General features: G+C 70.1%; 94 protein-coding genes and 7 pseudogenes (2 of these 101 cut by a window edge). 40 read left to right on the top strand and 61 right to left on the bottom strand.

All coding sequences use genetic code 11. The features are described 5' to 3' along the window. On the bottom strand, window positions 1-40 hold the 5' portion of the coding sequence (gene pdxA, locus DEW08_RS27560) for a 4-hydroxythreonine-4-phosphate dehydrogenase PdxA (protein WP_245987028.1). Its footprint begins 938 nt before the window's first position; 40 of the gene's 978 nt are visible here — the first part of the coding sequence; its start codon is at window positions 38-40; the stop codon falls past the left edge of the window. Window positions 41-278: 238 nt separating this feature from the next. Here pdxA and DEW08_RS27555 point away from each other — a divergent pair, with 238 nt between their 5' ends. From DEW08_RS27555 to DEW08_RS27510, 11 genes and pseudogenes are all read left to right on the top strand, one after another. After that, window positions 279-1,658, top strand: coding sequence for a four-carbon acid sugar kinase family protein (locus tag DEW08_RS27555; RefSeq protein ID WP_109333335.1), 1,380 nt, complete (start codon window positions 279-281; stop codon window positions 1,656-1,658). 27 nt (window positions 1,659-1,685) lie between these two features. Continuing rightward, entirely contained in the window at window positions 1,686-2,450 is a 765-nt protein-coding gene (locus DEW08_RS27550; RefSeq protein ID WP_109333333.1) for a DeoR/GlpR family DNA-binding transcription regulator, read from the top strand. Between the two features lie 17 nt (window positions 2,451-2,467). Then, window positions 2,468-3,307, top strand: coding sequence for a class I fructose-bisphosphate aldolase (locus tag DEW08_RS27545; protein WP_109333331.1), 840 nt, complete (start codon window positions 2,468-2,470; stop codon window positions 3,305-3,307). Window positions 3,308-4,141: 834 nt separating this feature from the next. Then, window positions 4,142-5,539 (top strand): TolC family protein, encoded by a 1,398-nt coding sequence (locus DEW08_RS27540; protein WP_168220532.1) that lies wholly within the window; start codon window positions 4,142-4,144, stop codon window positions 5,537-5,539. 26 nt (window positions 5,540-5,565) lie between these two features. Further along, the gene (locus DEW08_RS27535) at window positions 5,566-6,351 is read left to right on the top strand and encodes an efflux RND transporter periplasmic adaptor subunit (protein WP_109333508.1); all 786 of its coding nucleotides are present in this window, start codon (window positions 5,566-5,568) and stop codon (window positions 6,349-6,351) included. Window positions 6,352-6,413: 62 nt separating this feature from the next. After that, window positions 6,414-7,076, top strand: a complete 663-nt coding sequence (locus DEW08_RS27530; RefSeq protein WP_146214776.1) for a hypothetical protein — start codon at window positions 6,414-6,416, stop codon at window positions 7,074-7,076. A 101-nt stretch (window positions 7,077-7,177) separates the two neighbouring features. Beyond that, a complete protein-coding gene (locus DEW08_RS27525) occupies window positions 7,178-8,242 on the top strand; it encodes a cadherin-like domain-containing protein (RefSeq protein WP_109333325.1) in 1,065 nt (354 codons plus the stop codon). Between the two features lie 113 nt (window positions 8,243-8,355). Further along, window positions 8,356-10,521 (top strand): annotated as a pseudogene (locus tag DEW08_RS33920) (VCBS domain-containing protein); the annotation flags it as partial. 2,878 nt (window positions 10,522-13,399) lie between these two features. Continuing rightward, on the top strand, window positions 13,400-14,365 hold the full coding sequence (locus tag DEW08_RS33915; RefSeq protein ID WP_425429144.1) for a putative Ig domain-containing protein: 966 nt from the start codon (window positions 13,400-13,402) through the stop codon (window positions 14,363-14,365). A 271-nt stretch (window positions 14,366-14,636) separates the two neighbouring features. Then, window positions 14,637-15,995 (top strand): efflux RND transporter periplasmic adaptor subunit, encoded by a 1,359-nt coding sequence (locus tag DEW08_RS27515; protein ID WP_245987027.1) that lies wholly within the window; start codon window positions 14,637-14,639, stop codon window positions 15,993-15,995. Between the two features lie 3 nt (window positions 15,996-15,998). Beyond that, window positions 15,999-18,098, top strand: a complete 2,100-nt coding sequence (locus DEW08_RS27510; protein ID WP_109333321.1) for a site-2 protease family protein — start codon at window positions 15,999-16,001, stop codon at window positions 18,096-18,098. Window positions 18,099-18,134: 36 nt separating this feature from the next. Here DEW08_RS27510 and DEW08_RS27505 read toward each other — a convergent pair whose 3' ends face one another. The 3 genes from DEW08_RS27505 to ahpC form a co-directional block, all read right to left on the bottom strand. Further along, on the bottom strand, window positions 18,135-19,121 hold the full coding sequence (locus DEW08_RS27505) for a sensor histidine kinase (RefSeq protein WP_109333319.1): 987 nt from the start codon (window positions 19,119-19,121) through the stop codon (window positions 18,135-18,137). A gap of 175 nt (window positions 19,122-19,296) precedes the next feature. Further along, the gene (gene ahpF, locus DEW08_RS27500; RefSeq protein WP_109333317.1) at window positions 19,297-20,898 is read right to left on the bottom strand and encodes an alkyl hydroperoxide reductase subunit F; all 1,602 of its coding nucleotides are present in this window, start codon (window positions 20,896-20,898) and stop codon (window positions 19,297-19,299) included. A gap of 255 nt (window positions 20,899-21,153) precedes the next feature. Then, entirely contained in the window at window positions 21,154-21,717 is a 564-nt protein-coding gene (ahpC, locus tag DEW08_RS27495; RefSeq protein ID WP_109333315.1) for an alkyl hydroperoxide reductase subunit C, read from the bottom strand. 220 nt (window positions 21,718-21,937) lie between these two features. Here ahpC and DEW08_RS27490 point away from each other — a divergent pair, with 220 nt between their 5' ends. From DEW08_RS27490 to DEW08_RS27475, 4 genes are all read left to right on the top strand, one after another. Next, complete coding sequence (locus tag DEW08_RS27490) at window positions 21,938-22,933, top strand: hydrogen peroxide-inducible genes activator (protein WP_109333313.1); 996 nt, start codon at window positions 21,938-21,940, stop codon at window positions 22,931-22,933. After that, a complete protein-coding gene (gene hypF, locus DEW08_RS27485; RefSeq protein ID WP_109333311.1) occupies window positions 22,933-25,170 on the top strand; it encodes a carbamoyltransferase HypF in 2,238 nt (745 codons plus the stop codon). The genes DEW08_RS27490 and hypF overlap by 1 nt, the downstream gene beginning before the upstream one ends. Window positions 25,171-25,273: 103 nt before the next feature. Further along, window positions 25,274-25,741, top strand: coding sequence for a DoxX family protein (locus DEW08_RS27480; protein ID WP_109333309.1), 468 nt, complete (start codon window positions 25,274-25,276; stop codon window positions 25,739-25,741). Window positions 25,742-25,837: 96 nt separating this feature from the next. Further along, window positions 25,838-27,058 carry a hypothetical protein gene (locus tag DEW08_RS27475; RefSeq protein WP_245987026.1) on the top strand — a complete coding sequence of 407 codons (1,221 nt, stop codon included), beginning with the start codon at window positions 25,838-25,840 and terminating at the stop codon, window positions 27,056-27,058. Between the two features lie 74 nt (window positions 27,059-27,132). On the opposite strand, the gene cybH is transcribed toward DEW08_RS27475, so the two are convergent. From cybH to DEW08_RS27385, 18 genes and pseudogenes are all read right to left on the bottom strand, one after another. Continuing rightward, window positions 27,133-27,903: a Ni/Fe-hydrogenase, b-type cytochrome subunit gene (gene cybH, locus DEW08_RS27470; protein ID WP_109333305.1), complete on the bottom strand. Its 771-nt coding sequence runs from the start codon at window positions 27,901-27,903 to the stop codon at window positions 27,133-27,135. A 25-nt stretch (window positions 27,904-27,928) separates the two neighbouring features. Continuing rightward, window positions 27,929-29,742: pseudogene (locus tag DEW08_RS27465) on the bottom strand (nickel-dependent hydrogenase large subunit). Between the two features lie 2 nt (window positions 29,743-29,744). Beyond that, window positions 29,745-30,818 carry a hydrogenase small subunit gene (locus DEW08_RS27460; RefSeq protein WP_168220531.1) on the bottom strand — a complete coding sequence of 358 codons (1,074 nt, stop codon included), beginning with the start codon at window positions 30,816-30,818 and terminating at the stop codon, window positions 29,745-29,747. A 304-nt stretch (window positions 30,819-31,122) separates the two neighbouring features. Continuing rightward, on the bottom strand, window positions 31,123-31,686 hold the full coding sequence (locus tag DEW08_RS27455; protein WP_109333303.1) for a HupE/UreJ family protein: 564 nt from the start codon (window positions 31,684-31,686) through the stop codon (window positions 31,123-31,125). 93 nt (window positions 31,687-31,779) lie between these two features. Beyond that, window positions 31,780-32,856 carry a hydrogenase expression/formation protein HypE gene (hypE, locus tag DEW08_RS27450; RefSeq protein WP_109333300.1) on the bottom strand — a complete coding sequence of 359 codons (1,077 nt, stop codon included), beginning with the start codon at window positions 32,854-32,856 and terminating at the stop codon, window positions 31,780-31,782. After that, entirely contained in the window at window positions 32,853-33,992 is a 1,140-nt protein-coding gene (hypD, locus tag DEW08_RS27445) for a hydrogenase formation protein HypD (RefSeq protein ID WP_109333298.1), read from the bottom strand. Before hypD ends, hypE begins: the two co-directional genes overlap by 4 nt. Beyond that, window positions 33,992-34,270 (bottom strand): HypC/HybG/HupF family hydrogenase formation chaperone, encoded by a 279-nt coding sequence (locus DEW08_RS27440; RefSeq protein WP_109333296.1) that lies wholly within the window; start codon window positions 34,268-34,270, stop codon window positions 33,992-33,994. Before DEW08_RS27440 ends, hypD begins: the two co-directional genes overlap by 1 nt. A gap of 42 nt (window positions 34,271-34,312) precedes the next feature. Next, entirely contained in the window at window positions 34,313-35,932 is a 1,620-nt protein-coding gene (locus tag DEW08_RS27435) for a sigma-54-dependent transcriptional regulator (RefSeq protein ID WP_109333294.1), read from the bottom strand. Window positions 35,933-35,938: 6 nt separating this feature from the next. Then, the gene (gene hypB, locus DEW08_RS27430; RefSeq protein WP_109333292.1) at window positions 35,939-36,931 is read right to left on the bottom strand and encodes a hydrogenase nickel incorporation protein HypB; all 993 of its coding nucleotides are present in this window, start codon (window positions 36,929-36,931) and stop codon (window positions 35,939-35,941) included. Beyond that, window positions 36,931-37,272: a hydrogenase maturation nickel metallochaperone HypA gene (hypA, locus tag DEW08_RS27425; RefSeq protein ID WP_109333289.1), complete on the bottom strand. Its 342-nt coding sequence runs from the start codon at window positions 37,270-37,272 to the stop codon at window positions 36,931-36,933. The genes hypB and hypA overlap by 1 nt, the downstream gene beginning before the upstream one ends. A 9-nt stretch (window positions 37,273-37,281) precedes the next feature. Further along, on the bottom strand, window positions 37,282-38,301 hold the full coding sequence (locus DEW08_RS27420) for a nickel-dependent hydrogenase large subunit (RefSeq protein WP_109333287.1): 1,020 nt from the start codon (window positions 38,299-38,301) through the stop codon (window positions 37,282-37,284). Further along, the gene (gene hybE, locus DEW08_RS27415; protein WP_109333285.1) at window positions 38,298-39,191 is read right to left on the bottom strand and encodes a [NiFe]-hydrogenase assembly chaperone HybE; all 894 of its coding nucleotides are present in this window, start codon (window positions 39,189-39,191) and stop codon (window positions 38,298-38,300) included. Before hybE ends, DEW08_RS27420 begins: the two co-directional genes overlap by 4 nt. Further along, window positions 39,188-40,072: a hydrogenase expression/formation protein gene (locus DEW08_RS27410; RefSeq protein WP_109333283.1), complete on the bottom strand. Its 885-nt coding sequence runs from the start codon at window positions 40,070-40,072 to the stop codon at window positions 39,188-39,190. The genes hybE and DEW08_RS27410 overlap by 4 nt, the downstream gene beginning before the upstream one ends. A gap of 13 nt (window positions 40,073-40,085) precedes the next feature. Further along, on the bottom strand, window positions 40,086-40,580 hold the full coding sequence (locus DEW08_RS27405) for a thioredoxin domain-containing protein (protein WP_245987025.1): 495 nt from the start codon (window positions 40,578-40,580) through the stop codon (window positions 40,086-40,088). A gap of 9 nt (window positions 40,581-40,589) precedes the next feature. Beyond that, complete coding sequence (locus DEW08_RS27400; protein ID WP_109333281.1) at window positions 40,590-40,913, bottom strand: HypC/HybG/HupF family hydrogenase formation chaperone; 324 nt, start codon at window positions 40,911-40,913, stop codon at window positions 40,590-40,592. Window positions 40,914-40,925: 12 nt separating this feature from the next. Next, a complete protein-coding gene (locus DEW08_RS27395) occupies window positions 40,926-41,537 on the bottom strand; it encodes a HyaD/HybD family hydrogenase maturation endopeptidase (RefSeq protein WP_109333279.1) in 612 nt (203 codons plus the stop codon). A 271-nt stretch (window positions 41,538-41,808) separates the two neighbouring features. Further along, a complete protein-coding gene (locus DEW08_RS27390; RefSeq protein ID WP_109333277.1) occupies window positions 41,809-42,093 on the bottom strand; it encodes a hypothetical protein in 285 nt (94 codons plus the stop codon). A gap of 102 nt (window positions 42,094-42,195) precedes the next feature. Beyond that, complete coding sequence (locus DEW08_RS27385; RefSeq protein ID WP_109333275.1) at window positions 42,196-42,435, bottom strand: hypothetical protein; 240 nt, start codon at window positions 42,433-42,435, stop codon at window positions 42,196-42,198. A gap of 303 nt (window positions 42,436-42,738) precedes the next feature. On the opposite strand from DEW08_RS27385, the gene DEW08_RS27380 reads away from it, so the two are divergent. Beyond that, entirely contained in the window at window positions 42,739-43,305 is a 567-nt protein-coding gene (locus DEW08_RS27380) for a rhodanese-like domain-containing protein (RefSeq protein ID WP_245987024.1), read from the top strand. A 55-nt stretch (window positions 43,306-43,360) separates the two neighbouring features. Here DEW08_RS27380 and DEW08_RS27375 read toward each other — a convergent pair whose 3' ends face one another. From DEW08_RS27375 to DEW08_RS33360, 3 genes and pseudogenes are all read right to left on the bottom strand, one after another. After that, window positions 43,361-44,854, bottom strand: a complete 1,494-nt coding sequence (locus DEW08_RS27375) for a nickel-dependent hydrogenase large subunit (protein ID WP_109333271.1) — start codon at window positions 44,852-44,854, stop codon at window positions 43,361-43,363. Between the two features lie 5 nt (window positions 44,855-44,859). Then, window positions 44,860-45,869, bottom strand: a pseudogene (locus tag DEW08_RS27370) (NADH-quinone oxidoreductase subunit B family protein). Then, complete coding sequence (locus DEW08_RS33360; protein WP_109333269.1) at window positions 45,866-47,233, bottom strand: sensor histidine kinase; 1,368 nt, start codon at window positions 47,231-47,233, stop codon at window positions 45,866-45,868. The pseudogene DEW08_RS27370 and the gene DEW08_RS33360 overlap by 4 nt, the downstream one beginning before the upstream one ends. 150 nt (window positions 47,234-47,383) lie before the next feature. Here DEW08_RS33360 and DEW08_RS27360 point away from each other — a divergent pair, with 150 nt between their 5' ends. Next, window positions 47,384-48,643, top strand: coding sequence for a M16 family metallopeptidase (locus DEW08_RS27360; RefSeq protein ID WP_109333267.1), 1,260 nt, complete (start codon window positions 47,384-47,386; stop codon window positions 48,641-48,643). A 58-nt stretch (window positions 48,644-48,701) separates the two neighbouring features. On the opposite strand, the gene DEW08_RS27355 is transcribed toward DEW08_RS27360, so the two are convergent. The 5 genes from DEW08_RS27355 to DEW08_RS27335 form a co-directional block, all read right to left on the bottom strand. Next, window positions 48,702-50,801: an FIST N-terminal domain-containing protein gene (locus tag DEW08_RS27355; RefSeq protein ID WP_168220530.1), complete on the bottom strand. Its 2,100-nt coding sequence runs from the start codon at window positions 50,799-50,801 to the stop codon at window positions 48,702-48,704. Between the two features lie 243 nt (window positions 50,802-51,044). Further along, entirely contained in the window at window positions 51,045-51,839 is a 795-nt protein-coding gene (locus tag DEW08_RS27350; protein ID WP_109333263.1) for an ABC transporter permease, read from the bottom strand. Further along, on the bottom strand, window positions 51,836-52,588 hold the full coding sequence (locus tag DEW08_RS27345) for an ABC transporter ATP-binding protein (RefSeq protein ID WP_109333261.1): 753 nt from the start codon (window positions 52,586-52,588) through the stop codon (window positions 51,836-51,838). Before DEW08_RS27345 ends, DEW08_RS27350 begins: the two co-directional genes overlap by 4 nt. A gap of 7 nt (window positions 52,589-52,595) precedes the next feature. Further along, a complete protein-coding gene (locus DEW08_RS27340) occupies window positions 52,596-53,579 on the bottom strand; it encodes a YVTN family beta-propeller repeat protein (protein WP_109333259.1) in 984 nt (327 codons plus the stop codon). 9 nt (window positions 53,580-53,588) lie between these two features. Continuing rightward, window positions 53,589-54,851, bottom strand: a complete 1,263-nt coding sequence (locus DEW08_RS27335) for an ABC transporter substrate-binding protein (protein ID WP_109333257.1) — start codon at window positions 54,849-54,851, stop codon at window positions 53,589-53,591. A 232-nt stretch (window positions 54,852-55,083) separates the two neighbouring features. On the opposite strand from DEW08_RS27335, the gene pedF reads away from it, so the two are divergent. The 16 genes from pedF (at window position 55,084) to DEW08_RS27255 (ending at window position 70,587) form a co-directional block, all read left to right on the top strand. Beyond that, window positions 55,084-55,554 carry a cytochrome c-550 PedF gene (pedF, locus tag DEW08_RS27330; protein WP_109333255.1) on the top strand — a complete coding sequence of 157 codons (471 nt, stop codon included), beginning with the start codon at window positions 55,084-55,086 and terminating at the stop codon, window positions 55,552-55,554. An 18-nt stretch (window positions 55,555-55,572) separates the two neighbouring features. After that, window positions 55,573-56,436: a substrate-binding periplasmic protein gene (locus tag DEW08_RS27325; RefSeq protein ID WP_109333253.1), complete on the top strand. Its 864-nt coding sequence runs from the start codon at window positions 55,573-55,575 to the stop codon at window positions 56,434-56,436. Then, a complete protein-coding gene (locus DEW08_RS27320) occupies window positions 56,433-57,233 on the top strand; it encodes a quinoprotein dehydrogenase-associated SoxYZ-like carrier (RefSeq protein WP_109333251.1) in 801 nt (266 codons plus the stop codon). Before DEW08_RS27325 ends, DEW08_RS27320 begins: the two co-directional genes overlap by 4 nt. A gap of 17 nt (window positions 57,234-57,250) precedes the next feature. Next, window positions 57,251-58,180 carry a quinoprotein relay system zinc metallohydrolase 1 gene (locus DEW08_RS27315; protein WP_245987023.1) on the top strand — a complete coding sequence of 310 codons (930 nt, stop codon included), beginning with the start codon at window positions 57,251-57,253 and terminating at the stop codon, window positions 58,178-58,180. 280 nt (window positions 58,181-58,460) lie between these two features. Then, window positions 58,461-60,182: a PQQ-dependent methanol/ethanol family dehydrogenase gene (locus tag DEW08_RS27310; protein WP_245987022.1), complete on the top strand. Its 1,722-nt coding sequence runs from the start codon at window positions 58,461-58,463 to the stop codon at window positions 60,180-60,182. A 218-nt stretch (window positions 60,183-60,400) separates the two neighbouring features. Beyond that, window positions 60,401-61,051, top strand: a complete 651-nt coding sequence (locus tag DEW08_RS27305) for a response regulator (RefSeq protein WP_109333247.1) — start codon at window positions 60,401-60,403, stop codon at window positions 61,049-61,051. A 64-nt stretch (window positions 61,052-61,115) separates the two neighbouring features. Then, window positions 61,116-61,667 (top strand): rhodanese-like domain-containing protein, encoded by a 552-nt coding sequence (locus DEW08_RS27300; RefSeq protein ID WP_245987021.1) that lies wholly within the window; start codon window positions 61,116-61,118, stop codon window positions 61,665-61,667. Between the two features lie 53 nt (window positions 61,668-61,720). Then, window positions 61,721-61,858, top strand: a complete 138-nt coding sequence (pqqA, locus tag DEW08_RS32940) for a pyrroloquinoline quinone precursor peptide PqqA (protein ID WP_245987020.1) — start codon at window positions 61,721-61,723, stop codon at window positions 61,856-61,858. Between the two features lie 194 nt (window positions 61,859-62,052). Continuing rightward, the gene (gene pqqB / locus DEW08_RS27290; RefSeq protein WP_109333241.1) at window positions 62,053-62,982 is read left to right on the top strand and encodes a pyrroloquinoline quinone biosynthesis protein PqqB; all 930 of its coding nucleotides are present in this window, start codon (window positions 62,053-62,055) and stop codon (window positions 62,980-62,982) included. Continuing rightward, window positions 62,979-63,773: a pyrroloquinoline-quinone synthase PqqC gene (gene pqqC, locus DEW08_RS27285; RefSeq protein ID WP_109333239.1), complete on the top strand. Its 795-nt coding sequence runs from the start codon at window positions 62,979-62,981 to the stop codon at window positions 63,771-63,773. The genes pqqB and pqqC overlap by 4 nt, the downstream gene beginning before the upstream one ends. Further along, the gene (pqqD, locus tag DEW08_RS27280; protein WP_109333236.1) at window positions 63,770-64,078 is read left to right on the top strand and encodes a pyrroloquinoline quinone biosynthesis peptide chaperone PqqD; all 309 of its coding nucleotides are present in this window, start codon (window positions 63,770-63,772) and stop codon (window positions 64,076-64,078) included. The genes pqqC and pqqD overlap by 4 nt, the downstream gene beginning before the upstream one ends. Continuing rightward, window positions 64,075-65,175 (top strand): pyrroloquinoline quinone biosynthesis protein PqqE, encoded by a 1,101-nt coding sequence (gene pqqE, locus DEW08_RS27275; RefSeq protein ID WP_109333234.1) that lies wholly within the window; start codon window positions 64,075-64,077, stop codon window positions 65,173-65,175. The genes pqqD and pqqE overlap by 4 nt, the downstream gene beginning before the upstream one ends. A 134-nt stretch (window positions 65,176-65,309) precedes the next feature. Then, entirely contained in the window at window positions 65,310-66,830 is a 1,521-nt protein-coding gene (adh, locus tag DEW08_RS27270; protein WP_109333232.1) for an aldehyde dehydrogenase, read from the top strand. Between the two features lie 101 nt (window positions 66,831-66,931). Beyond that, window positions 66,932-67,333 (top strand): DUF779 domain-containing protein, encoded by a 402-nt coding sequence (locus DEW08_RS27265; RefSeq protein WP_109333230.1) that lies wholly within the window; start codon window positions 66,932-66,934, stop codon window positions 67,331-67,333. A 112-nt stretch (window positions 67,334-67,445) separates the two neighbouring features. Next, a complete protein-coding gene (nosP, locus tag DEW08_RS27260) occupies window positions 67,446-68,681 on the top strand; it encodes a nitric oxide-sensing protein NosP (RefSeq protein ID WP_245987019.1) in 1,236 nt (411 codons plus the stop codon). A 1-nt stretch (window position 68,682) separates the two neighbouring features. Continuing rightward, window positions 68,683-70,587 carry a hybrid sensor histidine kinase/response regulator gene (locus DEW08_RS27255; RefSeq protein ID WP_109333228.1) on the top strand — a complete coding sequence of 635 codons (1,905 nt, stop codon included), beginning with the start codon at window positions 68,683-68,685 and terminating at the stop codon, window positions 70,585-70,587. Here the strand turns inward: DEW08_RS27255 and DEW08_RS27250 are convergent. Continuing rightward, a complete protein-coding gene (locus tag DEW08_RS27250; protein WP_109333226.1) occupies window positions 70,565-71,089 on the bottom strand; it encodes a 2-thiouracil desulfurase family protein in 525 nt (174 codons plus the stop codon). The genes DEW08_RS27255 and DEW08_RS27250 overlap by 23 nt on opposite strands. Window positions 71,090-71,435: 346 nt before the next feature. Between DEW08_RS27250 and DEW08_RS27245 the strand changes: the two genes are divergently transcribed. The 4 genes from DEW08_RS27245 to DEW08_RS27230 are packed head-to-tail and all read left to right on the top strand — an operon-like array spanning window position 71,436 to window position 74,455. Further along, on the top strand, window positions 71,436-72,182 hold the full coding sequence (locus DEW08_RS27245; RefSeq protein ID WP_109333224.1) for an ABC transporter permease: 747 nt from the start codon (window positions 71,436-71,438) through the stop codon (window positions 72,180-72,182). Between the two features lies 1 nt (window position 72,183). After that, window positions 72,184-72,963 (top strand): ABC transporter ATP-binding protein, encoded by a 780-nt coding sequence (locus tag DEW08_RS27240; RefSeq protein ID WP_109333222.1) that lies wholly within the window; start codon window positions 72,184-72,186, stop codon window positions 72,961-72,963. Next, window positions 72,963-73,919: an ABC transporter substrate-binding protein gene (locus DEW08_RS27235; RefSeq protein WP_109333220.1), complete on the top strand. Its 957-nt coding sequence runs from the start codon at window positions 72,963-72,965 to the stop codon at window positions 73,917-73,919. The genes DEW08_RS27240 and DEW08_RS27235 overlap by 1 nt, the downstream gene beginning before the upstream one ends. An 11-nt stretch (window positions 73,920-73,930) precedes the next feature. Further along, on the top strand, window positions 73,931-74,455 hold the full coding sequence (locus DEW08_RS27230) for a hypothetical protein (protein WP_146214775.1): 525 nt from the start codon (window positions 73,931-73,933) through the stop codon (window positions 74,453-74,455). A 20-nt stretch (window positions 74,456-74,475) separates the two neighbouring features. Here DEW08_RS27230 and DEW08_RS27225 read toward each other — a convergent pair whose 3' ends face one another. From DEW08_RS27225 to DEW08_RS27215, 3 genes are all read right to left on the bottom strand, one after another. Next, complete coding sequence (locus tag DEW08_RS27225) at window positions 74,476-76,308, bottom strand: DEAD/DEAH box helicase (protein WP_181449488.1); 1,833 nt, start codon at window positions 76,306-76,308, stop codon at window positions 74,476-74,478. A gap of 141 nt (window positions 76,309-76,449) precedes the next feature. Further along, on the bottom strand, window positions 76,450-76,893 hold the full coding sequence (locus tag DEW08_RS27220) for an SRPBCC family protein (RefSeq protein WP_109333214.1): 444 nt from the start codon (window positions 76,891-76,893) through the stop codon (window positions 76,450-76,452). Between the two features lie 93 nt (window positions 76,894-76,986). After that, window positions 76,987-77,463, bottom strand: coding sequence for a response regulator (locus tag DEW08_RS27215; RefSeq protein ID WP_109333212.1), 477 nt, complete (start codon window positions 77,461-77,463; stop codon window positions 76,987-76,989). Window positions 77,464-77,540: 77 nt separating this feature from the next. Here DEW08_RS27215 and DEW08_RS27210 point away from each other — a divergent pair, with 77 nt between their 5' ends. Beyond that, window positions 77,541-78,863 carry a sensor histidine kinase gene (locus DEW08_RS27210; protein ID WP_109333210.1) on the top strand — a complete coding sequence of 441 codons (1,323 nt, stop codon included), beginning with the start codon at window positions 77,541-77,543 and terminating at the stop codon, window positions 78,861-78,863. Window positions 78,864-78,935: 72 nt separating this feature from the next. Here DEW08_RS27210 and eda read toward each other — a convergent pair whose 3' ends face one another. From eda to adhE, 15 genes and pseudogenes are all read right to left on the bottom strand, one after another. Continuing rightward, complete coding sequence (eda, locus tag DEW08_RS27205) at window positions 78,936-79,574, bottom strand: bifunctional 4-hydroxy-2-oxoglutarate aldolase/2-dehydro-3-deoxy-phosphogluconate aldolase (protein ID WP_109333208.1); 639 nt, start codon at window positions 79,572-79,574, stop codon at window positions 78,936-78,938. A gap of 59 nt (window positions 79,575-79,633) precedes the next feature. Next, entirely contained in the window at window positions 79,634-80,389 is a 756-nt protein-coding gene (locus tag DEW08_RS27200; RefSeq protein WP_109333206.1) for a GntR family transcriptional regulator, read from the bottom strand. Between the two features lie 58 nt (window positions 80,390-80,447). Next, window positions 80,448-81,404, bottom strand: a complete 957-nt coding sequence (locus tag DEW08_RS27195; protein WP_109333204.1) for a sugar kinase — start codon at window positions 81,402-81,404, stop codon at window positions 80,448-80,450. A 55-nt stretch (window positions 81,405-81,459) separates the two neighbouring features. Beyond that, window positions 81,460-81,705, bottom strand: coding sequence for a hypothetical protein (locus DEW08_RS27190; protein ID WP_109333202.1), 246 nt, complete (start codon window positions 81,703-81,705; stop codon window positions 81,460-81,462). A gap of 72 nt (window positions 81,706-81,777) precedes the next feature. Then, the gene (gene gap, locus DEW08_RS27185; protein ID WP_109333188.1) at window positions 81,778-82,785 is read right to left on the bottom strand and encodes a type I glyceraldehyde-3-phosphate dehydrogenase; all 1,008 of its coding nucleotides are present in this window, start codon (window positions 82,783-82,785) and stop codon (window positions 81,778-81,780) included. A 301-nt stretch (window positions 82,786-83,086) separates the two neighbouring features. Continuing rightward, a complete protein-coding gene (locus tag DEW08_RS27180; RefSeq protein WP_245987018.1) occupies window positions 83,087-84,040 on the bottom strand; it encodes a DMT family transporter in 954 nt (317 codons plus the stop codon). Window positions 84,041-84,046: 6 nt separating this feature from the next. Beyond that, the gene (locus DEW08_RS31405) at window positions 84,047-84,220 is read right to left on the bottom strand and encodes a hypothetical protein (RefSeq protein WP_168220529.1); all 174 of its coding nucleotides are present in this window, start codon (window positions 84,218-84,220) and stop codon (window positions 84,047-84,049) included. 58 nt (window positions 84,221-84,278) lie between these two features. After that, entirely contained in the window at window positions 84,279-85,496 is a 1,218-nt protein-coding gene (locus DEW08_RS27175) for an acetate/propionate family kinase (RefSeq protein WP_109333198.1), read from the bottom strand. A 31-nt stretch (window positions 85,497-85,527) separates the two neighbouring features. Further along, complete coding sequence (locus DEW08_RS27170; protein WP_109333196.1) at window positions 85,528-86,970, bottom strand: bifunctional enoyl-CoA hydratase/phosphate acetyltransferase; 1,443 nt, start codon at window positions 86,968-86,970, stop codon at window positions 85,528-85,530. A 167-nt stretch (window positions 86,971-87,137) separates the two neighbouring features. Then, window positions 87,138-88,055 carry a formate/nitrite transporter family protein gene (locus tag DEW08_RS27165; protein WP_109333194.1) on the bottom strand — a complete coding sequence of 306 codons (918 nt, stop codon included), beginning with the start codon at window positions 88,053-88,055 and terminating at the stop codon, window positions 87,138-87,140. Between the two features lie 21 nt (window positions 88,056-88,076). Next, window positions 88,077-88,889: a pyruvate formate-lyase-activating protein gene (gene pflA / locus DEW08_RS27160; RefSeq protein WP_109333192.1), complete on the bottom strand. Its 813-nt coding sequence runs from the start codon at window positions 88,887-88,889 to the stop codon at window positions 88,077-88,079. After that, on the bottom strand, window positions 88,876-91,161 hold the full coding sequence (gene pflB, locus DEW08_RS27155) for a formate C-acetyltransferase (RefSeq protein ID WP_109333190.1): 2,286 nt from the start codon (window positions 91,159-91,161) through the stop codon (window positions 88,876-88,878). The genes pflA and pflB overlap by 14 nt, the downstream gene beginning before the upstream one ends. A gap of 391 nt (window positions 91,162-91,552) precedes the next feature. Next, window positions 91,553-93,075, bottom strand: a pseudogene (pyk, locus tag DEW08_RS27150) (pyruvate kinase). A 105-nt stretch (window positions 93,076-93,180) separates the two neighbouring features. Continuing rightward, complete coding sequence (gene gap, locus DEW08_RS27145) at window positions 93,181-94,188, bottom strand: type I glyceraldehyde-3-phosphate dehydrogenase (protein ID WP_109333188.1); 1,008 nt, start codon at window positions 94,186-94,188, stop codon at window positions 93,181-93,183. Between the two features lie 89 nt (window positions 94,189-94,277). Then, a pseudogene (gene adhE / locus DEW08_RS27140) lies at window positions 94,278-96,964 on the bottom strand (bifunctional acetaldehyde-CoA/alcohol dehydrogenase). 563 nt (window positions 96,965-97,527) lie between these two features. Here adhE and DEW08_RS27135 point away from each other — a divergent pair. After that, on the top strand, window positions 97,528-98,364 hold the full coding sequence (locus DEW08_RS27135) for an SIS domain-containing protein (RefSeq protein WP_109333186.1): 837 nt from the start codon (window positions 97,528-97,530) through the stop codon (window positions 98,362-98,364). Between the two features lie 33 nt (window positions 98,365-98,397). Here the strand turns inward: DEW08_RS27135 and DEW08_RS27130 are convergent, their stop codons facing one another. The 7 genes from DEW08_RS27130 to DEW08_RS27100 form a co-directional block, all read right to left on the bottom strand. Further along, entirely contained in the window at window positions 98,398-99,027 is a 630-nt protein-coding gene (locus DEW08_RS27130; RefSeq protein ID WP_109333184.1) for a carbonic anhydrase, read from the bottom strand. Between the two features lie 79 nt (window positions 99,028-99,106). Then, the gene (locus DEW08_RS27125; RefSeq protein WP_109333182.1) at window positions 99,107-99,619 is read right to left on the bottom strand and encodes a gluconokinase; all 513 of its coding nucleotides are present in this window, start codon (window positions 99,617-99,619) and stop codon (window positions 99,107-99,109) included. A 12-nt stretch (window positions 99,620-99,631) separates the two neighbouring features. Next, window positions 99,632-100,993 (bottom strand): GntP family permease, encoded by a 1,362-nt coding sequence (locus DEW08_RS27120; RefSeq protein WP_109333180.1) that lies wholly within the window; start codon window positions 100,991-100,993, stop codon window positions 99,632-99,634. A 232-nt stretch (window positions 100,994-101,225) separates the two neighbouring features. Then, a complete protein-coding gene (edd, locus tag DEW08_RS27115) occupies window positions 101,226-103,052 on the bottom strand; it encodes a phosphogluconate dehydratase (RefSeq protein WP_109333178.1) in 1,827 nt (608 codons plus the stop codon). A gap of 429 nt (window positions 103,053-103,481) precedes the next feature. Next, window positions 103,482-103,682: a YbdD/YjiX family protein gene (locus DEW08_RS27110; protein WP_109333176.1), complete on the bottom strand. Its 201-nt coding sequence runs from the start codon at window positions 103,680-103,682 to the stop codon at window positions 103,482-103,484. Continuing rightward, complete coding sequence (locus DEW08_RS27105) at window positions 103,675-105,735, bottom strand: carbon starvation CstA family protein (protein ID WP_109333173.1); 2,061 nt, start codon at window positions 105,733-105,735, stop codon at window positions 103,675-103,677. The genes DEW08_RS27110 and DEW08_RS27105 overlap by 8 nt, the downstream gene beginning before the upstream one ends. A gap of 410 nt (window positions 105,736-106,145) precedes the next feature. Beyond that, entirely contained in the window at window positions 106,146-107,294 is a 1,149-nt protein-coding gene (locus DEW08_RS27100) for an aldose epimerase family protein (RefSeq protein WP_109333171.1), read from the bottom strand. Between the two features lie 386 nt (window positions 107,295-107,680). Here DEW08_RS27100 and pyk (DEW08_RS27095) point away from each other — a divergent pair, with 386 nt between their 5' ends. Then, a complete protein-coding gene (gene pyk / locus DEW08_RS27095) occupies window positions 107,681-109,102 on the top strand; it encodes a pyruvate kinase (protein WP_109333169.1) in 1,422 nt (473 codons plus the stop codon). Window positions 109,103-109,148: 46 nt separating this feature from the next. Here pyk (DEW08_RS27095) and DEW08_RS27090 read toward each other — a convergent pair whose 3' ends face one another. The 5 genes and pseudogenes from DEW08_RS27090 to DEW08_RS27065 form a co-directional block, all read right to left on the bottom strand. Beyond that, window positions 109,149-110,906 (bottom strand): M14 family metallopeptidase, encoded by a 1,758-nt coding sequence (locus tag DEW08_RS27090; protein ID WP_109333166.1) that lies wholly within the window; start codon window positions 110,904-110,906, stop codon window positions 109,149-109,151. After that, entirely contained in the window at window positions 110,903-111,757 is an 855-nt protein-coding gene (locus tag DEW08_RS27085) for an ABC transporter permease (RefSeq protein ID WP_109333164.1), read from the bottom strand. Before DEW08_RS27085 ends, DEW08_RS27090 begins: the two co-directional genes overlap by 4 nt. A gap of 5 nt (window positions 111,758-111,762) precedes the next feature. Continuing rightward, window positions 111,763-112,685 (bottom strand): annotated as a pseudogene (locus DEW08_RS27080) (ABC transporter permease). A gap of 85 nt (window positions 112,686-112,770) precedes the next feature. Continuing rightward, entirely contained in the window at window positions 112,771-114,294 is a 1,524-nt protein-coding gene (locus DEW08_RS27070; protein WP_109333496.1) for an ABC transporter substrate-binding protein, read from the bottom strand. Between the two features lie 108 nt (window positions 114,295-114,402). Next, window positions 114,403-115,343: pseudogene (locus DEW08_RS27065) on the bottom strand (ABC transporter ATP-binding protein) (it continues 912 nt past the right edge of the window).

Here is a 115,343-nt window from a genome sequence, read left to right as displayed (position 1 = left end):
TGCCCGCGGGATCTCCCATGGTGATGCAGATGGTGTTCATCGCGCTTGTGCCTCTTTGCTGTCTGTTCGAATCAGCCCGGCAGGAGAGTGAAGACCGCAGTTCGGGAAGGACCTGTTGACACCCGCACGGACATCCCACATTATCACACTGATCACGTTATATAGAACATCGTTTGTGTTTCGTCATGGGAAGCGGGGCAGGGGATCCGGACCGGGCGCGGCATCCGCGCCGTCCAGCCGCTTCGACAGGCTTCGACCAAGCAGGAAAGACCTCGGTCATGGCATCTGCATCCACGCAGTCCACGCCGCTTCTGCTCACCTTCTATGGGGATGACTTCACGGGCTCCACGGACGCCATGGAGGCGGTCGCCATGGCCGGCATCCCGACGATGCTGTTCCTCGAACCGCCGACGCGCGAGGATCTCGCCCGTTATCCGGCGGTGCGCGTGGTCGGGGTCGCCGGCACCAGCCGCAGCCGTCCGCCGGAATGGATGGACCGCGAACTCCCCGCCGTCTTCGAACGGCTGAAGGCGCTGGGCGCGCCCTATTGCCATTACAAGACCTGCTCGACCTTCGACTCCTCGCCGACCGTCGGCAACATCGGCCGGGTCGCCGAGATCGGCCGCAGGGTGTTCGGCTCGCCGGCCCTCGTCGTTGTCGGGGTGGCGCGGCACAAGCGGTTCGTCATGTTCTCCACCCTGTTCGCGGCGGGCAGCTTTTCCGGCAACCAGGAGGTCTACCGGATCGACCGCCACCCGACGATGAGCCGGCATCCGGTGACGCCGATGCAGGAGGCCGACCTGCGGCTCCACCTCGCCCGGCAGACGGACAGCCGGATCGTCGGGTTCGACTTCCTGAGGATGCTGGCGGAGGATGCCGACCGGGCGCTCGACGCGGTCATCGCGGAGGGTGCGGAGCTCGTCGTGCTCGACACCTTCGATGCGGCCACCACCCTGGCGGCCGGGCGGCTGATGGCGCACCGGGCGGCGGCGGCGCCGGTGTTCCTCGTCGGCTCCTCGGGCGTGGAATATGCGCTGACCGAGCATCTGGCGCGAAGCGGCGCCCTGCCCCGGCAACCGATCCCCGCCGCCCGTGGGCCGGTCGGGCGCATCCTGTCGGTGTGCGGAAGCTGTTCGCCGATCACCGAGGGCCAGATCGCCTGGGCCGCCGGGAACGGGTTCGCGCCGCTGGCGCTCGACACCGTGGCGCTGATCGGGGGGACGGACGAAGGGCCGCTCAAGGCGGCATTGACCGCCCAGGTCCTGGCCGCGCTGGACGGCCACAAGGGGGTCCTGCTCCACACCGCCCGCGGTCCCGGCGACCCGCGGATCGAGGCGACCCGCGCCGCGCTGGAGCGCCGCGGCCTGACCGGCTTCGACAGTTCGCGCATCCTCGGCGGCATCCTCGGCCGGGCGCTGCGCGACATCGTGGCGGCGACCGGCATTGGCCGCGTCGCCCTGGCCGGCGGGGACAGCTCCAGCCACACCGCGCAGGCGATGGGGATCGACGCCCTGGAGGTGGCCGGTCCGCTGGTCCCCGGGGCGCCGCTGTGCCGCGTCCATTCCCGTGACGCCGTGATCGACGGCATGGAGATCGTCTTCAAAGGAGGGCAGGTGGGTGGAGCGGATTTCTTTGCCCGCGTCCTGGCCGGCTGCTGAACCCCGGACGCCAGGAGTGGATCGGCCATGGCCATGACCCCGGAGGAGCGCAGGAAGGCGATCATCGACCGGGTGGTCGTCGCGGGAACGGTCCAGCTCGACGCGCTGGCCGAGCAGCTCGGCGTCAGCCGCATGACGATCCACCGCGATCTCGACCTGCTGGAAAGCCGCGGGCTGCTGCGCAAGCAGCGCGGCGCCGCGACGGCGGAAAGCTCGCTGCTGTTCGAAAGCAACTTCCACTATCGCCAGCAGATCGAGACGGAGGAGAAGCGCGCCCTGGCACGGGCGGCCGGCGGCCTGATCCTGCCCGGCAGCGTCGTCATGATCGACGACAGCACGACGGCCCTGGCGCTGGCCGAGGACATCGACCCCGGCGAACCGGTGACGATCATCACCAATTCGGCCGCGGCCTTCGACCGGCTGCGCGGGCGCCCCAACCTCCAGCTCATCCTGACCGGGGGCGTCTACAACGACACGCTCCAGGGCTTCTACGGCCTCGTCTGCGAACAGGCGCTCGGCAAGCTGCGGGCCGACCATGCCTTCGTGTCGGCATCCTCGGTGGTCGGCACCGCGCTCTTCCATCAGGACCAGGAGGTCGTGCGCGCCAAGCGCGCGATGATGGCCTCCGCGAAGTGCCGGACGCTCCTGCTCACGCCGTCGAAGTTCGGGACGCTGGCGCTCAACCACATGGCCGACCTCGCCGAGTTCGACCGCATCCTCATCGCAAAGCCGCTGGACGAGGGAACGGTCGCCGCGCTGCGGCAGGCCGGCATCTCGTTCGAGCTGGTCTAGACAGGAAAGACGTCATCATGCTGGGACAAATCGGAAAGCAGCGTCGCGCGGCCCGGTTGATCGATCCGCGGACACGCCGCGGGTTCTGCATCGCGTTCGACCATGCATTGCAACTCGGTGCCTGCCCCGGTCTGACCCGGCCCGAGGAGTCGCTCGACCAGATGGCGGAGGCCGGGGTCGACGCCGTCATCCTGCCGCTGGGCTCCGCGACACGCTATGGCGCCCGCCTTGCCGGGCGGGGCGGCCCGGCGCTGATCCTGCGCCTGGACCAGACGACGATGTGGCGGGAAGGGACGCCGCTTGCCTATGCCGACGGGCATTCGCGTCTGGTGGCGACGGTGGCCGACGCCGTCGCCCTCGGCGCGGAGGCCGTCATCACCTATCTGTTCGTCGGTCACAATGACCCGGACGTCGAGACGCGGTGCGTCGAGATGAACGCGGCGGTGAACGCCGCGGCGCGCGAGGCCGGCATCGTCCACATCATCGAGACGATGGGCGCGCGGGGCGCCCGGGCGAAGGATGTGTTCGATCCCGGCTTCGTCGCCTTCCACACCCGGATCGGCATGGAGATGGGGGCGGACATCATCAAGACGGACTGGCCGGGCAGTGCCGAGGCAATGCGGCCGATCGCGGCCGCCCTTCCGGTCCCGGTGATGGTCGCCGGCGGCCCCGGCCAGGGGTCCGACCGCGCCACGCTCGCCCTCGTCGGCGAGGTTATGGAAAGCGGGGCGGCCGGCATCCTCTTCGGCCGCTCGGTCTTCCAGGCGAAGAACCCGCTGGGCGTGATGAAGGCCTGCCGGGCCATCATCCACGGCAACGCGACGGTCGAAGAGGCCATGGCCCGCGCCGGACTCTGAGGGCCGCGGGCAGGTCGCGCATCAGGCGCCCGAAGAGCGGCGCGGCGTGCATTTCCGCCTTCGCGGGAATGGCGTTTGCGGGAATGACGATGGCTGGGTGACGAGAGCCTTCGAAGCCTTTTCAAACGGACACTGATCCGGCGACAGCGTCTTCTTGCCGGACGTCCGGCCCGCGGGTGCGGGCGGGACCGCGCGCACGGGCGTAGCTTGTGCGGAAAACAGCGCAGCACAGGGCTGCCCGCTGCCGGCGCTCCGGGGCGGGCAGCCCTGTGGTTGTTTATTTCACCATACAATTAAACCAAAAACCGAATTCTGATGTTCAACCATGCACGATTTGGTTGATCATGGTGGTCAAGATTCAAAAAAATTTTGTAAAGCTGCAGCAGCAGTCCATTTTGACTCATATTGTTACTGGACGCTGCCAAACGTTACCTCTATCAGCATATCCAAAACGTCTATGCACCAGATTTTCATCTACAGAAATTCAGGTGTAATTAGTGATTCATGAAAATGAAAAAGTAAAAATTTGGTTTCTCCTGATTTTGCCGCGTCGAATTATCACTCATAAAATGACAGCGAACGGCAAAATACATAAATACAGAAATATATTATTCACTTTTTGGCGGCATCGTCGCACACGCTTCATATCATGACTATGCGGTGGCGCTCCTGTTGGCGCGGCTTGGTCACGCACATCTTCGAAGGGACAAGGCGAGCATGGGTATCGGCTTCATTGGCGGGGCGCGGGCCGGCGGAACCGTCAGGCACAGGGCTTTTGCGGCCATTCTTCTGGCATCCGCAGCGCTTGCCGGCTGCGCGGTCACGCCGAAGCCCGTGACCGAGACGGAGATGTCGGCGGTGGTCGATGCCGACCGGGCCATCATCGAGAGCAGTGCGATCGGCGTCACCGGCCCGATCACGCTCGAAGAGGCCGTGGCGCGCGCTCTGAAGCAGAATCTCGACTATCGCACGCGGCTGATGGAACAGACCCTCGCCGCCGGGCAGCTCGACGCCAGCAAGTACGATATGCTGCCGCGGCTGCTGACGGCGGCCGGCTATTCCTGGCGCGACGAGGACAACATCCGCAAGTCGGTGGACTCGGTCACCGGCCGCCAGTCCGTCGGCAACCCCTACATCTCCACCGACCGCGAACGCGCCACCTGGGACATCGGCCTGTCCTGGAGCATCCTCGACTTCGGCGTCAGCTACTACAACGCCCAGCAGAACGCCGACCGGCTGCTCGTCGCCAACGAACGGCGGCGCAAGGCGATGCACAACCTGATCCAGAGCGTGCGGACCACCTACTGGCGCGCGCTGGCGGCCCAGCAGCTTCGCGAGCAGGTGCGCAGCACCATCACCGAGGCCGAGGCGGCGCTCGCCGACTCCCGCCGCATCCAGGAAAATCGCGTCCGCAACCCGGTCGAGCCGCTGCGCTATCAGCGCAACCTGCTGGAAAACCTGCGCCTTCTGGAGAATGTCGACCGCGAGCTCGCGGTGGCGGAAATCGAGCTGGCGACGCTGATGGGCGTGCGCTCCGGCACCCGCTTCACGCTGGTCGAGCCCGGCAAGCTGGACTTCAGGCCGCTGGGCGGCGAGGTGGCGCGCATGGAGGAGATCGCGCTGCTGAACAACGCCGACCTGCGCGAGCAGTTCTACAACACCCGCATCGCCGCCACCGACACCCGCAAGGCGCTGGTCAAGCTGCTGCCCAACATCAGCTTCGACTATGGCTACAAGTATGACGGCGACAAGTATCTGATCAACCAGATGTGGCAGGAGGCGGGATCGCGCGTCGCGCTGAACCTGTTCAACCTGATTTCCGGTCCGGCCCAGATCCGGGCGGCGGAGATGAACGTCTCGGCGGCGGAGGCCAAGCGGATGGCCCTGCAGATGGCGGTGCTCTCGCAGGTCCATCTGGCGCGCTACCAGTATGACGACGCCCTGCGGCAGTACCGGCGTGCCGTGTCGATCTCCGACGTGGACAACGAGCTGGCGGCGATCGCGCGCAGCCAGGAGCAGAGCCAGACGGGCGGCTCGCTGGAGCGGGTGTCCGCCAAGGTGACGGCCATCCTCAGCTCCATCCGCCTCTACCACGCGGTGGCGAAGGTGAACGAGGCGATCAGCCGGGTGCAGGCCTCGCTCGGCCAGGAGCCGGAGATCGGCAGCCTGGACGAGATCCCGATGGACACGCTCAAGGAGCAGGTCCGCAAGTCCCTGCAACAGACGCTGTGACCCAGCAGCGGCCGGAGACCCGTGCCATGACCATCCGTCATCGCTCCGCCCTCGCCTGTGCCGTCCTCCTGGCCGCGCTGGCCGCCACCGCCCCGGCGGTGGCCCAGCAGGCCCGGCAGCAGGCGGCGGCGACCGGCTTCAACCCGCTGGAGATGCGGGCCCAGCTCACGCCGCAGCGCCACGCCACCCTGTCGGCGGAGATCGGTGCCAGGATCAAGCGTGTCGCGTTCAAGGACGGCCAGTCCTTCCGGGCCGGCGAGACGCTGGTCGAGTTCGACTGCGCGCTGCAGGCGGCCCAGCTCGACAAGGCGCAGGCGCAGCGGGCCGGGGCGGAGAACACGCTGGACGGCCAGCGCAAGCTGTCGAAGCTGAACGCCACCGGCATGGTGGAGGTGCGCAACGCCGAGGCCGAGGTGCAAAAGGCCCGCGCCGACGTCACCTACCTGAAGACGATGATGTCGAAATGCCGGATCGCCGCGCCCTACGACGGCCGGATCGTCGAGCACAAGGCGAGCGATCAGCAGTTCGTCCAGCCCGGCCAGGCGCTGATGGAGATCATCGACGACAGCGTGCTGGAGCTGGAGTTCATCGTGCCGTCGCACTGGCTCGCCTGGTTCAAGCCGGGATACGGCTTCGTCGCGCGGATCGACGACACGCGCCGCGACTATCCCGTCCGACTGCTGCGCACGGCCGCCCGGGTCGATCCGGTCAGCCAGTCCGTCAAGGCGGTCGCCGTGATCGACGGCAGATTTCCGGAACTGGTCGCCGGGATGAGCGGGCAGATCCTGCTGACGCCGCCGGCGCAGAACTGAACCACTGAAACAAGCCGCAACAGGCAATCCGGTCGAATGACCGTGATCGGGGGCACGTCACCATGAAGCAGTCTTCCAACAATCGCCGCACCCTTCGCCGCAGCGGGCCGCAGCCCTCCCGGCTCGAGCCCCGGATGATGTTCGACGGCGCGGCGATCGTCGATGCGGCGGCGATGGCGGCGGCCGATCCGCATCCCGACCGGACGGTGGAGGCTCATGTCGACCCGGTGACGGTTGAGCCGGTCACCGTCACCATCCCCCAGCCCGAGCCTCCCCAACCCGCGCCGGCCGCGACGGGTCCATCCGAAACCATGATCCGGGCGGAGGAGGTGGCGCAGAAGGACGCCGCTCCCCAGGAGCAGAGCGCGGCCGCGGACCGCGACACCCTGGCCGGAACAGCGGATACGGAGCCTGCCACCGGCTTCGCCGCCATCGACGACCGGGCGAGGGACGTGATCCGGGACTATCTGGGGCAGGATGGCCTGACGAAACTGTTCACCGCCTTCAACGGCCGACAGGACGCGCCCTCGGCGGAGTGGACCGGGCGCGCCGAGGCGCTGCAGCAGCGCATCGCCAGCGGCGATTACGGCGTCGCCATCCGGTTCGTCGGAGCCGACCGGATGTCGGGGCCTATGCCGCCTTCGCGGCGAGCGGACCCGACGGCAGCCCGACCATCTTCATCAACAGCGACTGGTGGCGGGCGCAGACAGACGCCGACCTGCTGACCCGCACCCTGGTCGAGGAGTACGGCCATTCCTTCGACCGGGCGCTGAATCCCGCGACGGACACACGGGGCGACGAGGGCGAGGCCTTCTCGGTCGCGGCGATGAATCTTCCGGTCAACGGGATCGACCGCGCCCGCATGGCGGTGGAGGACGATTCCGCCGTCCTGTCCATCGATGGCAACTCCTATGCCGTGGAACGGGCGTCCTACAGCTTCATCAACGCCTACCGGGTCTACACCGGCACCGGCCTGCTGGCGGAGAAGGAGCAGAACCGCGACTATTTCATCGACGAGCCGATCGGGGTGACGCGGATCACCGACATGATCCCGTCGACCTACTTTTCCGGCAACGATCTGGTCGTGCAGCTCACCATGGGCGCGACCAACTACTACGGCTGGGTCAGCCGGCCGATCAAGGACCAGGGCATCGTCCGCGGATTCTACTTCTGGTACGATCCGCAGTTCACCACCATGTCCACTGCGACCATGGACGGCAACCAGGACGGCGACCGCAACCCGGGCGACAACAACGCCTTCATCCTGGTCGTCGACCAGAGCTATTTCGACGGCATCGCGGCGTCGGGCACCACGACGATCAACGGCGTGGCCAGGACCTACAAGTTCGTCGGCAGCTCCTCGGACCGCGTCGACAGCGCGATCAACGCGCTGATCGTCCCCAATCGCAACCCCACTCCGGCGAACGACAGCCTGACGGTGCTGGAAGACGGCGGCGCGGGCACCGGCAACCTGCTGACCAACGACAGCGATCCCGACATCGACGCGCTGAGCGTCACCGGCTTCAGGGTCGGCGGCGTCTCCGGCACGCTGGGCCAGCCCTTCGCCATCGCCGGCGTCGGCCAGTTCACCCTGTCGGCCGACGGCAGCTACAGCTTCACCCCCGCGGCCGACCATGCCGGGCCGGTGCCGGCCATCACCTATACGGTATCCGACGGCAACGGCGGCAGCGCCACCGCCACGCTGTCCATCGCCATCACGCCGGTCAACGACGCGCCGGCCGGCACGGACCGGACGATCCCGCTGAACGAGGACAGCGCCTACGCCTTCTCCGCCACCGATTTCGGCTTCAGCGATCCCAAGGACTCGCCGGCGGATGGCCTTGCCTCGGTGGTGATCACGACCCTGCCGGCTCTGGGTCCCTCACGCTGAACGGTGTTGCGGTCACCGCGGGGCAGGAGATCCTGGCGGCCGACATCGCGAAGCTGCGCTACACTCCGGTACCGGACGGCTTCGGGTCGAGCTACGCCAGCTTCACCTTCCAGGTGCGCGACAGCGGCGGCACGGCGAACGGCGGGATCAACCTCGACCCGACGCCGAACCGGATCACGTTCAACGTCGCCAACGTCAACGACGCCCCCGCCGCCGCCGCCGATACCAACCAGATCACCGAGGACACGGCGACCGTCACCGGCGACGTCGCGACCAACGACAGCGATCCCGACGGCGACGGCCGGACGGTGATCGCGGTCTCCGGGACCGGGATGACGGCCGGCAGCGGCCCCTTCATGGTGGCCGGCCGCTACGGCACGCTGACGATCCAGGCCAACGGCCAGTACAGCTACGCCCTCGACAACGGCAAGGCCGCGGTCCAGGCGCTGCGCCAGAGCGGCGATACCCTGACCGACAGCTTCAGCTACACCATCGCCGATCCCGGCAACCTGACGGCGACCAGCACGCTCGTCATCACGATCCGCGGACAGAACGACGCCCCCGCGGCGGCGAACGACAGCAACGTCGCCAAGGAATCCATCGCCGGCTCCGGCAATTACGGGGTGAGCGACAACACCGGCTTCAAGGCGACGGGCAACGTGCTCGCCAACGACACCGACGCCGACCGCCATGGCGAGACGAAGACGGTCGGCGGGCTGGTGGCGAGCGCCACCGGGACGGTCGCCGGCGGCACGACCACCACCTTCAACACCACCTTCGGCGGCAACGTGAACAGCCTGCGCAACGCAGGGGCCCAGAACGTGACGGCCGTCCAGGTGGAGGCGGTCCCCGGATCGGGCACCTACACCACGCTGGTGAACGGGCTGGGCGGCAACGTCACCGTCCTGCAGTTCACCGGCAGCGGCAGCAGCGTCGGCATCATCCTGTCCGACCCGTCGGCGCTGGCGCAGTACCAGATCCCGCAGGGCGGGTCGCTCAGCATCCGGCTCATCGCCAGCGGCAACACCTATGCCGGGACCTATTCGTCCTCCACCGTGACGGTGACGGCCTCCACCACCGCCTCGCTGACCGCTGCCACGGGTGCGGTGGCCGCGGGCATGACCGTTGCCGGCACCGATGCCGACGGTGTCGCGTTCAGCACCACCGTGACCGGCGTCCAGTACGCCAACGACGGCTCGGTCAGCCAGATCACCCTTCAGCAGGCCCAGAAGCTGAACGGCACCCCGCTGACCTTCACCGCTGCGGCGGGAAGCACGGTCACCGGCCGCTACGGCACGCTGCAGCTCAACGCCGACGGCAGCTACACCTACACGCCGACGGCCAACAACCCGACCCTGAACGCCGGCCAGTCGGGGATCGACTCCTTCCGCTACCAGATGCGCGACGCCGCCGGCGCGACCGCCGGCGCGACGCTCGGCATCACCGTGCTCGGTTCCGGAACGAACGACCCGACCGCGGCGGCCGACGCCAATTCGGTCACCGAGGCCATCGCCCCGTCCGCCTCCGGCAACGTCCTGACCGGGGCCGGCACCCCGCTGGCCGGCCAGGCGGACAGCACGCCCCTCGGCACCGGCAGCCTGACGGTCACCCATGCGCGCAGCGTCGCCGTCAGCGAGACGGCGGTCGGAAGCGGAACCCAGATCGCCGGCCGCTACGGCACGCTCACCATCGGCGCCGACGGTTCCTACAGCTATGCCCTGAACAGCGCCGACCCCGAGGTCGACGCGCTGAGGACGAGCGCCACGACCCTGAGCGACCTGTTCGCCTACCGGATCGCCAACACGGCCGGCGGCCAGAGCGCCGCGACCCTGACCATCGTCATCAGGGGCTCGAACGACGCACCGACCATCGTCTTCGACACGGCGACCGCGCGGGAGGCCGGCGGCTACGGCAATGCGACGCCGGGCGTGAACCCGACCGGCAACGTGCTGGCGAACGACAGCGACGTCGATGCCGGCGATATCCTGGGCGTCTCGCTGATCGAGGCCGGCATCGGCATCTCCGGCGTTGCCCTGCCGGTCCAGACCGGCACCACAGCCGCCACGGGCACCGGCGTCGCCGGGTTCTTCGGCACGCTGACCATCGGGGCCGACGGCAGCTACGTCTATGTGGTCGACAACGCCAACGCGGCGGTGCAGGCCCTGGGCGTCGGCGCCACGCTGACCGAACGGTTCACCTACATGATGCATGATGCGGCGGGTGTTTCCCGAGCCGCCCTGCTGACCATCGCGATCCACGGCGCCAACGACGCTCCCACCAGCAGCCCGGCCTCCGCCTCCGCGACGGTGGCGGAGGGGGCGAGCGTCGCCCTGCCGGCCATCACCGTTGCCGACATGGACGACGCCACCCTGACGGTGCAGCTCTCGGTGCAGAGCGGCGCGCTCACCATCCTCAATCCGGGCAGCGCGACGATCCAGTCCGGAACGAACGGCAGTGCCGCCGTCACCCTGACCGGCACGGCCTCCCAACTGAACGCGGCCCTCCTGACCCTGTCCTACCAGGGAGCGGCGGAGTTCGACGGCAGCGACCTGCTGCGGGTCCGGACGACCGACGCCGGCGGGCTGGTCGCCCAGTCGACGGTCGGCATCACCGTCTCTCCCGACGACCGTTCGCTGACAGTCACCGGCACGACGGTCAACGAGGCCTCGCCCTACCTCGTCTTCAGGGTGGACGGTGCCGCCGGGCAGAAGGTGACGCTGGCGCTCGCGGCCACCGGAGCCGGCAACGGCCACGCCGCCATCGGCACCGACCTGCTGCCGAACCTGGAGTATTTCGACGGTACGGCCTGGACCGCCTACACCGGCAGCCCCGTCGCCATCCCGGCCGGCGGCGCGCTGCTCGTCCGCTCCGCGGTGGTCGGCGACGGCCTCTATGAAGGGGTCGAGACGGTCGATCTGGTTGCCGCCAACAAGGCGGGCCGGACGTTCAGCGGCACCGGTGGCATCGCCGACGACGCGACCGGCGACATCTTCCTGCCGGGCAACACCGGCTTCGCCCGCGACAGCTCGGGGGCCGGCTACCCGGCCTACCTCGACGACGACCGCGCCGTCACGGTGAACAACATCGCCGTCAACGAGGCCTCGCCCTATGCCGTGTTCACGGTGTCGGGACAGGCGGGGCAGGTTCTGCGTCTCTCCCTGGTCGAGGGGACGGCCAGGACCCCGGCCGATGTCGTGCCCGCGCTGCAGTATTTCGACGGCACCAACTGGGTCGACTACACCGCCGGCAGCGACCTCGCCATGGCCGGCGGCTCGCTCCTGGTGCGCACCGCCATCGTGAACGACGGCATCTTCGAAGGCCAGGAGGCCTTCGCGCTGGCGGTCACCAGGATGAGCTCGGGCACCACCGTCTATGGCACCGCGTCGATCTACGACGATGGAACCGGCGACGTCTATCTCCCCGGCAACCGGACCGGAACGCGCAACACGGCCGGCGACATCGGCTATCCGGCGCAGCTCGACGACGACCGCCTGCTCTCCGTCGACAGCCCGGTGGTGAACGAGGCGTCCGACCATGTCGTCTTCACCCTGACCGGCAATTCGGGACAGACGGTGACGCTGTCGCTGATCAACCAGACCGCGACGATCGACACGGCGCAGATGCTGAGGATCTGGGACGGGCTTGACTGGGTCGACTACGATCCGAACGCCGCCCTGCCGACCTTCGACGCCGCCGGCAGGCTCTATGTGCGGGCCGACATCCGGCAGGAGCAGGACACCGCTTACGAGGGGGCCGAGACCTTCCTGCTGAGGGCCACCCTGTCGGGTCGGGCGACGGCGGCGGAGGGGACTGCCACGATCCGGGACGACGGGACCGGCGTGATCCACGACATGGCGAGCGGCCCTTACCGTACGACCAGCACGGGGCTCGACGACGACCGATCCGCCACCGTGACCCAGGTCGGCAGCCCCGTCACCGTCACGGAAGGCCAGTCGGCGGACTATACCGTCACCCTGTCCCGGACGACCGTCCGCAGCGAGACCTATGCGCTGACGCTGAGCGGTGGGACGGCGACGTTCGGGACCGACTTCACCGATCAGGTCACCTTCAGCAACGGCGTCACCTACAACGCCATCACCGGCCTCGTCACCGTTCCGGCCGGTGTCGCCAGCTTCACCATGTCCGTCCCGACGGTGGACGATCCCGTGAAGGAGCCGGCCGAGGGCTTCTCGCTGACCATCGGAGGGGTCGCCGCCACCGGTACGATCCTCGACAACGACGCGGTTTCGGTCAGCCGCGTCGGCGATGGCGCGGGCACGGCATCCAGCGTGACGGTGACGGAAGGGCAGGCCGCCGTCTTCACGGTCAGACTCAGCACCTCCAGCAGCACGGCGGAGACCTATGCGCTGGCGCTGTTCGGCGGCACCGCCACGCAGGGAAGTGACTTCACCGACGCGCTCACCTTCAGCAACGGCGTCACCTATGACGTGGCAACCGGCCTCGTCACCGTCCCGGCGGGGGTGACGGGCTTCACCGTCACCGTGCCGACGACCGACGATCACATCAGGGAGCCGGCGGAAGCCTTCACCCTGACGGTCGGTGGGGCGACCGGGACCGGTACCATTCTCGACAACGACGTGGTTTCGGTCAGCCGCGTCGGCGATGCCGGTGGCACCACCTCCGGCGTCACGGTGACGGAGGGACAGGCTGCCGTCTTCGCCGTCGCTCTCAGCGGTCCGAGCGCCAGTGCCGACAGCTATCCGCTTGTGCTCATGGATGGTACCGCGGCCCTGGGGGCCGACTACACCGCGACGCTGGCCTTCAGCAACGGCGTGACCTACGACGCGACGACCGGCCTCGTCACCGTTCCGGCGGGGGTGACGGACTTCACGGTCACGGTTCCGACCTTGGACGATCCTGTGAAGGAGCCGACCGAGGGCTTCTCGCTCAGCGTGGGCGGAGTGATCGCCACCGGCACGATCCTCGACAATGACGTGGTTTCGGTCAGCCGCGTCGGCGATGCCGGCGGCACCACCTCCGGCGTCATGGTGACGGAGGGGCAGGCCGCCGTCTTCACCGTCAGCCTCAGCAACCCCAGCAGCACGGCGGAGACCTACGCACTGGCGCTGTCCGGCGGCACCGCCACGCAGGGAAGCGACTTCACCGACGCGCTCACCTTCAGCAACGGCGTCACCTATGACGCGGCAACCGGCCGGATCAGCGTCCCGGCGGGCGTCACCCGCTTCACGGTCACCGTGCCGACGACCGACGATCCCATCAAGGAACCGACGGAGGCCTTCTCCCTGGCGGTCGGGGAACCACCGGCAGCGGGACCATCCTCGACAACGACGCGGTCTCGGTCAGCCGCGTCGGCGATGCCGGGGCACCACCTCCGACATCGCGGTGACCGAGGGGCAGCAGGCGGTGATCACCGTGGCCCTCACCACGTCGAGCAGCACGGCGGAGAGCTATCCGCTGACGCTGACCGGCGTCACGGCCACGCCCGGCCCGGACTTCGCCACAGGCCTCGTCTTCAGCAACGGCGTGACCTACGACGCGGCAACCGGCAAGGTCACCGTGCCGGCCGGCGTGACCCGCTTCACCGTGGCCGTCGCGACGGTGGACGACGCCCTGGTGGAGCAGGCGGAGACCGTCACGCTGTCGGTCGCGGGCGTCACCGCGACGATCGCCATCGTCGACAACGACGTCATCGCCGACAGAGACGTCCCCCGGCCGCCCGCCGTGGAGCAGGCGCCGGCGCCGGCCGCGGCGCCCGCCGCGGTGCCGGTGGAGGTGTCCGTGCCGGTGGTCGCCCCGTCGGTTCCGTCCCCCGGCTTCGCGCCGCTGGTCGAGCCGGCCCTGACCCCCTACAGCCCCTTCAGCGATGCCGTCCTTCCCACCCGCTTCGACGGCCTGTCCGGGCGGGGCCTGCAGCACGAGCTGCGGGTCGACAAGCCGCTGCCCGACGTGCTGATGCCGGCCGGCGTCCAGACGCTGCGCTATGTGCTGCCCACCGACACCTTCATCCACACCGACAGGTCCGCCCGGGTGGAGCTGTCGGCGGTCATGGAGGACGGCTCGAAGCTGCCCGGCTGGCTGGTCTTCGACGCCAAGAAGGGCGAGTTCAGCGGCACTCCCCGGCCGGCTACAAGGGCGACCTGATGATCCGCGTGGTCGCCCGCGACGAGGCGGGCCGCCAGGCGGAGACGATGGTCCGCATCCGCCTGAGCGGGCAGGGCGAGCGCCAGGCCCAGCTGCCGGGCAAGGACGGGCTCGGCGCGCAGCTCCGGTCCGGCGGCATCCTGGCCTGGAAGGGGGAGCGCGACAGGCTGGTCCTGCAGGCGCGCGGCCTGGCGCTCGCCAAGGCGGCGAAATCGAGCGGCTCCGTCGGATGACGGGCCGGTTGGCGGACCGAAGGACGGATTGAGGGGCCATGACACAGGGCACCGAGACGACGATGGACGCGCATGTGCTGGCAAGCCTGCTGCATCTCGGGCGGCGGGCGCGGCAGGCGCAGGATCAGGCCGAGCTGCGGTTCGTCCTGGTCAACGAGACGCATGGGCTCGCGCCGTACCGGCAGGCCGCCCTGTGGATCAAGGGCGGCGGGATCGCCGCGCTGTCCGGCGTCGTCTCCGTCGAGGCCAACGCGCCGTACGTGCAATGGCTGGGGGGCGTCTGCCGCCACCTGGAGGAGACAGGGTCCGCGGCCGCGCCGCGGCTTCTGCAGGCGGACGACCTGCGGCAGCGGGACGTGGCGGAGTGGGGGGACTGGCTGCCGTCGGAGGCCCTGTGGCTGCCCCTGCCGGCGGTGGGACCGTCCTTCCCCGGCGGCGCGCTGCTGCTGGCGCGGGACGATCCCTGGACCGGGCCGGAAGCGGCGCTGCTGGCGGAATGGGCGGAGATGTGGGCGGCGGCCTATGCGCTCCGCCAGGGCTCGCGGCTGGGGCGCCTGAAGGCGCTGCTGGGGGGTGGAGGGCGCCGGCGCCTGTCGCCGCCGCTTCTGGTCCTGGCGGCGCTGGCCGTCCTGGCGGTCGTGCCGGTCCGGCTGACCGTCCTCGCCCCGGCGGAGATCGTGCCCCTCGATCCCTTCATCGTCCGCTCGCCGCTCGACGGGGTCATCGACCATCTGACGGTCGTCCCCAACCAGCGGGTCCGCGCCGACGAGCCCCTGTTCGAATTCGACCGCACCACCATCGGCAACAAGCTGCTGGTCGCCGAGAAGACGCTGGAGACCGTCAGGGCCGAATACCGGCAGCGCGCGCAGCAGGCCCTGTTCGACGAGGCGAGCAAGGCGCAGCTCGCCGTCCTGCGGGGTCAGGTCGCGGAAAAGGAGCTGGAGGTCGAGTATCTGCGCAAGCTCGACGGCCGCAGCATCATGGCGGCGCCGCGCGACGGCGTCGTTCTGTTCGACGACCCGGCCGAATGGATCGGCCGGCCGGTCGTGACCGGCGAGCGGGTCATGGTGGTCGCCGTGGAGGGGGAGGTCGAGGTGGAGGCCTGGCTGTCGCCGGCCAATGCCGTCGATCTGGAGCAAGGGGCGCCGGTGACGGTCTACCTGAACGCCGACCCGCTCTCGCCGGTATCCGCGCATCTGCGCTCCGTGGCGCATGAGGCGGCGCGGCGGCCGGACGGCACCTATGCCTACCGCGTCCGGGCGACGCTGGCGCAGGCTCAGGCCGCCGCCCGCACCGGCCTGAAGGGCACCGCCAAGCTGGAGGGGGAGAAGGTTCCGCTGGTCTATTGGGTCCTGCGCCGTCCGCTCGCCGATGCGCGCGCCTGGCTGGGCGTGTGATCCGTGCTGCCCCACCTGCGTGACGAGCTCGTCCTCTATTCCGGCCCGCGGACGGCGGACGGGGCGCCGACCTGGTCGCTGCATGATCCCGTCCGCAACGTCTTCTTCAGCATCGACTGGCCGAGCTTCGAGATCCTGTGCCGGTGGACGCTGGGCGAACCCGGCGCCATCCTCGCCTCCCTGAACGAAGGCACCCCCCTTCAGGCCGAGCTGGAGGACGTGAAGGCCGTCGAACGCTTCCTGCTGGAGAATGAACTGGTCCGCAGCGACCGCCCGCAACAGACGGCCCGGCTCCGCCAGCAGGCTGAAAAGCGCAGGGCGAGGCCCGGCCGGTGGCTGCTGCACCATTACCTGTTCTTCCGCGTCCCGCTCTGGCGCCCCGACCGCTGGCTGGCGCGCACGCTGCCGTGGGTGGAACCGCTGTTCTCCCGGAGCTTCATGATGCTGACGCTGCTGGCGCTGGCGGTCGGGCTGTTCGAGACCTCGCGCCAGTGGGAGCATTTCGTCACCACCCTGGTCGATACCTTCTCGATGGAGGGGGTCGCCGGCTTCATGGTCGCGCTGGTCTTCGCCAAGCTCCTGCATGAGCTCGGCCACGCCTATACGGCCAAGCGGTTCGGCTGCCGGGTGCCAGCGATGGGCGTGGCCTTCCTCGTGCTGTTTCCCGTCGCCTATACCGACGTCAACGAGGTCTGGAAGCTCGACGACCGGCGCAAGAGGCTGGCGGTCGGCTTCGCCGGCATCCGGACGGAGATCCTGCTGGCCGCCTGGGCGACGCTGTTCTGGGCGCTGGCGCCCGACGGTGCGTTCCGCGGCATGATGTTCATGCTGGCGACGACGACCTGGGTGACGACGGTCGCCGTCAACGCCTCGCCCTTCATGCGGTTCGACGGCTATTTCATGCTGATGGACTGGACGGGGCTCGCCAACCTTCATCAGCGCGCCTCCGCAATGGGCCGCTGGAGGCTGCGGGAGCTGCTGTTCGGACTGGGCGACCCGCCGCCGGAGGCGCTGCCGGCCGGGCAGCGGCGCGGCATGGTGCTGTTCGCCTATGCCACCTGGGCCTACCGGCTGGTGGTGTTCGGCGGCATCGCCATCCTGGTCTACAACCTGGCACCCAAGCCGGTCGGCCCCCTTCTCGGCGCCATCGAACTCTGGGTCTTCATCCTTCAGCCGGTTTGGAGGGAGCTTTCCATGTGGGGAAAGACCATGGGGCGCATTGCCCGCTCCGCACGCTTCCTGGCGACCCTGGGGGTGCTGGCGGCCCTGGCGGCGGTGGCGCTCGTCCCCTGGGACAGCCGCATCCACGCCCAGGGCCTGCTGCGTCCGGTGGGCTACTACTCGATCATCGTGCCGGAGGCCGCCCGGGTGGTCGCCATGCCGGTCGCGTCGGGCGCCGCGGTGGCGAAGGACGACATCCTGTTCGAGCTCGACTCCCCCGACCTCGACTACAAGCACCGCGCCAAGGAGATCCAGGCGGCAACCACGAGCTGGCAGACCGCCGCCGCCGGGGTGAACGGCGACCTGCGCGAGAAGCTGGGGACGATCCAGGCGACGCGGGCCCGGCTGGCGGCGGAGATCGTCGGCGTCAGCGCGGAGCGGAGCCGCTTCCAGATCAAGGCGCCGGCCGACGGCACGGTTTTCCTGTCCGACCTGTCCTTGAGGCCGGGCAACTGGATCAAGAAGAACGAAACCATCGCCACGCTGCTCGACGGGCGGCGCTGGCAGGTGGTCACCTACCTGCCGGAGGCGGACCTGGCCCGCGTCCGCGTCGGCGACGCCGCGCGCTTCTACCCGGAGCATTCCGGGCTGGACGTCCGGCGCCTGACCGTGGCGGCCATCGACCGCGACGCGACGCGCGTCCTCTCGGACGGCATCCTCGGATCGACCTCCGGCGGCCGCATCCTGGTGCGCGATACCGCCGGCGGCCCGGTCCCGGAGACGGCGATCTACCGCGTCACCCTGTCGCTGCCCGACGATCAGCCGCCGCAGGCCGCGGCGCTGCTGCGGGGCAGTCTGGTCCTGTCCGGGGCGCCGAAGTCGCTGATGGGCGATTTCCTGCGCTCGGCCGCCTCGCTGCTGATCCGCGAGAGCGGCTTGTGAGCCGGCGGCGGCAGGTCGCGCAGTCCGGCGCGCCGGTCAGGCCACGAACACCAGCCGGGTCATGCTCTCGCCGGTGCGGGGAAGGATCAGGTCGGCGTCGAGCTGGTTGGCGAGGCCCCGCACGATCCCCGTGCCGAGCGAGGCGCCGGTCGGCCGGCCCTCCGGCATTCCCGGCCCGTCGTCCGACACGGCGAGCAGCACGTTCTTGGTGTCCAGCCGCTTCAGCTCGATGTAGATCGTGCCGCGCACACCCTCCGGGAAGGCGTGCTTCAGGGAGTTGGTGACCAGCTCCGCCAGCAGCAGCGACAGTGTCGTGAGCTGCGACAGGTCCAGCCGGACGGGATCCGCCGCGACGTCGCAGATGACGTTGGCGGCGCCCGTCGCCTCGATCAGGTCGTCGCACAGCGCCCGGATATAGGTGCCTATCGGCTGGTCGAGCGCCTCCGGGCTGTGCAGCCGGCGGTGCATGCGGCCCATGACGCCCAGGCGGTGGACGGCCGAATCGAAGATCGACACGGCGGCGTCCGGTTCGGTGGCGATGCGGTTCTTTTGCAAGGTCAAGAGCGAGATCACGAAGGTCAGGTTGTTGGCGACGCGGTGCTGCAGCTCGGAGAACAGGGTGCCCTGCCGATCGGCGAGCCGGGCGGACACCTCCATCTCCGCGCGCAACCGTTGAAGAGCGCGTCGCATCGCGTGGATGATAGCGATATCGATGCCGACGATGAAGACATAGAAGCTGATCGCCAGCAGCTTATCCGGTCGCGTCGAGAGTACTTCGTCCGGCGAGATGAACCAGATCCAGGCGCCGAACCCGCTCAGCAGGGCGCACAGGATGCCCGGCCCGGTGCCGGCGACGAAGGCGGTCAGGATCACCGCCGGGAAGAAGGTCAGGTAGGGGAATCCGGGCGGCAGGATGCCCTGGAGAGACAGGCGCATCAGCAGTGCCAGCAGGAAGGCCAGGATCGCAAGGCCGTAGCCGATCGGCGGAGTCGGCCGGGATGCCAACCACATCAGCCACCGCATGCACTGCCCCTCTCCGTCCGTCGCGCCGCCCGTCAGAATATGGTGCTGCTAAACCGGAAATAACCTGTCCTGCCAGGGTATTCTCCTTTGGCGTGAAACGGCGGCACCCTCCTGCCCGGGGCGGGGCAGGAGGGTGCGCCTGGGCGGTTGCGCGGCGTGGGGGCGCCGGAACCGCTTACCCGACCGCTTCGGCCGCCGCGACGGCGCGGGGTTCTTCCGCCGCAGGGGTGCGGATCAGGTAATCGAAGGCCGACAGCGCCGCCTTGGACCCCTCGCCCATGGCGATCACGATCTGCTTGTAGGGCACGGTCGTGGCGTCGCCGGCGGCGAACACGCCGGGGACGGAGGTCTGGCCGCGGGCATCCACCTCGATCTCGCCGCGCGGGGTCAGGGCGATGGTGCCCTTCAGCCACTCGGTGTTGGGGACGAGGCCGATCTGCACGAAGATGCCCTCCAGGTCGATCCGCTTCAGCTCGCCGCTGTTGCGGTCCTTGTAGCTGAGGCCGGTCACCTTGCTGCCGTCGCCATGGACCTCGGTCGTCTGGCCCGAGGTGACGACCGTGACGTTCGGCAGGGAGTGCAGCTTGCGCTGCAGCACCGCGTCGGCGCGGAGCTGGCTGTCGAACTCGATCAGCGTCACCTGGGCGACGATGCCGGCGAGGTCGATGGCCGCCTCGACGCCGGAATTGCCGCCGCCGATCACCGCCACGCGCTTGCCCTTGAACAGCGGGCCGTCGCAGTGCGGGCAGTAGGCGACGCCCTTGTTGCGGTACTCGCTCTCGCCCGGGACGTTCATCTGCCGCCAGCGCGCGCCGGTGGACAGGATGACGGTCCGCGACTTCAGCGTGGCGCCGCCGGCCAGCCGCACCTCGATCAGCCCGCCCGGCACGGCGGCCGGGACCAGCGCCTCGGCGCGCTGCAGGTTCATCACGTCGACCTCATAGTCCTTGACGTGCTGCTCCAGCGCGGCGGCCAGCTTCGGCCCCTCGGTGTGCGGGACGGAGATGAAGTTCTCGATCGCCATGGTGTCGAGCACCTGGCCGCCGAAGCGCTCCGCCGCGATGCCGGTGCGGATGCCCTTGCGGGCGGCGTAGATCGCGGCCGAGGCGCCGGCCGGGCCGCCGCCGATCACCAGCACGTCGAACGGCGCCTTGGTCCGGATCTTGGCGGCCTCGCGCTCCACGGCGCCGCTGTCGAGCTTGGCGACGATCTGCTCCAGCCCCATGCGGCCCTGGGCGAACGGCTCGCCGTTCAGGAAGACGGTCGGGACGGCCATGACCTGGCGCTTCTCGACCTCCTCCGGGAACAGGGCGCCGTCGATGGCGACATGCCGGATCCGCGGGTTGAGCGCGCTCATCAGGTTCAGCGCCTGCACCACGTCGGGGCAGTTCTGGCAGGACAGCGAGAAATAGGTCTCGAAGCGGTAGTCGCCGTCGAGGTCCTTGATCTGCTCGATCAGCTCGGCCGATTCCTTCGACGGATGGCCGCCGACCTGGAGCAGGGCGAGGACGAGCGAGTTGAATTCGTGGCCCATCGGCAGGCCGGCGAAGCGCACGGCGATGTCGGTGCCGACGCGGTGGATGGAGAAGGACGGCTTGCGCGCGTCGTCGTCGCGGCGCACCAGCGTGATCTTGTCGGACAGGGACGCGATGTCCTCGAGCAGCCCCTGCAGTTCCTGCGACTTGGCACCGTCGTCGAGCGAGGCGACCAGCTCGATCGGCTGGCTGATGCGCTCCAGATAGCCCCGCAGCTGGGTCTTCAGATTTGCGTCAAGCATGGAAAGTGGCTCCCGCGGCCGTTCTTTTTAACGCGTCTGGCAGGCGTCGGCGGGCGGCCGGGCGGTCCAGACTCTCGAAATCCCGTTACCGGAGGATCCCCCGCGTCCGGACCGTCCGGACATCGGATCCTCGGGGTGTTCTCGCGGCCGGCCTCCGGGGCCGAAGAGTGCGGGCCCCGGAGCCGTCGACCGCCGACAGCGGTTCGACTGTCGCGACCGGCCGGCGATCTGCCGGCCGGGTACCCTTCGCGGACCTTAGATCTTGCCGACCAGGTCGAGCGACGGGGCGAGGGTCTTCTGGCCCTCCTCCCACTTGGCCGGGCAGACCTCGCCCGGGTGCGAGGCGACGTACTGGGCGGCCTTCACCTTGCGCAGCAGCTCGGTGGCGCTGCGGCCGACGCCGCCGGCGGTGATCTCGACGATCTGGATCTTGCCGTTCGGGTCGACGACGAAGGTGCCGCGGTCGGCCAGGCCGACCTCCTCGATCATCACCTCGAAGTTGCGGGTGATGGTGCCGGTCGGGTCGCCGACCATGGTGTACTGGATCTTCTGGATCGCCGGCGAGGTGTCGTGCCAGGCCTTGTGACAGAAGTGGGTGTCGGTCGACACGCTGTAGATCTCGACGCCCAGCTTCTGGAACTCGGCGTAGTTGTCGGCCAGATCCTCGAGCTCGGTCGGGCAGACGAAGGTGAAATCGGCCGGATAGAAGAACACAACCGACCACTTGCCCTTCAGATCGGCATCGGTCACATCGATGAACTTGCCATTCTTGAAGGCGGTGGCCTTAAACGGCTTAATCTCGGTGTTGATCAAGGACATTTACTTCTCCAGTGGGATAATGGTCGGATTGCACGTCATCCCGGCATCCTGTCCGCAACCGGCGGGACCCTCCGGGGTTCCCGATCTGCGTCAGTCCGCTGGGAGCCGGCCTCCTTTTTCGTTGGCTCGTTGACCGCTGAAGAGATAGGGGAATCCGGTGACAGGGAAAAGCATAAAATACCGATTGCACTGATCGGAAAAAACGATCACATATCGGGGCATGAAACCGCTTCCCACGCTCCGCCAGCTCCGCTACCTCGTCGCCGTCGTCGACCGCTGCCATTTCGGCCAGGCGGCGGAGGCCTGCCTCGTCAGCCAGTCCACGCTCTCGGCCAGCATCCAGGAGCTGGAGGAGCTGCTGGGCACCCCCCTGCTGGAGCGGACGCGACGCTCCGTCCTGCCGACTCCGCTGGGCCGCGAGATCGCCGAGCGGGCGCGGCTGCTGCTGAAGGGGGCGGAGGATCTGGTGGACATGGCGCGCGCCGCCGAGGATCCGATGTCGGGCCCCTTGCATCTCGGCGTCATCCCGACGATCGGCCCCTTCATGATCCCGCGCGTCATGCCGGTGCTGCGCGAGACCTTCCCCAACCTGAAGCTCTACCTGCGCGAGGACCAGACCGCCCGCCTGCTGGCCCGACTCGAGACGGGGGAGCTGGACGCGGCGCTGCTGGCCCTGCCGTACCCGGCCGGCGACGTCGAGATGCTGGACATCGCGGAGGACCGCTTCTCGGTCGTCTGCCCCGCCGGCCACCGGCTGAGCAGCGCGCCCGCCGCCCATCCCAGCGACGTGGCGATGGAGGATCTGTTGCTGCTGGAAGACGGGCATTGTCTGCGCGACCATGCGCTGGCCGCCTGCGCGCTGGAGGACGGGCGGCGCAACGCCACCTTCCAGGGTACCAGCCTTCACACGCTGGTCCAGATGGTGGCCAACGGGCTGGGAGTGACCCTGTTGCCGCAGATGGCGCTCGATTCGGGCATCCTGCGCGGGCTGGATCTGGTGGCGCGGCCGCTCGACGGGCATCGCCCCTTCCGCCGCATCGGCCTCGTCTGGCGCCGCACCTCCGGCCGCAAGGAGGCCTTCCGCCGGCTGGCCGAGGCGCTGAGGGGCGCCATGGAGGAGGGCGCCACGGAGAGGGGCGCCACAGAAAGGGGTGCCTCGGACAAGGACGGACCGGCCGCCGCGGCGCAGCCCGCCCCGGCGACCGAGGCCGCCTGATGGAGCGGCTTCGCGTCAGGGTGCGCGGCCGGGTGCAGGGGGTGGGCTTCCGCCCGCATGTCCATGCGCTGGCCCGCCGGTTCGGCCTGACCGGCTGGGTGCTGAACGACACCGACGGCGTCCTGCTGGAGGTGCAGGGGGAGGCCGCCGCCGCCTTCCTCGCCGCCCTGTCGGCCGAGGCGCCGCCGCTCTCCCGCATCGATCGGGTCGAGGCGTCGCCCCGTCCGGTCGAGCCGGAGGAGAGCGGCTTCGCCATCCGCCACAGCGAGAGCGGCGGCCCGGTCGCCACGGGAATCGGGCCGGACGCCGCCGTCTGCCCGGCCTGCCTGGCCGAGCTGTTCGATCCGTCCGACCGCCGCTACCGCTACCCCTTCCTCAACTGCACCCATTGCGGTCCGCGCTACACCATCACGCGGCGGCTGCCCTACGACCGGCCGCAGACGGCGATGGCGCGCTTCCCGCTCTGCCCGGCCTGCGCGGCGGAGTATGCCGACCCGTCCGACCGCCGCTTCCATGCCCAGCCCACCGCCTGCCCGGTCTGCGGCCCGCGCCTGTCCCATCCGCCGGACGCGATCCTGGCGGCCCTGCTGGCCGGCAGGATCGTTGCCATCAAGGGGCTGGGCGGTTTCCACCTCGCCTGCGACGCCGCGCGGACCGACGCGGTGGAGCGGCTGCGCCGGGTGAAGCAGCGCAACGACAAGCCCTTCGCCGTCATGGTCGCCAACGCGGCCTCGGCCGAACGGCTGGTCCATCTCGACCCCGACGAACGGCGGCTGCTGGAGGGGGTGGCGCGGCCCATCGTCCTGCTGCGCCGGCGGGGCGACGGTCCAGCCCTGGCGCCGGACATCGCGCCGGGGCTGGCGTGGCTGGGCGTCATGCTGCCCTACACGCCGATCCATTATCTGCTGTTCCACGAGGCGGCCGGGCGTCCGGACGGCGTGGCGTGGCTGGAGCGGGCGCAGCCGCTGACCCTGGTGATGACCTCGGCCAATCCCGGCGGCGAACCGCTCGCCATCGGCAACGAGGAGGCGCGGCGGCGCCTGGACGGCATCGCCGACCTGATCGTCGATCATGACCGCGACATCCTGATCCGCGCCGACGACTCGGTGGTGCGCAAGCTGGCCGGGGCGCCCGCCTTCCTGCGCCGCGGCCGAGGCCATGTTCCGGAGCCGATCAGGCTGGCGCGCCGCGTGCCGCCGCTGCTGGCGGTCGGCGGACATCTGAAGGCGACCATCTGCCTGATCCGCGGCGACGAGGCCTTCCTGTCGCAGCACATCGGCGACCTCGACAATCCGGCGACCCTGGACTTCCTGGAGGAGACGGTCGCCCATCTCACCCATGTGCTGGGGGTGGAACCGGTGGCGGTGGCGCACGACCTCCATCCGGACTTCCACTCCACCCGCTTCGCGCTCGCCACCGGCCTGCCGGCGGTTCCCGTCCAGCACCACCATGCCCATGTGGCCGCGGTGCTGGCGGAGCATCGCGTGGAGGGGCCGGCGCTGGGGCTGGCGCTCGACGGGTTCGGGCTGGGGGCGGACGGCGGTTCCTGGGGTGGGGAGATGCTGCTGGTCGAGGGCGCGCGGATGGAGCGGCTCGGCCATCTCGCCCCGCTCGCCCAGCCCGGCGGCGACCTCGCGGCGCGCCAGCCCTGGCGCATGGCCGCCGCAGCGCTCGCCCGGCTCGGCCGTGGCGACGAGATCGTCCCCCGTTTCGCCTCCCATGGGCCGGCCGAGGGGGTGCGGCGGATGATCGAGGCCGGGCTGAACGCGCCGCCGACCAGCTCCTGCGGGCGCTGGTTCGATGCCGCCTGCGGCCTGCTCGGCGTGCGGCCGGTGGCCGGCTTCGAAGGCGAGGCACCGATGACGCTCGAGTCTCTCGTCCGCCGTCCCCGCGTCGCCGACGGCACCTGGCGGGTCGAGGGTGGCCGCCTCGACCTCTCCCCGCTGATGGAGCGGCTGCTGTCGGCGGCGGACGCGGCGGAGGGCGCCGACCTCTTCCATGGCACCCTGGTCGCCGCCCTGCTGGACTGGACGCTGCCGGTCCTGGCGGAGCGTCGGATGGGCCGGGTGGTGCTGTCCGGCGGCTGCCTGATGAACGGCGTGCTGGCGGAAGGGCTCGTCGCCGGCTTCGCCGCTGCGGGGGTGGAGGCGCTGCTGCCGCGGCTGGCCCCGGCAAACGACGGCGGGCTCAGCCTGGGGCAGGCCTGGGTGGCCTGCGCGTCGCTTCCGACGGAATAGAAGCCCGCCGGCAGGCGTCCCAGCTTCCGGATATGCTGCGGCATCCTGCCGCAGGATCATGGGCCGCACGACCATGGGGCCCCGGAATCACGGGAGTGAGGACATGAGCTACGATCGGCTGGATACCGGCGCGCGCGGCGGGTGGATCGACCGGACGGCGGTGGGCGGGCAGGACCTGTTGCTGCTCGCCGCCCGCGTCCTGCTGGGCGCCATCTTCGTGCAGAGCGGCTTCGGCAAGCTGATGAGCCTCGGCGGCTTCATCGGCGGGCTGGAAAGCCAGGGCGTGCCGATGGCGGCCGTGCTGGGCACCATCGGCGCCGCCGTGGAGTTCTTCGGCGGCCTGGCCGTGGTGCTGGGCGCCTGGACCCGGCTGGCGGCGCTGGCGGTCGCCGGCTTCACCGTCGCCGCGACGCTGATCGCCCACCGCTACTGGGAGGTGGCGCCCGAGGCGATGAGGATGCAGCAGATCCAGTTCATGAAGAATGTCGCGATCATCGGCGGCCTGCTGTCGCTGGTGGCGTCGGGCGGCGGCCGCTTCGCCATCGACGCACTGCTGCACCGGAGGCCGTAAAGGTTGCGCACGCCAAGCCCACGCTCCATATCGGGTCTTCCAGGAAACGAGCAGAGGCCGGGATCGGGCATGGGATTGGCGGGCAGGCTGTTGGGCATGGCGGTGGGTGCCGCCCTGCTGGCATCGACAGGCGTGGCGGCGGGTGCGGCGCAGGCGGGTCCGGCGGAGGATCTCGCAACCAAGGGCTGCACCGCGCTGGCGGCGCGGGTGGACGAGATCGCCGGCCGCGGCCCGGTCTTCCTGCGCAGCTACGACAGCCCCTTCGCTCCCGGCCCGACCTCGGAGCCGGCGCTGTCCAACGCCGCCTTCACCTATGACAACGCGCTCGCCATCATGGCGCTGTCCGCCTGCGGCAGGAAGGCCCAGGCCCTGCGCATCGGCGAGGCGCTGCTCGACGCCGTTACCCTGGACCGCGCCGGCTACAAGGGGCGGCTGCGCAACACCTACCGGGCCGGCGCGCAGAAGCAGCGGCCGATCCCGCCGATGGGCTGGTGGGACGTGACGGAGAACCGCTGGCTGGAAGACCCCTATCAGGTCGGCACCGCCACCGGCAACGTCGCCTGGGCCGGGCTCGCCCTGCTGACGCTGGCCGACCAGACCGGGGAGAAGCGCTTTCGCGAGGGGGCGGCGACGCTCGCCCGCTGGGTGGTCGACAACACCCGCGACCCGCGCGGCCCCGGCGGCTTCAACGGCGGGGTACAGGGCTTCGACGGCCAGGCCCGGCCGCTGACCTGGAAGTCGACCGAGCACAACACCGACCTCGTCGCGCTGTTCGAGCGGCTCGGCCCCGACTGGTCCGGCCCGGCGGGGGAGGCGCGGCGCTTCCTCGACGCGCTGTGGACGGCCGGCGGCGGGCATTTCCCCATCGGCACCGCGCCGGACGGCGTGACCGTCAGCACGGCGACCTCCGGGCTCGACGCCCAGCTCTGGCCGATCCTGCTGCGCGGCGCGCCGGAGGAGTGGCGGGCGGCGCTGGCCTATGCCGAGCGGGCGCACGGCGTCGAGGGCGGCTTCGACTTCAACGACGACCGTGACGGCCTGTGGGTGGAGGGCACCGCACAGGCGGCCCTGGTCTATCGCGCGGTCGGGCGGCCGGCCGAGGCGGATCGCCTGTTCGCCGAACTGCTGAAGGAGATCAGCCCCGGCGGCCTGCTGTTCGCCACGCGGCCGGCGACGCTGACCACCGGCCTCGCCATCGGGCCGGAGAGCAGGACCGACGACTTCCTCTATTTCCGCCGCCCGCACCTCGGCGCCACCGGCTGGGCGGTGCTGGCGGCGCTGGGCTGGAACCCCTTCACCGGCCGGACGCTGCCCTGACGGGGCGGGCAGGATGAAAAAAGGCCCTTCTCCGCCGGGAGAAGGGCCTTTTTCATGCAGGCTTGCCGCCGGGGTCAGCGCACGGCGCGGCGGTTCGGGTCCACCTCGTCGGCGGGGATTTCCGAATCCTTGAAGGTGCGCACGCCGCTGACCATGGTGGAGATGATCGACTGGCGGGACATGATGTCCTCGCGCACCGCGGCGTAGACGTGGACCATCACGAACAGCAGGATCGCCCACATGCCCAGATGGTGCCAAGTGTGGACGTCCTGGCTCTGGCCGAACAGCGGGATGACCCAGCCGAACAGCTTGTCCTGCCAGCTTCCCTGGCCGGCGCCCTCGGCATAGAGCGCGAAGCCGGTCACGATCATGAAGGTGCAGCCGACCGTGATGAACCAGAACATGGCGAACTGCGCCAGCGGGTTGTGCCCGACATAGAGCTTCGGCTTCTTCGCCAGGAACAGGTACCAGCGCGCCTCCAGGATCAGCTCCCCCCACCAGGCGGTGTTCCAGAAGGGGAAGCGGAAGAGCTGGCGGGAGTGGTGGTTGCCGACGAAGGCCCAGTAGATGCGGCCGATGAAGCCGATGGCGAAGATGTAGGCTGCGGCGAAATGGGCGAAGCGGATGTAGCCCATCAGGTAGTTGGCGCTGGCCTCGCCCGGCTGGCTGGGCAGCGGGCTGGCGATCAGATAGCCGGTGACGGCCAGCACGGTGATCGCCAGCGCGTTGACCCAGTGCCAGATGCGCACCGGGACCTCGTAGACATAGATCGCCTTCAGGAAGCGCGGGGTCGCCGGTGCGGCGGCGGTCGCCGCACCCTTCTTCGCGTCGTCGAGAGGGGACATGGCGTCGTTCCTCCGGTGAAAGCGGTCAGCGCACGGTGACGCGGGCCAGCTCGGCGCCGTCCGGCGCCATGACGTGGGTGGAGCAGGCAAGGCACGGGTCGAAGCTGTGCAGCGTGCGCAGGATCTCCACCGGCTCGTCCGGGCGGGCCATCGGCGTGTTCAGCAGCGACGCCTCGAAGGCGCCGATGTTGCCCTTGGGGTCGCGCGGGCTGCCGTTCCAGGTGGTCGGCACGACGCACTGGTAGTTCTCGATCTTGCCGTCCTTGATCCTGATCCAGTGGCCGAGACCGCCGCGCGGCGCCGCGACGGTGCCGACCCCCTTGGCTTCCTTCGGCCAGGTCTTGGGATCCCACTTCTCGACGTTGGCGGTGGCGGTGTCGCCGGCCTTGATGTTGGCGATCAGGGCGTCCCAGTCGTCCATCATCATCTTGCAGCAGTACTGGCATTCCAGCGCGCGGGCCAGCGTGCGGCCGATGGTGGTGGCAGCGCCTGCTGCGGTGTGAAGCTGGTGCCGGCCAGCTTGTTGAAGGCGCCGAGCGATTCGGTGATCTGGTCCTTCACGTAGGTGACGCCCTGGGCATAGGCCAGGATGTAGCGGGGCAGCGGCCCGACCTCGACCGCATGGCCGCGCCAGCGCGGCGCCTTGATCCAGGAGTATTTCGCCGCCTCGTCCAGCTCCTTGATATCGGTGCGGCTGCCCTTGGCGTTCGGCCCCAGTTCGAACTTCGCCTGGGTGACGCCGTCCCACGGGTGCAGGCCCTTGCTGTCGTCGCCGTAGGTGTACCAGCTGTGGGCGACGAACTCCTGCACCTGCGCCGGGTCGCGCGGGTCGATGGGATGGACCTCGTTCCAGTTGCCGTTCAGGATCACGCCGCCGGGGAGCTGGCAGGTCGAATGGTCGTACGGCACCTTCTCGTAGTCGCCGTAGTCCATGACGTTGGTCGCGGCCAGCCCGCCGCCGTAGAGCCAGTCCTTGTAGAAGCTGGCGATGGCCAGCACGTCCGGCAGATAGACGTTCTCGACGAAGGCCGTCGCCTCGACGATGCGGGCGCGGATGAAGTTCAGCCGCTCCATGTTCAGCGGCGCGCCCGCGGCCCCCGTGCCTTCCATGTTGATGGCGCAGGGCACGCCGCCGACCATGTAGTTGGGGTGCGGGTTCTTGCCGCCGAGGATGGTGTGGATCTTGACGATGTCCTTCTGGAGATCCAGCGCCTCCAGGTAATGGGTCACCGCCATCAGGTCGGCTTCCGGCGACAGCCGGTAGGCCGGGTTGTCCCAGTAGCCGTTCTTGAAGATGCCGAGCTGGCCCGATTCGACGAACTTCCTCAGCCGGGTCTGCACGTCGCGGAAATAGCCGGGGCTGGACTTGGGGTGCGCCGGCGACACCGCCTGCTGCAGGGCCGAGGTCGCCTGCGGGTCGGCCTTCAGCGCGTTCACCGGGTTGACCCAGTCCAGCGCATGCAGGTGGTAGAAGTGCACGATATGGTCGTGCACCTGCAGCGTCTTGGCCATGATCTCGCGGATCAGGTGCGCGTTCTTCGGGATGCGGATCTGCAGCGCATCCTCCACCGCGCGCACCGAGGTCAGGGCATGGCAGCCGGTGCACACGCCGCAGATGCGCTCGACGAAGGCCCAGGCGTCGCGCGGGTCGCGGCCCTTCAGGATCACTTCCAGCCCGCGCCACATGGTGCCGGTGGACACCGCGTTGCGGATGACGTTGTCGCCGTCGACGTTCACCTCGCAGCGCATGTGGCCTTCGATGCGGGTGACCGGATCGACGACGATGCGGCGGCCGCCGTTGTCGAGCGAGAAGCCGTTGGGGGTTTGCACGACGGCCATGGTCAGACGTCTCCCTTGTGCTGCGCGCGCTTCAGGGCGCTGACGGCCGCATGCGCGGCGATGACGCCGCCGACCCCGATGGCGGCGGTGGTGCCGATCTCGTCGGCGTTCGCCTCGATGCCGAAGGCGTGGATGTCGGTCTGGCGCGCGTACCAGGAGCCCTTGTCCCAGAAGCCGTCCTCGGAGCAGCCGATGCAGCCGTGGCCGGCCTGGATGGGGAAGCTCGTCCCCTCGTTCCAGCGGACGGTCGAGCAGGCGTTGTAGGTGGTCGGGCCCTTGCAGCCCACCTTGTAGAGGCAGTAGCCCTTGCGCGCCCCCTCGTCGTCGAAGGACTCGACGAACTGGCCGGCGTCGAAATGCGGCCGGCGGTAGCATTTGTCGTGGATGCGCTGGCTGTAGAACATCTTCGGCCGGCCCTGGCGGTCCAGCTCGGGGATGCGCTCGAAGGTCAGCATGTAGGTGATGACGCCGGTCATCACCTCGGCGATCGGCGGGCAGCCGGGCACCTTGATGATCGGCTTGTCGGTGATGACCTCATGCACCGGGGTGGCGCGGGTCGGGTTGGGGCGCGCCGCCTGGACGCAGCCGAAGCTGGCGCAGGAGCCCCAGGAGATGATCGCCTTGGCGTCGCGGGAAACCTTGCGGAGCTGGTCGACGAAGGGCTTGCCGCCGACGATGCAGTACATCCCGTCCTCGTTCAGCGGCGGGTTGCCCTCGACCGCCAGGATGTAGTTGCCCTTGTACTTCTCCATGACCTCGTCGAGGATCGCCTCGGCCTGATGGCCGGCCGACGCCATCAGCGTGTCGTCGTAGTCGAGCGAGATCATCGACAGCACGACGTCCTTCACCAGCGGATGCGCCGAGCGGATGAAGGACTCCGAGCAGCAGGTGCATTCCAGACCGTGGAGCCACAGGACCGGCGTGCGAGGCTTGGTCTCCATGGCGTGGACGATCTGCGGCACCAGCTCCGGCCCGAGCCCGAGTGCGGCGGCGGTCAGCGAACAGTATTTCAGGAACGAACGGCGTGTGATCCCCTGCCGCCGCATCACCTCGTAGAAGGTTTCCAGCGTTGCCATCGGTTTGTTTTCTCCCGTTTCCGCGCGCCGGCCGGCTGAAGCTCACGCGCTTGACGGAAGGTCATAGGCAATATTCGTGCCGCCATACGCACAATCGGCGGAATCAATGGAGCGGGCCGGCCCGGGGGCGGGGGGCGGGGGTGCGCGGCGGGCGCGGCTGGAAAGAGCATGGCCGCTTTGGCGGGGCGGGTGGAAAGCAGCTTGCCGGTTCCGGCCGGGCGGGCATGAAAAAAGGGCCTTGGATGGCGGACCACCCAAAGCCCTCCGGCCGGAGCCTTCTGCAAAGCCTGCTGCCGGCGGCCCGTCAGACCGGCTGGCCGGCCTCCTCGCTGCGGCCGACCAGCAGGCGGAGCGCAAGGCCGAGGGCGATGCCGCCGGCATGCAGGGCGGCGGTGGACAGCAGGAAGCCGGCGGCATAGCCGAGCGCCGTGGCGTCGGCCGGCATCTCCGCCCCGTGGGCGAAGCCGTGGAACAGGCCGAACCAGCCGGTGAAGGCGATGCCGATCCCCACGGTGCGCGACATCGGCATGACGCACAGCATCGCCAGCACGACGACCGAGGCGTAGATCATCGGCTCGACCAGCGGCAGCGCGATGCCCAGCATCGCCAGCAGGCCGCCGGCCAGCATCGCCGCCAGGAAGGCGCCGGGCACCGTCAGGATGGCCCTGCCGCCGATGATCGTGCCATAGACGCCGACGGTGATCATGGCGATCAGGTGGTCCAGGCCTCCGGCCGGGTGCGCCATGCCGTCGAGGAAGCCGGCTCCGTCGAGATGCCCCGGGTGGGCCAGCGCGGGGGCGGCGGCGATGGTGAGCGCGGCGGCGGCGGACAGCACGCGAAGGGCGGCGGACGCGGACTTGATCGTCATCGGATCACTCTCCTGAACGGTGATGCGCCGGCTCGTCGGGACCGGTCGGCGTTACGGGATGCGGGTGCCGGCGGGCAAGGCCGGCAGCCGGTCTCAGCAGATCCGGGGCAGCGGGTCGCCGACCAGCAGGTCGACCATGCGGGTGCCGCCGAAGGGCGTGTCCATGACGACGCGGCCGGGCCGCTCGTCGGTGACGGTGCCGATGCGGGCGGCCATGGCGCCCAGCGGATGGGCGTGCAGCGCCGCCAGCGCCGCGTCCGCCCGATCGGCCGGGACGACGGCGACGGCGACGCCCTCGTTGCCGAGATAGAGCGGATCGAGCCCGAGAAGCTCGCAGAATCCGCGCACCTCGGCGCGGACGGGGATGGCGTCCTCGTCCAGCCGGACCCCGACCCGCGAGGCCTCGGCCATCTCGTTCAGGACGGCGGCGAGCCCGCCGCGCGTGGCGTCGCGCAGCAGCCGCGTGCCGGGAACCGCGGCCAGCAGGGCGGCGATCAGCCCGTTCAGCGGTGCGCAGTCGCTCGCCACCGGGGCGTCGATCGCCAGCTCGCCGCGCGCCGCCAGGATGGCGGCCCCATGGTCGCCGAGCGGACCGTTGATGATCACCGCGTCGCCCGGCCGGGCGTTGGCGATGCCGAGCTCCAGCCCCTGCCGGATGACGCCGACGCCGCTGGTGTTGATGAACAGCCGGTCGCAGGCGCCGCGCGCCACCACCTTGGTGTCGCCGGTCACCACGCGGACCCCCGCCGCCTCGGCCGTCGCGGCGATGGACCGCGCGATGCGGCGCAGCGTCTCCACCTCCAGCCCTTCCTCGATCACCACGGCGCAGGACAGCGCCACCGGCACCGCCCCGCCGACCGACAGGTCGTTGACCGTGCCGCAGACCGCCAGCTTGCCGATGTCGCCGCCGGGGAACTCCAGCGGATGCACGACGAAGCTGTCGGTGGTGAAGGCCAGCCGGTCGCCGCGCGCCAGCAGGTCGGCCATCGGCAGCCGGGCCTGGTCCTCCAGCGGCGCGCCGCCGTCGCCGAAGGCGCCGACGAAGACGTCCTCCACCAGGTCCCGCATGGCGCTGCCGCCGCCGCCGTGGGCGATCGTCACGGTCGGCACCTGCACGCGGCGCCGCGGAGCGGCGGCGCGGGGGGAGGAGTGGTTGTCGTTGCTGCTCATGCCGCACCCTTGCGCAGGCCGCCATACTGGTGATAGGCGGCGCAGGCGCCTTCCGAGGAGACCATCAGGGCGCCGACCGGGCTTTCCGGCGTGCAGGCGCCGCCGAACAACGGGCATTGCCAGGGCTTCACCGTGCCGGTCAGCACGCCGCCGCACTGGCAGGAGTCGGGCTCGGCGACCGCCGGGCTCCGGACGGCGAAGCGCCGCTCGGCGTCGAAGCGGGCGAAGCGCTCGCGGATGGCGACGCCGGATTCGTCGATGCTGCCGAGGCCGCGCCATTCGAAGAAGGGCCGCGTCTCGAACACCGCGTCGATGGCGGCGTTGGCCTGGGGGTTGCCTTCCTCCGGCACGACGCGGGCGTACTGGTTCTGGATCTCGACCACGCCGCGGTCGATCTGGTCCAGCAGCATCCAGACGGACTGCAGGACGTCCAGCGGCTCGAACCCCGTCACCACCAGCGGGCGGTCGTACTGGCTGGCGATGAAGCGGTAGGGCTTCAGCCCGATCACCATGCTGACATGGCCCGGCCCGATGAAGCCGTCGACCATCATGCCCGGCGTGTCCAGCACCGCGCGGATGGTCGGGATGATGGTGATGTGGTTGCAGAACAGCGAGAAGTTGGCGATCCCCTCGCGCTCCGCCTTCAGCACGGTCAGCGCGGTGGAGGGCATCGTCGTCTCGAAGCCGAGGCCGAAGAATACCACCTCGCGGTCCGGGTTGCGCCGCGCCAGCTCCAGCGCGTCGAGCGGCGAATAGACCATGCGGATGTCGGCCCCGTCGGCCTTCGCCTGCATCAGCGACTTCTTCGAGCCCGGCACGCGCATGGCGTCGCCGAAAGTGGTGAAGATGACGCGCGGGTCCTCGGCGATGGCGACGCAGTCGTCGATGCGGCCCATCGGCAGCACGCAGACCGGGCAGCCCGGCCCGTGCAGGAACTCCAGCCCGGCCGGCAGCACGCCGGACAGCCCGTGGCGGAAGATGGTGTGGGTGTGGCCGCCGCAGATCTCCATCAGCCGGACCGGCTTGCGCTCGGTGGCGCCCAGCCTGTCCAGCTTCTCGCCGATCCGGGCGATCAGGCGCCGGCCGGTCTCGCGGTCCTGGAAGGGGTTGGCCCCGGCGGTGAGGGGAGCGGTCATCACGCCACCTCGCCGGCGAAGGCGGCGATCTCGGCGTTCGCCTCGCCGATCTCATGCAGGATGGCGAGCGTCGCCTTCGCCTCCTCCTCGTCGATCAGGCTCATGGCGAAGCCGACATGGACCAGCGTCCAGCGGCCGACCAGCCCGTCGAGCGGGCCGTCCTTCGGCGCCACGCAGGTCACGTCGACGCTGCGGCGCACGCCCGAGACGTCGACGGTCGCCATCATGGCCTCCGCGTCGGTGATGGCGACGATGCGCCCCGGAATGCCCAGACACATCGGTTGGCTCCTTCCTTGTGCCCGGGACCCGCCCCGGGACGGTCAATGACGTTGCGCCGCCGGACCGCGCTCGATCCCATAGCGCTCCAGCTTGGCGCGCAATCCCATGCGCGACAAGCCGAGTTCGTCGGCGGCCCTGCTCTTGTTCCAGCGGCAGCGCACCAGCGTCTCCAGCAGGATGCCGGCCTCGATCCGCTCGATCCGCGTCTTCAGCGGCCCGCCCTGTGCCAGAACCTCCAGCGCGGCGGCGCCGTCCCATGGCCCGCCCGGCGGCCGGCCGTCGATCGCGGGTCCGGGGACGGCGATCCCGCTGGCGGTAATCTCCCGGACGGCGGCGCCGTCGACGGCGTGTCCGCGGCGGCCCCCGGCGGCCATCGCCGCGCCGCGCAGCACCGTGTCGGACAGCAGCTCCGCCCCCAGCCAGTCGCCCTCGCACAGGACGAGCATGCGCATGATCTCGTTCTGCAGCTCGCGGACGTTGCCCGGCCATCCATAGGCCTCCAGGCAGGCCAGCGTCTCACCGGTGAAGCCCTTCACCGTCTTGCCGTGCGCCGCCATCAGCCGGTCCAGGATGTGGCGCGCCAGCACCGGGATGTCCGCCGGATGGTCGCGCAGCGGCGGCATGGTCAGCGTCATGGTGCAGAGCCGGTAATAGAGATCCTCGCGGAAGCGGCCGGCCCGCACCTCCGCCGTCAGGTCGCGGTGGGTGGCGGCGATCACCCGCACGTCGACCCGCCTCGTCTCGTTGGAGCCGACCGGGCGGATCTCGCCCTCCTGCAGGAAACGCAGCAGCTTGACCTGGAAGGCGGGGGAGATGTCGCCGATCTCGTCCAGGAAGATGGTGCCGCCGTCCGCCTGCTCCAGCAGGCCCAGCCGGTTGGTGTGGGCGCCGGTGAAGGCCCCCTTCTTGTGGCCGAACAGCTCGCTTTCCAGCAGCTCGTCCGGGATGGCGCCGCAATTCTCGCCGTAGAAGGGGCGGTCGGCGCGCGGGCTGCCGTAATGGATGGCGCGGGCCAGCAGTTCCTTGCCGGTGCCGGTCTCGCCCAGCACCAGCACCGGCACGTTGAAGCCGGCGACCTGGGCGGCCTTGCGGCACACCTCGTCGATCGGGCTGCCGGGGGCGCGGACCAGGCTGTCGAAGCGGTACTGCCGGCGCACCCGCTCGCGGCGCGAGGCGACGCGGCTCTCGGCCACCCCGGCGGCCAGCTTCAGCTCGTTCGACAGCCGCTCGTGCTCGCGCTGGAGCTGGTAGGTCCGGGCGGCGTTGCGCGCGGTCAGCAGCAGATGGTCGGGGTGCCAGGGCTTGGTGATGAACTGGTGGATGCCCGCCGTGTTGATGGCGCCGATGATGTCTTCCGGATCGATGTAGCCGGTGATGACGATGCGCAGCACGTCGGGCCAGCGCTCGCGCACCTGGGTCAGGAACTCGACCCCGCTCATCTCCGGCATCCGCTGGTCGGAGAAGACGACCTGCACCCACTCCGTCTCCAGGATGCGCAGCGCCTCCGCCGCCGACAGCGCGGTGAACACCTCGAAATCCTCGTCCAGCACGCGCGCGATCACCTCGACCGAGCGCGGCTCGTCATCGACCACCAGGATGCCGGGGCGGACGGCGGCGGTCGACGGCGGCTGTGGCGGCGTCGGGAGCGGCGGCAGGGCCATCGCGGCTTACCCGGCGGTCGCGGCCCGCAGGGCGGCGGCGCGCGCCTCGGCCTCGGCGGCCAGCGCGGCGAGATGGCCGCGGCGCTGCGCCTCCAGCCAGCCGATCCACTCCGCCATGCCCTCGCCGCTGCGCGCCGACACGCGCAGCCGGTCGGCCTTCGGGTTGATGCGGCCCAGCGCCCGGTCGATGGCGGCGAAATCGACGTCGAGATGCGGCGCCAGATCCGCCTTGGTCAGCAGGACGAGGTCGGCGGTGGCGAAGATGTCCGGGTATTTCAAGGGCTTGTCCTCGCCCTCCGTCAGCGACAGCAGGACGATGCGCTTGGCCTCGCCCAGGTCGAAGGCGGCCGGGCAGACGAGGTTGCCGACATTCTCGATGAACAGCACGCCGCCCTGCGCGGCGGTCAGGGCCGGCAGGCTCTCCATGGCATGGCCGACCATGTGGGCGTCGAGATGGCAGCCCTTGCCGGTGTTGATCTGCACGGCGGCGACGCCGGTGGCGCGGATGCGCTCGGCGTCGTTGGAGGTCTGCTGGTCGCCCTCGATCACCCCGACCGGCCAGCGGCCGGCCAGCTCCGACAGGGTCCTGACCAGCAGAGTCGTCTTGCCGGCGCCGGGGCTCGACAGCAGGTTGACCGGGAAGATGCCGCTGCGCCCGAACAGCGCGCGGTTGGCGGCGGCATAGCCGTCGTTCTTCGACAGGATGCCGCGCTCGATCTCGATCATCCGGGTCTGCGACAGGCCCGGCGCATGGGCGCGGGCCGGACCGGCGCCATAGTCGATCAGGCCGGCCTCGCCGTGATGGTGGTGGGCGTGCCCATGCCCATGGTCATGCCCGTGGCCGTGGTCATGCTCGTGCCCATGGTCGTGGTCATGCCCATGGTGATGATCGTGTCCGTGATCATGGTCATGATCATGATGGTGATGATCATGGCCGTGGGCATGAGGGTGGTCCTTATCGCCGACCGTGGCGCCAGAACAGCCGCAGACCGTGCACATCACTCAACCTCCAGGTCCTTGATCGTCATCTCGGTTCCGCCATTGGGCCGGAGCCGCTCCCCGCCGCAGCGGGGGCAGGGATCCAGCCGGTGGCCGAGCGGCACCGTCTCGCAGCAGTCGAAGCACCAGGCCTGACCCGGCATCTCCAGCACCACCAGCTCGGCCCCCTCCGCCAGCGACCCGCGCATCACCACGTCGAAGCCGAAGCGCAAAGCCTCGACCTCCACCCCGGCGAAACGGCCGATCTCCAGCCGCACGCGGCGCACGCGGTGGAAGCCGTTGGAGCGGCCCGCCTCCTCCATCGCCTGCAGCAGGCTCTCGCAGAGCGCCATCTCATGCATTGGGCTAGATCAATCCCTATACAAATGAAGGTCGGTCGGCAGGCAGGGATCGACGCAGGCCAGGGCCAGCCGGGCGGCGGGTTCCAGCCGCTCGTCGGCCGGCAGGCTCGCCAGCATCCGCTGCAGCAATCCGCCCTCGGCGAGGTTCCAGTCGGTCGGCGTGACGATGCGGTAGCCGGCGATCCGCCCGCCGTCCAGCACCGCCCGGTGGATCAGCAGCCCCCGCGACGCCTCGGCGAGGCCGATGCCGGGCGGCGCCGGCTCCGCCGGCCGGCCGGGACCGCCCTCCAGCCAGCCGAGCAGATCGAGGATGCGGCCGAGCAGCCGGGCGAACAGGCTGCGCCCCTCCGCCGCCTCCACCGCCTGCAGCAGCGGCATGCCGCGGACCCGGTCGGCGCAGGTGACCTCGCGGGCCGGCAGGGCGGCCTCCTCCAGATCGCGCAGCGTGGGGGCGGGCAGGGCGGCGCGGCCCCAGGCCGGGTCGAAGCCGCGCCGCACCCCGGCCAGCAGCCGGACGGTCGCCGTCTCCCCGGCCGCCAGCCAGCGCTCCAGCTCCGCAATGGTGAAGTGCCGCAGCTCCGCTCCCGTCCCGGCCGACGATCCGGCGATCTGGCGGCGCAGCGCGTCGGCCGCTCCCGCCTGTCCGGAGGCGAGGGCGCCGACGACGCGCAGCGCTCCCGCTTCGGCCGGTGCGCCCAGGCAGGCCGGCCAGTCCCGCAGGATGGCGATGGCATGGTCGCGCACCGTCTCCTGCCGGGTGCCGGCGGCATCGCCGCTGCCCAGCCCCACGGCGGCGGTGGCGGCCTGACGGTGGGCGACGGCGCAGAGGTTCAGCACGGCGGGGACGAGGACCGTGGCCTGCTCGCGCGGCTTGCCGACGAGCAGCGCGGCGACCGGCCGGCCCGGCCGGTGGTCGATGCGGACCCGGACGGCCCCGTTCCCGACCGCGAGCCCGACGCCCAGCCGCCCGGCCAGTCCGTCCGGAAGACCGCCCGACGGATCGCCCGACGGATCGCCCGCTGCCGTCAAGACGCCCTCTGGAAGGTCAGCACGGCGCGGCGTGACGGCCGCGTCACCTCCTCCCCTTCCACGGCCGCCTCGCCGGCGGCCGGCGCCCCTGTGGCCGCCGGGTCTTCCGGCGGCGGGGCGAGCTCGGCCTCGCGCAGGCGGCGGATCTCGCCGGTGCGGGCGCCGTCCTCGCGGATCGACGGGTCGAACAGGGCGACCAGCGCCGCCGCCGCCGTCTCCGTCGCCTGCAGCATCGTGGTGAACTCGAACATCGGCGAGAAGAGCGAGCAGGCCTTGTACGGCCCGACGCCCGCCCGGTCGGCGTGCAGGAACTCGTAGAACCCGGAGGGGAACTCCACCAGCTCCTTGGCGCCGGGGGTCAGGCCCGACCAGTCGTCGTCCCCGCCCGGCAGCAGGACGAGGTTCATGAACCAGGGCGTCACCAGCGCCCCCAGCCAATGGCCGTTCCAGGCGCGGAAGCCCACCGCCTTGACCGCCAGCGCGTCGTTCACGATGGGGATGCCGCGCATCTGGCCGATGTAGATCTCGCGGAAGACCGCCTCCAGCGCCCGGATCGCCTCCGCCGGGCGGGCCGGCGTCTCTGCCGTCACCGGGTCCGGCGGGGCGTCCAGCGGGGAGGCGGGAAGGGGAACCGGCTGCCCGTCCGGTGCCGGCGTGCCGGCGTCCAGGCTCATGAACTGGTCGCGGGCGCCGTCGCAGACCGGGCAGCGCCATTCCTCCGGCAGGGCGGCGAAGGGCGTGCCGGGCGGCACCTGCCAGACCTCGCAGCCTTCGGCCGGGTCATAGACGTGCCAGCAGATCTTGCACTCCATCCGCGTGGCGTCGCCGATGCGCGAGGCGTCGCCGAGGTAGGAGCCCTCGAAGCGTCCGGCGGGGAAGGGCGCGGTCATGCCCGCTCTCCGGTCAGGCCGGACCCGCCGATGGCGGACAGGATCTCGCCCAGCCGCTCGGCGCTGTCGGCGATGTCCTCGGCCGCGGCGCAGACCACGGCGGGCACGTCGACGATCTCCACCGTGTTCAGGATCAGCGTGTCCACCGAGTTGTAGTAGCGCACCCACCAGACGTTGGGCGTCGCCGTGGCGGTGACGCGGCAGTTGCCGTAGCCGCGCGACAGGATGGTGGTCGCCCCCTGGCCCAGCCGCTCCTCGACGAAGGCCAGATCCTCCGGCGTGTGGGGCAGCAGGCTGAAATTGACGGCATGGGGCGCGTCGCCGCGCGTCCAGGCGGCGCTGCGGTCCAGCAGCTCCACCAGGATCGGCAGGCCGTTCATCAGCCCGGCCGGCGCCCCCTCCGCCGCCGGCCGCCGGCCGGCCGCCGCCGGGAAGGCGCGGTTCAGCGCCACCCGCGGGAAGGCGCCGACCAGCAGGGTCTCGCCCGTCCGTCCGCCCGTCCCGGCCGGCCGCACGCGCCAGACCCCGGCCAGGGCGGCCTCCTGGATCTCCAGCCGGTCGCCCGCCCGCTCGACCAGGACGGAGACCTCGCCCTCGCCCAGCGCCTCGTCCACCAGGGACAGCGCCGGGGCGTCCAGCCCGTCGAGCGGCAGGCGGATCTCCTGCCCCGCCGCCCAGCCGGCGAGCGCCGAGCGCAGCCGCTCCAGCAGCTCCAGCGCGGCGGCGGAGCGGGCGGGATCGGCCACCTCCGGCAGATGCGGTTCATAGATGCGCATGCCCGACGGCATGGGCAGATACTCCAGCCCCTCCTCCTCCGCGTCGGGCTGGCTGCCGGGGCCGAAGCCGACCGGCGGGCGGGTCATGCCGAGGAACGAGGTCATGGCGCGTGTCCCTTCACTGCAGCCGGGTGGGGGCCGGGGCGTCGCCCGACAGAATGGTGGCGATCCGTTCCAGATAATCCTGCCAGTCGCGCACCCGCGCAATGGTGCCGAGCAGCGTGTCGCCGCGCAGGAAGACCAGCGCCGGCAGGCTCATCATCCCGGTGCGGGCGAGCAGGGCGCGCTCCACCGCCGGGCCGGCGACCGCCGGGGTCAGCGCCGGACGCACCGTGCGCACCAGTTCGGGCAGGATCACCGCGACGTCGGCCGTCTCGCCGTTGCCCTTGCCGTGGCCGGGCAGGAAGACGACCCAGGTGCCGTCGTCGCCGCGCCACGGCCCGGCCGCCGGATCGTCGAGCCGGGGATAGCCGTGCTGCGTGGTCAGCCGCTCCACCACCGGCGGCAGCGGGAAGACCGGCTTCGCCGGCCGGGCAGGGGCGCTGTCGGTGGCGGGGATGTCGGTCGCGGGGGCGTCGCCGTCGGTCATGGTGTCGGGCGGGAGGTCGGTCATGGCGGGAGCTCAGGCCTCGGTCAGTCCGGCGGCACGGGCCGCCTCCAGATGGGGGGGAAGGGTGGGTTCGCGGTCGATCAGGTCGGCGAAGCCGTCCTCGAAGCTCCCCCCGTTCATCGCCGCGGCCAGCGCGTCGAGGGCGGCGCGGATCTGCAGCGCCTCCTCCTCCTCCAGCCGGCGGCGGGCGGCGCCGAGGAAATCGAGCACCCAGTCGCCCGGCCCCACCTCGGGCAGCAGCGACAGGTCGACCGCGACGCGGGCGCCGGCCGCATCCTCCGCGGTGCCGACGATGCCGTCGACCGCGACGATGCGCAGGGGCGTGCCGATGCACATGGTCCGCCCTTCTCAGGCGAGGCCCAGCACGCGGGGGTCGCCGATGCGGCAGGCCTCCTCGGCGCTGGGGCGGCCGCTCTCGTAGGCGTCGCGGGTGATGGCGGGGGCGGCGGTTTCGGCCGCCGCCCGGCGCGGCTGCGCCTCGATGCCGAACTCGTCGCGCAGGATGGCGCGGATGGCGTCGACGGTGGGGGCGACCTCGGCGGCGACGGTCGCGGTCAGGCCGCCGCCGTAATCGTCCAGCACCTCCGGCTGGACGCCGACCAGGATCATCCGCCCCGGGCAGCGGCCGAGCAGCATGGCGCTCGCCAGCACCTCCTGGAAGCCGGTCTGGTGCAGGCTCATCTTCTTGGCGCCGAGGAAGGCGGGCACGTCGTCGTCGCGGAACACCCGGCGGGTGCCCGGCGGCAGGCCATAGTCGATGGCGTCCACCACGATCAGCACGTCCGCCGTTTCCAGGTGCGGCAGCAGGTAGAGCCCCTGCGTCCCGCCGTCCATCAGCGTGACGTCGGGTGGAAAGGCCCAGTCCTCGGCCAGACGCTCCACCGTGCGGACGCCGAAACCCTCGTCGGCCCACAGGATGTTGCCGATCCCGAGCACCAGGATGCGGTTGCCGGATGCCATTCCCGTTCGTTCTCCCGTCGCGGACCGCATCGTTGGCGGCCCGTCTTATCCCGGAGCGTTTCGTCTACAAATTCCATGCCACGGGGGCGGGGCGGGCAACCCCTTGATCCGGCGGGCAAAAACCGGGGCATTCCTTTGCCTGCTCAGCCATTGTGGATATGAACATTGCAGACGGATGCCGGAATGGCAATCAACTTGCCAGTCTGGCCGGAAACTTGCCGGCGGAGGAAGCCCCCTGCCGGCCGGCGATCCTTCATGCAGGCGGGACGGATTATTGCCGCAGGCCGGCCATGGGCTGCGGGCAGGCGGGGGTATAGGCGGCAATCGGGCAGAGGTCGAGGATGGGCACCTGGTCCGCGTGATCGCGTTCGGCAAGCGCCTCCTCGATCTGCCGGCGCACGTCCTTCTCCGAGCCGGGAACGCCGTTGGCGCGCGCGATGTCGGTCACCGTCTGCACGAACGCCTCGCGGGTCGGAATGGCCTGCAGGGCTCTGACGAGCTCCGGGTGGCGCGTGAAAAGATCCTGGATCTTCTGCAGGGTGGCAGGGCTGGACATGGCGGGCGGCCTTCCGAGGTAATCGGGTTGCGATGGGGGGAAAGTTATCGCATCCGCTCCTTTTGCACTTTTCCCCCCGTCCCAACTGTTTGACCGGTCGTCTCAATCGTCGGGTTCCACCAGCGTGCCGATCAGCCGAAGCAGCGCCTGTTGCTCCGGCCCCAGCCCGCCGGCGAGGAAGGCGGCGATCCCGATCTCCGCCCGGTGCCCGCCGGAGGCCGCATTGGCCTCGTGCCGGACGAACAGCCGGTCCGCATCGGCCCGGTCCGCATCGGCATCGCGGACCAGCAACCAGCGGTCCCCGTTGGAACTGCGATACAACTCCCTGCTTCCCGTCGCCATCACCGTGCCTCCTTGGCAGTCGCCGTTTGGCCAGTCACCGTTTGGCCGTTCGCCGCGTGGCCGTTCGCGGCCCGGGCCATTCCGGCAAACAGCGGCAGGAACCGGGAGTTGCACGGCGGACTGTGAAACGGTTGGCAAATCCCACAAATATTAAACGAAACGATCAAGTAACGCCTGGAAAAAGCGGCAAGTTGCCGCAGTAACAATGAATTTTACTCGGAGCGGCGGCGAATCGCTGTAAGAAGTCAGGCATCATGAATTTCCGAAATTTTTCCAGGTAGAACGATGAATCGCGCATCCTTGATGTCTGTGTCCGCCGCCTTGCTGGCCTGTGCCGCCCTGTCCGCCTGTCAGACCACCGGGGCGAGCCGCGCCGACGTGGCAAAGGTGGCGGTCGCGGACTCGAACTACGCCAACGAGAAGACCGATTGGGGGATCTCCCCGCGCAACGACCTGCTGATCGGCGGCTACCACGCCCGCACCCCGGCGACGGTCCCCGGCGCCCGCACCATCGCCACGGCCGACCTGCAGACGCTGATCGCCGCCGACCCGTCCGTGGTCCTCGTCGACGTGCTGGACGGCAAGGCGCACCCCAGCCTGCCGCAGGCCGTCTGGATGCCGGATGCCGGGCTCGACAAGAGCTTCCAGGACGCCACCCAGAAGAAGCTGGGCGAGCGGCTCGCCGGCCTGACCGGCGGCGACCCGAAGCGCCCGGTGGTCTTCTACTGCCTGTCGGCCGAATGCTGGCTGTCCTACAACGCGTCGCTGCGCGCGGCCAGGCTCGGCTACCAGTCCGTCTACTGGTACCGCGGCGGGCTGGAGGCGTGGAAGGCCGCCGGCCTGCCGACCGCGGCGATCGAGCGGCTCTGACGGCCGGGGGAGGGGGCCGGGGGAAGAGGCCGGGGACGGAGAAGAGCGCCCGGCCTCAGTGAACCGTGCATACGACGCACGGATCGAAGGACCGGACGATGTGCTGCACCGACAGCGGCGACGTCTCCCCCTCCCGCACCGGGGCGCCGACCAGCGCGCGCTCCAGCGGTCCCGGCACGCCGTCGAGGTCGCGGGGGGAGAAGTTCCAGGTCGTCGGCGCGATGATCTGGTAGCCGGCGATCCGCCCCTGCTCCACCCGCAGCCAGTGGCCGAGCGCACCGCGCGCCGCCTCGGTCAGTCCGACCGCGCGGCCGCTGTCCGGCAGGACGCCCTGGACGCACCAGGGGCCGGCCGGCTCCAGCGCGCGGACCCAGCCCTCCATGGCGCGGACGGTGCGCGCGATCTCCAGCAGGCGGGCGACGACGCGGCTCATCACCGTGCCGCCGTCGCGGGCGACCAGCGCGGCGACCAGCGGCTGCCCGTCGACGAGCTGCCGCGCCAGCGCCCCCGTCTCATAGGGCAGCCCGGCGAGGCGCGGAGCCTTGCACCAGCTGTAGCCGTCCTGGGTCCCCTCCGGCCCCGCCGGTTCCGGGGCGCCCATCTCCGGGACCGTGGAGCCTTCGAAGGGCGGATGCGCCCGGTCCCGTCCGGCCATCCAACTGAAGCGGTGGTGCTCGGCCACCGCGTCGGGATCGAAGGGCGCGTGCCGGCCCTCGGCGACGGTGCCGCGGCGATAGAGGTGGGCGCCCTCCTCCCCGGCATCGGGATAGGCGCCATGGCTGAGGAAGCGGTCGTAGGCGCGGCCGAGCCGGGCCAGCCCCAGATCCTCGGCGATCTCCAGGAACAGGCGGAAGTCGCCCTCCGGCCCTCCGGCCCGCCAGCGGTCGAGATCCTCCGGGCTCGTCAGGTCCAGCACCCGCTCCAGCGGCGCGCCGAACAGGCTGTCCTCCAGGAAGCGGCGGAAGCCGCCGAGGATGGCGAGCAGCCGCACGCGGTCGCGCGCATCGGCGGCGCGGGCGACGCCCCCCGGCTGCAGGGTCAGCGTGTGCGGCCACTTGCCGCCCAGCAGTCCCAGGATGTGGAACAGCCCGGCGCGCGCCGCCATGGCCCCGCGGACGGCGCTGCCCTGCGCCGCCTTGAACCGCGCCTCGGCGCGCGGGAACCACGCGCGGGTGGCATAGGGGGCGCGGGCGAAGTCCGGCATGAAGAACAGGTGGACGTGCGTCAGATGGTCGGCGACGGTCTCGGTCGCCGTCATCAGGTTGGTCGCCAGCACCCCGTTGCGCGGCGGCGCCACGCCCATGACGCCGGCCAGCGCCAGCGCCGCCGCGTGGGACTGCGAGACGGAGCAGATGCCGCAGATGCGCGGCGCCACCACCAGCGCGTCCATCGGGTCGCGCCCCTGCAGGATCCGCTCGAAGCCGCGGAACAGCGGCGCGTTGACGTGGGCCGCCGCCACCGCCCCGCCCGCGATCTCCAGCCGGACCTCCAGGTCGCCTTCCACCCGGTTGAAGGGGCCGACGATCAGCCGTGTCTTTTCGCTGGTCACCCGTCTCAGCCCCGGTTGGTGTTGCGGACCGACGGCGGCACGACGATCCGGTCGGCCGCTGCGTTGCGGCGGACCCGCTCGGGCGTCGCCGCCTTGGCGAGCGAGGCGAGCGCCACGAACCAGGCCTTCGGCATGTCGGTCGGCAGGCCGATGGGAATGCCGGCGAATTTCGGCGTCGCCTGGAAGGGATGTCCCGGCTCCTCGAAGCCGGGGGCGGTGCAGTTGATGCAGGCATAGCCGCCGCGGGTGCAGGACCCCTCGCCGTTCCACAGCCGGGTGTTGCAGTCGGCATGGGCCTGGGTGCCGAGGCAGCCCATATGCTCCATCATGCAGCCGAGGTCGGACGGCTTCTCCGCGCTCGCCTTGTACTCGTAATACTCGTTGCGCGGACAGCCGTGGTGGACGAGATGGTCGGCATAGAAGCGCGGGCGCTGATAGCTGTCGAGCGACCCGGCCTCCAGCGCCTCCTCGGCCAGCAGCATCAGCGTCTCCGTCACCCAGTTCGGGTGCGTCGGGCAGCCGGCGACGTTGATCACCGGCAGGCCGGAACCGGAGCGGAAGGCCCCACCCAGCGCGCCGCCGCGCAGCGTCCCCTCATATTGCAGGCCGCAGGCGTCGGTGATGTTCTCCCCGCCGCGGTGATGCCGCCATAGGCGGCACAGGTGCCGACCGCCACCACATGGCGGGCGACGGATGCCAGCTCGCGCACCCACTCCACCGTCGGCCGGCCGGTGCCGGCCAGCACGTGGAAGCGCCCCGTGCCGTTCGGCCCGCGCAGCAGCGAGCCCTCGACGCACAGCACGTCCAGCGGTTCCGCCCCCGACAGCACGCGGGCGAACAGATCCGTCACCTCGGCCCCCGTCTCCTCCGACAGCGAGGGGTGCCAGAGCAGGCGGATGCCGGCGCTCTCCAGCAGATCCGGCAGTCCGGGCGATTCCGCGCACAGCATCGACATGGTGCAGCCGCCGCAGCCGCCCGACTGCAGCCACAGCACCGACAGGGGGCGTTCTCTCATCGCTGGGGTCCTCGCGCCGGGGCGGCGGCAACGGCGCCGCCGATGGCCGGCAGCGTCAGGGTGAAGACGGCGCCGCCCTCCGGGTGGTTGGCCGCGGTCAGCGTGCCGCCCTGGTCCCTGACGAGCTGGTAGCTGATCGACAGCCCCAGCCCGGTGCCCTTGCCGACCGGCTTGGTGGTGAAGAAGGGGTCGAAGATGCGGCCGATCACCTCGGGCGCGATGCCCGGCCCGGTGTCGCGCACGGTGACGACGACGCGCCCGCCCCGCTCGCGCCCCTGCAGCTCCAGCCGCTTGCAGGGCGCCCCGGTCATGGCGTCGATGGCGTTCTGGACGAGGTTCATGGCGACCTGGTGCAGATGCCCGGGATGGCCGTCGATGTCCAGCGTTTCCGGCAGGTCGAAGACGACGATCAGGTCGGCCATCTGCGCCTTGGCGACCCAGGTGACGGCCGAGCGCAACAGGGCGGTCAGGTCGAACCGCTCGGAGGCGTGCTTCTGCTCCGAGGAGAAGCGGCGCAGCTCGGCGACGATGTCGCGCACCCGCTCGGTCCCCTCCAGCATGCCGTCCAGCGTCGCCGGCAGGTCGGAGCGGGCGCGGTCGATCCGCAGGTCGCGGCGCAGCACCGCCAGCTCCTCCGCCGTAGCCCCGGCATGGACGCGGTCGAGATAGGCGGTCAGCCGGTCGACATAGCGGCGCAGCGCGTGGGCGTTGCCGTAGACGAAGGAGATCGGGTTGTTCAGCTCATGCGCCACGCCGGCGACCAGCCGGCCGAGCGAGGCCATCTTCTCCGAATGCACGAGCTGCTGCTGCGTCTGCTTCAGCCCCTCATGCGCGGCGGCGAGGTCGCGGTAGGCGCGGCGCAGCTCGCCGACCGGGCGGCCGACCAGCACCATCCCGATGGCGTGGCCGCGCTGGTCGTAGCGCACCGTGCTGTTGACCGACACCGGGAACAGGCCGGCCGGGCCGCGCAGGCACAGCTCGACGTCGCTCCCGCCCTCGCGCTGCAGGGCGGCGCTGCACAGGCGGGCGAAGGCGCCGTGCGAGTCCGGGGCGAGATGGTCGCGCAGCGGCTGCCCGATCAGGTCGCGCCCGGCATGGCCGAGCGCCCGTTCGGCCGCCGGGTTGGTCTGCTCGATCCGGCCGTCGCGGTCGCAGGCGATCAGCACGTCGGTCATCGCGCCCAGCACGCTGGCGATGAAGGCCTGCGCCTCCTCCAGCTCGGCGTTCTTGCGCTCCAGCTCCACCTGCTGGGCGACCAGATTGGCATAGGTCTCGTCCATCTTCTGGATCACGTCGATCCAGGCGCTCTCGGCGTCCGGCAGCAGGCCCGGCACGGAGAAGGGCTGCGACAGCGGTCCCGTCATGTCATCGCGCGTCCCGGTCTGATGGACTCTCCCGCGGCGCGGCGGGACCGGCACTCTACCACGCGCCCGCCGGAAATTCCTTGCCTTGTCGGCGGCTGCGACCAAATCTCAGGAACCTTCGGCCGACGCCGCACAGAAGAGGTTTCCCCCGTGAGCATCCAGTTGAGCACCCTTCCCAACGGCTTCCGCGTGCTGACCGACCATCTGCCGCACCTCGGCACCATCACCAGCGGCGTCTGGGTCGGCGTCGGCGCCCGCAACGAGCGGCCGGAGGTGAACGGCATCGCGCATTTCCTGGAGCACATGATCTTCAAGGGCACGGCCAGCCGCGACGCGCTGGCCATCGCGCTGGAGATCGAGAACCGCGGCGGCGAGTTCAACGCCTTCACCGACTACGACGTCACCGCCTATTACGCGCAGATGGCCTCGACCCATGTCGAGGTGTCCTGCGACATCATCGGCGACATCGTCCTCAATTCGGTCTTCCCGCAGGAGGAGGTCGAGAAGGAGCGGGGCGTCGTCATCCAGGAGATCGGCCGCTACGCCGACGAGCCGGAGGACGTGGTCTACGAGGCGCTGCGCCGCACCGCCTTCCAGGGCCAGGCGCTCGGCCGCCCGATCCTCGGCCCGCGGGAGAACGTCGCCGGCTTCGGGCGCGAGCATCTGCTGGATTACGTCGCCCACTACGACCCGCGCCGCATGGTCTACGTGGTGTCGGGCAACGTCGACCACGACACGGTGGTGCGCCGGGCCGAGGCGCTGTTCGGCCACCTGACGCCGAAGGACGCGCCCTTCCAGGAGCGGGTCGCCAACACCGGTGGTGCCGCCCTGCTGCAGCGCGAGGCGGAGCAGGTGCATTTCATGGCCGCCTTCCCCGGCGCCGGCATCGACGACGCCGACAGCTACCCGCTGCGCCACCTCGCCAACATCCTGGGCGGCGGCATGACCTCGCGCCTGTTCCAGGAGATCCGCGAGAAGCGCGGGCTGGTCTATTCCGTCTACTCCGCGCCGCTGCAGTACCAGGACGGCGGCGCGCTCAGCTTCTATGCCGGCACCGGCGTGGAGGAGGTGGCGGAGCTGGTTCCCGTCTTCTTCGAGGAACTGCGCAAGGCCCGCGACGGCGTGACGGAGGCCGAGCTGCAGCGCTCCAAGGAGCAGCTCCGCTTCTCGGTCGGCAAGTCGCTGGAATCGACGATGCGCCGCGCCGACCGCTTCGCCCGCACCCTGCTGCGCACCGGCGAGATCCGCAGCATCGAGCAGATCTTCGAGCGCATCGACAGCGTGACCCCGGCCGACGTCGCCGCGGTCGCCAACCGGGTCTTCGCCGGCCCGATGGCCGTGTCGGCCGTCGGCGTGCTCGACCATCTGCCGTCCTACGAGGACATGCAGGGCATGCTGAAGGCGGCATAGCCGGCAGCGGACCGGAGCCGCCTCCCGCCCCCGCGGCGGCGAGGCGGCGGCGCGCCGGTCACATGACCGCGTCGAGAACCTTGAGCTGCTCGATGTAGCGGCGGGTGGTGGCGAGGCCGGCGGCCTGGTTGCGGAAGTCGGCGGTGCTCTCGGCGACGCGGCGGCGCACGGCGTCGATCTCGCCGAGCACGCCGTCCACCTGGGCGATCAGCTTGGCGTTGCCGCTGGCGATCTCGTCCATCCGGGAGCCGGTGTCGTTGATCTTGCCGCCGAGCGAGCCGACGGTGGCGCGGATGCGGCCGATGGCGTCCTGGGTGTTGCCGAGCGTCGACTTGGTGTCGTTGGCGAGCTTGCGCACCTCCGCCGCCACGACGGCGAAGCCCTTTCCGGCCTCGCCGGCGCGGGCCGCCTCGATCGTCGCGTTCAGCGCCAGCAGGTTGGTCTGGCCGGCGATGCCGTCGATCACCGACAGCACGCCCTCCACCGTCTTCAGGACGGCGCCCAGCCGCTCGAACTCCTGCTCCAGCTCCTGCTTGCGCTGGTCGTGGCCGACGAAGCTGGTGGCATGGCCGTTCAGCACGTCGCGGATCGCCGTCATGGAGCTGTCCACCCGCTCGGCGTAGCTGGTCACCTGCTCCACCAGCTCGTTGAGGGAACTCGCCGAGTCCGCCTGCTCGACCAGCGTGTGGATGACGCTCTGCCGGATGCGGTTCAGCAGTTCCAGCCGGTTGAGCCGGGTCTGGGTGAAATAGGTCTGGAAGCGGGCGTAATGGACCGGGAAACGGTCGGCGATCTCGTCGGTGAAGCTGCCCGGCTGGCCTTCCTCGAAGAAGAAGACGGCCGAGAGCGTCTGGTTGATGTTGATGCCCAGCAGCTCGCCGAAGGTGGAGAAGCCGGCCACCGGCAGGTCGCGGAAGGTGGCGACGCGGCCGAGCTGCGGCCCGTTGTTCAGGCGGCGCAGGATGCAGTCGTTCAGCAGCCCGCCGACCGGCCGCGGCTTGCCGCGCAGGAAGGCGGTGAAGTCGCTGTCCGTCTGCTGCACGAAGTCGGTCGCCTCGACCAGATGCAGCTCGTCGCCGGGATTGACGTCGCAGTAGAAGGCGACCTTGTTGTTGGCGACGTCGAATCCGGCGACCGAGCGGACGAACAGCTCGCCCTCCAGCTCGACCGCGAAGGTGTAGCGGGCGAGCTTGCCCTCCAGCTCGTCCGGCCGGCATTTCAGGGTGCGGCACAGCGCGTCGATGAAGCCGGTGGTCTCCAGCGTGCGCGGATCGATGACGCTGGTCACCGTCCGCCGCACGCCGTCCGCCTCCAGGATGGCGAAGGAGGTCGAGGTCTTGCGGAAGTTCTGCGTCTTGAAGATGCCGTAGCGCTTGCCGCGGGCAAGCTTGAGGAAGGCGACGACCGCATGGTTCTCCAGAACGCGCTGGCCGTCGAACAGCCAGGTGTTGCGGAAGTCCAGCTTGCCGCCGGCCGAGCCGCCGATGAACAGCACCGGGAAGCGCCCGCTGCGGTAGACCGCCTCCATCAGATAGCTTTCGCTGGCCGACAGGCCGTCGATGAAGGTCAGCGCCAGCGTGTCGCGGCTGTCGAGCGGGAAGGACGGGCGGATCCCCTCCAGGTCGCGGCGGATCGCCGAGACGCGCTGCTCATGGTCCAGCGTGATCTTGCCGTTGCGGATGTCCTCGCAATGCAGCGGAACGGCGTGGACCGAGACCTCCGCGATCAGGTCGCGGCCGAAGGCCTGGAGCACCACGCTGTCGCGCCCGTCGGTCGCCGGGTCGTAGAGACCGGCGCCGTCGCGGCTGCCGCACAGTTCGCCGGCGGTCGAGACCAGAAGAAGCCGGCTGTCCGCCGGCAGGGCGCCGCGCAGCCGGTCGGCGACGGCGCGGAAATCGGAAAAGGGGGAGACGAAGCCGACCACCAGGGCCGGCGCCTCGGCGCCGGTGCCGAGGTCCTGCAGCTTGTCCCGGCCGATGTCGCGCGAGGACAGGCGCAGCGTGCGGATGAGCGGGAGACCGGCCCCGGCCTGTTCCACGCGCTCGGTCACCGGGCCGGACAGGCCCGCTCCAGCCTGGGCCGGGCCGGAAAGCGGGCCTGGATGCGGGGAACCAACGGGCGCGCCGTGGGCGCCGAACAGGCGGTTGATGAAGGACATTTTTACTTTCCCCCCGGTGCACAGCATTGGCAGGGTTACTTGTGACGGTATTGTGAAGGGAAGCCCGTTAGCAGGGGTTTAACATACTGTCATATGTGCCCAGCCTCGCGGCCACTTTTGGATGAGGTTCAGTCTATAGACGGTCCGGATACGGGAAAGTCCGGGGAAACCCGCATGCCATGGCGGGCATTTTCCCTGTTTCGGGTGATCCGGACGGGCGGAAAGGTCGTGTCCTCGGGCCCGTCAGGCGGATGCCCGCGACGTCATGCCGCGTGCGGGCGAGTAGCCGCGGACGCTCAGGGCAAGGAAGACCACCAGGGAGGCCCCGGTGACCGCCAGGGCCGTCGCGTCGAGCCGTCCGTAGAGCGCGAAGCGGACCAGCTCCACCCCATGGGTGAAGGGGTTGAGGCGGCACAGCCACCACAGCAGTTCCCCCGCCTCCTCCATGCGGTAGAGCGGGTAGAGGGCGGTGGACAGGAAGAACAGCGGGAAGACCACGAAATTCATCACGCCGGCGAAGTTCTCGAGCTGCCGGATCAGCGAGGCCAGCGTCATGCCCAGCGCCCCCAGCATCAGCCCGTTGACCAGCAGCGCCGGCAGGACGGTGATCCAGGACCAGGGCGGCAGCTCCACCCCGTAGAGGCGCACCACCAGCAGGAAGGCCATCACCTGCAGGACCGACACCACCACCCCGGCCAGCAGCCGGGCGAACAGCAGGAAGCCGCGCGGCAGCGGGCTGGTCAGCATCACGCGCATGCTGCCCATCTCGCGGTCGTAGACCATGGAGAGCGAGCCCTGCATGCCGTTGAAGAGCTGGATCATGCCGATCAGCCCCGGCACGATGTAGACCTCGTAGGGGATGTAGGTCTCGTAGGGCGGGACGATCGCGACGCCCAGCGCGGCGCGGAAGCCGGCGGCGAAGACGAACAGCCAGATCAGCGGGCGGACCAGGGCGCCGAGGAAGCGTTCGCGCTGGTGCAGGAAGCGCAGCACCTCGCGCACCACGATGCCGGACAGGGCGGTCAGATAGCGGCTCATTCCTCCTCCCGCGTCAGGCTGTCGAAGGCCTCGGCGACCGAGGAGGCGCCGGCCGCGGCCAGCAGCTCCGGCGCCTCGCAGTCGGCCAGCAGCCGGCCGCGGTGCAGGACCACCACCCGGTCGGCCGCGGGGTCGATCTCGTCGATCAGGTGGGTCGCCCACAGGACGGCGAGCCCGCGGTCGCGGCACAGGCTCCGCACATGGGCGATCAGCGCCAGCCGCGCCTTGCGGTCGAGCCCGACCGTCGGCTCGTCGAGCAGCAGCAGGGAGGGGCGGTGCAGCAGGGCGCGGGCGATCTCCACCCGGCGGCGGTGGCCGCCGTTGAGGCGCCGCACCGTCTCGCCGGCGCGGTCGGCCATCTCCACCCGCTCCAGCTCCGCCTCGATGCGCCGCGCCGCCTCCGTCCGCCCGATGCCGTGCAGCGAGGCGAAATAGCGCAGGTTCTGCGCCACGGTCAGGTCGAGGTCCAGGGTCGGCTGCTGGAACACCACCCCCAGCCCGGCCAGCGCCTTGCCCGGCTCGGCCGCCAGGTCGTGGCCGTGCAGCAGGACGCGGCCCGCCTGGGGCACCAGCAGGCCGGTCGCCAGCGCGAACAGGGTCGATTTGCCCGCCCCGTTGGGGCCGAGCAGGGCGGTGAAGCGTCCCGGCTCCACCCGGAACCCCACCCCGTCCAGCGCCGCCCGCCGGCCGTAGGCATAGCGCAGCCCCTGCAGGTCGAGCGGGGCGAGGCCGGGCGGGGACGCGGGCATGGCCGGGTCACGGGGCAACGGCGACGCCCCAGGGGTAGCGGCCGACCTTCACCGTCTTGAGCACCGACAGCTTGTCGACGTCGATGATGGAGACGTCGCCGCTGAGTCCGTTGGTGGTCAGCAGCCGCTTCTGGTCCGGCGTGAAGTCGAGCTGCCAGACCCGGCGGCCGACCAGCAGGTAGCTGACCACCTCCAGCGACCGCGCGTCGATCACCGCCACATGGTTGGCGGGGCCGAGCGCGACGAAGGCATAGCGCCCGTCGTCGGTCAGCCGGATGCCCACGGGCTGGATGCGGTCCTTCGGGATGCCCTTGATGGCGAAGCCGATGGTCTTCACCGGCTTGCGCGTCGCGGTGTCGATGACGGCGACGGTGCCGCCGATCTCCGCCGACACCCACAGCCGGTCGCCCGACTTGCTGAACTGCGCATAGCGGGGGCGGGCGTCGACCAGCGTGTTGTCGACGACCTGCCGCTTCTCGACGTCGATCCAGTGGACCATGCTGGTGGTTTCCGAGGTGTTGACCGCCCAGCGCCCGTCCGGGCTGACGGCCATGCCCTCCGGCTCCACCCCGACGTCGACCTGGAAGGTGACGCGGCGGTCGGGGACGTCCACCACCGTGACGACGTTGCTGTCCTCGTTGGCGATGAACAGCAGGCGGCCGTCCGGATGCAGGGCGAACAGCTCCGGATCCTCGCCGGAGGGCAGGTTGTGCACCACCTTGCCGCTGGCGAGATCCAGCACCTGCACGGTGTCGTCGTCGCTGGCGCAGATGTAGAGCTTCGTCCTGTCGTGGCTCAGCACGATGCCGCGCGGCCGCTGCCCGACCTTCAGCGTCTTCACCACCTCCATCTTCCCCATGTCGATGACCGAGACGGTGTTGTCCTTCTCGTTCGACACATAGGCGGTCTGGGCGAAGGCCGCCTGGGGGAGGGTGGCGGACGCCAGCAGCAGGCCGGCGGTCATCGATAAGGCAAGGCGGAGGCGGGTCATTGCATGTCCTTATCTGCGGGCGCGGCAACGGCTTTCCGGCTGGTCGACGCCGAGCGTGTCGAGCTCCGTGCGGGGGTGGAGGAATCCTTCGATCGGCGCCTGGGCCACCAGCGACCGCTCGGAGGCGAGCAGAAGCGGCATGCGCATCTGGCCGTCCCAGGGGCGGAAGCTGGCGGTGCGGCCGAGGAAGACGGCGTGGGAGAAGTCGGGGCTCCGGATCAGGGCGGCGAGGGCCGCCGGGTCGGTGCCGCGCAGGCGGGTCGCCGCCTCGCCCACCGCGCGGACGGCGGCCCAGACGGCATGGTCGCGCGGGCTCATCCAGCGGCGGGACTGCTCGCGGAAGCGGTTCTGGAGCTGGGCGGCCGCCCATTGCTCGTGCGTGCGGTGCCAGTTGGTCGGCACGAGCCCGGCGGTGCCGGCGACCGGCCGCGGCTCGGCCGTGCGGTAGGGCAGGAAGTCGCCGAAATCGCCGCTTTCGTCCGCGACGATCAGCACGTCGTAATTGCCGCCGCGGGTGAAGACCGGCACCTCCGCCTGGGCGGTGCGGCCGGCCTCGAAATCTCCGGTCCAGCTCTTGTCGGCGACGATGGTGGCGCCGAACCGCTTGGCGGCGCGGCGCACCGCCTCGGCATAGAGCGCATCCTCCGGCCGCGGGCCGACCACCAGGAACCACTTGGTCCAGCGCTTGAAGGCGAGATACTGGCCGAGCGCGTCGGCCAGCATGGCGCGGCTGGGCAGCGTGTGCAGCAGGTTGGGGGCGCACTGCTCGGCGCGCAGCGAATCGTCGGGCGCGCCGGCGTTGAACAGCAGGACGTCCTTCGCCTCCGGCAGCCGGGCGAGCGCCGCGACCGCCGGCGCCGGCAGGTCCAGCACGACGAAGCGGTTGCCCGCGGCGATCAGGCGGCGCAGCGCCTCGGCCGGGTCGCCGTCCGCCGGCAGGGTCACGGCGTCCAGCGCGAAGTCCTGCTTCAGGAAGCGGCCGGTGGTGCGGTTGTCGGCGATGGCGAGCTCGGCACCGGCGAGGCCCTCGTCGGCCGGCCGCTCGTCGAGGTTGGCGAGGGCCGGCGGGCGCTCGATCTCCTGGGTCAGGTAGGCGATCCGGATCGGCGACCGCTCCCCCGCCGTCTGCGCCGCCGTCTGCGCCGCCGTCTGCGCCGCGGTCGCCGGCTGTCCGGCTTCGGGACTCTGGGCCGGCGCGGGAAGGACCGTTCCGCCGGCGGCCAGCGCCAGCACGAGAGCGGTCGTCAGGCGGAGGGTCTTGCGAACGGGCATCGTGCGTCGGGCGGTCCCTGTCGGATTGACGGAAGCGGCAGCTTAGTCGTCGCCTCCGCCGCCATGCCATGAGACTATCGGATAATATAGGTTGCTGACCATCTCGCACTGACGTTGTACGATGGTCCAATTATTGTGAGACCCGACCGGTGGCTATGCTCGGCGACAACGATGCAAGACGCGGTGGCCACGGTGGTTGCCGCCGCTCCGCTGAGAAGGAGAGGACACGCCGATGAACACCCTGTCGCCCACCCGCCTCACGACCAGCCCGCTGCGGACCCTGGCCCTGGCCGGCCTGGCTCTCGGCAGCATCCTCGCCGTCTCCGCCACCCTGTCCACCCCGGTGCGGGCGCATGGCGACGTGACGCCGCAGGCGGTCGATACCTCGGGCCTGGAGAAGCTGGGCGACAAGTGGCGCGACGCCAACCCCTACCGCGGCAACCCGCGGGCGATCGAGATCGGGGCGTCGGCCTTCAACCAGAACTGCGCGCGCTGCCACGGCCTGGGCGCCGTGTCGGGCGGCATCGCCCCGGACCTTCGCTATCTGGAGCCGGGCGACGGCGGCGACGAGTGGTTCAAGGAGCGGGTGATCAACGGCTCGGTCCGCAACGGCGTCACCTACATGCCGCAGTTCGGCGACGCGCTGGGGCAGGAGGCGCTGTGGGCGATCCGCAGCTGGCTCGAAACCGTGCATGCCGACTGACGGAGACCGGCGACGACCATGCTGACGCGCCGCGCCCTCCTTGCCGGTCTGGCCGCCGGAACCGCCCTCCTCCCCGCAGCGCCGCGGCCGGGGGCGGCCCGGCCGCTGGACGACGTGATGGCGCGCGGCGTGCTGAAGGTGGCGGTCTACCGCGACCTGCCGCCCTACTCCTACCGCCAGGACGGCGAGCCGGCGGGGATCGACGTCGAGCTGGCCCGGCTGCTCGCCGGCCGGCTCGGCGTGCGCCTCGACCTGATGGAGCATACGGCGGGCGAGACGGTGTCGGACGACCTGCGGGTCGCCGTCTGGCGCGGCTATCTGGTCGGCGGCGAGCCGGCGGACGTCATGCTGCACATCCCCTACGACCGGGTCTTCGGCCAGCGCAACACCGAGGCGGTGCTGTTCGCCCCCTACCAGCGGGAGCGGTTCGCGCTGGCCCGCAACCCGGAGCGGCTGTCCTCGGAGGGCGTCGCGGCGCTGGAGGACGGCGACCGGATCGGGGTGGAGATCGACACGGTTCCCGACTTCTACATGCTGAGCGCCGGGGGTGGCCGCTTCCGCGAGCGCGTGGTGCATTTTCCGTCGGTCGGCAAGGCGGTGGATGCCCTGCTGGCGGGGGAGGTGGCCGGCGTGCTGGCGACCATGAGCGAGCTGGAAGGGGCGCTGAAGGACCGCCGCGCCGACTATCCCATCGCGCCAGCGGCGATGCCCGGCCTGCCGGCCACCGGCGGCTGGGACATCGGCATGGCGGTGAAGGAGAATTCCCGCGACCTCGCCTATGCCCTGACCGACATCGTGACGGCGCTCGACGCGGACGGGACCCTGCCGGCGCTGTTCGCCCGCTTCGGGGTCACCCACACCCAGCCGGAGGCAAACCGATGAGCCGATACCGGACGTGCCTGCTGATCCTCGTGGCCGGCCTCGCCGGCGGTGCGGCGCAGGCCGCCCCGCTGCCGCCCGATCCCCTGGAATCGGTGGTGTGGGAGACGCTGGCCCCGGCAGTGTTCGGCGACGCGCCGGTGGTGTTCGACGACCGGGTCGTGGTCCAGACGCCGGCCGACGTGGAGAATGCGCTGGCCGTGCCGGTGGCGGTCGACGCGGGCGCGCTGGGCGAGGTGCGCGAGATGGTGCTGCTCGCCGACCTCAACCCCTTCCCGGTGGTCCTGCGGTTCGAGCCGCTGGCCGCCCGCCCCTTCATCGCCACGCGCATCAAGGTGCAGCAGGCGACCGCCATCCGCGGTGCCGCGCGCACCGCCGACGGGGTGTGGCATGTCGGCGGCCGGCTGGTGGATGCCGCGGGCGGCGGCTGCGCGGCGCCGCCGCAATCCTACGCCGCCGCCGACTGGGAGCGGCATCTGGGCGAGGTGCAGGCCCGCCTGTGGCCGGCGGCGGGGGCCGAGGCCGCGCGGCTGAAGCTGCGCATCCGCCATCCGATGGACACCGGCCTGTCGGCCGGCGTGCCGGCCTTCTTCATCGAGACGCTGACCGTCGCGGCGGAGGACGGCACGCCGCTGGCCCGCATCGCGCCGCTGGAACCGGTCAGCGAGGATCCGGTCTTCACGCTGGAGCCGCGCCTTCCCGCCGGAACGGCGATGCTGCGCCTGACCGGCCGCGACAACAACGGCGGCGAGATCGCCGCCCGCATCCCGGTGCCGACGCTGCGGAGCGCCCTGCCATGAGGACGGTCATGAGAGGGATGCTCGCAGGTTTCCTGCTGCTCCTGTCCGGCCTGTCCGCCGCCCTGGCCGCCGGGCCGCTGACCTACGACCTGAAGCCGGTGCGCATCGCCCGGGACACCTACGTGTTCGTCGGCACGACCGAGCATTTCAGCCGCGCCAACGGCGGCAACATCCTCAATCCCGGCTTCATCGTGACGGAGGACGGGGTGGTGGTGATCCAGACCGGCCCGTCGCGCCGCTTCGGCGAGGAGATGCGCGCGGCCATCCGCAAGGTGACGCCGCAGCCCATCCGCATCGTCTATGTCAGCAACCTGCATCCCGACTACTGGCTGGGCAACCAGGCCTTCGCCGACGTGCCCATCGCGGCGCTGCCCGGCACCATCGCCGGCATCCAGGCGGAGGGCAAGGCGATCACCGAGAACATGTACCGGCTGGTCGGCGACTGGATGCGCGGGACGGAGCCGGTGGCGCCGACGCAGCCGGTCTACGGCTCGACCGTCGTCTACGGCAGCCACCGGCTGCGGCTGATCCCGCTGGAGGGGCATACCGCCGCCGACCTCGCCATCCTGGACGAGAGCACGGGCGTGCTGTTCGCCGGCGGGGTCGTCTTCTCCGACCGCACGCCGACCACGCCGCATGCCGACGTCGCCAGATGGCTGGCCGAACTGGACGCGCTGGAGGCGCTGGACATCCATGTCCTGGTCCCCAACCACGGGCACATCCGCACCGACAAGGCGGCCATCGCCCAGACCCGCGACTGGCTGACCTGGCTCGACGGATCGCTGCGCCGGGCGGCGGCGGAAGGGCGGGACATGGCGGAGCTGCTGGACATGCCGATCCCCGAGCGCTTCGCCGGGCTGGGCATGCTGCGGCCCGAGTTCCAGCGCTCGGTCGCCCACCTCTACCCGGCGATCGAGCGGGACAGCCTGCCGCGCGCCCTGCAATAGGGGGCGATCCCCCGGGACGAAGCGCGGCATGAGACCATTGCACTATGGCGGCAATCCGCGGCTCGCTTAAACTGCGTCCATAGGACAATCAGCCGACAAAGCAAAACAGGTAAAGCGACAGGGCACCGGTTAGGGGCACCCGCGCCGCCATGAGTGCCGGCGGCGCGGCAGGGAGAGGTCTTGTCCCCGTTTCGAGAGGAACAGATTGTGAGGGAGGTCACCGCACCATGAAGCCGTTCTTCACCCGCCTGACATCCACGGCCTCCGTCCTGGCGCTGGGGTGGCGCTGGCGACGGGCTTTTCCGCCGCCGCGTCCGCGGCCGGTCCCACCAAGGAGGATCTGCTGAACGACGCCAGGTCGGGCGGCGACGTCCTGACCTACGGCATGGGCTATCAGGGCCAGCGCTTCAGCCCGCTGAACAGGCTGAACGCCGACAACGTGTCGAAGCTGGTCCCCGTCTGGTCCTTCTCCTTCGGCGGCGAGAAGCAGCGCGGGCAGGAGGCCCAGCCGATCGTGCATGACGGCACGATCTACGTCACCGGCTCCTACTCCCGCCTCTATGCGCTGGATGCGCGCACCGGCGACAAGAAGTGGCAGTACGACCACCGGCTGCCCGACGGTATCATGCCCTGCTGCGACGTCGTCAACCGCGGCGCCGCCATCCTGGGCGACAAGATCTATTTCGGCACGCTGGACGCCCGCCTCGTCGCGCTGAACAAGGACACCGGCAAGGTCGTCTGGTCGAAGAAGACGGCCGAGTACAAGGACGGCTATTCGATGACCGCCGCGCCGCTGATCGTGGACGGCAAGATCATCACCGGCAATTCCGGCGGCGAGTTCGGCATCATCGGCATGGTGGAGGCCCGCAATGCCGAGACGGGCGAGCTGGTCTGGCAGCGCCCGACGATCGAAGGCAACATGGGCATGCTGAACGGCAAGGAGTCGACGATGACCGGCAAGGTCAACGCCTCCTGGCCCGGCGACATGTACAAGACCGGCGGCGGCGCCACCTGGCTGGGCGGCACCTACGATCCCGACACCAACCTGCTGTTCTTCGGCACCGGCAACCCGGCGCCCTGGAACTCGCACCTGCGGCCGGGCGACAACCTCTACACCTCCTCCACCCTGGCGATCGACCCGGCCACCGGCGAGATCAAGTGGCACTACCAGACCACGCCGCACGACGGCTGGGACTTCGACGGCGTGAACGAGCTCGTCTCCTTCGACCTGAAGAGGGACGGCAAGGTCATCAAGGCCGGCGCCAAGGCCGACCGCAACGGCTTCTTCTTCGTGCTCGACCGCACCAACGGCAAGCTGCTGTCGGCCACCCCCTTCGTCAACAAGATCACCTGGGCCAAGGGCTTCGACGTCGAGACCGGCCGGCCGGTCTATGTCGACGAGAACCGGCCGGGCAACCCGACCGAGGGCGGCGGCAGCGATGGCAAGGGCAAGCCGGTCTTCGCGGCCCCGGCCTTCCTCGGGGCGAAGAACTGGATGCCGATGGCCTACAGCCCGGACACCGACCTGTTCTACGTCCCGGCCAACGAGTGGGGCATGGACATCTGGAACGAGCCGATCACCTACAAGAAGGGTGCGGCCTATCTGGGCGCCGGCTTCACCATCAAGCCGATCAACGACGACTACATCGGCGCGCTGCGCGCCATCGACCCGAAGACCGGCAAGATCGTCTGGGAGTACAGGAACCGCGCCCCGCTGTGGGGCGGCGTGCTGAGCACCGCCGGCAACCTCGTCTTCACCGGCACGCCGGAAGGCTTCCTGAAGGCCTTCGACGCCAAGACCGGCAAGGAGCTGTGGAAGTTCCAGACCGGCTCGGGCGTGGTCGGCTCCCCGGTCACCTGGGAGATGGACGGCGAGCAGTATGTGGCGGTCGTCTCGGGCTGGGGCGGTGCGGTCCCGCTGTGGGGCGGCGACGTCGCCAAGCTGGTGAAGGACATCAACCAGGGCGGCTCGCTCTGGGTGTTCAAGCTGCCGAAGGCGTGACGGCCGTCCGCACGGGCTGACAACCGCGGCACCGGCCTCCGTCCCGACGGGGGCCGGTGTTCGGCGTTGGCGGCCTCCCCCTTTCGCGCCGTTCCGGACCGGCCCTCTCGGATTGATTGCCCTCGGGCCGTGCGGCTGCCATGATCCCGCTGAAAGGCAAGGCCTGGAGGACCACCTCGGGCGGAACAACCCCCGGCAAAAAAGTGGGGACCATAGCGATGAGCCGCATTCTGATCGCCGACGACCATCCCATGGTGCGGGATGCCTTGCGCAACGCCGTGCTGTACTCCTGCCAGGCCACCGACGTGCTGGAGGCGGACGGGCTGGACGGGGTGATGCGAACGCTGGAGGACCGGGGCGATCTCGACCTCGTCCTGCTCGACCTCAACATGCCGGGGATGAACGGGCTGAACGGGCTGCGCACGCTGCGCCAGCGCTTTCCCGCCACGCCGGTCGTCGTCGTGTCCGCCCATGAGGAGCGCCGCATGGTCCGCGAGGCGATCGAGAGCGGGGCCGCGGGCTTCATCCCGAAATCGACGCCGCGCGACGCCATCGCCGGTGCCCTGCGCCAGGTGCTGAACGGCGAGCTGTACGTGCCCCCGATGGCCGAGGACGATCCGGAGGAGGAGCAGGCCGACGATCCCGAGACGGCGGAGATCGCCCGGCGAATCGCCACGCTGACGGCGCAGCAGCTCCGCGTGCTGGAGCTGCTCGGCACCGGCAAGCTGAACAAGGAGATCGCCTTCGACCTGAACATCACCGAGACCACGGTGAAGGCGCATGTCTCCGCCATCCTGCAGAAGCTGAAGGTCTACAGCCGCACCCAGGCCGTGGTCATCGCCAACCGCGTGCTGGCCGGGCGCAAGTAGCCCGCCGGATCCGGGCGGCCGATCGTCCGCGTCCGGTCGCCTGCGGTCAACCGCGAGGGCATCCATGCGATTTGCCGTTCCGATGATGGCGGCCGCCCTGCTGTTCGGCACCCCGGCGCTTGCCGGGACGCCGGAGGAGCCGGCGGGATTCCGCATGTCCGATTACCGCTCGCCCACGCCGGCCGGCCTGGCCGGCGCCACCACGCTCGACACCGGGGGGGCGCGCGCCCTTCTGGCCGAGCGCGGGGCGATCCCCATCAACGTGCTGAAGCTCGACCGCAGCACGCTGCCCGGCGGTCCCTGGCTGCTGTCCAGGCCGATGCGGCAGATCCCCGGCAGCCTGTGGCTGCCCAATGTCGGGCTGGGCGAACCGCCGGAGGAGATCGGCGCCTGGTTCCGCGCCGCGCTGGAGCATCTGACCGGCGGCGACCGCGGGCGCGGCCTGCTGTTCTATTGCCTGGCCGATTGCTGGATGTCGTGGAACGCGGCGAAGCGGGCGCTGTTGCTGGGCTACAGCCGGGTCTACTGGTACCCGGCGGGTGTCGACGGCTGGATCGAGGCCGGACTGCCGACGGAAGAGGCGAAGCCCCTTCCGGTCGGGGCGATGCAGCCATAAAGGTCATTGCACTATGGTAGCATAGCGGGGCAGGCAAGCGATCCGATAGGCTGATGATCGGCTGGTCATCCGGCCGCGACACCGAACCGGCAGCAGAGGGAGACAGGACGATGAAGAGCTGGCGCAAACCCAAGACGACCGAGATCGCCGTCGGGACCGAGATCAACGCCTACGCCTGCGCCGGGCTGTAAGCGCCCGATCCATCGGCAGCAGCAGCAGGCTATCAGGGCCGGACATCGCTCCTTCCCGCCACGCGTCCCCGGCGGGGGATGCGGTGCCCGGCCTTTTTCCTGCCCGGCCTTTTTCCTGTCCCCCTGCCGGCCCCGGTCCGGCGGAGACCGCCCCGTGAGACCGTCCTGAAGATCCTCTGCATGAGGGCCGACCCATGAAGATTCTCGTCCTCGGCTCGGCCGCCGGCGGCGGCTTTCCGCAGTGGAACTGCGCCTGCGAGGGCTGCCGGCGGGCACGGTCCGGCGATCCGGCGGCAAAGCCGCGGACCCAGTCGTCGCTGGCGGTCAGCGCGGACGGCGGGCGGTGGCTGCTGCTGAACGCCTCCCCCGACCTCGGCGCGCAGCTTCTGGCGAGCCCGCCGCTGCACCCCCGCGGGGGGCTGCGCGGCAACCCGATCTCCGCCGCCCTGCTGACCAATGCCGACATCGACCATGTCGCCGGCCTGCTGACCCTGCGCGAATCCCATCCCTTCGCCCTCTATGCGACGCAGCGGGTGCAGGGGGTGCTGGCGGCCAACAGCGTCTTCAACGTGCTGAACCCCCAGCTCGTGCCGCGCCGCGTCATGACGCTCGGCCAGCCCTTCCGGCCGGCGGATGCCGCCGGCACTCCCCTGGGCCTGGAGGTCGAGGCCTTCGCGGTGCCCGGCAAGGTGGCGCTCTATCTGGAGGACGCGGCGGCCGGCCCCGGCTTCGGCTCGGTGGCGGAGGACACGGTGGCCCTGCGCATCGCCGACGCCTCCTCCGGCAGGGCCTTCTTCTACATTCCCGGCTGCGCCGCGCTGCCCGGCTGGCTGGCCGACCGGCTGCGCGGGGCGGAGCTGGTCTTCTTCGACGGCACGACCTGGACCGACGACGAGATGCAGCGCACCGGCACCGGCACCAAGACCGCCGCCCGCATGGGCCACATGGCGATGTCCGGCCCCGGCGGCAGCATTGCCGCCTTCGACGGGCTGGGGGTGGGCCGCCGCATCTTCATCCACATCAACAACACCAACCCGGTCCTGCTGGAGGAGTCGCCCGAACGGCGGGCGGCCGAGGCGGCCGGCTGGACCATCGCCCATGACGGGCTGGAGCTGACGCTATGACGACGAGCCTGCCGCAGGACGAACCGCTCTCCCGCGATGCCTTCACCGAGGCGCTGTTCGCCGTGGGCGAGCGGCAGTACCATGACCTCCACCCCTTCCATAAGCTGCTGCACGGCGGCAAGCTGGCGAAGGGGCAGGTGCAGGCCTGGGCGCTGAACCGCTTCTATTACCAGGTCTCGATCCCGCGCAAGGACCTGACGATCATGTCCCGCATGGACGACCCCGCCCTGCGCCGGGTGTGGCTGCAGCGGGTGCTGGACCATGACGGGCTGGGGCCGGACGGGCAGGTGGAGGAGGGCAGGGTCGGCGGCATCGAGCGCTGGCTGCGGCTGACCGACGGGCTGGGGCTCGACCGCGACTATGTGCGGTCGCTGGAGGGCATCCTGCCGGCGACGCGCTTCGCGGTGGACGCCTACGTCCATTTCGTGCTCGACCATACGCTGCTGGAGGCGGTGGCCTCCTCGCTGACCGAGCTGTTCGCCCCGGCCATCCACCGCGAGCGCATCGCCGGCTTCGAGCAGAACTACGCCTTCGCCAACGACAGCACGCTGTCCTACTTCCGCAAGAGGCTGGAGGAGGCGCCGCGCGACGTCGATTTCGGGCTGGCCTATGTGCTCGACAACGCCCGCACGGCGGAGCAGCAGCGGCAGTGCATCCGCGCCCTGCGCTTCAAGACGGAGCTGCTGTGGGCGCAGCTCGACGCGCTGCACCACGCCTATGTCTCGCCGGGCCTGATCCCGCCCGGGGCCTTCGTGCCCGACGACATGACGCCGACCCGGTACACGCGATGAGCCTGCCCCCGACGACCGCCGTTCCACCGATCGGCGAAGAGAACCGCATCCGGCTGGCGCCGGGCGTCATCCTGCGCCACGACCGCACCCGCGGCCAATGGATGCTGATGGCGGCCGAGCGGCTGCTGGTGCTGGACGACACGGCACTGGCGGTGATCCGCGCGGCGACCGGGCCGGAGGCGGGGACGGTCGGCCAGGCGGTGGACCGTCTGGCGGTGGAGTACGACGCCCCGCGCGGCGAGATCGCCGCCGACGTGCTGGAGCTGCTGACCGACCTGCGCAACAAGGGATACGTCACGCCATGACTCCCGGTCCCGCATCGCCCGATCCCGCGCCGCCCTTCGCCGTCCTGGCGGAGCTGACCCACCGCTGTCCGCTGCGCTGCCCCTACTGCTCCAACCCGGTGGCGCTGGAGCCGGCGAGCGCCGAGCTCGACACCGCCACCTGGAAGCGGGTGCTGGACGAGGCGGCGGAGGCCGGCGCGCTGCAGGTCCATTTCTCGGGCGGCGAGCCCTGCGTCCGCAAGGATCTGGAGGAGCTGGTCGCCCATGCCACGCAGGCCGGGCTCTACAGCAACCTGATCACCTCGGCCGTGCTGCTCGACGCCGGGCGGCTGGAGCGGCTGAAGGCGGCCGGGCTGCAGCATGTCCAGGTCAGCCTGCAGGACGTCGAGCCCGGTGGCGGCGACCGCATCGGCGGGTTCCGCGGCGGCCATGCCCGCAAGCTGGAGGTCGCGCGGATGGTGGTGGAGGCCGGGCTGGCCCTGACCATCAACGCCGTGCTCCACCGCCACAACATCGAGCGGGTGAACGACTTCATCGACCTGGCGCTGGCGCTGAGGGCCGGGCGGATCGAGATCGCCAACGTGCAGTACTACGGCTGGGCGCTGGCCAACCGCGCCGCCCTGATGCCGACGCGCGAACAGCTTCTCACCATGGACGCGCGGGTGCGCGAGCGGCTGCCGTCGCTGGCCGGGCGCATCGTCGTCGACTATGTGGTGCCCGACTATTACGCCCGCCGGCCGAAGTCCTGCATGGGCGGCTGGGGGCGGCGCTTCATGAACGTGACGCCGGCCGGCAAGGTGCTGCCCTGCCACGCAGCGGAGACGATCCCGCACCTGGAGTTCGAGACGGTGTTCGACCGGCCGCTGCCGGACATCTGGCGCGACGGCGCCGCCTTCCGGCGCTACCGCGGCACCGGCTGGATGCCGGAGCCCTGCCAGTCCTGCGAGCACAAGGAGGAGGACTGGGGCGGCTGCCGCTGCCAGGCCCTGGCGCTGGCCGGCGACGCCGACGCCACCGATCCGGTGTGCGAGCGCTCGGCCGCCCATGCCGCCGTCGCGGCGGTCCGCGACCGGGACGCCGATTCCGTCGGCACCGTCTGGCGCTATCGCGGCATCTGATCGTCTGTAACGCCGATCATCCGTCTCCAACCATAGTACAATTTACCGGAGCCGCCGAAAACTGGATCAATGGCCCTACGAAACACGCCGGAGAGATGCTCCCCGCCGGCTCAGCAAGGAAGAGGAAAGGCCCAATGATCCACCAGGCTCTCGAGACGCTGCAAAAGCAAGTCGCGCTCCGCCCCCGGTATGACAACTTCATCGGCGGTCAGTGGGTGGCGCCTGTGGACGGGCAATACTTCACCAACCTGACCCCGATTACCGGGAAGCCGCTGTGCGAAGTGGCCCGCTCCCAGGCGATCGACGTGGAAAAGGCGCTGGACGCCGCCCACAAGGCCAAGGACGCCTGGGGCCGCACCTCCCCGACCGAGCGCGCCAACATCCTGAACAAGATCGCCGACCGCATGGAAGAGCGGCTGGAGATCCTGGCGCTGGCCGAGACGCTGGACAACGGCAAGCCGATCCGCGAGACCCGCGCGGCCGACATCCCGCTCGCCATCGACCACTTCCGCTACTTCGCCGGCTGCATCCGCGCCCAGGAAGGCTCGATCGCCGAGATCGACCACACCACCTACGCCTATCACTTCCACGAGCCGCTGGGCGTCGTCGGCCAGATCATCCCCTGGAACTTCCCCATCCTGATGGCGGCCTGGAAGATCGCCCCGGCGCTGGCCGCCGGCAACTGCATCGTGCTGAAGCCGGCCGAGCAGACCCCGATGGGCATCCTGGTGATGATGGACATCATCGGCGACCTGCTGCCGGCCGGCGTGCTGAACGTCGTCAACGGCTTCGGCATCGAGGCGGGCAAGCCGCTCGCCACCTCCAAGCGGATCGCCAAGGTCGCCTTCACCGGCGAGACCTCCACCGGCCGCCTGATCATGCAGTACGCGTCGGAGAACATCATCCCGGTGACGCTGGAGCTGGGCGGCAAGTCGCCGAACATCTTCTTCGCCGACGTGATGTCCGAGGACGACGACTTCTTCGACAAGGCGCTGGAAGGCTTCGCGATGTTCGCGCTGAACCAGGGCGAGGTCTGCACCTGCCCGTCGCGCGTCCTGGTCCAGAAGTCGATCTACGAGCGCTTCATGGAGCGCGCGGTCGAGCGCGTCAGCAAGGTGGTGCAGGGCCATCCGCTCGATCCCGCCACCATGATCGGCGCCCAGGCCTCGCAGGAGCAGCTCGACAAGATCCTGCACTACATCGACGTCGGCAGGGCCGAAGGCGCCAAGGTGCTGACCGGCGGCCAGCGGGCCCATCTCGGCGGCGAGCTGGAGACCGGCTACTACGTCACCCCGACGGTCCTGGAAGGCCACAACAAGATGCGCGTCTTCCAGGAGGAGATCTTCGGCCCGGTGGTCTCGGTCACCACCTTCGACACCGAGGAGGAGGCGCTGCAGATCGCCAACGACACCACCTTCGGCCTCGGCGCCGGCGTGTGGACCCGCGACGGCAACCGCTACTTCCGCATGGGCCGCGGCATCCAGGCCGGCCGCGTGTGGATCAACTGCTACCACCTCTACCCGGCCCACGCGGCCTTCGGCGGCTACAAGCAGTCGGGCATCGGCCGCGAGACCCACAAGATGATGCTGGACCACTACCAGCAGACCAAGAACCTCCTGATCTCCTACAGCCCGAACGCTCTTGGGTTCTTCTGAGCGTACTCCTCCCTGATCGGGCAGACCTGGGCCGGGGGCTTTCGCCTCCGGCCCCATTTTCTCTTGAGGACCCCGTTCCAGACCGCGAGGAGGATGCCCCCGTGATCGAGCGCGTCACCGCCACTCCCGCCGTGCGGGCATTGCTGGGCCGGCTGGCGGCCAGGCACGGCCCGCTGCTGCTCCATCTCTCGGGCGGCTGCTGCGACGGCTCCGCCCCCATCTGCCTGCCGCGCGGCGATTTCCGCCTGGGCGGCCGCGACCTCTGCCTGGGCTGGGTGGAGGAGACGCCGCTCTGCATGGCCGACGACACCTTCGCCTGGTGGGAGCATTCCGAAGTGCAGCTCGACGTGGTCGAGGCGCGCGGCGGCGGCTTTTCGCTGGAGGTGCCGGATGGTGTACGGTTGGTGGCCCGCTCCCGTCTGTTCACCGACGAGGAGCTTCCCAACCTGCGCCCGCCCGTCCCGGCCGGAACCCTGCCCGAGACGTGCCCCGGAGACGTCTAGCACCATGGTAGAAAGCCAGCGCCCGCCGAAGCCGCTTGTCCGACGCCATCCCAGGAGTATTCTGACCGGGCATGGTCCGGGCACACTTGGTCAGGCTGCACAGGGAGGCCCCGTGTCGGAGACCGCCGTCGGGCAGTTCAGCGGGCAGTACAGCGGGCAGGTAACCGAGCAGGCCGCTGGGCATATCGGCGGTCTGACGCAGGATCGCGATGCCTTGCCGCGCGCCGTCTCCCGCGCCGACAGCGCGTACGAGGCGGCCCGGGACCTGCGCCGCCAGTTGGGCGACGGGCCGTTCGACGCCGTGCTGGTCTTCTGCGCTCCCCGCTTCGAGCGCGCCCTGCTGGCCGAGGCGCTGGCGGCCGAGTTCGGCCCGGTCCCCGTCTTCGGCTGCACCACCGCGGGGGAGATCGGACCGGGCGGCTACACCACCAACACGCTGGTCGGCGTCGGCTTCCCGGCCGCCGACTTCACCGTGGTGACGGCGCTGATCGACCATGTCGACGGGTTCGAGATCACCGACAGCACGGCCATCGCCCGCGACCTGATGGACCGGCGTGACCGCGCGCTGGCCGAACGGCCGGTGCCGCTGGCCTCCGCCGACAGCTTCGCCATGCTGCTGATCGACGGCCTGTCGATGAGCGAGGAGACGGTGGTCAGCGCGCTGCACAACGCGATGATCGACGTTCCGCTGTTCGGCGCCTCGGCCGGCGACGACCTGCAGTTCGAGCAGACCTTCGTGCTGCACGACGGGGAGTTCCATGCCAACGCGGCGGTGGTCGCGCTGGTCACCACGGCGCGCCCCTTCACCGTCTTCCGTACCCAGCATTTCGTCAGTTCCGACCGCAAGATGGTGGTGACCGGCGCCGATCCGCAGCGCCGCATCGTCAACGAGATCAACGCCGAACCGGCGGGCCGCGAATATGCCCGTCTGGTCGGGCTGGACGGCGAGCCCCTGACGCCGCTGATCTTCGCCGCCCATCCGGTGGTGGTGCGGGTCGGCGGCCAGTACCATGTCCGCTCCATCCAGAAGGTGAACGAGGACGAGAGCCTGACCTTCTTCTGCGCCATCGACGAAGGGATCGTCCTGACGGTGGCGGAGGGGGTGGATCCGGTCGCCAACTTCGACGGGCTGATGGAGAGCATCCGCGACGAGATCGGGGCGCCCGACCTGATCCTCGGCTGCGACTGCATCCTGCGCCGGCTGGAGCTGGAGCAGCGCTCCCTGCTGGACATCATGTCGTCGCGCCTGGCCCTGCACCGCGTCGTCGGGTTCTGCGCCTATGGCGAGCAGGTGAACGGCATGCACGTCAACCAGACCTTCACCGGCGTCGCCATCGGGAGGCGGTGAGATGCGCGAGCTTTCCGCCCCTGTCCGGCCCGATCCGGTTCCTGGCGATCCCGGCCGTCCGCCGTCCGCCGCCGACCGCGTCGCGGAGCTGGAGCGCGAGAACGCCAAGCTGCGCCGGATCAACAAGGTGCTGATGGACCGCGTGGAGCGGTCGATGGATTTCCAGGGCGGCGCCTTCTCGCTGTTTCAGACCGCCATCGTGCTGGAGCACAAGGTCCGCGAACGCACGCTGGAGCTGGAACGCGCGCTGCACAAGCTGGAGGACAGCAACCGCGACCTCGCCCGCGCCAAGGAGCTGGCGGAGACCATGCGCACCCGCCTGTTCGAGGCGATCGAGTCGGTCAGCGAGGGGTTCGCGCTGTTCGACGCCGACGACCGGCTGGTGCTGTGCAACCGGAAATACCTGTCCTACTGGCCGGCGGTGTCCGACCGCATCCAGGCGGGCATCCGCTTCTCCGAACTCGCCGCCATGGTCGCCCGGGCCGCCGCGATGACCGAGCCGCCGCCGGAGCTCTGGCTGAGGGAACGGCTGGAACACCGTCACGACATGAACGGCCCCTTCCTCAACCAGTTGGCCGACGGCCGCTGGATCCAGGTGAACGAGCGGCGCACCCGCGACGGCGGCGTGGTCGGCGTCTACACCGACATCACCGACATCAAGGAGGCCGAGGCCCGGCGGCGGGCGTCCGAGCAGGCCGAGAAGTCGGCGCTGATGCTGCTGAACGACCAGCTTCAGGAGGAGGTGCGCGACCGCGTCGCGGCGGAGGCGGCGCTGCGCCTCGCCAAGGCGGAGGCCGAGCAGGCGAACCTGTCGAAGACCCGCTTCCTGGCGGCGGCCAGCCACGACCTGCTGCAGCCGCTGAACGCGGCGCGCCTGTTCGTCTCCGCGCTCGCCGACCTGGAACAGCCGGCGCAGAATGCCGAGCTGGTCCACAACATCGACATCGCCCTCGCCTCGGTCGAGGATCTGCTGGCCGCCCTGCTCGACATCTCCAAGCTCGACGCCGGAGCGGTGACGCCGGAGGTCGCCGACTTCCCGCTGCGCAGCGTGCTGGCGCCGCTCGCCACCGAATACGCGGCGGTGGCGGCGGAGCGCGGCATCACGCTGTCGGTGGTGGGATCGGGGGCGGTGGTGCGCTCCGACATGCGGCTGCTGCGGCGGATCGTGCAGAACTTCCTGTCCAACGCGCTGCGCTATGTCCAGGGCGGGCGGGTCGTGGTCGGCTGCCGGCGCAGCGGGGCCAATGTGCGGATCGAGGTGTGGGACAACGGTCCCGGCATCCCGCCGGACAAGATCGCCGAGATCTTCCAGGAATTCCGCCGGCTCGACACCCCCGGCACCAAGGGGCGCGACCGCGGCATGGGGCTGGGGCTCGCCATCGTGGACCGCGTCGCCCGCGTGCTGGGCCACCCGATCACCGTCCATTCCGAGGTCGGTCGCGGCTCGGTCTTCGCCGTCACCGTGCCGCGCGGCATCGAACGGCGGGTGATGCGTCCCGCCGCCACCGCGGCGGCCCGGCAGCTCGGCAACCGTCTGGCCGGAACCTCCGTCCTCGTGCTCGACAACGAACCGGCGGTGGTTGCCGGCATGGAGGCGCTGCTGCGCGGCTGGGCCTGCGACGTCGTCTCCGCCGGATCGGGGGAGGAGGCGCTGGCCCTGCTGTCGGGCATGCCGCAGCCGCCGGACCTGCTGATCGCCGACTATCACCTGGACGACGGCGCCCTGGGGGTGAACGAGGTCGCCCGGCTGCGCGCCGCCTGCGGGCGCATCCTGCCGGCCGTCATCATCACCGCCAACCGCACCGCCGAACTGGCGGAGGAGGCCAAGGCGGCCGGCTGCCTGATCCTCAACAAGCCGGTGAAGCCCGCCCAGCTCCGCGCCGTCATGTCGGGGCTGGTGGGGTAGGGGCGGCTTGCTCCGCTTGCGACAGCCGGGCCTCCAGCGCCCCGACCTCCTCGGCGGCGAAGACCTCGATGCCGTTGCGGCGGAGCAGGGCGGCGGTCACCCCGTCGCCCGCATGCGTCCTTCCGCTGAAGCCGCCGTCATGGATGAAGCGGCTGCCGCAGGACGGGCTGCCATCGGTCAGCAGGGCGTAGCGGCAGCCCTCCCGCACCGCGGTCGCCAGCGCCGCCTCGGCCCCCGCCAGGAAGGGGCGCGTCACGTCGGTGCCGGTGGAATCGATGATCCGGGCGGTGCCGGACAGCACCGCGCCTCCGGTCCGGCCCGCGGCGATCTCGGCAGGCGGGCGGGGAACCGGAAGGCCCGCCGACAGTTCCGGGCAGACCGGGACCAGCCGGCCCTCCGCCCGCCAGCGCTCCAGCACCGGGTGGAGGAGCGTCCGGGCGGAGCCGTTGTAGCGGACCGGCTGGCCGAGCAGGCAGGCGCTGACGAGGATCTTCGAAGCCATACGGTACATCCCGGCGCGGCGATCGGTCGCAGAATACCGCATCGTCCGCCGCGGACAAGCGGCCGGCAGGCGGGATTGCCGAACCTTGCGGCAGGGCCGCGCAGGACTTGGCATCGCCGCGCCCCGCCACCTCCCGGTCGTGTCGTCCGTCCCCTGTCTCTCGCGGATCCGGACGGGATGGCGGACGGAATCCCCCGATCCTGGCGCCGCATCATCGATATGCGACTGAAAGTGAGTCGCAGATTGCCTGTTGACCCGCTCTTCCGCTCAAGCTAGGCAATCGAAAATGCGAGTTAATCGCAAATCTTGAGCGGGACGGGACGAATTGGTCGGAGCGGGAACGGGTATGGCGGTCGCCTTGCCGGTCGGGCTGCTTGCCGCCTGGGCGGCATTGTCCGCCGCCGGGCAGCTCAACGCCTATCTGCTGCCTCCCCCGTGGGAGGTGTGGGCGACGGCGGTCGAGATGGCGCGCAGCGGCGAGCTGTACCGCCATACCCTGGCGAGCCTGGGGCGCGTGCTGGCGGGATTCGCCGTCACCGTGGCGCTCGCCGGGCCGCTCGCCGTTCTGGTGCATCTGCTGCCGCCGCTCGGCGCGCTGCTGCGCCTGCCGCTGGAGGGGCTGCGGGTGACGCCGCCGCTGGCGCTGGTTCCCCTGCTGATCCTCTGGCTCGGCATCGGCGAGGCGTCGAAGCTGGCGGTCATCGTGCTCGGCAGCTTCTTCCCGATCTTCCTGAACGTCCTGACCGGGCTGGAGCAGGCCGACCGGCGTCTGCTGGAGATGGCCGATACGCTGGCGCTGACCCCGGCGGACAAGGTGCGCCACATCCTGCTGCCCGCCGCCATGCCCGCGGTCCTCACCGGGCTGCGCATCGGCTTCGGCTATTCCTGGCGCGCCCTGATCGGGGCGGAGCTGATCGCCGCCTCGGCCGGCCTCGGCTACCTGATCGTGGATGCGGGGGAGATGGCGCGGACCGACCGGATCTTCGTCGGCATCCTGGCCATCGCCCTGCTCGGCGCCCTGTCCGACCGGCTGCTGAGCCGGCTGGCCGCGGCGCTGGTCGATTGGGACCGCAGGACCGTGGAGGCCGCCTGACATGCTCGGCGTGCGCGTCCGCGGCCTCAGCCGACGCTATCTCGTCCGGGCCCGGCCGGTGGTCGCCCTGGACGGCGTGGACCTGGAGGTTCCGCCGGGCAGCCTCGTCGCCATCGTCGGATACAGCGGCTGCGGCAAGACCACGCTGCTGCGCCACGTCGCCGGGCTGGAGACGGCGGAGACCGGATCGGTCGCCTTCTTCGGGTCCGACGGCCAGTCCCGTCCGCCGGGCCGCATCGGCATGGTGTTCCAGGAACCGCGGCTGCTGCCCTGGAAGACGGTGCGCGAGAATGTCGGGCTCGCCACCCTGCGGCTGCCCGCCGGGGTTGGGGCGGGATGGACCCGCATCGAGGAGACGCTGGCGCTCGTCGGGCTCACCGCCTTCGCCGACGCGCGTCCGGCGCAGCTGTCCGGCGGCATGGCGCAGCGGGCCGCGCTCGCCCGCGCGCTCTGCCGGGAGCCGGAGCTCCTCCTGATGGACGAGCCGTTCGGCGCGCTCGACGCGCTGACCCGCACCCATCTGCAGGGCGAACTGGCGCGCATCCGTCTGGCCCGCTCGATCACCACCCTGTTCATCACCCACGACGTGGCGGAAGCCGTCCGTCTGGCCGACACGGTCGTCGTCATGGCGGCCGGCCGGATCATGGCGACGCTGCCCGTCCCGCTCCCCCATCCGCGCGATCCCGCCGATCCGGCCCTGGCCCCGCTCCAGGCCGCGGTGTTCGCGACCATCCTCGGCGACGCCCGCCATCCCCTCGCTCATCAATCGGAGACCCTGTGATGCAAGCAACCCGTCGCCACCTGCTGGGCGGCCTCGCCGCGCTGTGCGCGCTCGGCGGCCTGTCCCGTCCCGCCGCCGCAGGCGTGAAGGAGATCAACATCTCCTACGTCAAGGCGCCCTTCAACCTGCAGTCCATCGTGATGCGCCGGCGGCAGCTTCTGGAGAAGGAGTTCGCCGCCGACGGCATCACCGTCACCTGGCACGACCTGACCACCGGGCCGCAGCAGACGCAGGCGATGGCGGCCGGGGCGCTGGACATCGGCGGGGTGCTGAACACCGCCTCGGTCCTCATGGCGAACGCCAGCGGCAATCCGGTGCGCATCGCCGCCGGGGTCAGCCGTCCGGCGCGCACCTTCGCCATCCTGGGCAAGGCCGGCGGTCCCGCCGGCGTGCGCGACCTGAAGGGCAAGTCGGTTGCCGGGCCGAAGGGAACCGTGCTGCACCAGCTCCTGGTCGCTGCCCTGGCGCGCGAAGGGCTGTCCGTCTCGGACGTCGAGTTCATCAACATGGACCTGCCGAAGACCCAGGCGGCCCTGCTGGCCGGTCAGGTCGACGCCGGCCTGCTGGCGGCCAGCCTCGTCATCAAGTCGGTCGCCGCCGGCGCCCGCGTCATCGCGACGGCGGACGGGCTGGTCTCGCCGCTGCTGGTGATGGGCGTGCGCGACGCCTTCGCCCGCGAGCAGCCGGAGCTGCTGGCCCGCGTGGTCAAGGTCCACCGCGAGGCCATGGCGCTGATCGAGGCGGACCGCGAGGCCGCCATCGCGCTCGGTGCGGAGGAGCAGGGCATCAGCCTGGAGGAGGCGCGCACCCTCGCCCAGTGGACCAACCTCATCGCGGTGCTGGAACCGACCGACGTCGAGGCGATGGCGGCCGACGTCCGCTTCCTGCTGGAGAACGGCATGCTCAAGCAGCCCGTCGATCCGAAGGCGCTGCTGCTTCCGCTGGCGATGGGATGAGGAGGGACGCCATGGCACTTTTCCTAGCGGTGCGCGATGCCGGCGAGACGGTGGCGATCACGCGGCAGGACCTGCTGACCTACAGCGGCCCCTCCCAGCTCATCGCCAGCGCGCTGATGTTCCGCCTGTTCGAGCAGGCCTTCGCCGACCTCAGCCCGGACGGGCCGCCGGAGCGCCGGGCGATCGCGATGCTCGTCGCCTTTCCCGGCGACGGCGTGCTCGACGGGGTGGAGATGGTGACGCGCGCCCGCACCGGCGGGCGGCTGACCATCGATACCGACGCCGGCCCGTCCGACGCGCCGCCCTCGCTGGTCGGGCGCTTCTATTTCGAGGTCGCGATCGGCGGCCGTCGCCGCGGCTACTGGCCGGCGGAGGGCTATTTCACCGACCAGTTCCGCGATCAGGTGGCGCGCTACCAGGACGGCGGCGGCACGGCGCAGGAGCAGGCGGCCTATCTCGCCTTCAAGCACCAGCTCGTCGGGCGGCTCCTGGCGGCCCCGCCGGGAACGCTGTTCCACGCACGCGACCTCTCCTGACGCCGGAGATCCGGGCGCCGTCACTGGGTGGCGGAGGAGCGGCGCCGGGGTGCCTTCGGCATCGGGGCAAGGGCGTTGCGGGTCTTGCGCCGGCTCGACCAGCGGTACTGCGGGTCCCCGGCGATCAGGTGGAGGTGGTCGGACAGCCGGTTGCGTTCCAGCCAGCCGATGGCCGCCTCCAGCTCCGACAGCCCCATTTCCGAGCGCGCCTTGTTCATCACGCGCTTCAGCACGGCATTGTAGGTGTGGTAGCCGACCGGACCGTCGGCGACGAGGTTGTTGTCCTCGTCCTCGATCACCTGGGCGGCGACGAGCTGGCCGATGCGCTGGCGCAGGTGATGCTCGGCGGCGCTGGGCGTCAGGGGCAGGTCGCCCTGGTCGCGGGCCGTCGCGCCGAAGTCCGGCCCCGGCGCCACCGTGGCGAAGCGCAGGGCGGTGGCATTGGATTCCAGCGGAATGATCTCCGGGTCGCGGTCGCTGGTGCGGTCGAAGGGCAGATTCTGCTGCCGGCGCCGGGTCTTCACCATGGCGCGGGTGCCCTGCTGCGTCTCCACCATGACGCGGAAGCGCTCGAACAGCTCGTCGGAGGGGTGGTAGATCAGCGCCCGCTGCTGCTCGTAGCTGCCGGCATGCGGATCGACCCGCGTCGCCCGCGCGATGGCCTGTTCCAGCCAGGGGCGCGAGCGGATATGGGTCAGGCAGGCGACATGCGAGATCTCCGGCGCGTCCAGCCCTTCGTAGGCCATGGCGACCGAGACCAGCACCGCCGGTTCCGGCCGCAGGCGGAAGGCGGCCACCACCTCGTGCGCGTCGCGGCTGTCGGAGATGGCGAGCCTCGCCATGCGCCCGGACTGGTCCCGCGGCATCCATCCGCGCAGCGTGTCGAGGTAGAAGCGCGCGGTGTCCTGGTCCGGCGCGATGACCAGCAGCTTGCCCAGCCCCTTCGCCTCGCGCCCCGCCGTCAGCTTCAGCTCCGCCCGGCGCCGGGCGCGGTGCTCCCGGCAGGACCGGTAGGCCTCGCGCAGCATCGACCGCGCGAAGCCGGTGCGCAGCGCCGTGAAGAGCGCGTCGCGCGTGTTCTCCCCCGCCTTGGACAGGGCGTCGACCCAGCGGGTGGTGCGCTCGGCGTCGAGCCAGCTCGCCGTGCCGTCCATCGCGCCGAAGGTGACCGGCAGGATCGCCTTCTCCGCCAGGGCCTGCCGGCGCGAATAGCCGACGATGGCCCAGCCCGGCGCCTTGAAGTCGATCTCCCGCACCCGCCGCGCGCCCTGCGGGCTGCGGTAGGGCAGCCAGAGGATGGGACGCCCGTCGGCGCGCTCCAGCGTCCCGCTCATCAGCAGCCGCGCCACCGAGCTTTCCAGCAGCGGCAGGATGGACCGGCTCCAGGAGGTTTCCTCCTCGGCGGTGGTGGAGCTGTCGGTATCGAAGACGGCGGGCAGATGGTGCAGCTCGTCGACCGCCAGCAGGTAGCGGTGGCGCCGGAACTCCTGCAGATGCAGGTCCGGCGCCGCCGCCACCGCCTGATATGTCGTGACGTAGCCCTGCAGCCCGCGGCAGAGGTCCCGCCCGTTCTCCGCGGCGCGGAGCGCGAGGGAATGGCCGAGCGCCTCGCGCCAGCGCGGATCGACGAAGGCCTCCTCCGCCTGCTGGCGCAGGCTGTCGCGCGGAACGATCCAGCAGATCCGGTCGATCTTCCCCGCCTGCCGCAGGGCCGCCCCCATGATCACCGGAAGCAGCGATTTGCCCCCGCCCGGTGTCACCGCCGCGAGCACGTCGCGGATGTCCGTCTGCCCGTGCGCGATGGCCTGTGCTATTCCGCTGACCATCCGCTGGTGGGTTCTCAGCTGCGGCATCCCATCCTGCTGTGTCGTGGCACAACGCAGCAGCAAGCGTAGGTTGCCGGGAGTCCCCGGGTCACGGAGTCAATCGGGGGTGTCCGGTCGCGGACGGGGTGGCGGGCGCCCCCGGAAGAGGCAACCCGGTCGGGCAGGCGGTCAGGCGGCGACCGCCCCCTTCAGCTCCGCCGCCACGGCCGCGAGGCCGGTCGCGAACACTTCGCCCAGCGCCTTGGCCACACCCTCGGCATCGGCGTCGGCCGCCTGGAAGCGGGCGGTCCAGTCGATGCGGGCGCTGTCGGCGCCGGTGGAGACCACCTGAAGGGTGGCGGTGTAGCCCTCGACCGGCAGCGGCGATTCCACGATGGAGTAGCGGTAGAGCCGGCCGGCCGCATCATGCTCCAGCAACTGCTCGCGGATGGCGGCGCCGTTCGCCAGGGACAGCGCCCGCACGCAGCCGGGGCGGTCGGCGGGGCCGTCCTGCTCCAGCGGGCTGGCGGTCACGGCGGGGTGCCAGGCGGACAGGGCCGCGAAGTCGCCGATCCGCGACCAGACCGTGGCGGCGGAGGCGTCGACGGGAGCGCAGCAGTGGACGAGCACCATGGCGGCGTTTCCTTTGTTGGTATCGCGAACGGTGCGAGAGTGCCCTCTCCCTCCGTCGCGGTCCAGCACGGATAAGGCTACCAACGGCCCCGCTCAGGCTAAGCCGGGCGGATTCCGGCTGCCGGGCCGGACGATCCGTTTCCGGACGGCCCGTTTCCGGACGGCCCGTTTCGGCAAGCGGACCCCCTTCGGTACCGCATCACCTGGCGGCGCCGAGCGCACAGCCGATGGCGGTGGCGAGCTGCTCGGGGTGAAGGGCTTGCGCAGGTAATAGGCCGGTCCGATGGCGTCCGCCCGGCGGCGGGTCGAGGGATCGTTCTGCCCGGTCACGAAGACGATCGGGCAACCGAAGCGTTCCCGCAGCAGTCCCGCCGTCATGATCCCGTCCGTCTCGCCCTGGATGCGGATGTCGACCAGTGCCAGGACGGGCGGTTCCGCCGAGGCCATCGCCATCGCCTCCTCGCAGCTTTCGGCCGGCCCGACGACGCGGTAGCCGAGCGCCCCGACCATCTCGGCGTTGGCGAGCGCGACAACCGCCTCATCCTCTACGATCAGGATACTCGATGCCATGCCGGAGCTACCTACTAAGTGCGGTTTCAGCTTTCGGCGAAACACCCTAAGGTAGCCGAAAGCGCAAGGGGCATGCCATGACTGATCTGGCCAATTCCGGGATCCCTGCCATCGGCACCATACCGTGGGGAAGCCATTTCTGCCAATTCTACGAGACGGCGGGTGATCTGGTCGACACGCTGGTCCCCTATTTCAAGGCGGGGCTGGAGGCCAACGAGCAGTGCATGTGGGTCACCTCCTCGCCCCTGCGCGCGGATGACGCGCAGACGGTGCTGCGCAAGGCGGTGCCCGACCTCGACCGCCGGATGCGCAAGGGCCAGATCGAGATCATCGACCATAACGACTGGTATCTGCGGTCCGGCAAGATGGGGGCCGACGAGGTCATCACCGGCTGGCTGCAGCGCAAGGAACAGGCGCTGTCACGCGGCTATGACGGCTTCCGCCTGACCGGGAACACCTACTTCCTGGAGGCGGAGGACTGGGATTCCTTCGCCGAGTACGAGGAGAAGGTCAACGACTGCTTCTGCGACCATCGGGTGCTGGCGCTCTGCAGCTACTGCCTTGCGAAGAGTTCGGCCGGCGACATCCTGGACGTCGTGAAGAACCACCAGTTCGCGCTGGCCCGCCGGCATGGCGAGTGGACCCTGATCGAGCATGGCGCGCTGAAGAGGGCGAAGGAGGAGCTGCGCCGCGCCAACGAGGAGCTGGAGCAGCGGGTCGAGGCCCGCACCGCCGATCTCCGCGCCGCCCTCGACGCCCTGCACGAGATCACCTCCAGCCTGGAACGCGCCTTGGCGGACAAGGACGTGCTGCTGCGCGAGGTGCACCACCGGGTGAAGAACAACCTGCAGATCATCAACAGCCTGCTGACGCTGAAGGCGCTGCGCTCCTCCGACCTGTCGATCCGCGAGGCCTTCAACGACACGCTGCGGCGGATCACCGCGATGAGCCTCGTCCATGAGGCGCTGTACCAGTACGAGGCGACGAGCGAGATCGACTTCGACCGGTATCTGCGCTCGCTGTGCGGTGCGCTGGTCGACAGCTTCGGCGCCGGCGAGCGGATCACCGTCACGGTCGAGACGGAGGACGCCTCGCTCCACCTCGACCGGGCCGTCCCGCTCGGGCTGATCGCGGTGGAGGCGCTGAGCAATGCGCTGAAGCACGCCTTCCCCGGCAACGGCAGCGGCGAGATCGCGGTTTCCTTCCGGACCGCCCGCGAGGGGCGGCCGGGCATCCTCGCCGTGCGCGACAATGGCGTCGGGCAGGAGCCGTCGGCCGGCAAGGGAACCGGCCTCGGCCTCGTCCGCGCCATCGCCAAGCAGGTGAACGGGCAGATCGAGATCACCGGCGGCGACGCCGGCCGCCGGGGCACGAGCTTCATGCTCCACTTCGCCGCCTGACGCCGGCCGGCTCCCGGATGGCCTTCCGGACCGTGGCGGCCCATCCCGCCGCCACGGTCCGGGCCGCGCGGATCAGGATGCCGGGCTGAGGGCGGCGGCCTGGGACGCCAGGCGATGCACCTCGTCCCAGCGCTGGTTCTTGACCGCTTCGGCCGGCGTCAGCCAGGTGCCGCCGAGGGCGAAGACGTTCGGCAGCGACAGGATCTCCTGCACATTCTCCGCCTTGATGCCGCCGGTGGGGCAGAAGCGCACCTCCGGCAGCAGCGGGGCCATGCCCTTCAGCGCCGGCGCGCCGCCGTTCAGCATGGCCGGGAAGAACTTCAGCTCGCGGAACCCGTATTCCCAGGCGATCATCGCCTCCGACACGGTGGCGATGCCCGGCAGGTAGGGCAGGCCGGTGGCCAGGGCCGCCTCGGCCAGCTTGCCGGTCAGGCCGGGGCTGACCAGGAAGCGGGCGCCGGCATCGCGGGCCTGGGCGAAATGCTCGGGCCGCGTCAGCGTGCCGAGACCGACCAGGGCGTCCGGCACGCGGGCGGCGATGGCCTCGACGCAGGCGAGTGCAGCCGGCGTGCGCAGCGTCACCTCCAGCGTGCGCAGCCCGCCGGCGACCAGCGCCTGGGCGAGCGGAACCGCGGTCTCGACGCTGTCGAGCACCAGCACCGGAACGATCCTCGGCCCCGACAGAAGCGGTTCCAGGAAGGGCAGGGACATGATCTGAAAACTCCGATGGAATAGCCGGGAAGGCGGCCGGCCGGCGGGCCGGCCCCCGGTCAGTCGAAGCCCGCCGCCCCGATGAAGAAGGCCGGGGTGGCGTGGCGGATGTCGTGGATGGTGACGCGCAGCCCGTCGAGATGGGCGCTCAGCGCCAGCGTCGCGCGGTCCGGGTCGTGCCCGGCGATGGCCTCGACGATGGCCTCGTGCTCGGCGATCACCTTGCCGATCTGGCCCGGCATCGGCAGGGTCAGGCGGCGGCAGCGGTCCATCTGCACCTTGACCTGCTGCGTGATGGTCCAGAAGCCGGGGAAGCCCGAGATCTCGGCGATCAGCGCGTGGAAGGCCTCGTCCGACTGGTGGAAGCCGTCCGCGTCGCCGCGCGCGTTCACCTCGTGCTGCATCTCGACGATGGCGCGGAGCTGGGCGATCTGGCTGCGGGTGGCGTTGGCGGCGGCAAGCCGCACCGTGGTCAGCTCCAGCGCCTTGCGGATCTCGCTCGCCTCCGGCAGGGCGTCCACCGGGATGCGGGCGACGAAGGTGCCGGACTGCGGGAAGACCTCGATCAGCCCCTCGTCGGCCAGCTTCAGCACGGCCTCGCGCACCGGCGTGCGGCTGACCCCGTAGGCCTGGGCGATCTGCTTCTCGTTGATCGGATCTCCCGGCTTGCGGTGCAGGGAGACGATCTGGTGGCGCAGGTCGCGGTAGATGGCCGTGGCCGCGGTGGCCGGCCGCTGCGCCGCCCGCGTGGCGAGCTTTCCGGTCGGCTTGGCGGGCGTCTTCCGCAGATCGCGGTCGTCGGTGTCGATGCTCATGGTCCGGAACTCCTCGCTCCAGCTTCTGCTGACGGGACCGGTCGGGGCGGCCGGGACTCTAGGTGGCTGCCTGGTCGCGCAGGGCCGCGGTGGCTTCGCGCGGGATGATGGCACCGCGGTGCTGGATGACGGTGGCGGCCAGCCGGTGCGCCGAGCGGGCGGCCTCCACCGGGGCGCGTCCGGCCAGCCGGGCGGCGAGGTAGCCGGCGCTGAAGCTGTCGCCGGCCGCCGTCGTGTCGACCACCGTCTCCACCCGCTCCGCCGGAACCAGGATCCGGGGGCAGGGCGGCTGGTCGCAGGGGCCGACGACGATGCAGCCGGGCGGGTCGAGCTTCAGGACGATCTCCGGCACGCCGGCGGCCTCCACGCGCTCCAGAACCGCTTCCGGCGTGGCGTCGCCGTAGAGGTCGTGCAGGTCCGGCACGCCGGGCAGCGCGATGTCGGTGCGGCGCAGCATCTCGTCATAGGCGCGGCGCGCGGTCTCCTTGTCCGGCCACAGGCGCGGGCGCCAGTTGGTGTCGAAGGCGACCCGGCCGCCGCGCGCGCGCAGGCGGTCGAGCAGGAGGAACAGGATCCCGCGGCCGCGCTCGCCCCAGATCGCGAGGCTGATGCCGGAGAGGTAGAGCAGGTCGTAGCCTTCCAGGGCCTCGATCAGGGCGGGCGACTGCGGCAGCACGAACAGGTCGCGCGCCGGGGCGGAGTCCCGCCAGTAGAGGAAGCGGCGCTCGCCCTTGTCGTCGGTCTCGATCATGTACAGGCCGGGGACGCGGCCGGGGACGCGCAGCACGGGGCCGGTGCCGACCCCCTCCGCCTCCCAGGCGGCGGCCATCACGTCGCTGTGCGGATCGTCGCCGAGGGCGGTGACGTAATCGACCGGAACGCCGAGGCGGGCGAGATAGACGGCGGTGTTCAGCGTGTCGCCGCCGAACCCCATGGTCAGGGACCGGTCCGGGCGGCGGAACAGCTCGATCATGCATTCGCCCAGCGCCGCTACCTTCTGTCGGGTCTTCTCCATCGCTCGCTCCTCGGTGGGACGTCGCCCGTCCCGGTGTAGGGGTACCGTATGTCGGTCAGTGGTCGCCCAGGTCCTGGGCCACTTCGCGGATCAGCCGCTCGGCCAGCGCGATGGACTGGTCGCGGTCGGCCTCGGCCATGTCGGGCACCGGCTCGCGTCCGCAGGGGAAGGAATCCGACCGGCAGAGCCAGGGTCCGCTGGCGGACACCAGCACCTCGAAGGTCCGGGCGTCCTCGTTGAACAGGCATTCGGCAGTGAACCCGCGCATGTCGGTCTCTGCCCACATCGTCATCTTGCTCATCTGTCCGTCCTCCCGGCCGCTCGCCGCGGAGGGGCGACCCTCCGCGGCGCCGGGCCGCAGGGTGAGAGGCTGCTATTTGGCGTTTGCCATGGCGACGGCGGTGTCGCTCATGCGGTTGGAGAATCCCCACTCGTTGTCGTACCAGGTCATGATGCGGACGAAATTGCCGTCGATGACCTTGACCTCCTTCAGCGCGAAGATCGAGCTGTGCGGGTCGTGGTTGAAGTCGGTGGAGACGAGGTCCTCGTCATAGACGCCGAGGATGCCCTTGAGCGGACCGTTGGCGGCGTCGGCGATCGCCTTCTGGATCTCCTCGGCGGTGGTGGCGCGCCTGGCGGTGAACTTGAAGTCGACCACCGAGACGTTGGGCGTCGGCACGCGGATGGCGGTGCCGTCCAGCTTGCCCTTCAGCTCCGGCAGCACCTTGCCCACCGCCTTGGCCGCGCCGGTCGAGGTCGGGATCATGTTCAGGGCCGCCGCGCGGGCGCGGTGCAGGTCCTTGTGGTTGGTGTCCACGATCCGCTGGTCGCCGGTGTAGGAGTGGATGGTGGTCATGAAGCCCTTCTCGATGCCCACGAGGTTGTGGAGCACGAAGGCGACCGGAGCCAGGCAGTTGGTGGTGCAGGAGGCGTTGGAGACGATCTTGTGCCCGGCCTTCAGCGCGTCGTGGTTGACGCCGTAGACGACGGTGATGTCCTCGTCGGTGGCCGGGGCGGAGATCAGCACCTTCTCCGCACCGGCTTCCAGATGCTTGGCGGCGTCGGCGCGCTTGGTGAAGATGCCCGAGCATTCCATGGCGACCTGGACGCCCAGCTCCTTCCACGGCAGCTTGGCCGGGTCGCGCTCCTGGATGACCTTGATCGAATGGCCGTTGACGATCAGCACGCCCTCGCCGGTCTCGATGGTGCCGGGGAAGCGGCCGTGGACGCTGTCGTACTTCAGCAGGTGGGCGTTGGCCTTCAGGTCGGCCAGGTCGTTGATCGCCACGACCTCGACGTCCTTGCGGCCGCTCTCGTAGATCGCGCGAAGGACCAGACGGCCGATGCGGCCAAACCCGTTGATTGCTACACGAACAGCCATTGTCATGCTCCAGGAAATCCAGTGATCGGCCGGACCGGGACCGGCCCCTGCCATATGTGGGTCGTATCGTCTGTCGTCCGGTGGCGCCTCCCCTTCAGGGGTGCCGCCGCCGGGCGGCCGGACCAGGGCCGGGAGCGGTGGACCGCCGCCGTTGCCGTGATCCTTGAACCGGGTAGAGTATACTAATATATCAACCCGGGACACAAGTCGGAACCGCAAGCGGCGGGTCCTCAAGACAAGATGTCGCAACTGTCAGGTGCCGACTGCCCGGTGGCGGGGGCAGGGGGAGCCCGATCCGGCCTCAGCCGGCCGTGGCGGTCGGTCCGTTGGCGCCGCCGACCGCGACGCGGCTCTTGGCGGCGGGGGCCGTGCCGCGCGCCTCGCGGAGCAGGACGATCAGCCCGCTCAGGATGACGATCCCGGCGCCGGTCAGCACCACCGGGGTGGGGACGTCGCCCCACATCAGCCAGCCGAGCAGCGTCGCCCACAGCAGGCCGCTGTAGCTGAACGGCCCGATCACCACCGCCGGGGCCAGGGAATAGGCCCGCGTGCTGAAATACTGCGACCCGGCGCCCGCCAGCCCCATCAACGCCATCAGGGCGAAGCCGTGCCAGTCGGGCGTGACCCAGGCGAAGGGCAGGGTCAGGCCGGTCAGGACCGTGCAGATCAGGGTGAAGTAGAAGACGGTGGTCACCGGCCGTTCCGTCCGGCCGAGCTGCCGCATGGCGATCATCGCCAGGGCGTAGGAGAAGGCCGCCGCCAGCGCCACCAGGGCGCCGCTGTCGATCGCCTCGCCGCTCGGCCGCACCATGACCAGCACGCCGATGAAGCCGACGCCCACGGCGCTCCAGCGGTGGGCGCGCACCCGCTCGCCCAGCAGCGGCACCGACAGGGCGGTGACGAACAGCGGGGCGGCATAGGAGATCGCCACCGCGTTGGCCAGCGGCATCAGGTGATAGGACCAGAACAGCAGGAGCATCGAGGTCAGCCCGATCACCGACCGCCAGGCATGGCCCAGCGGATGGGTCGTGCGCAGGCACTGCCGGCCGCCGGCCGCCACCATCGCCGCCGCGGGAACCAGGGCGAACAGGTTGCGGAAGAAGGTGACCTCGGTCAGCGGATAGCTTTCCGCGAGCGACTTGGCGAGCGCGTTCATCACCGTCATCAGCGCCATGGCGATCAGCATCGACAGGATGCCGTTCCGGGCGCTGTCCCGGGACGGGGATTCGGCTGCGGAAGCTGTCGTCGCGGGCATGCCGGCTTATCCCCAGGGAATGAGGCTGATGACGATCACCGCGACGAACAGCGAGGCGCCGGCGGCGGCGAAGACGTGGGAGCGCCAGGTCGCGGCCGCGCGGGGGGCGATCCGCAGGGCCTGGACGAAGCACAGGATGCCGAAGATGTAGAGCAGGGCCAGCAGGGTATCGGTGTTCATGGAAGCTCTCCTGCCCGCGGACGCCCCGCCGGTCGGGCGGGGGCGTCCGCGGATGCAGTCAGTCCGCCGCGGCCAGCACCGGGGCCGCCTGCTCGGCCTGCAGGACGCGCAGCGTGTGGCGGGCGATCATCTGCTCCTCGTCGGTCGGGATGACGTAGACGGGGATGCGGCTGTCGGCGGCGGAGATGCGGGTCGCCTTGGCACGGTTGGCCGCCGGGTCGAGCCGGACGCCCAGCCACCCCAGCTTCTCCGTCACCCGCGCGCGCACCAGCGTCGAGTTCTCGCCGACGCCGGCGGTGAACACCACCGCGTCCAGCCCGCCCATCGAGGCGGCCAGCGCCGCACCCTGCTTGGCGACGCCGTGGCAGAACAGCTCGACCGCCTCGGCAGCCTCGGGCGCCTCCGACCCCTCCAGGTCGCGCATGTCGTTGGAGATGCCGGACACCCCCAGCATGCCGGACTTGTGGTAGAGCAGCTTCTCGATCTCGTCCGCGCCATAGCCCTTCTGGCGCATCAGGTAGATCAGCACGCCGGGGTCGATGGTGCCCGGCCGCGTTCCCATCGGCACGCCGTCCAGCGCCGTGAAGCCCATCGTGGTGTCGACGCTGCGCCCCGCCGCCATGGCGCACAGGCTCGCCCCGCTGCCCAGGTGGCAGACCAGCACCCGCGCGTCGGCCAGCTCGGGAGCGACCTGCGGCAGGCGGTGGGCGATGTACTCGTAGCTCAGGCCGTGGAAGCCGTAGCGCCGCACGCCCTCCTGCGTCAACTCGCGCGGGATGGCGAAGACCTGCGACTGCCAGGGCTGGCTCTGGTGGAAGGCGGTGTCGAAGCAGGCGACCTGCGGCAGTTCCGGATAGACGTCGGCCAGCGCGCCGATGGCCGCCAGATTGTGCGGCTGGTGCAGCGGGGCCAGCGGCACGATGGCCTCCAGCTCCGCCATGACCTGCGGCGTGACGCGCACCGGGGCGGCGAAGCGGGTGCCGCCATGCACCACCCGGTGGCCGGCCGCCACCAGCTTCGCCCCGCCGAGCTGCGAGCGGATCCAGTCCAGCAGGTAGCCGAGCAGGGCGGCGCGGTCGGACTGGTCCAGCGCGGTGGAGGCGAGGACGTGCTTGTGCGCGTCCTTGGCCTCGAACTTGGCCTGCTGGGTGCCGATGCCGGACATCTGGCCGGTGAAGACGACCTCCAGGTCCTCGGTGCCCGAGCCCTGGAAGACGCAGAACTTCAGGCTCGACGAGCCCGCGTTGATGATGAGATAGGCGTTACGTTCGGACATGACACGCGTTCCTTGATTCCGCAAAGGCCCGTCACTCGGCGGCCATGGCCAGCGAGGGCTTGCGGCGCGAGGCGGCGACCAGCGAGGCGACGGCGCAGGAGGCGAGCCGGGCCCGCACGTTGTCGGCGCGGCTGGTGAGGATGACCGGCACCTTGGCGCCCAGCACGATGCCGGCGAGGTCGGCGTTGGCCAGGAAGGAGAGCTGCTTGACCAGCATGTTGCCGGCCTCCAGGTCCGGGGCGAGCAGGATGTCCGGCTGGCCGGCGACCGGCGAGGTGATGCCCTTGGTGCGGGCGGCCTCGGCGGAGATGGCGTTGTCGAAGGCCAGCGGGCCGTCGAGGATGCCGCCGGTGATCTGGCCGCGGTCGGCCATCTTGCACAGCGCGGCCGCTTCCAGCGTGGTGTTGATCTTCGGGTTGATCGTCTCGACCGCCGACAGGATGGCGACGCGCGGGGTGGCGACGCCCAGCACCTTGGCGAGGTCGATGGCGTTCTGGACGATGTGGACCTTGTCCTCCAGCGTCGGATAGATGTTGATCGCCGCGTCGGTGATCAGCAGCGTCTTGTTGTAGGTCGGCACGTTCATCAGGAAGACGTGGCTGATGCGGCTGGCGGTGCGCAGCCCCGTCTCCTTGCGGACCACCTCGCTCATCAGCTCGTCGGTGTGCAGGCTGCCCTTCATCACGGCTTCCGCCTCGCCGGTGCGGGCGAGCGCCACGGCGGCGGCGGCGGCGGCGCGGCTGTGGGCGGCGTCGACGACGCGGTAGCGGGTGATGTCGAGCCCGTTGGCCGCCGCGACCTCGCGGATGGCGGTCTCCGGACCGACCAGGATCGGCTCGATCAGCCCGGCCTCGGCGGCCTCGACGGCGCCCTTGAGCGAGCTGGCGTCGCAGGGATAGGCGACGGCGGTGACGACCGGGGGCAGGTCGTCGCACTTGGCGAGCAGTGCCTCGTGCTTGTCGTGGCGGATCATCTGGATCTGCGGCAGCTCATGCGCCGGCAGGCGGACCTTGCGGGTCGGGGCGATGACCTCGGCGGTGCCGGAGACGACGATCTCGCCGTCCTGGTTGGTGCACTGGCAGTCGAAGACGACGATGTTCCTGTCGGCGCGCTTCTCGGTCACCGTGACGGTGGCGGTGACGATGTCGCCGAGGCCGACCGGGCGGCGGAACTGCAGGGTCTGGCCGGCATAGAGCGAGCCGGCGCCGGGCAGGTAGGTGCCGAGCACGCCGGAGATCAGCGAGCCGGTCCACATGCCCGGGCCGATGACCTTCTGGAAGCGGCTGTCGGCGGCGAACTTGGCGTCGAGGTGGGCCGGGTTGATGTTGCCCGAAACGGTCGCGAACAGCTCCACGTCCATGATGGTGAGCTGGCGCGACAGGCTGGCCGTCTGCCCGATCTGGATCTCGTCGAAGGTGACGTTCTCGATGGCGGCGCCGTTGGCGGCCTTGCCGATGCTTTCAATGGAACTCACGACAGGATACTCCGATTTGGAGAGAGGGCCCGGCGGCAGGATCCGGCGATCGGGCTCTGGACTGGCTTGGACGATAGGAGAACTGAAGCTGAAGAGGGGCCGCCTTCGCGGGAGCGGTAGAATAGTGGTGCGAGCGGCTGCGGGCGGGGGCCGACCGGTGTCCCGGGTCAGTGCGCCCGCCGGCTCGGCCGTCGGTAGATGAACCAGTAGACGGCGCCGACGAGCAGCGCGCCGCCGATCCAGTTTCCGGCGGTGACGGCGGCGAGGTTGACGAGGTAGTGGGCGACGTCGATGGGCGGGAAGCGGTGCCCGATGTCGGCCCAGAAGGCGTCGGGGGCGCCGCGCTCGATGAGCAGGCCGAGCGGGATGAAGTACATGTTGGCGACGCAGTGCTCGAAGCCGGCGGCGACGAAGGCGCTGACCGGCAGGGTGATCGCCAGGATCTTGTCGGTGACGCTGCGGGCGCCGAGCGCCAGCCACACCGCCAGGCAGACCAGGACGTTGCACAGGATGCCGAGGAAGAAGGCCTGTCCGGTGGGCAGGCCGCTCTTGGCGGTGGCGATGTACATGGCCTGCGCGCCGACGGCGCCATGGCCGAAGCCGTACTGGCCGGAGAGGAAGACGAGCAGGGCGGTGCCGAGGGCGCCGACGAAGTTGCCGATCCACACCAGCGTCCAGACGCGCATCATCTGGCGGGCGGTCAGCCGGCCGCTGGCCCAGGCCATGACCATCAGCGCGTCGCCGGTGAAGAGCTGGGCGCCGCCGACGATGACCAGCACGAGGCCGAGCGAGAAGACCAGCCCGCCCAGCAGCTTGGTGACGCCGAAGGGCATCATGCCCTCGGCCCCCGACATCACGACCGTGGCGATCATGCCGCCGAGCGCGATGAAGGCGCCGGCCAGGATCGCCAGCACGAACAGCGTCGCCGTGTCGTAGCTTGCCTTCTTGACGCCGAGATTCTCGGCGGCGAGCGCGATGGCGTCGGGCAGCAGGGCGTCGAGGGCCGGCGTCTGGCCGGACGGCGCGTAGGGAACCGGAGAGGCGGCGGCAGGCTGTTCCGGACTCCTCACATCGTAGGTGTCCATGGTGGTCGTCCTTCTGTCGGCTCAGGTCACCGGCAGGCCGCGTGCCCGGAACAGATCGCGCACTTGCCCGGTCAGTTCGTCGGAGGGCGGCTGGGTGTTGGCCAGCTTGTAACGTTGTCCGAGGGCGCGCCACTTGTGCTCGCCCATCTTGTGGAAAGGCAGGACGTCGACCCGCTCCACCACGCCGAGTCCGGCGGCGAACTCCGCCAGCTCCGCGATCTCCGCGAGGTCGTCGCTGAGGCCGGGAACCAGCACGTAGCGCAGCCAGATCGCCTTGCCCATCTGCGACAGCCGCTCGGCGAACTCCAGCGTCGGCCGCAGCGGAACGCCGGTGATGGTGCGGTGGGTCGCCTCCTTGAAGGCCTTGATGTCGAGCAGCACCAGGTCGACGTCCGCCAGGAGGTGGTCGTCGGCATGGCTGCCGAGGAATCCCGAGGTGTCGAGCGCCGTATGCAGCCCCAGCTCCTTCGCCCCGCGGAACAGCGCGGCGCTGAACTCGGGCTGGACCAGCGGCTCGCCGCCGCTCAGCGTCAGGCCGCCACGGGCCCGCCGCAGGAACGGCGCGTAGCTCGCCAGTTCCGCCACGATCTCGTCCGACTGGGTCGGCGTGCCGTCATGCAGGTGCCAGGTGTCCGGGTTGTGACAGTACTGGCAGCGCAGCGGGCAGCCGGAGAGGAACAGGACGTAGCGGATACCCGGACCGTCCACCGTGCCGCCGGTCTCCACGGAGTGGACCCAGCCGCGGATGGACGGGGAACGGGTGGGCTTGGCAGCGCCCGCCCCCAGGGAAATTCCCTGGGGGACAGGCGCCGCCATGGCGTCAGTGCTTGTCATGGAAGGTCCGGGAGATGACGTCGAGCTGCTGCTCGCGCGTCAGCTTGATGAAGTTGACGGCATAGCCGGACACCCGGATGGTGAGCTGCGGATAGAGCTCCGGATGGTCCATGGCGTGCAGCAGCGTCTCGCGGTCGAAGACGTTGACGTTGATGTGGTGGCCGCCCTGGGCGAAGTAGCCGTCGAGCAGACCCACCAGATTGTCCACCCGCTCGCCCTCGGTGCGTCCCAGGGCGCCCGGCACGATGGTGAAGGTGTAGCTGATGCCGTCCTGCGCGTGCGCGTAGGGCAGCTTCGCCACCGACGCCATCGAGGCCACCGCCCCCTTCCTGTCCCGCCCGTGCATCGGGTTGGCTCCCGGCGCGAAGGGCTGGCCGGCCTTGCGGCCGTCCGGCGTGTTGCCCGTCTTCTTGCCGTACACCACGTTGGAGGTGATGGTCAGCACCGACTGCGTCGGCAGCGCGTTGCGGTAGGTCTTCTGCTTGCGCAGCATCCCCATGAAGGTCTCGACCAGCCAGGTCGCGATGGCGTCCACCCGCTCGTCGTTGTTGCCGAAGGCCGGGTACTCGCCCTCGATCACGAAGTCGGTCGCCAGCCCGCGCTCGTCGCGCACCACCTTCACCGTGGCGTGCCGGATCGCCGACAGGCTGTCCGCCACCACCGACAGGCCGGCGATGCCGCAGGCCATGGTGCGCAGGATGTCGCGGTCGTGCAGCGCCATCTCCAGCCGCTCGTACATGTACTTGTCGTGCATGTAGTGGATGGTGTTGAGCGCGTTCATGTAGGCCTTGGCCAGCCACTCCATCATCGGCACGAAGCGCGCCACCACCGTGTCGTAGTCGAGCACGTCGCCGGTGACCGGCGCGAAGGCCGGGCCGACCTGCTCGCCCGACACCTCGTCGCGCCCGCCGTTGATGGCGTACAACAGCGTCTTGGCCAGGTTGGCGCGGGCGCCGAAGAACTGCATCTGCTTGCCGATGCGCATGGCCGAGACGCAGCAGGCGATGCTGTAGTCGTCGCCCCAGTAGGGCCGCATCAGGTCGTCGCTCTCGTACTGCAGCGAGCAGGTCCTGATCGAGGTCTCGGCGCAGAAGGCCTTGAAGCCCTCCGGCAGCTTCTCCGACCACAGCACCGTCAGGTTCGGCTCGGGCGCCGGGCCGAGGTTGTGCAGGGTCTGCAGCATGCGGAAGCTGTTCTTCGTCACCAGCGGCCGGCCGTCCAGCGCCATGCCGCCGATGCACTCGGTCACCCAGGTCGGGTCGCCGGAGAACAGCTGGTCGTATTCCGGCGTGCGCAGGAAGCGGACCATGCGCAGCTTCATGACGAAGTGGTCGATCAGCGCCTGGGCCTCGGCCTCGCACAGCGTGCCCTCGCGCAGGTCGCGCTCGATGTAGACGTCGAGGAAGCTGGAGACGCGGCCCAAGGACATGGCGGCACCGTTGGCCTCCTTGACCGCCGCCAGATAGGCCAGATAGGTCCACTGCACCGCCTCGCGGGCGTTGGCGGCCGGGCGGGCGACGTCGAAGCCGTAGGACTTGGCCATCTTGACCAGGTCCTTGAGGGCCTTGATCTGCTCGGCCAGCTCCTCGCGCAGGCGCAGGGTATCCTCGTCGAGGCTGTTGAGCTCGAGCGACTTGACCTGGGCCTTCTTGTCCTTGATCAGGAAGTCGGCGCCGTAGAGCGCGAGGCGGCGGTAGTCGCCGATGATGCGGCCGCGGCCGTAGGCGTCGGGCAGCCCGGTGATGACGCCGGACTTGCGGCAGCGCAGGGCCTCCTCGGAGTAGGCGTCGAAGACGCCGTCGTTGTGGGTCTTGCGCAGGGCCGGGAAGACCTCCTCGAGCTTGGGCGAGGGGGTGTAGCCGTAGGCCTCGAGGCCGTTCTTGACCATGCGCCAGCCGCCGAAGGGCATGATGGCGCGCTTGAGGGGCTTTTCGGTCTGCAGGCCGACGATGAGCTCGAGGTCCTGGTCGATGTAGCCCGGGGCGTGCGAGGTGATCGAGGAGAAGACCTCGGTATCGGCGTCGAGCACGCCGCCCTGGCTCGCCCGCTCCTTCTTCAGGAGCTCCGCCACCTCGTCCCAAAGCTGCTTCGTCTTGCCCGTCGGGCCGGCCAGGAAGCTCGAATCCCCTTCATAGGGGGCCACGTTGCGCACGATGAAGTCGCGGACATTGACTTCTTTCCGCCACACGCCGGCTGCGAATCCGCGCCAGGGGGCGGGCTGCTCCGCTTGGGTCGACCGGTCCAGGATGTTGTCCGCTAGCATGGTGTCCATGATGTCTCCTCACAATGGCTTCCGGTGATCGCCACGCAGGCTCGACGGTTGTCCCCCCGGATCGGCCGGAGAAAGCTGGTGGCGGCACAGCCGCTTGTGTTGGTAATCACGAGGTCCGTGGCAGCTTGTCAGCGTGTAGGCCTGCCAGGAGAGAGCGTGTTTTGTAGTAATGCTACATACGCCTTTGGACCGGGGCCGAAAAGCCCCTAAGACTCGTCAGAGCGCTACGAAAGCCGCAGTTTTGCGCGACAAACCGCCGCACTGGCTCCCCGGCTCATCCGCCTTCCCCAGGGATTCCCGGAAGGGTGGAGGAACCCTCCGCCACCCTTCTCGCGGGCTATGTAGTAGTTTTCCTACATTTATGGAAACGGGTATGCGGATCCCGTGACGCCTACAGCGCAGCCTCTTCCAGGGCGTCGAGTGTGCCGCCGAGGGTGTCCGCGGCGGTTTCGGCGGAGCGGGCGGGCTCGGGTTGTGCGGGTCGCTCGACCCAGGCGATGCGCAGGACGTTTGTCGAGCCCGGCATGCCGAAGGGGACGCCGGCGGTGATGACCAGCCGCTGGCCGTCCCTGGCCAGCCCATGGGCATGCGCCAGCCTTGTGGCCTTGTGCACCATGTCGGAGAAGTTCTGCACATCCTCCGACAGCACGCTGTGCACCCCGTAGGCCAGCACCAGGCGGCGCGCCGTCCCCAGGCTGGCGGTCAGGCCGAGGATGGGCACCGCCGGCCGCTCGCGCGCCGCGCGCAGCGTGGTCGAGCCGCTGGTCGTGTAGGTGACGATCGCCGCCGCCTGCACCGTCTCGGCGACCTGGCGCGCCGCCGCGGTGATGGCGTCGGCCTCGGTGCTCTCCGGGGCGGCGTGCTGGGCGTCCATCATGGTGCGGTAGAGCGGGTCGTCCTCGACCCGCCGGGCGATGCGGTTCATGATCGACACCGCCTCGATGGGATAGGCGCCGCTGGCGGTCTCGGCCGACAGCATCACCGCGTCGGCGCCGTCGAACACCGCGGTGGCGACGTCGGACGCCTCGGCGCGGGTCGGGGCGGGGGCGGCGACCATCGACTCCAGCATCTGGGTGGCGACGATCACCGGCTTGCCGGCGCGGCGCGCCTCGGCGACGATGCGCTTCTGGATCGAGGGCACGTCCTCGGGCGGCATCTCGACGCCGAGGTCGCCGCGCGCCACCATGACGCCGTCGGACAGCTCGACGATGCGCGCGAGATGGTCGATGGCCTGGGGCTTCTCCAGCTTGGACAGCAGGGCGGCGCGGCCGCCGATCAGCTTGCGCGCCTCCAGCACGTCCTCGGGACGCTGGACGAAGCTCAGCGCCACCCAGTCGACCCCCTGGTCGAGGGCGAAGGCGAGGTCGGCGCGGTCCTTGGCGGTGAGGGGCGACAGCGGCAGGACGACGCCGGGGACGTTGACGCCCTTGCGGTCGGAGAGCCGGGTGCCGGAGACGACGAGCGTGTCGGCGTGGCCGGGGCTGCAGTCGATGACGCGCAGGCGCACGCGGCCGTCGTCGAGCAGCAGTTCGGCGCCGGGTTCGAGGGCGGCGAAGATCTCGGGATGGGGCATGCCGACGCGGCTGGCGGTGCCGGGCTCGGGGAGAGGTCGAGGCGGAAGCCCTGGCCGGGGATGAGGTCGACGGGGCCGTCGGCGAAGCGTCCCAGGCGCAGCTTGGGCCCCTGCAGGTCGGCCATGATGGCCATCGGGCGTCCGGCGTCCTGCTCCAGGGCGCGGATGGCGCGGATGCGGGCGCCGTGGTCGTCGTGCGAGCCGTGGCTGAAGTTGAGGCGGAAGACGTCGACGCCCGCCTCGAACAGCGCGCGGATCATCTCAGGCGACGTGCTGGACGGACCCAGAGTGGCGACGATCTTCGTCTGCCGGAAACGGCGGGCGTGCTTTCCCGTACTCATGATGGCGTTGCTCGCGTCTAAGAAAAGAGGCCGGCACGACTGAACGTGCCGGCCCCGTCGTTTCGGGTGCGATGGCGGGCCGGAGAGGACCGGCCGGAGCGCGGCTTACTTGGCGTTTGCCATGGCGACGGCGGTGTCGCTCATGCGGTTGGAGAAGCCCCACTCGTTGTCGTACCAGGTCATGATGCGGACGAAATTGCCGTCGATGACCTTGACCTCCTTCAGCGCGAAGATCGAGCTGTGCGGGTCGTGGTTGAAATCGGTGGAGACGAGGTCCTCGTCATAGACGCCGAGGATGCCCTTGAGCGGACCGTTGGCGGCGTCGGCGATCGCCTTCTGGATCTCCTCGGCGGTGGTGGCGCGCCTGGCGGTGAACTTGAAGTCGACCACCGAGACGTTGGGCGTCGGCACGCGGATGGCGGTGCCGTCCAGCTTGCCCTTCAGCTCCGGCAGCACCTTGCCCACCGCCTTGGCCGCGCCGGTCGAGGTCGGGATCATGTTCAGGGCCGCCGCGCGGGCGCGGTGCAGGTCCTTGTGGTTGGTGTCCACGATCCGCTGGTCGCCGGTGTAGGAGTGGATGGTGGTCATGAAGCCCTTCTCGATGCCCACGAGGTTGTGGAGCACGAAGGCGACCGGAGCCAGGCAGTTGGTGGTGCAGGAGGCGTTGGAGACGATCTTGTGCCCGGCCTTCAGCGCGTCGTGGTTGACGCCGTAGACGACGGTGATGTCCTCGTCGGTGGCCGGGGCGGAGATCAGCACCTTCTCCGCACCGGCTTCCAGATGCTTGGCGGCGTCGGCGCGCTTGGTGAAGATGCCCGAGCATTCCATGGCGACCTGGACGCCCAGCTCCTTCCACGGCAGCTTGGCCGGGTCGCGCTCCTGGATGACCTTGATCGAATGGCCGTTGACGATCAGCACGCCCTCGCCGGTCTCGATGGTGCCGGGGAAGCGGCCGTGGACGCTGTCGTACTTCAGCAGGTGGGCGTTGGCCTTCAGGTCGGCCAGGTCGTTGATCGCCACGACCTCGACGTCCTTGCGGCCGCTCTCGTAGATCGCGCGAAGGACCAGACGGCCGATGCGGCCAAACCCGTTGATTGCTACACGAACAGCCATGTGGGACTCCAGTGATGTCCTGTCGGGGCGGGCGGAATGGCCCGCCCCATTTTCTGTGTCGGAATGCGGTTATCGGAGCGACCGGCCGGTCACTTCGTGGACGCGGCCTTGCGCAGCGCGGTCACCTTCTCGGCGGGCTTCGCCGCGGCGGCCTTTTCCGGCTCGGCCTGCCGCTCGGTCTGCTCGACGTAGGCGCGTCCGTAGTAGCTGTCGAGGAGGAGCTGCTTGAGCTCGCTGACCAGGGGGAAGCGCGGGTTGGCGCCGGTGCACTGGTCGTCGAAGGCGGCCTCGGCGATGGCGTCCACCCGCGCCAGGAACTCCGCCTCGGGAACCCCCGCCGCCTGGATCGACGCCGGGATGTCCAGCGTCCGCTTCAGCTCGTCCACCCAGGCGATCAGCATCTCCACCCGCTCATGGTCGCGGCTGCCGCCCAGGCCCAGGTGCCGCGCCACCTCGGCATAGCGCGCCACCCCCTTGGGCCGGTCGTACTGGCTGAACGCCGTCTGCTTGGTCGGGATGTCCGCCGCGTTGTAGCGGATCACGTTCGAGATCAGCAGCGCGTTCGCCAGGCCGTGCGCCAGGTGGAACTCCGCCCCCAGCTTGTGCGCCATCGAGTGGCACACCCCGAGGAAGGCGTTGGCGAAGGCGATGCCGGCGATCGTCGCCGCGTTGTGCACCTGCTCGCGCGCCTTGGGGTCCTTCGCCCCGTTGCGGTAGGCCGAGGGCAGATACTCCTTCAGCAGCTTCAGCGCCTGCAGCGCCTGGCCGTCGCTGTACTCGTTGGCCAGCACCGAGGCGTAGGCCTCCAGCGCATGCGTCACCGCGTCGATGCCGCCCGCCGCCGTCAGCGACCTGGGCATGTCCATCACCAGGTTGGCGTCGATGATCGCCATCGTCGGCGTCAGCTCATAGTCGGCGATCGGGTACTTCACCCCGGTGCGCTCGTCGGTCACCACCGCGAAGGGCGTCACCTCCGACCCGGTGCCCGAGGTCGTCGGCACCGCGACGAACTGCGCCTTCACCCCCAGCTTGGGGAACTTGTAGATGCGCTTGCGGATGTCCATGAAGCGCAGCGCCAAGTCCTCGAACGCCACCTCGGGCGCCTCGTACATCACCCAGATGATCTTGGCCGCGTCCATCGGCGAGCCGCCGCCCAGCGCCAGGATGACGTCGGGCCGGAAGGCGTTGGCCAGCGCCAGGCCCCGGCGCACCACCGCCAGCGTCGGATCGGCGCTGACCTCGAAGAAGGTCTCCACCTCCAGCCCCTGGGCCTTGAGGATGCGCACCGTCTCGGCGACGTGGCCGTTCTCGAACAGGAAGCGGTCGGTGACGATCAGGCAGCGCTTGCGCCCCTGCAGCTCCTCCAGCGCGAAGGGCAGGCAGCCGCGGCGGAAGTAGATCGACTTGGGCAGCTTGTGCCAGAGCATGTTCTCCGCCCTCTTGGCCACGGTCTTGCGGTTGAGCAGATGCTGCGGCCCGACATTCTCCGAGATCGAGTTGCCGCCCCACGAGCCGCAGCCCAGCGTCAGCGACGGCGCCAGACGGAAGTTGTAGAGGTCGCCGATGCCGCCCTGCGAGGAGGGGGTGTTGATCAGGATGCGCGCCGTCTTCATCACCTGCCCGAAGTGGCGCACCCGCTCGGCCTGCTGGTCCTGGTCGGTGTAGAGCACCGAGGTGTGGCCGATGCCGCCCAGCGCCACCAGCTCGGCCGCCGTCCGGCAGGCGGCGGCGAAGTCGCCGGCGCGGTAGAGGGCGAGCGTCGGCGACAGCTTCTCGTGGGCGAAGGCCTCCTCCTCGGACACCTCGCTGACCTCGGCGATCAGCACCTTGGTGTGGGCGGGCACGCTGATGCCGGCCATCTCGGCGATGCGGCGGGCCGACTGGCCGACGATGGCGGCGTTCAGGCTGCCGTTGTTCAGCAGCACCTTGCGCACCGCGTCGGCCTCGGCGGGCGACAGGATGTGGCCGCCATGCTTCGCGAAGCGCTCGCGCACCGCCTCGTAGGCCTGCTCGACGACGATGACCGACTGCTCGGAGGCGCAGACGACGCCGTTGTCGAAGGTCTTGGACATCAGGACGGAGGCGACGGCGCGCTTGATGTCGGCGAACTCGTCGATCACCGCCGGGGTGTTGCCGGCGCCGACGCCGATGGCCGGCTTGCCCGAGGAGTAGGCGGCCTTGACCATGCCCGGCCCGCCGGTGGCGAGGATGAGGTTGATGTCCGGGTGGTGCATGATGGCGTTGGACAGCTCGAGCGACGGCTCGTCGATCCAGCCGATGATGTCCTGCGGCGCGCCGGCGGCCACCGCCGCCTCCAGCACCAGCCGGGCGGCCTCGCAGGTCGCCTTGCGGGCGCGGGGTGGGGGGAGAAGACGATGCCGTTGCGGGTCTTCAGGCAGATCAGCGCCTTGAAGATGGCGGTGGAGGTCGGGTTGGTGGTGGGGACGATGGCGCAGATCAGGCCGACCGGCTCGGCGATCGTCATGATGCCGTACTCGGGATCCTCCTCGAGGATGCCGCAGGTCTTCTCGTCCTTGTACTTGTTGTAGATGTACTCGGAGGCGAAGTGGTTCTTCACCACCTTGTCCTCCATCACGCCCATGCGCGTCTCCTCCACCGCCATCTTGGCCAGCGGAATGCGCGCGTTCGCCGCAGCCAGCGCCGCATGGCGGAAGATGTGGTCGACCTTCTCCTGCGGATACTCCGCAAATTGCCGCTGCGCCTCCTTCACTCGGGAGACCAGGGCGTTCAGTTCGGCTGTCGTTGCAACAGGCATCGCTCTCACCTGCATCGGTTGGAGGTGCGGCAGATCGGCCCGATGCGGAGCCTGTGCCGCTGGCGCGTTCTTCGATCGGCGGAACCCGGCAGGAAGGAAGCCGGACCGTCGGGTGACATCACGGCCCGAAAGCCGCGGGTGGCGTGGAGGCTCCGGCTGCGGGCAGGATGGGGGATGGACCCATCCCAGTGCCCGCATGCCGGTTCCAGAATACCGGTTTCCGGATCTCCGCCGGTATGGCGGGCTGATGCCGGCGGGCGTTGAGGAGGCGTCTCGCTCCCGCCCGATGTAGTAAAGCTACATTATGCGGTACCTGCCGTTCCGGCAAGAGGGAACATAGGGAATCTCTGTGTTTCCTGCTTCGCAGCGGTGCGACATTCTGTCGTCCCTGGATCTTTCGTGACGAATCCGGCGGGCCGCTTTTCCGCAGGATGTAGTGAAACTACATGTAGTAAGGTCGGATCGAAGGATCGGGCGACGGGCGGCTGCGTGAACCGGCCCGCCCGGCCGGACCCACCCCCGCGGTTGCCGCCGGGGATCTACCAGCCGACGAGGAAGGGGCGATGCTGACGCGGATCGAGGCGCTACGTGACCAGTTCCGGCCATCGGAGCGCAAGCTGGCGGAGTATGTGCTCGCCCAGCCGGGGGAGGTCATCAACCTGCACATGGCCGACCTGGCCAAGCGCGTCGGGGTCAGCGAGCCGACCATCGCCCGGTTCTGCGCCACGCTGGGATGCAGCGGCTTTAGGGAGTTCAAGATCAAGCTGGCGCAGAACATCGCCGGCGGCATGCCCTTCATCCACCAGGACGTCCGCCCGGAGGACCGCGCCGAGGCGATCATCGGCAAGCTTGCCGACCGCACCATCAACAACCTGATGAAGGTGCGCGCCAACCTGTCGGCCAGCGCCGTGGAACGCGCCGCGGACCTGATGGCGCGGGCGCGGCGGATCGAATTCTACGGGGCCGGCAACTCCGGCATCGTCGCGCAGGACATCCAGCACAAGTTCTTCCGGCTGGGCATCCCGACGGTCGCCTACATCGACCCGCACGTCTACAACATGTCGGCCCTGTCGCTCAGCCGCGGCGACGTGGTGGTGACGGTGTCCAACTCCGGACGCGCCCGGGACATCATCGAGAGTGCGGAGAATGCGCTGTCGGTCGGGGCGGACGTGATCGCCCTGACCTGCTCCGGCTCGCCGCTGGCGCGCATCGCCACGGTCGCGCTGCTGTCGGACGTGGTCGAGGACGCCGACATTTTCGTGCCGATGACCTCGCGCATGGCGCATCTGCTGATCGGCGACATCCTCACCGTCGCGGTCGCCCTGCGCAAGGGCGAGGCGCTGCAGGAGCGGCTGGCCCGCAACAAGCAGGCCGTCCGCCAGCGCCGGATCGTGAGCTGAGCCCTGCGGGCCGGATCCGGCGCCGGGTCCGGATTATCCGATGCGGACGAACGCGCCGACCGCCTCGTCGTGGGCCCACAGCTCGCCGCTGCGCAGGTCGAACCACCAGGCGTGCAGCATCAGCTCGCCCGAGGCCTCCCGCTCGCGCACCCAGGGGAAGCTGCGGAGGTTGCGCAGCGACACCTGCAGGGCCGCCTGCTCCATCGCCCGTTCCGCCTCGGCGTCGCTCTGGCCGTCCTCGACCTGTTCGCCGGCCTCGGCGGCGATGGAGACCCAGGGGGTGATGAACTCGCGCTCCGGCCGGATGCCGCGGCGCAGCGCCCGCAGTGCCCGCATGCCGCCGCAGCCGGAATGGCCGAGCACGACGGCATGGCGCACCTGCAGGTCGCGCACCGCGAACTCCAGCGCGGCGCTGGTGCCGTGATAATGGCTTCCCGGCTGGTAGGGCGGCACGAGGTTCGCGACGTTGCGGACGACGAACAGCTCGCCCGGCTGGGTGTTGAGCAGAAGCGCCGGATCGACCCGCGAATCCGAGCAGGCGATCATCAGAACCTCGGGATGCTGGCCTTCCTTCACCAGCGCCTCGTAGAGCGCCGGCCGCTGTTCGAAATAGGTGGCGCGGAACGCGCGGAAGCCGGCGACCAAACTCTCCGTTCCCGGCATGATCCCTCTCCCTGGCCTCCGGGACGCGGCCGGCGCCTGCCGGTCCGCAGTCTCCGGGAAGACCGCTGGTTGTGTCGGGTCAGCCCGCCAGTGCGCCGGCCGTGCCGGTGCGGACCGGCAGCCGGGCGAGCAGGGCCTCGACGATCTCCTCCGGCGGGGCGCCGATGTCGACGACCAGGGCGTCGGACGGCTCCTCCAGCGTGTCGATCTGGCTCTGCAGCAGGTTCGGGTTCATGTAGTGGCCGCTGCGGCTCTTCAGCCGCTCCGCGATCAGGTCCTTGGAGCCCTTGAGGTAGACGAAGATCACATCGCCGCCGGGCGACAGCACGTCGCGGTAGGCCTGCTTCAGCGCCGAGCAGGCGACGATGGAGCTTTCGCCCGCCGCGGCCCAGCCGTCCAGCGCGCCGCGGATGGCCTGCAGCCAGGGCCAGCGGTCCTCGTCGGTGAGGGGGATGCCGGCCCGCATCTTCTCGACGTTGGCGGCGGGGTGGAAGCCGTCGGCGTCGGCGAAGCGGCAGCCCAGGCGCTTGGCCAGCGCCTCGCCGATGGTGGTCTTGCCGCAGCCGCAGACGCCCATGAGAACGATGTTCATGATGATTCCTCCTCAGACGACCTGTGCCAGCAGCATCGTGAAGGCGAAGGCGGTGACGGCCAGGATGGTTTCCATGACGGTCCAGGTCTTCAGCGTCTGGGGCACCGTCATGTTGAAGTATTCCTTGATCAGCCAGAAGCCGCTGTCATTGACATGCGACAGGATCACCGAACCGGCGCCGGTGGCGAGCACCAGCAGCTCCGGCCGCACGGAACCGGGGTTGGCGGCGGCCAGCGGGGCGACGATGCCCGCGGCGGTGGTCATGGCGACGGTGGCCGAGCCGGTGGCGACGCGGATCACCGCGGCGACGACGAAGGCCAGGACGATGGAGGAAATCTGCAGGCTGGTCGCCAGATCGGCGATGGCCTTGCCGACGCCGCTGTCGAGCAGCACGCGGTTGAAGCCGCCGCCGGCGCCGATGACCAGCAGGATGGTGGCGGTCGGGCCGAGGCAGTCGCTGGTGAACTTCAGGATCTGCTCGCGGCCGAAGCCCTGGCGGGTGCCGAAGGTGTAGAAGCTGAAGAGCAGCGCGATCAGCAGCGAGACGACGGGGTTGCCGATGAAGTTCAGGGCGATGCGGACGCTGTTCTCCTTGGGCAGGGTCAGCTCGGCGCCGCTCGACAGCACCATCAGGATGACCGGCAGCAGGATGGTCAGCATGGAGAGGCCGAAGCCCGGCAGCTCCGTCCGGTCGGTGGTGCCGAGCTGGGCGGCCATCGGGTTGTTGGCGGGCAGCTCGATCTGCGGGCTGATCCACTGGGCGTAGATCGGGCCGGCGATCGCCGCCGCCGGCAGGCCGACGATCAGCGAGTAGATGATGGTCAGGCCGACGTCCGCCTTGAAGGTGCCGACCGCCAGCATGGCGGCGGGGTGCGGCGGAACCAGCCCGTGCACCACCGACAGGCCGGCGACCAGCGGCAGCCCGACCTTCACCAGCGAGGTGCCGGTCTGGCGGGCGATGGTGAAGACCAGCGGGATCAGCAGGACGAAGCCGACCTGGAAGAACACCGGGACGCCGACGATGAAGGCGACGATCATGATCGCCCAATGGACGTTCTTCTCGCCGAACATGCCGATCATCGTCTTGGCGATGCGCTCGGCCCCGCCGGATTCGGCGAGCATCTTGCCGAGCATGGTGCCGAGCGCCACGACGACGGCGATGAAGCCCAGAACGCCGCCGACGCCGTTCTGGAAGGACGACACCACGGTCAGGAAGGGCATGCCGGCGGCCACGCCCATGCCGAGCGAGGCGAGCACCAGCGCGATGAAGGGGTTCAGCTTGTAGCGCGCGATCATGACGATCAGCGCGGCGATCGCGATCAATGCATAGAGCAGGAGCGCATGGCCGTTGGCCGCTGCTGCGGTTGGTGACATGGTGGAAGTCCTTCTTCTTGCTTCTTGGGGGCAGGGGGGTCGGCAAGGCTCCGCCCTTCACCGCCGCGGGCAGGCGGCGGCGGGTGGACGGAGCAGCCGGAAGGTGTAGAGCCGAAGGTGCCGAAGGGTGCCGGATGACGGTCGGCGGCCGAAGTCGGGCGCTGACGTCAGTGGCAGAAGTCAGCGGCAGAAGTCAGCGGCAGAAGTCAGCGGCAGAAGTCAGCGGCCGGAATCAGCGGCCGAAGGTGGTAGCGCCCTCCTCGGCGCTGAGCGCGATGGCCCGCAGGCCGTTGAAGAGGGAGCGGCCGAGGCCGCCGGCCAGATCGTCGGCGGGCGGGGCGGGAGGCGAGGTGCCGCGGGCGGTCCATTCCGCCTCGGGCACCAGCGCCTCGATGGTGCCGGCGTTGGCGTCGAGGCGGACGACGTCGCCGCTGCGCAGCCGGCCGATGGGGCCGCCGCCGACCGCCTCCGGCGACAGATGGATGACCGCCGGGACCTTGCCCGACGCGCCGGACATGCGGCCGTCGGTGACGAGCGCCACCTTGAAGCCCTCGTCCTGCAGCGCGCCGAGCACCGGGGTCAGGCGGTGGAGCTCGGGCATGCCGTTGGCCCGCGGGCCCTGGAAGCGGATGACGGCGACGAAGTCGCGCCGCAGCTCCCCGGTCTTGTGGGCGGCGATCATCTGCTCCTGGTTGTCGAAGACCAGGGCAGGCGCCTCGACGACGCGGTGCTCGGGCTTGACCGCCGAGACCTTGATGACGCCGCGCCCGAGGTTGCCCTGCATCAGCCGCAGCCCGCCGTCCGGAGCGAAGGGCGAGGCGACGCCGCGCAGCACCGTCTGGTCGAGGCTGAGCGAGGGGCCGTCGCGCCAGGCCAGCGCGCCGTCCTGCAGGATCGGCTCGCGGCGGTAGTGGTGCAGGCCCTCGCCGGCGACGGTGGTCACGTCGGGATGCAGGAGCCCGGCGTCGAGCAGCTCGCCGATCAGGAAGCCCATGCCGCCGGCGGCATGGAAGTGGTTCACGTCGGCCTTGCCGTTGGGATAGACGCTGGCGAGCAGCGGGACCACCTTGGACAGGTCGTCGAAATCGTCCCAGGTGATCCGGATGCCGGCCGCGGCGGCCATCGCCACCAGATGGATGGTGTGGTTGGTCGAGCCGCCGGTCGCCATCAGGGCGCTGATGCCGTTCACCACGGCCCGCTCGTCCACCACCCGGGAGATCGGGGTATAGGACGGCCCACCTGCCGTGAGGGCGAGCGCCCGGCGGGCGGCCTCGGCCGTCAGCGCGTCGCGCAGCGGGGTGTTGGGATGGACGAAGGCGGCGCCCGGCAGATGCAGGCCCATCACCTCCATCAGCATCTGGTTGGAGTTGGCGGTGCCGTAGAAGGTGCAGGTGCCGATTCCGTGATAGGCCTTGGCCTCGACGTCCAGCAGGGCGTCGCGGCCGACCTGGCCGTTGGCGAAGAGCTGGCGGACCTTGGACTTCTCGTCGTTGGAGATGCCGCTGGTCATCGGGCCGGCCGGGACGAAGACCACCGGCAGATGGCCGAACTGCAGCGCTCCGATCACGAGGCCGGGGACGATCTTGTCGCAGACGCCCAGCATCACCGCGGCGTCGAACATGTTGTGCGACAGGGCGACGGCCGTGCCCATGGCGATCACGTCGCGGCTGAGCAGCGACAGCTCCATGCCGGGATTGCCCTGGGTGACGCCGTCGCACATCGCCGGGACGCCGCCCGCCACCTGCGCCACCGCGCCGACCTCCCGCGCCGCCGCCTTCAGGATGGCCGGGTAGCCCTCGTAGGGCTGGTGGGCCGACAGCATGTCGTTGTAGGCGGTGACGATGCCGAGGTTGGCGTGGGAGCCGCTGCGCAGCCGCAGCTTGTCCGCCGCCGGCGCCGCCGCGAAGGCATGGGCCAGATTGGCGCAGGACAGGCCGCTGCGCGCCGGATGGGCCTCGGCGGTGCGCTGCGTGCGGTCCAGATAGGCGGCGCGCGTGTCGCGGCTTCGCGTGCGGATGCGCTCGGTGACCTCGACGAGCCGGGGGTGCAGCTTGCTCATGGCGGTATCTGTCGCTCTTTGACGTGTAGCTTAACTACGCTACGCCTCCGCGCCGCCCGACGCAACGACGGCCTGCGGCGCCGGGCCGGCGCGGAAGGGGTGGCCGGCCGGCCAGGCTGGGTGGCGAGCCGCATTCCATGGTGTGTGCCGGCCGGATGAGCCGCTATTGGTGGTGTCTGTTGCAGGGGCGCCACTGCTGCTGATAGCGCTGCGACAAAATGGCCCGCAGCCCGCTTCACGGCTCCCCGAGGGGTGGGTCCGAAGATGTCCGGAACCTTGGAGGCTGGCTTCCTGTAGTCGAAAAACAAACGAGCTACATGTAGTTGGCTTCCAAACTGCGGTCCAACCCGGTGCGCCGGAATGCAAAAGGGACGGCGCGGTTTCCCGCACCGTCCCTTCGGCGTCAGGGTGCCTGAGGCGCCCGCAGGCTCAGCAGCAGCGGTTCACGCCGGACCATTTGCGGTCCAGCTCGCTGACGTAGAACTCCTCGCGGGAGAGCGGCGGGACCTCCGGATGCAGCTTCCTGTGGCGTTCGAGATAGCGTTCGAACGCGTCGTCGCCGGTGACCTGGCGCAGACCCTGCCAGCCGGCCCGAAGCGCATGGAGGACCACGCCACGCCGCTCAGTCATCGTTCCCCCCGGCGGTCCGCGGCTCCCACGGATGCTCGGTCAGCGGCGGCACCACCTCGCCCCGCAGATGGCGGAGCGACAGGCGCGTCGCCTCGACGATCACCACCCACAGCACGATGACGAAGAACACCGTCAGCGCCGCGTCGAGCCGCTGGTTGAAGATCAGCTTCGGCGCGCTCTCCAGGGCGGCCCCGGTGAGCTGGCCGGCGGCGAGCTTCTGGGCCAGCGCGTCCGCCCCGGCGAGGAAGCCGACGCGCGGGTCGGCGGAGAACAGCTTCTCCCACGCCGCGTAGGTGGTCGTCAGGGCGATGGCGACCATCGGCACGGCGGTCACCCAGACATAGCGCGCCTTGCCCGACTTGACGAAGATGCAGGTCGCCACGGCCAGCGCGATGGCCGCCAGCATCTGGTTGGAGATGCCGAAGAGCGGCCACAGGATGTTGATGCCGCCCAGCGGGTCGATCACGCCGATGTAGAGGAAGTAGCCCCACATCGCGACGAACAGGGCGGAGCTCAGCATCGTCATCGGGAAGGACTTGGTGTCGCCGAACGGCTTCCAGATGTTCGACAGCATGTCCTGCAGCATGAAGCGGCCGACGCGGGTGCCGGCATCCACCGCCGTCAGGATGAACATCGCCTCGAACATGATGGCGAAGTGGTACCACAGCGCCAGCATCGACTTGCCGAAGGCGCCGGCGAAGATGGTCGCCATGCCGACCGCGAGCGACGGGGCGCCGCCGGTGCGGGCCAGCAGCGTCGTCTCGCCCATCTCGCGGGCCAGCTCGTTCATCGTCTCCGCCGTGACCGGGAAGCCCCAGCCGGAGATGGTGGCCACCGCCTGCTCGACCGTGCGGCCGACGACGCCGGACGGCGAGTTGATGGCGAAATAGACGCCGGGGTCGAGAACCGCGGCGGCGATCAGCGCCATCAGGCCGACGAAGCTCTCCATCAGCATCGAGCCGTAGCCGATCATCGGGATGTCGCGCTCGTTGGCGATCAGCTTCGGCGTGGTGCCCGACGAGATCAGGGCATGGAAGCCGGAGATCGCGCCGCAGGCGATGGTGATGAACAGGAAGGGGAACAGGTTGCCGGCGACCACCGGCCCCGTGCCGTCGGTGAAGCGCGAGAAGGCCGGCATCTTCATCTCGGGCTGCAGGATCACGACCGCGAAGGCCAGCAGCAGGATGGCGCCGATCTTGATGAAGGTGGAGATGTAGTCGCGCGGGGCGAGCAGCAGCCACACCGGCAGGATGGCGGCGAGGAAGCCGTAGCCGATCACGAACAGGGCCAGCGTGGTCCCGTCATAGTCGAACCAGCTGCGCAGCGGGCTGTGGTCGAGCCAGCCGCCGCCGGCCGTCGCCAGCAGCAGCAGCGCAAGGCCGATCAGCGAGCCCTCCAGGACCCGGCCGGGCCGGATGTTGCGCATGTAGACGCCGACCAGGATGGCGATCGGGATCGTGGCGAACACGGTGGAGGTGCCCCACGGGCTGTGCTTCATGGCGTTGACCACCACGAGGCCGAGCACCGCGACGATCAGCACCATGATCATCAGGGTGCCGAGCAGCGCCGCCGATCCGGCGACCGGGCCCAGCTCGTCGCGCGCCATCTGGCCGAGGGAGCGGCCGTTGCGGCGGGTCGAGCAGAACAGGATGACCATGTCCTGCACGCAGCCGCCGAAGACCGCGCCGACCAGCAGCCACAGCGTGCCGGGCATGTAGCCGAACTGCATGGCCAGCGTCGGGCCGACCAGCGGGCCGGCGCCCGCGATGGCCGCGAAATGATGGCCGAAGGTGATCCATTTGTGGGTCGGGACGAAGTCGCGGCCGTCGTTCAGCCGTTCGGCCGGCGTGGCGCGCGTGCTGTCGACCACCATCAGCCTGGCGGCGATCCAGCCGGCGTAGAAGCGGTAGGCCAGCGCATAGACGCCGGCCGCCGCGCCGATGAACCAGATGGCGTTGATCGTTTCTCCCCGGTTCAGGGCGATGCCGCCGAGACAGGCGGCCCCCAGAACCGCAATGCCGATCCAGATGAACGGCCGCAATTGAGCGGGCATTATTGCACCTCTTGGATGTAGCTCGCGTGAGCGTCGTTGGTCGGGCAGGCAATCGGCCCGGGTCTGCCGGCTCTGATCCCGTACAGCCCGGTGCTGCGCTCCCGCCAACCGGCCAACACCACTAACCGCTCGTGTTCTAGTATGCCAGACAACTTTTAAGCCGTCTTGCGGCAGCGAGCCGCATTGGACGAAGTCATTATACGGCACCGGACGCGAATCTGCTCGCCGCCACAACAGTCAGTATTGTCCGGACGTTCCCCCGCTACCTGGGTTGACCGAAATCCACTTCAGGCTGCAGCTTGGCTTTTGTTGGCTTGATCAATGATCTGCCGTGGAAATAAAAAGGCCCGTGCGCGGGACTGCCCCGGCGCACGGGCCCGGTCAGGCACGCCGCGGCGGGCGGCGGCCGGTCAGTTCCGGGTCAGGAACTTGTAGGTGATCCGGCCACTGTAGGTTTCCCCCGGCCGCAGGACCGGCGAGGGGAAGTTCGCCTTGTTCGGCGCGTCGGGGAAGACCTGCGGCTCCAGGCAGAAGGCCTCCTGCAGCTTGTAGAGGTGGCCGCCCTTGCCCTGGTCCTTCGGCACGGCACCGGTCAGGAAGTTGCCGGAATAGAACTGCAGCCCCGGCTGGGTTCCGTAGACTTCCAGGACGCGGCCGGACGCCGGTTCGACCATGCGGGCCATCAGCCCGTAGTCGCCCGCCTTCTTGTTGAGCACGAAGTTGTGGTCGTAGCCCTTCACGAAGCCGAGCTGGTCATAGTCGGACGCGATCCGGGCGCCGACGGCCTGCGGGCTGGTGAAGTCCAGCGGCGTGCCCTTGACCGGGCGGATCTCGCCGGTGGTGATCAGGGTGCCGTCCACCGGGGTGAAGCTGTCGGCATCGACCTGGAGCTGGTGGTTCAGGATGCTGCCGTTGCCTTCGCCGGCCAGATTGAAGAAGACGTGGCTGGTGAAGTTGACGATCGTCGGCTTGTCGGTGGTCGCGTCGAACGCGATGTCCAGCGCGTTGTCGTCCGTCACCTTGTAGACCACCCGCGCGGGGACGGTCCCGGGATAGCCTTCCTCGCCGTCCTTGAAGGTGTAGCGCATCTCGACGGTCGCCGGGTCGATCTGCCGGGCGTCGAAGACGACGAAACGGCTGCCCTTCTTGCCGCCGTGCAGGCTGTTCGGCCCGTCGTTCAGGCTGGCCTGGTACGGCTGCCCGTCGATGGAGAACTTGCCCCCGCCGATGCGGTTGGCGTAGCGGCCGATGAAGGCGCCCATCGACGGCTGCCCGGCGATCACCTGATCGATGCCGTCATAGCCGAGCGCCACGTCGCCGAGATTGCCGTTGCGGTCGGGAACCAGGATCTGCTCGACCTTGGCGCCATAGTTGGTGATCTTGACCACCATCCCCTTGGCGTTGGTCAGGGTGTAGAGGTCGACCGGCTTGCCGTCGATCTCCTTCTGGAAATTCTCCCGCTTCAGCTCGACATAGCCGCCGGCGTCGCCGGGAGCCGCCAGCGCGGCCGTGGAAACGCCGAGGAGAAGCAGCAACGCACCACTAGTCCATTTCCTCATGACGATATCCTTGTTGTTCTGGCCGGGACGGCACCGGCCCTTTCCGGCGCCGGCCCTTCCCGATGCCGGCCATCGCGCGGCGCGTGACGGCGGCAAAAAAGTATATTAGTATATCAAAAATCACGGCAAGGTCGGTCGCGGTGCGGATGATGCTCCGGCTATTATGTCGCAGCGCTGCGAGCGGCCTCGCGGGATTTCGTGTACAAACGGGGTCGGGACGGTGGACCATCATGGCCGACACCGGCACGCTGACTCCGGACCGGTTGTCGACGGCAGCCGGCTCCCCAACATCCACGGTATCCGGGCCGGACATCGCGGCCGGTTCCAGACCCGCCCCCTCGCCCGGGGGCCCAACACAGGAGGCGGCCCGCCGAGGCCGAGTGAGAATGCGACGTCACCGCCGCGCCAAGATCGTTGCCACCGTCGGACCGGCCAGCAACTCGCCAGAGATGCTGAAGCGGCTGTTCCTGGCCGGTGTCGACACCTTCCGGCTGAACTTCAGCCACGGAACCCACGAGGACCACGCCAAGGTCCATGCCGCCATCCGCGCGCTGGAGGCCGAGGTCGGCCGGCCGATCGGCATCCTGCAGGACCTCCAGGGGCCGAAGATCCGCGTCGGCACGATCCGCGACGGCAAGATCAACGTCGCGGCCGGCGAGACGATCCGTTTCGTGCCGACCGGCAGCGACGGTGACCGGGACGCCATCCCGCTGCCCCACCCCGAGATTTTCGCGGCGATCGCGCCTGGGCACCACCTGCTGATCGACGACGGCCGGGTGCGCGTCGCCGTCACCCGCATCGGCGACGACTTCATCGAGGCCGAGGTGATCTATGGCGGGGTGATCTCCAACCGCAAGGGCGTCAACCTGCCCGGCACCATCCTCGACCTGTCGCCGCTGACCGCCAAGGACCGCGCCGACCTCGCCTTCGGGCTGGAGCTCGGGGTGGACTGGGTGGCGCTGTCCTTCGTCCAGAAGCCCGGCGACCTGCTGGAGGCGCGCGGCCTGATCGGCGACCGCGCCGGCCTGGTGGCGAAGATCGAGAAGCCGTCCGCCCTCGACAAGATCGACGACATCATCCGCCTGTCGGACGCCGTGATGGTCGCCCGCGGCGATCTCGGCGTCGAGATCCCGCACGAGGAGGTGCCGGGCCGGCAGAAGGAGCTGGTGCGCGCCTGCCGTCTCGCGGTGAAGCCGGTGATCGTCGCCACCCAGATGCTCGATTCGATGGTCTCCGCCCCGACCCCGACGCGGGCCGAGGCGTCGGACGTCGCCACCGCCATCTATGACGGCGCCGATGCGGTGATGCTGTCGGCCGAATCGGCCAGCGGCTCCTACCCGGTCGAAACGGTGGAGATGATGGACCGCATCATCCGCTCGACCGAGCAGCACAAGCTCTACCGCTCGATCATCAACGCCTCCGATCCGGGGGAGGAGCAGACGGCCCCGCATGCCGTCGCCGCCGCCGCCGCCGATCTGGCCAACGTCATCCACTCCTCGGCGATCCTCGCCTTCACCTCCAGCGGGACGACCGCCGCGCGCATCGCCCGCCGCCGCCCGGCGGTACCGATCCTGGCGATCACACCGGACGAGCAGGTGTCCCGCCGGCTCTGCCTGCTGTGGGGCGCCCACAGCATCCTGTCCGAGGACATCCACACCTACGAGGAGATGGTGGAGCGCGCCAGCAGGTGGGGACAGGAGCAGGGCTTCGCCAAGGTGGGCGACTCGATGGTCGTCGTCGCCGGCATCCCCTTCGCCCAGGCGGGCACGACGAACAACATCCGCGTGATCCAGATCGACCGGCGCTGATCCGGTCGGGCCGGCGCGTCGCCCGGGCGGCGCGCCGGCCGGCCCCTCAGGCCTGGGCCGCCGCGATCTCCTGCCAGGCGTCGTAGGCGGCGAGCACGGTTTCCATCTGCGCGGTGTGGCCCAGGACGAAGGCCTCGCCGTAGATGGTCTCATCCGGATACTCGGTGATCAGCGTCATCGGCACGCTGTGGCGGTCGTCGACCGAGCACAGGCAGGGGAAGCCGTTGACGATGCGGAATCCCGTCTCCCCGGCATGGGTCTCGTACAGCGCGATCTGCGCGGCGTTGCGTTCGGCCAGGCCCGGAATATCCCCCAGCCGCCGCGTGATGCGGTCGAGCAGCCGCTCGCCCCGCTCCTCCCAGCCGGCATGGTGCCGCAGGACCAGGAAGAAGCCCTTCGGCAGCGTCCACATGGCGAAGTTGCGCGGGACATAGCCCGACAGCGGCCGGGTCCATTCGTGCGACGGATAGCCGTGCAGGTTGACGTGCAGCCGCGCGCCGCTGCGCCGTTCCGCCTCCAGCCGGATCTCCTTTTCCAGCAGGCCGGCGCCGCTGCCGTCCGGCATCCGGTACTCCAGATCGTCGCCGAGCGCCGTGTAGCGCGCGGCATGGTGCATGTGGCGCGGGTTGTCGACGCGCAGGCGATGGTGCAGGGCGTAGCCGTCCGGATTCTCCTGCGGCGACACGGTGAAGTGGGCCCCCGGACGTCCGGCCAGCCGCCGGGCGGCGCGCAGCGCCCCGACCACCCCCGTCGTCTCGTTGGCGTGCTGGCCGCCGCTGATCATCACCGCGGCGTCGCTCCCCCGGACATGGCGGGCGAGGACGCGGCGGCCGCTGCGCGTCGGCGCCTCGAAGGCCTCGCCGCCGATCCGTTCCAGCTCGGCCCGGATCTGCGCCTCGACCAGCGGGGCGCCGGCGCGGTCCAGCGGATCGGCCGGGCCGCGGGCGGTGGCGCGCGACAGCGGGCGCAGCTCGACCCGTGCGCGCACGGCGCCGGTGCCGGCGACGATCTCCGGGGCGATCTGGCCGGGCTTCAGCCCGCGGTCGCCGAGCGGCCGGCCCGACTTGCGCTGGAACACCTCCAGCAGAGAGAAGTAGAACTCCTCGTGCAGGGCCTCGCGCAGGCTCAGCACCTCGTCGCCGTAGCCGAGCGGCTGGTCTGCCGCCGGCAGCTCGACGCGGATGTTCAGCTCCTCGAAATAGGGCTCGCCGCCGGTCCAGGGATGGTCGATGACGGCCTTCATGGCCGCTTCGAACAGCCGTTCATACTCCGTCTCCAGCCGCTCGCCCTCTCCCCCGCCGGCGATGCGCAGCCAGCCGGTGGGGGAGACGCTGGTCTCGCCCGCCATGTCGGTGTGGACGCGGTTGGGCGCGGCGACCCGGTGCTCCTCGCGCCGGCCGTCCCGGAAGGTCAGCGCCACCTCGTAATGGAAGGCCTCGTCCGGCCGCGCCCGGAAGGCGACCGCCGCCCCGTCGAGCAGGGCGGCCAGCGGATAGGCCTCCAGCAGGAAGCGGTTCGGCGGGGCCAGCGGATGGACCGGATAGGCGATGTCGGCGGCGGCGAGCGCCGTCCGGTCGACCTCCTCCAGAAAGAAGTGGACCAGCGGCTTGTAGGCGCTGCGGATGCGGACGGCGACGCCCTGCGCCGCCAGCGCCCGCTCGGCGGCCCGCCGGCTGGGCGCGTCGTCGAAGGTCCAGGCCTCCGCCGCCGGCGCGCCGCCGGACTGGCGGGCCGGCCGGACGGCCAGACGGGCGGCCAGCCTGTCGAGCGTCCGCTCGAAGGTGGCGTCGAACAGCACGGTCATCGCGAGGTTCTCCCGGTGGGGTCGAGGCTGTCGCGCAGCCAGTCGCCGAGCAGGTTGAGGCCCAGCACCGTCAGCAGGATGGCGAGGCCCGGGAAGACGCTGACCCACCAGGCGAGCTGCAGGTAGGTGCGGCCGGCGGCCAGCATGCCGCCCCAGCTCGGGATCGTCGGGTCGGCCCCGAGGCCGAGGAAGGTCAGGCTGCTTTCCAGCAGGATGTTGTTGGCGACGTTCAGCGTCATCAGCACGATCACCGGGCCGATCAGGTTCGGCAGCAGGTGCTGCAGGATGATCCGCCAGTCCTTCACCCCGATGGCACGGGCTGACAGGATGAACTCCCGCTCGCGCAGCGCAAGGACGGAGCCGCGGACGAGGCGGGCATACTGCACCCACTGCGACACGATCAGCAGGATGATGGTGTTGGTCAGGCTGCCGCCGACGATGGCGATGAAGGTGATCGCCAGCAGGATGAAGGGCAGGGCGAGCTGCACGTCGGCGAAGCGCATCACCACCATGTCCCAGAAGCCGCGGTAATAGCCGGCGATCAGGCCCATCAGCACGCCGATCACCACCGCCCCGGCGACCGAGACGAAGCCGACCAGCAGGGAGATCCTGCCGCCGGCCACCACGCGGGCCAGCACGTCGCGGCCGAGCGGATCGGTGCCCAGCGGATGGGCGGCATTCTGCAGCGGCGGGACCAGCCGGGCCAGCAGGTCCATCCGGTCCGCCCCGCCGGGAAACAGCAGGTCGGAGAACAGGACGGCGAGGCAGATGACCGTGGTCAGCAGCGAGCCGAGAAGGAGTTCCAGGTTCCAGAAGCGCCTGGATCGCAGGAAGGAGCGCAGGGCGGCCATGGCGGTCACGATGTCCGGATGCGCGGATCGACCAGCCCGTAGGCGATGTCGACCAGCAGGTTGACGCCGACGATCAGCAGCGACAGGACGGTGATCACGCCCTGCAGCACCGGATAGTCGCGGGCCGCCACCGCATCGAAGGCGAGCGTGCCGAGGCCGGGCCAGTTGAAGACCCGCTCCACCACCACGATGCCGCCCAGCAGGCCGCCGAACTGCAGGCCGAAATAGGTGATCAGCGGAATGGCGCAGTTGCGCAGCGCATGCTTGTACAGGACCTTGCTCTCGCTCAACCCCTTGGCGCGCGCCACCATCACATATTGCGACTGCAGCGTCTCCAGCATGGAGCTGCGCACCAGCCGCACGTTGGTCGCGGTCAGGATGACGCCCATGGTGACCGCCGGCATGACGAAGTTGGCCGGCCCCTCCATGCCGCTCGGCGGCAGCCAGCCCAGCGTGATGGCGAACAGCAGGACCAGCATCGTCGCCAGCCAGAAGTTCGGTACCGACAGCCCGACCAGCGACAGGATGCGGATCGCCTGGTCGGCCATCCCGCCGCGCGCCGTCGCCGCCTTGATGCCCAGCGGGATCGACAGCGCGATCGACACGACCATCGACACGACGGCGAGCAGCAGCGTGGCCGGCAGCGCGTCGGCGATCAGCCGCGACACCGGGGTGCCGCCGAGGAAGCTCCTGCCGAAGTCGAAGCGCAGCAGCCCGGTCAGGAACTCCCAGTACTGGACCAGGAAGGGCTGGTTGACGCCCAGCGCCTCGCGGATGCGTTCCAGATCCTGTTCGGTGATGCTGCCCGCCCCTGCGTCAGCATCAGGGCGGGATCGCCGGTCAGGCGGATGGCGAAGGAGACGACCAGCGTCACCACCATCACCACGAAGATCGCCTGGATCAGGCGCTTGAGAAGGAAGCCGGCCAAGGCGCTCGTCCCTCGAACTGTTCTTGCGGATCGGTCGGGGACGCCGCCGGGACCCGTCGCGGGCCGGCGGCGTCGGGCTCCCTGCTTAGTCCACCGTGACGTCGGTCAGCTTCACGCGGTTGTCCGGTGCCGGCACGAAATTCTTCACCCGCTTGTTGACGCCGTAGATCGCGTTGGAGTTGTAGAGCGGCATCTCCAGCGCCTTGTCGGCGACGGTGCGGGCGATCTGCTTCAGGATGCGCTCGCGCTCGGCCACGTCGGTGATCGCACGCTGCGATTCCAGCAGCTTGTCCAGCTCGGCGTCCTGCTCGTACGGGTTCCACTTCTCGCCGGAATGGTACATGGCGTAGGCGGTGTTGTCGTAGTCGAAGGTCCAGCCGCCCCACTTCTGCTGGAACATCGCCCCGGTCTTGCCCTGGGGGATGATGTCGTTCAGCAGCACGTTGGTCTCGTACGGCTTGATGGTGGCGGTCACGCCGACCATCTGCAGGTAGCCGGAGATGGCCTGCGCCACCTCGTTCATCGTGGCGTCGTTGCCGCGGATGTCGATCTGCACCGCCGCCCCCGGCTTCACCCCCGCCTGGGCGAGCAGCGCCTTGGCCCCCGCCGGATCATAGGGCAGCGGCTTCAGCGACGGGTCGTAGCCGAAGGACAGCTCGCCCTGGAAGCTGGCGATCTCCGAGGCCTGGCCGGCCAGGATCGACTTGACGATGGTCGTGCGGTCGACCGCCATGGTCAGCGCCTTGCGCACGCGCGGGTCGGCGGTGATCCCGCTCTTGGTGTTGAAGCGCAGGGCATCGACCGTCGGCCCCGGCACGCTGAGGATCGCCAGCTTGGGGTCGGCCTGGATGACCGGCACCATGCCGATGGGAATGGTCGGCGGCAGCACGAGGTCGACGCGGCCGGCCTGCAGCTCCGCCACGGCGGTGGAGGGCTCGGAGATGAAGCGGTACTCGACCTCCGACAGCTTGGGCGCGCCGCCCCAGTAGTCCGGATTGGCCTCCAGCTTGATGCCGGTCTTCGGCGCGTAGGAGACGAACCTGAACGGCCCGGTGCCGACCGGGTTCACGTTGAAGACCGCGTCGCCCTTCTCCTTGATGTAGTTGGGCGGGACGATCATCGCGCCATAGCCGGCCAGCTTGGTCAGCAGCACCGGGTCGGGCGCCTTCAGCTTCAGGTCGACCGTGGAGTCGTCGATGATCTCCACGCTCTCGATGGCGATGTAGTTGGACCGCTGCGGTCCCTTCGCCCCCTCTTCGCCCAGCAGCCGGTCGAAGGTGAACTTCACGGCGGCGGCGTTGAAGGGCTCGCCGTTGTGGAACTTGACGCCGGTGCGCAGCTTGAAGCGGATGCGCTTGCCGCCGTCCAGCTCGGTCCAGGAGTCCGCCAGCCCCGGCACCAGCTTGCGGTCCGGGCCGCGGTAGGTCAGCCCGTCGAAGATGTTGGTGGCGACCGACGCCCAGTTGACGAGGAAGGTGTCGATCGGGTCCCAGCTTCCGGGATCCTGCGGCGACGAGATGGTCAGCTTGCCGGCGGCCTCCGCGGGCGTCGCGAGGCCCATCGCCCCGGCCAGGGCCGCGGCCATCAGCGCGGCCTTCATCCCCGTCATGCCCAATGCCCCCTTCGTTCCCAAAGCCATGCGCCTGTTCCTTCTTCGGCGGGTTGTCGTTGGTCTCTTCCCCTCGCGGGCCTGCCGGACGGCCGCGCGCGGGAGCTGTCATGCGGTCCGGCGGACGAAATGGCCGGGCCGCACCTCCTCGAGCGGCAGGACCGCCGGATCGTCGCCGACGGCGCGGACCGGGCTCGGGATGTCCCCTCCAGCAGCGCCGGGCGGCTGCCGCGCCGGCCCGGATCGGCCACCGGGACGGCGGAGAGCAGCCGGCGGGTGTAGTCGTGCGCCGGCGTTTCGAAGATCTGCCGGCGGCTGCCCATCTCCATGATCTGGCCGAGATAGAGGACGGCGACGCGGTGGCTCATCTTCTCCACCACCGCCATGTCGTGGCTGATGAACAGGTAGGCGAGGCCGCGCTCGGCCTGCAGGTCCATGAACAGGTTGATGATCTGCGCCTGGATCGAGACGTCGAGGGCCGACAGCGCCTCGTCGGCGATGATCAGCTTTGGATCGGAGGCGAGGGCGCGGGCGATGCAGACCCGCTGGCGCTGGCCGCCCGAGAATTCGTGCGGATAGCGGCCGGCATGCGACGGCGGCAGGCCGACCCGCTCCAGCAGCGACGAGACCCTCCTGGTGATCTCGCGCTCGTCGGTCAGCAGCCCGTGGGTGCGGATCGGTTCGGCGATGGAGAAGCCCACCGTCCGCCGCGGATCGAGCGAGGCGAAGGGATCCTGGAAGATGTACTGGACGTCCCGCCGCAGCCGGCTGCGCTCGGCGCCGCCCATCTCGGTGAGCGGCCGCCCGCCGAAGGAGATGCGGCCCGAGGTGGCGTCCTGGAGCTGCTGGATGGTGCGGCCGATGGTGGATTTGCCCGATCCCGACTCGCCGACCAGCGCCAGCGTCTCGCCCGGATGGATGTCGAGGGACACGCGCGTCACCGCATGGACCTGATGGGTGACCCGGCCGAGCAGGTTGCTCTTCGCCTTGAAGCGCACCGTCAGGTCGCGCACGGACAGCAGCGGTCCGGCGGCATAGTCCGGGGTGTC

Origin of the sequence: Azospirillum thermophilum, from assembly GCF_003130795.1 — a bacterium.
Lineage (GTDB): Bacteria > Pseudomonadota > Alphaproteobacteria > Azospirillales > Azospirillaceae > Azospirillum > Azospirillum thermophilum.
The sequence above is the reverse complement of the archived record's forward strand: the minus strand, read 5'-3'. Positions and strand labels throughout refer to the sequence as shown.

Coding starts and splice junctions, on each gene's coding strand:
- ahpF (WP_109333317.1), bottom strand. CDS start 20,898: ATGCTTGACGCAAATCTGAAGACCCAGCTGCGGGGCTATCTGGAGCGC.
- pqqD (WP_109333236.1), top strand. CDS start 63,770: ATGAGCCTGCCCCCGACGACCGCCGTTCCACCGATCGGCGAAGAGAAC.
- pflA (WP_109333192.1), bottom strand. CDS start 88,889: ATGACAAGCACTGACGCCATGGCGGCGCCTGTCCCCCAGGGAATTTCC.
- DEW08_RS27390 (WP_109333277.1), bottom strand. CDS start 42,093: ATGTCCAGCCCTGCCACCCTGCAGAAGATCCAGGATCTTTTCACGCGC.
- DEW08_RS27400 (WP_109333281.1), bottom strand. CDS start 40,913: ATGTGCATCGGCACGCCCCTGCGCATCGTCGCGGTCGACGGCATCGTC.
- DEW08_RS27200 (WP_109333206.1), bottom strand. CDS start 80,389: ATGAGCATCGACACCGACGACCGCGATCTGCGGAAGACGCCCGCCAAG.
- DEW08_RS33360 (WP_109333269.1), bottom strand. CDS start 47,233: ATGACGGGACCGCTGTCGCAGCCCTTCTCCGTGCCGGGCCTGCTGCCG.
- DEW08_RS27240 (WP_109333222.1), top strand. CDS start 72,184: ATGCTCGGCGTGCGCGTCCGCGGCCTCAGCCGACGCTATCTCGTCCGG.
- DEW08_RS27440 (WP_109333296.1), bottom strand. CDS start 34,270: ATGTGTCTGGGCATTCCGGGGCGCATCGTCGCCATCACCGACGCGGAG.
- DEW08_RS27455 (WP_109333303.1), bottom strand. CDS start 31,686: ATGACGATCAAGTCCGCGTCCGCCGCCCTTCGCGTGCTGTCCGCCGCC.
- cybH (WP_109333305.1), bottom strand. CDS start 27,903: ATGTCCCCTCTCGACGACGCGAAGAAGGGTGCGGCGACCGCCGCCGCA.
- pqqA (WP_245987020.1), top strand. CDS start 61,721: ATGATCGGCTGGTCATCCGGCCGCGACACCGAACCGGCAGCAGAGGGA.
- hypD (WP_109333298.1), bottom strand. CDS start 33,992: ATGACCGCTCCCCTCACCGCCGGGGCCAACCCCTTCCAGGACCGCGAG.
- hypF (WP_109333311.1), top strand. CDS start 22,933: ATGGAGCGGCTTCGCGTCAGGGTGCGCGGCCGGGTGCAGGGGGTGGGC.
- DEW08_RS27220 (WP_109333214.1), bottom strand. CDS start 76,893: ATGGTGCTCGTCCACTGCTGCGCTCCCGTCGACGCCTCCGCCGCCACG.
- DEW08_RS27105 (WP_109333173.1), bottom strand. CDS start 105,735: ATGCCCGCTCAATTGCGGCCGTTCATCTGGATCGGCATTGCGGTTCTG.
- DEW08_RS27125 (WP_109333182.1), bottom strand. CDS start 99,619: ATGAACATCGTTCTCATGGGCGTCTGCGGCTGCGGCAAGACCACCATC.
- DEW08_RS27305 (WP_109333247.1), top strand. CDS start 60,401: ATGAGCCGCATTCTGATCGCCGACGACCATCCCATGGTGCGGGATGCC.
- DEW08_RS27380 (WP_245987024.1), top strand. CDS start 42,739: ATGTCTGTGTCCGCCGCCTTGCTGGCCTGTGCCGCCCTGTCCGCCTGT.
- DEW08_RS27530 (WP_146214776.1), top strand. CDS start 6,414: ATGAAGCAGTCTTCCAACAATCGCCGCACCCTTCGCCGCAGCGGGCCG.
- adh (WP_109333232.1), top strand. CDS start 65,310: ATGATCCACCAGGCTCTCGAGACGCTGCAAAAGCAAGTCGCGCTCCGC.
- pflB (WP_109333190.1), bottom strand. CDS start 91,161: ATGGACACCATGCTAGCGGACAACATCCTGGACCGGTCGACCCAAGCG.
- DEW08_RS27345 (WP_109333261.1), bottom strand. CDS start 52,588: ATGCCCGCGTCCCCGCCCGGCCTCGCCCCGCTCGACCTGCAGGGGCTG.
- DEW08_RS27460 (WP_168220531.1), bottom strand. CDS start 30,818: ATGGCAACGCTGGAAACCTTCTACGAGGTGATGCGGCGGCAGGGGATC.
- gap (WP_109333188.1), bottom strand. CDS start 82,785: ATGGCTGTTCGTGTAGCAATCAACGGGTTTGGCCGCATCGGCCGTCTG.
- hybE (WP_109333285.1), bottom strand. CDS start 39,191: ATGACCGCGCCCTTCCCCGCCGGACGCTTCGAGGGCTCCTACCTCGGC.
- DEW08_RS27110 (WP_109333176.1), bottom strand. CDS start 103,682: ATGACTGAGCGGCGTGGCGTGGTCCTCCATGCGCTTCGGGCCGGCTGG.
- DEW08_RS27225 (WP_181449488.1), bottom strand. CDS start 76,308: ATGCCGCAGCTGAGAACCCACCAGCGGATGGTCAGCGGAATAGCACAG.
- DEW08_RS27230 (WP_146214775.1), top strand. CDS start 73,931: ATGGCACTTTTCCTAGCGGTGCGCGATGCCGGCGAGACGGTGGCGATC.
- DEW08_RS27335 (WP_109333257.1), bottom strand. CDS start 54,851: ATGCCCGTTCGCAAGACCCTCCGCCTGACGACCGCTCTCGTGCTGGCG.
- DEW08_RS27395 (WP_109333279.1), bottom strand. CDS start 41,537: ATGGCATCCGGCAACCGCATCCTGGTGCTCGGGATCGGCAACATCCTG.
- DEW08_RS27070 (WP_109333496.1), bottom strand. CDS start 114,294: ATGACGGGGATGAAGGCCGCGCTGATGGCCGCGGCCCTGGCCGGGGCG.
- DEW08_RS27320 (WP_109333251.1), top strand. CDS start 56,433: ATGAGCCGATACCGGACGTGCCTGCTGATCCTCGTGGCCGGCCTCGCC.
- DEW08_RS27435 (WP_109333294.1), bottom strand. CDS start 35,932: ATGGCCCTGCCGCCGCTCCCGACGCCGCCACAGCCGCCGTCGACCGCC.
- DEW08_RS27245 (WP_109333224.1), top strand. CDS start 71,436: ATGGCGGTCGCCTTGCCGGTCGGGCTGCTTGCCGCCTGGGCGGCATTG.
- DEW08_RS27180 (WP_245987018.1), bottom strand. CDS start 84,040: ATGCCCGCGACGACAGCTTCCGCAGCCGAATCCCCGTCCCGGGACAGC.
- DEW08_RS27550 (WP_109333333.1), top strand. CDS start 1,686: ATGGCCATGACCCCGGAGGAGCGCAGGAAGGCGATCATCGACCGGGTG.
- pedF (WP_109333255.1), top strand. CDS start 55,084: ATGAACACCCTGTCGCCCACCCGCCTCACGACCAGCCCGCTGCGGACC.
- DEW08_RS27545 (WP_109333331.1), top strand. CDS start 2,468: ATGCTGGGACAAATCGGAAAGCAGCGTCGCGCGGCCCGGTTGATCGAT.
- DEW08_RS27195 (WP_109333204.1), bottom strand. CDS start 81,404: ATGGAGAAGACCCGACAGAAGGTAGCGGCGCTGGGCGAATGCATGATC.
- DEW08_RS31405 (WP_168220529.1), bottom strand. CDS start 84,220: ATGAACACCGATACCCTGCTGGCCCTGCTCTACATCTTCGGCATCCTG.
- DEW08_RS27385 (WP_109333275.1), bottom strand. CDS start 42,435: ATGGCGACGGGAAGCAGGGAGTTGTATCGCAGTTCCAACGGGGACCGC.
- pyk (WP_109333169.1), top strand. CDS start 107,681: ATGCGACGTCACCGCCGCGCCAAGATCGTTGCCACCGTCGGACCGGCC.
- DEW08_RS27355 (WP_168220530.1), bottom strand. CDS start 50,801: ATGTCCTTCATCAACCGCCTGTTCGGCGCCCACGGCGCGCCCGTTGGT.
- DEW08_RS27300 (WP_245987021.1), top strand. CDS start 61,116: ATGCGATTTGCCGTTCCGATGATGGCGGCCGCCCTGCTGTTCGGCACC.
- DEW08_RS27350 (WP_109333263.1), bottom strand. CDS start 51,839: ATGAGCCGCTATCTGACCGCCCTGTCCGGCATCGTGGTGCGCGAGGTG.
- DEW08_RS33915 (WP_425429144.1), top strand. CDS start 13,400: ATGACGCGGCAACCGGCCGGATCAGCGTCCCGGCGGGCGTCACCCGCT.
- DEW08_RS27130 (WP_109333184.1), bottom strand. CDS start 99,027: ATGCCGGGAACGGAGAGTTTGGTCGCCGGCTTCCGCGCGTTCCGCGCC.
- DEW08_RS27085 (WP_109333164.1), bottom strand. CDS start 111,757: ATGGCCGCCCTGCGCTCCTTCCTGCGATCCAGGCGCTTCTGGAACCTG.
- DEW08_RS27535 (WP_109333508.1), top strand. CDS start 5,566: ATGACCATCCGTCATCGCTCCGCCCTCGCCTGTGCCGTCCTCCTGGCC.
- edd (WP_109333178.1), bottom strand. CDS start 103,052: ATGAGCAAGCTGCACCCCCGGCTCGTCGAGGTCACCGAGCGCATCCGC.
- DEW08_RS27315 (WP_245987023.1), top strand. CDS start 57,251: ATGCTCGCAGGTTTCCTGCTGCTCCTGTCCGGCCTGTCCGCCGCCCTG.
- DEW08_RS27235 (WP_109333220.1), top strand. CDS start 72,963: ATGCAAGCAACCCGTCGCCACCTGCTGGGCGGCCTCGCCGCGCTGTGC.
- DEW08_RS27340 (WP_109333259.1), bottom strand. CDS start 53,579: ATGACCCGCCTCCGCCTTGCCTTATCGATGACCGCCGGCCTGCTGCTG.
- DEW08_RS27505 (WP_109333319.1), bottom strand. CDS start 19,121: ATGCGGTGGCTGATGTGGTTGGCATCCCGGCCGACTCCGCCGATCGGC.
- hypE (WP_109333300.1), bottom strand. CDS start 32,856: ATGAGCAGCAACGACAACCACTCCTCCCCCCGCGCCGCCGCTCCGCGG.
- DEW08_RS27490 (WP_109333313.1), top strand. CDS start 21,938: ATGAAACCGCTTCCCACGCTCCGCCAGCTCCGCTACCTCGTCGCCGTC.
- DEW08_RS27165 (WP_109333194.1), bottom strand. CDS start 88,055: ATGGACACCTACGATGTGAGGAGTCCGGAACAGCCTGCCGCCGCCTCT.
- DEW08_RS27480 (WP_109333309.1), top strand. CDS start 25,274: ATGAGCTACGATCGGCTGGATACCGGCGCGCGCGGCGGGTGGATCGAC.
- DEW08_RS27135 (WP_109333186.1), top strand. CDS start 97,528: ATGCTGACGCGGATCGAGGCGCTACGTGACCAGTTCCGGCCATCGGAG.
- DEW08_RS27215 (WP_109333212.1), bottom strand. CDS start 77,463: ATGGCATCGAGTATCCTGATCGTAGAGGATGAGGCGGTTGTCGCGCTC.
- DEW08_RS27475 (WP_245987026.1), top strand. CDS start 25,838: ATGGCGGTGGGTGCCGCCCTGCTGGCATCGACAGGCGTGGCGGCGGGT.
- gap (WP_109333188.1), bottom strand. CDS start 94,188: ATGGCTGTTCGTGTAGCAATCAACGGGTTTGGCCGCATCGGCCGTCTG.
- pqqE (WP_109333234.1), top strand. CDS start 64,075: ATGACTCCCGGTCCCGCATCGCCCGATCCCGCGCCGCCCTTCGCCGTC.
- DEW08_RS27250 (WP_109333226.1), bottom strand. CDS start 71,089: ATGGCTTCGAAGATCCTCGTCAGCGCCTGCCTGCTCGGCCAGCCGGTC.
- DEW08_RS27175 (WP_109333198.1), bottom strand. CDS start 85,496: ATGTCCGAACGTAACGCCTATCTCATCATCAACGCGGGCTCGTCGAGC.
- pqqC (WP_109333239.1), top strand. CDS start 62,979: ATGACGACGAGCCTGCCGCAGGACGAACCGCTCTCCCGCGATGCCTTC.
- eda (WP_109333208.1), bottom strand. CDS start 79,574: ATGTCCCTGCCCTTCCTGGAACCGCTTCTGTCGGGGCCGAGGATCGTT.
- DEW08_RS27525 (WP_109333325.1), top strand. CDS start 7,178: ATGAATCTTCCGGTCAACGGGATCGACCGCGCCCGCATGGCGGTGGAG.
- DEW08_RS27210 (WP_109333210.1), top strand. CDS start 77,541: ATGACTGATCTGGCCAATTCCGGGATCCCTGCCATCGGCACCATACCG.
- DEW08_RS27405 (WP_245987025.1), bottom strand. CDS start 40,580: ATGACCGACCTCCCGCCCGACACCATGACCGACGGCGACGCCCCCGCG.
- DEW08_RS27555 (WP_109333335.1), top strand. CDS start 279: ATGGCATCTGCATCCACGCAGTCCACGCCGCTTCTGCTCACCTTCTAT.
- DEW08_RS27515 (WP_245987027.1), top strand. CDS start 14,637: ATGACACAGGGCACCGAGACGACGATGGACGCGCATGTGCTGGCAAGC.
- ahpC (WP_109333315.1), bottom strand. CDS start 21,717: ATGTCCTTGATCAACACCGAGATTAAGCCGTTTAAGGCCACCGCCTTC.
- DEW08_RS27100 (WP_109333171.1), bottom strand. CDS start 107,294: ATGAGGAAATGGACTAGTGGTGCGTTGCTGCTTCTCCTCGGCGTTTCC.
- pqqB (WP_109333241.1), top strand. CDS start 62,053: ATGAAGATTCTCGTCCTCGGCTCGGCCGCCGGCGGCGGCTTTCCGCAG.
- DEW08_RS27255 (WP_109333228.1), top strand. CDS start 68,683: ATGCGCGAGCTTTCCGCCCCTGTCCGGCCCGATCCGGTTCCTGGCGAT.
- hypB (WP_109333292.1), bottom strand. CDS start 36,931: ATGTGCACGGTCTGCGGCTGTTCTGGCGCCACGGTCGGCGATAAGGAC.
- DEW08_RS27120 (WP_109333180.1), bottom strand. CDS start 100,993: ATGTCACCAACCGCAGCAGCGGCCAACGGCCATGCGCTCCTGCTCTAT.
- DEW08_RS27325 (WP_109333253.1), top strand. CDS start 55,573: ATGCTGACGCGCCGCGCCCTCCTTGCCGGTCTGGCCGCCGGAACCGCC.
- DEW08_RS27410 (WP_109333283.1), bottom strand. CDS start 40,072: ATGACCTCGTTCCTCGGCATGACCCGCCCGCCGGTCGGCTTCGGCCCC.
- DEW08_RS27090 (WP_109333166.1), bottom strand. CDS start 110,906: ATGACCGTGCTGTTCGACGCCACCTTCGAGCGGACGCTCGACAGGCTG.
- DEW08_RS27190 (WP_109333202.1), bottom strand. CDS start 81,705: ATGAGCAAGATGACGATGTGGGCAGAGACCGACATGCGCGGGTTCACT.
- hypA (WP_109333289.1), bottom strand. CDS start 37,272: ATGCATGAGATGGCGCTCTGCGAGAGCCTGCTGCAGGCGATGGAGGAG.